The sequence below is a fragment of the Methylotuvimicrobium alcaliphilum 20Z genome (assembly GCF_000968535.2).
In the GTDB taxonomy this organism is placed as follows: domain Bacteria; phylum Pseudomonadota; class Gammaproteobacteria; order Methylococcales; family Methylomonadaceae; genus Methylotuvimicrobium; species Methylotuvimicrobium alcaliphilum.
Window position 1 is genome coordinate 1151233 of record NC_016112.1, and the last position, 114442, is coordinate 1265674.

Here is a 114442-nt window from a genome sequence, read left to right on the forward strand (position 1 = left end):
CGCTGACAGTGATCATGATCACGGCTTATGATAAAGAGCAGCTTTTAGCTCAAGCCGATAGGATACATTTCGATAAGATTTTGACCAAACCGGTAACGCCTTCGGTTTTATACGAAACGCTGGCCGGGCATTCCGTGATTCCCAAGCCTGAAGACAAAGCACTTGGTGCGATTCGTCTCGATGGTGTGAAAATTTTGGTGGTTGAGGATAATGCGCTCAATCAAGAAGTCGTCGTTGAAATTTTGCAAAATCGAGGCGCATCGGTCACGGTTGCCGAAAACGGTCGAGTAGCGTTAGACAAGCTTGAACAAGAAATTTTCGATATAGTACTGATGGATCTGCAGATGCCGGAAATGGACGGTTTCGAAGCCACGCGCCGAATCAAGGCGATACCGGATTATCATGCGTTACCGGTCGTCGTAATGAGTGCGGCGGTAATGCCGGAGGAACGTGCTCGATGCCGACTTGCCGGCGCAGACGATTTTGTTGCAAAGCCGGTCGACCCTGGCGACCTTGAACGTTTGTTGGTTAAATGGCTCAATCGCGTGAATGTCAAAGCGGCAACAGGCAGGCTAAATTTGGAACCCGGAGTTACTAATACCGTCGAATTCCCTGATTTGCCTGGCTTCGATATCGACCGGGCATTAAGGAGGGTCGATGGTAATGCCGTGTTATTACGCCGACTGCTGGCCGGATTTGCTGATGAGCACAGCAATTCGCCGGCACAATTCGACCGGCTAATGCAGGAGCAACGATACGACGAAGCGGCAGCCTTGTTGCACACTATTAAAGGTTTGGCCGGGCATTTGGGTGCGGATTCGTTGAGCCGAGCGGCTGCCGCATTGGAAAAGGAGATACATGCCGGATCTAATTCCGACCTATGCCGATCTTTCAGCGAACAACTCCAGCGGGCCGTTGACATGATTACCAATGCTTTGACGGCGTTTGAAACGGATGATGTCCAAATATCGGATGCCGATGAAAAAGCCATCGCGAATGTATTAAATGATTTGTTACCCTATGTCGAGGAGCGGGAGTTGATTCCTGAAACTTCTTTGGAGGCATTATCGGAGCTTCATGACTCAGGCCATGCCGGCGAAATGCTGAATCGCTTGCGAAAGCAACTCGACAGATTCGATTACAGCGGCGCAATGACCACGATTGAACGACTTTTGACCTTGTTAAAACAGGATAGTTAAATGGTGGACGAACCCGGGAAGAAACTGCTTATATTATTGGTTGACGACGTACCCGAAAATATTCATGTTTTGGCGGCGGCGTTGAAAGCCGATTACCGTATCAAAATCGCCGTAAACGGTCCTGCCGCGTTGGATTTGGCGCAACGGAGCGACAGACCCGAGCTGATTCTACTGGATGTGATGATGCCCGGCATGAATGGTATCGAGGTGATGCGGGAATTGCGTTCGCGACCGGCAACAAAAGATATTCCGGTGATATTCGTTAGTGCCGACAGTTCCGAGCAAAGTCAAGTTGCGGGCTTGGATCTTGGCGCCGACGATTATTTAACCAAGCCGGTCGTGGTTCCTGTATTGATGGCCCGGGTACGCAATATACTGCAACGCAAGTGCGCTGAGGCTCAATTGCGCCTGGCAGCCCATGTGTTCGACCACAGCGGCGAAGCCATCATGATTACCGATCGAAACAATCGTATTCTTCAGGTTAATCCCGCATTCATACGCTTAACCGGATACGCAGCGAGTGAGGTCCGCGGAAAAAGCCCCAGCATCCTGGCTTCAGGTAAAACGACTCCAGACGAATATCGCGCGATGTGGCACTCGATCAATGAGACGGGGTTTTGGCAAGGCGAGATTTGGGATCGGCATAAGGACGGCTGCGTCTATCCGAAACTCTTGACGATATCGGTCGTGCGCAGCGTATCAGGTTCGGTCGATTATTATATAGCCAGTTTTGCCGATATCAGTGCGCAAAAAGCCACCGAGGAAAAGATTCGCCATATCGCGCATCACGACCCTTTGACCGATTTACCGAACCGTTTATATCTGCAAATCAGTCTGAAGCAGACGATGCTGCTGGTTCGCCGTAAAGAAGAAGAGGCGGCCGTGATGTTCATCGATTTGGATCGGTTTAAGGTGATTAACGATTCGTTGGGACATCAGGTAGGCGACGGCCTGTTGATCGAAGTGGCGCATCGGCTTAAGGAAAGTGTGCGCGATAGCGATTTGGTCGTGCGTTTGGGCGGTGATGAGTTCGTGATTGTATTGACCGATAAAAATGCCGCGCATGCTTCAGCCCATGTTGCCGATAAAATATTAACCGCGTTGTCGAAACCTTATTTAGTTAATGGGATTAATTTACGGACGACGCCTAGCATTGGTATCAGTCTTTATCCGCACGATGGCGAAACCATCGAATTGTTGATGAAAAATGCCGATACCGCGATGTATCATGCCAAAGCGGTCGGGCGTAACAATTACCAGTTTTTCCGGGCTGAGATGAAGCATCTCACCAATGATCGATTGTTGTTGGAGCATAGTCTTCATGAAGCCTTGGAAAAAGGGCAGTTTTATTTACACTACCAGCCACAAGTTAAATCCGAAAACGACCATGTGATCGGTTTGGAGGTATTGCTTCGTTGGGAGCACCCCGTTTTAGGCAATGTTCCGCCCGATCAATTCATTCCGGTCGCCGAGGAAATCGGTTTGATAGGCCGGCTAGGCGAGTGGGTGCTCAATACCGCTTGTTCGCAATTACGGGATTGGCGAAGTCAAGGTTTCAAGGATGTGCGTATTGCGGTGAATCTATCGGTACAGCAATTGCGGCAAGCGCATTTGGTCGAGCGGGTCGCGAGCGTTTTACGGGCAAACGAGCTGGCGGGGGGCGATTTGGAATTGGAAATCACCGAATCTGCGGCGATGCTGAATCCTGAAGTTGCGATCGAGATTTTCAATGCTTTGCGAAACATCGGCGTGGAACTCGCCATCGATGATTTTGGAACCGGCTATTCATCGTTGTCTTATTTGAAATTATTGCCGATTCAACGCTTGAAATTGGATCGTACCTTTGTCAAAGACATCGAAACCGATCCGAACGATGCGGCTATTTGTTCGGCAACGATTGCGCTGGCTCATGCGCTCGGTATCGAGGTGGTTGCCGAAGGCGTTGAAACCGAGGCGCAGCGAGATTATCTGCTGCATAGAGAAGCCGATATAATGCAAGGCTTTTTGTTTGCCAAGCCGATGCCGGCGGAAGCCGTTCCGGTTTTTTTGAATAGTCCTCGGGCGGTTTAGATGTAAGGATCGAGCCATTCCTATTAACATTGTCATTAACCTAAATTCGGCAGTTTAACCATGATGCATATGAAGCCTTTAAACGGCTGTCCTAAAATTGTGTATTACCTTTTAGATGCTGTTACCCAAGCTCCAGCTTGGGTAACCTGTTCAGGAAGCTCTAGCTTCCCGAGAAACAAGAAAGATTGAACGAGCAAGTCGGGGTTGATTGATAATGTGTGGGGTGTGTTGGCCTCAGGAAGCTGGAGCTTCCGGGGTGTCTTTCCCAAGCTGGAGCTTGGGAAAGAGCGAAGTTCGTAGATTTAGACTCTTTATCTAATTTTTCGATATTCAACACAATGCCGGTTCCGAAGAGGGTGCGGTTGCTCGATCGACGGGCGTCGGCGGCAGGGCAGATTTTTGCTCCATGCAAAATCTGCATTCACGCCGTCCTTGGCGTTCGAGCAGCCGGCCGTCGAGCCTACACGGACGTATTCACGGCGTCCTGTCGGGCGAGTGACCGCACCCTCCACTACCGAGAACTTTTATTTGCCGGGGCGATGGCTAGGCCTTCATGCTCTTCATGGTGAAAGATTTTTTATGATGTACTCGCCAATACTTTCACTGCCTCTATAACTTAGGAACGAGCATGAAATAACTTAGACAATTGTCGGAAGCGAGTCACCAAACCACCACAAAGCCTACTACTTGTATAAGTTATTTTGTGCATGTTCCTTAGGAAACTACTCATAATCCGAAACGGGTGGGCAGGTGCATACCAAATGCCTATCGCCGAAAACATTGTCGATGCGTCCGACCGGCGGCCAATATTTGTCGTCGTGTTGATGATTGTCGGGGAAAAAGGCTTGTTGTTTGGAATAAGGCAGCTGCCAATCGTCCAATAGCAAGCGATGCGTATGCGGCGCGTTATGCAGCAGATTGTTGTCAGGATCGGCCGAGCCGCTTTCGATATCGGCGATTTCTTGCCGGATAGCAATCAGTGCGTCGCAAAAGCGGTCGATTTCGCGTTTCGATTCGCTTTCGGTCGGCTCGATCATCAGTGTGTCGGCGACCGGGAAGGCCACGGTCGGTGCGTGGAAGCCATAGTCGATCAAGCGCTTGGCGATATCCTCGACCGTGACGTTGCACGTTTTTTTGAAGGCTCGGCAATCGATGATGCATTCATGCGCGACGAAACCGTTCTTGCCGGTGTACAAAATCGGATAATGCGGCGCCAGGCGATGGGCGATGTAGTTTGCGTTCAGAATGGCGGTCAGCGTCGCTTTTTTTAAACCGGTCGCGCCCATCATTGCGATATAGGCCCACGAGATCGACAAGATACTCGCCGACCCCCAAGGCGCGGCCGACACCGAACCGACTGTGCCGTGTTCGTTTTTATACGGGTTGACGCCCTTGACGACAGGATGATCCGGCAGATAAGGCGCTAGATGTGCGCCGACGCCGATCGGTCCGACACCCGGTCCGCCGCCGCCGTGCGGAATCGCGAAGGTCTTGTGTAGATTCAAATGCGCGACATCGGCGCCGATTTTTCCCGGGCGGCAAATGCCTGCGAGTGCGTTGAAATTGGCGCCGTCCAGATAAACCTGACCGCCGGCGTCATGCACAATCGCGCAGATTTCGCGAAAGGCTTCCTCGAACACGCCGTGCGTCGACGGGTAGGTGATCATCAACGCGGCCAACGTGTCACGATACTGTTCGGTTTTTTTGCGCAGATCGTCGATGCTGACATTTCCGTCGTCGTCGCAGGCGAGCACGACCACGTCTAGCCCGGCCATCACCGCGCTGGCAGGATTCGTGCCGTGCGCGGAGGCCGGAATCAAACAAATGTTGCGCTGCTCTTGACCGTTGACTTGATGGTATTTGCGAATGACTAAAAGCCCCGTGTATTCGCCTTGCGAGCCGGCATTCGGCTGTAGCGAGATCGCATCGAAGCCGGTCAGATCGCAGAGCATCGCTTCCAGTTCGTCGAATAATTGCTGGTAACCGTGGGTTTGCGATAGCGGCGCGAATGGATGAAGGGCATTGATTTCGTGATAAGAAATCGTTTGCATTTCGGTAGCGGCATTCAGTTTCATCGTGCACGAGCCGAGCGGAATCATCGAGCGGTCCAGCGCGATATCGCGCCGGGCCAGGCGGCGCATGTAGCGCATCATTTCGGTTTCGCTGTGATAGTTGCTGAATACCGGATGCTGCAGGATCGCATCGCTACGGAGTAATGCGTTCGGTATGCAGTCGTCAAGTTGTGCGTCCAAGGCATTGATTTGCGGCAGGTCGGCCGGTTGCGCGGCAAAAACCCGCCATAGGCTGCGAATAGTTTGGCGCGAGGTCGTTTCATCGAGCGACAGGCCTATCGTGTTGCCGTCGATGAATCTAAGATTGATACCGGCTTCCTGGGCGTTGGTGACGATGCGTTTTGCACGGTTCGGCGTCTTGATCAACAGCGTGTCGAAATAGCAGCGTGTTTCGATGGTGAAGCCGAGCTGCATCAAGCCTTCGGCGAGAATTCGGGTGTAGCGGTGCACGCGGCCGGCAATCATACGCAGGCCGGCGGGTCCGTGATAAACGGCATAGAAACCAGCCAGCACGGCCGGTAATACCTGGGCCGTGCAAATGTTGCTGGTTGCCTTGTCGCGGCGAATGTGTTGTTCGCGGGTTTGCAGCGCCATGCGCAGCGCGAATTGGCCGTGCCGGTCTTTCGATACGCCGATGATTCGCCCCGGCACCGAGCGTTTGAATTCGTCGCGCGTGGCAAAGAATGCGGCATGCGGTCCGCCGTAGCCCATTGGTACGCCGAAGCGTTGCGAATTACCGACCGCAATGTCGGCTCCGAAGTGACCGGGCGGTTTTAGTAATACTAGACTAAGCAAATCGCAAGCAACTGTGACCAAGGCCGATTGCTTGTGTGCGCTGTCGACGATAGGCGTTAGATCTCGGATTTCTCCGGTTGATCCCGGGTATTGCACGAGTACGCCAAAGCAGGTTTGTTTGTCCAGGTCGTTGAAGACATCGCCGACGACTAAGTCAAAGCCCATCGATCCAGCGCGGGTTTTGAGGACTGCGAGCGTTTGCGGATGACAGTCTCGGTCCGCGAAAAAAGTGCTCGATGAACTGCCGGATAGACGCTTGGACATACTCATGGCTTCGGCAGCCGCGGTCGCCTCGTCGAGTAAGGAGGCGTTGGCCAATTCCATACCGGTCAAATCGATCACCATTTGCTGAAAATTCAGCAAAGCTTCGAGACGCCCTTGGCTGACTTCGGCTTGGTAAGGCGTGTAAGCGGTATACCAGCCCGGATTTTCGAGGACGTTGCGTTTGATTGCAGCCGGCATCGAAGTGTCGTAATAGCCCATGCCGATTAATGAGACGAAGACTTTATTGCGTTCTTTAATTTTGCGTAGATGTTCGATGACCGCTCTTTCGCTGATCGTTTCGGTCAAGCTTAACGGTTCGAGGTCGACGATATCCGCCGGTACCGCAGCACTGATCAAGTCTTCAAGTGCATCCAGACCTAGGGCTTCGAGCATTTCTTCGAGTTCATCGGGATTCGAACCGATATGGCGGTTGATGAAGCTGCCGCGCATTTCCAATTGACTCAAAGCGGGGGCGGATGAGGACATGACTAACTCCGGTGATAACGGTGGGGGACGAAAGGCAGATCGCAGACGGTGAGTTTGATCAAATTATTACGGACCCGTGTAAACAGCGTTGCACCGATGACGGCCGCTTCAGTGTTAATTAAGGCTAGCGCGATCGGTCTGCCCAAGCTAGGTGAAAAACTGCCGCTAGTCACGCGGCCGATTAATTTATCTTCGCTGTCGAAGACCTGCGCGTTTTCACGAACCGGCATTTTGGCTTCGACGAGCAAGCCGACGCGTTGTATTTCGGTGCCGTTTTGCATTTGATTCAGCAGCGTGCCGGCTCCCGGATAGCTCTGATGGGTATTTTTGATCAACCAGGACAGTCCGGCTTCGATCGGTGTGGTTTTTTCGTCGAGTTCATGGCTGTAAAGACTGAGTCCGGCTTCTAGTCTCAATGTGTCCCTGGCGCCTAAGCCGGCCGGCTCGACTTCAGGGAAATTCAGTAGCATTCGAGCCAGCTTTTCGGCGAACCGGTTCGGTAACGAAATTTCGAAGCCATCCTCGCCGGTATAGCCGCTGCGACTGATCATGCAGGGTATGTCGTCTATTTCGGTACGACAGGCTTGCATGAATTGCAATCGGCAGGCTTCCGGCGCAATCTGTTGTAAGACGTGCGAGGCGGAAGGCCCTTGCAGGGCTAATAGGGTATGTTCGGTTAGTTCTTGTAATTGACAGTCGTTTATTAGTTGTTTGCGCAAATGTTTAAAATCTTTTTCCTTGCAGGCGGCATTGACGACGATCGTCAATTCCTGGCCGAGTCGAGTTACGACGATGTCGTCGATAATGCCGCCGTCCGAATTCGTCAGCACGGTATATTGCTGCCGGCCGGAACCGAGGCGGGAGATGATGGCCGGCGTCAGTTTTTCCAGGCCGACGGCGGCGCTAGAACCCTTAAGCAAACATTGACCCATGTGCGAGATATCGAATAGCGAAGCCTGATTCCGGCAATGCAAATGTTCGTGAATGATCCCTTTGCTATACTGCAAAGGCATTTGGTAATCAGCGAACGGAACCATTTTGGCGCCTAATTCGACGTGTAGCCCGTAGAGTGCGGTTTTGTGCATTGTGGTCACTGTCGGTAAAGAGACGGTAGAGTAGGAGACCATAGTTTAACGCCGCCTTGCGTGTATAACAAAATTCGGTTTTCTGAGAATGGCCGTTTGCGCTACTAAGATTTATACCCGTCGTAGATCAAAATTCGGCACCGGAGTGCTCGTCAAAGGTCCTGCACCTAAATTATCTAAGATAGTTAACCATAGTCAATGGACTATGGAATTTAGGTGCTGGGTTCACGGCGTTCCTCCACAGGCATGCCCTGCATACCTTGAAGATGGCGAAATTCCTCAAACTGGGAATTGCTGGGGCTACAAGTAAACTGTCGGAAATTATTTCAAGTAAGTGCTATAAAGGTCTATTTTTAGTAGAAGCTTTTACGGTAATGAGATAGCGGGATAAATTGAGTGGCTGAAAAATATACACCCGAAAAATTAGTCAGCGGCGTGATCAATTTAGTCACGCTGCCTGAGATATGCCGAAAGATAAACTTGGTAATGGCCGATCCGGACCATAGTCGACAGGACATCGAGCATTTGGTTTCTCAGGATCCTGCTTTGACGATGAGGATATTGCGCATCGTTAATTCATCCTATTACGCGTTGCCACGAAAGATCGACAGAGTAGATCAAGCCATATCTATTATCGGCGAGGACGATTTAAGTAATCTGATACTGGCGACCTCTGCCACGACGGTTCTCAAGCGTTTAGGCAATCCATTGATCGATTTTCAGGAGTTTTGGCGGCATAGTGTCGAATGCGGTTTAATGGCTAGAGCTATTGCCAAACAGAGTCATCATGCTGATTGTGAAACGCTCTTCACCTCCGGTTTATTGCATGATGTCGGAAAAATCGTTTTGTATTACCAATTGCCCGAATTGGCTCGCGCGGTGTTAGATGAGTCGAAAATGACCGGTTGCCGTATCGAAGAGGCGGAGCAGCGTTTATTGTCGTTTGATCATGCCCAAGTCGGCGGCGCCTTGGCTAGAGCTTGGAAATTACCCGAAATTCTATGCCGAAGCGTCGCTTTTCATCATCAACCCAATCAAGCGGAAGCATTTGCGATTGAAGCCGGCATGGTGCATATCGCGAATGTTTTATCGAACCGCCATGGATCCTTGTCGGTTGATTCGAGTAAAGCTGAAATCGAAGATCTAGGTTTCGAACCGCAGGCTTTCGAATTGACCGGCTTGAGCATGAATAAGTTGCTCGAGACTGTCGAGGCGGTGCAAGAGCAAAGCAAGGAAGTTCAAACAATGATGTGCTCAGGCTCCTGATCGTAATGTTATACCTTTCGCACTTCAAATTTCGGCAGTGCCTAAGGAGGCACCGGGGTGCTCGGCAAAGGCTTTGCCAGCATGGATGCTGGCATAGAGCCTATATGGATGTATTCGCGGCGCCCTTTGACGGGCCCCCGGTGCCGAATTTTGATCTACGATGAGTATAAATGCCGGAAAGTTAGTGTTGTCATTGCTCATCGACAAGTATTCCAAAAATAGGTAACAGGTTATGGATAAACAGGAACTCAATATACTATTGGTCGAGGATAATCATGTTTATGTCGAGCTTATCAAAAATACGCTGGAAAATGAGGCCGGTTATCGTTTGACGATTGCTGAAAATTTGCAAAAAGCGCGCGAATGCCTTAATGAAAAACATCCCGATCTTATGTTGATCGATTTTTTTCTGCCCGATGGGTTGGCAACCGACTTGCTCTCCGGTCACGTCGATCATTTGGATTGTCCGGTTGTAATTTTGACCGGGCCGGGCGATGCCACGCCGGCGATACATTCGATGAATGCCGGTGCTTGGGATTACTTGGTCAAAACCGAAAGTGCGTTAGCGGACATAACCCATGTAATCAATCGGGTCATGCGCGATTGGTTGCATTTTCTTGAGAAAAAACAAGCGACCGATATGCAGCAGCGTCTGATGTCAATATTGGAAGCAACGCCCGATATGGTGGCTATTTTCGATGCCGACGGTTTTGCGCAATACGTGAATGTCGCGGGTAGAAAGCTATTAGGTTTTAGTCAAGATCAAAATTTGTCCGAGTTACGCTTGACCGACTTTTACCCGGTTGAATGCGCGAAAATCATTCGTTCCGAAGCGATTTCGAATGCAATCCGCAAAGGTCAATGGTGCGGTGAAACCGAGTTGTTGACGCGAAGTAAGGATACAATTCCGGTATCCCAGGTTTTGATCTCGCATTTCGGGGAATTGGGCGGCGTTGCTTTTTTTTCCACGATCATTCGCGATATCAGCGAATATAAAAGAGTTCAGGAAAAAATCGAATTTTTGGCTTATCACGATTCATTGACCGGATTGATCAATCGAACGCAATTACATAATGAACTCGAGCGAGAAATTGCAAGGGCGTTGCGGCATAATGAAACAGGCGCGGTTTTGTTTATCGATCTGGATCATTTTAAAAAAATTAACGATACCCTGGGCCATCTTGCCGGCGATTCGGTATTGATGCAGATAGCATTAGCATTAAAAGCCAATGTTCGCCGCGATGATGTCGTGGCTAGATTGGGCGGAGATGAGTTCATTATCATTTTGAGCGGTTTGCCTATCGACAAAGCAAAGGCGGCTGAGAAAGCAGGGGAAATTGCCGAAAAGTCTCGTCAAGATATCGCCAAGATTATTCATGCCGAAAGCCACAGGATTCAAGTGACCGCGAGCATCGGTATTGCATTATTTCCGTTACTCGAAGGCGGTACGCACGAATTGATTCAACATGCCGATACCGCGATGTATCATGCTAAAGCGCAAGGCCGCAACGGCATCGCTTTTTACAAGCAGGGTATGAGCGATGCGGTGAGTCGGCAATTAAAGCTGGAAGTGGCATTGCGCAAAGCGATCGAGGAGCGCCAGTTTCGGCTCTATTATCAAGCGCAAGTCAATATCGGCAATGGACAGGTCAGCGGCGCGGAAGTGCTGATTCGTTGGAATCATCCCGAGCTGGGTATTATTGCTCCCGATGAATTTATTTCGGTATTGGAAAGTAGCGCGTTGATTTCGATTGTCGGTCAATGGGTATTCGAAACTGCTTGTTATCAATTGGCTCAATGGGTCGCCGACGGTATTTGGAAAGACGATTATCATCTTTGCATCAATATTAGTCCGCGCCAATTCAGAGATACTGATTTTACTGCCGGTATCGAACGAGTCGTGAAAAAAACCGGGGTACCGGCACATTGTTTGGAAATGGAAATCACCGAAAATATCGTAATTTACGATTTGGACAAGGCCATAGAAATCATGCGGGATCTACATGGTTTAGGTATTCGTTTCTCGATCGACGATTTCGGTACCGGATATTCGTCGTTACGCTATATCAAACGTTTGCCGGTGAATGTTCTGAAAATCGACCGCACTTTCATTCAGGATATGTGTACCGAAAAGGATGATGCGTCGATTGTCGATACGATTATTGCGATGGCGCGGCATATGGGGTTGGATGTTGTGGCCGAAGGGGTTGAAACTCAGGATCAACTCGAATTGCTCAAATCGTTGGGATGTCCGAATTATCAAGGGTACTATTTTAGTCCGCCGGGCACGGCAGACGAATTCAAGCAATTACTGCTAGCCGCATAGAGCCTTTCAAATGGCTATGTTCGCGTTAATAGTTGAAGTGAATAGTACACCAATCTCGAAACTTGAAGGCTCAATTCACTTTGGATTTATAAGTGCTTCCGGTAGTAGTGGGTATTTTCAACTACTCCCTAACTGTTGGAAGAGGGGCACTGAACCGCCGCAAAGCCTACTACTTGTAGAAGTTATTTCCTGATTAGCAAGTTTCTTCAGCTAAAGCCCAAAAACCAGCATATCCCTAGCAGGACGGGGTTTGCAACCCCGTCCTAAACGTTTTGACTTTGGCCGAAGTCAGCCGAAATGTTTAGGGCAAACCGAAACGTTGGGGACGGGTTAAATAAGGCTATGTTCGCGTTAGCAGTTGAAACGGTTCTCTTTCCTACTAAATAAACCATTTAGGAAATAGTCAATGATTGCTTTCCAATACACTGAGCGTGGAAGAGGGTACGATTAATCGCTTGACAGGACGCCGTAAATACGTCCATGTAGGCTTGACGGCGGCTTTCCCTGCCGCCGACACCTGTCAATCGAGCAATCGTACCCTCCTTTCAACCATTGGAACGATATTGAAAAAAGGAAAGTTATTCAGAGTTGTATCCTGGGGTTTCATGTTGGCTTTAAGTTTAAAAGTATCAACTATTAACGCGAACATAGCCTTAAATAACCCGTCCCGCAGAAGTGGCTACGACTGGCCACTGCTCGGACAGTTGGCTTCGGCAAGCTGAAGCATCTTGCTAATCAGGAGTTATTTTGCGCATATTTCTTAGACGGTTTTTCGATTGAAAAAGGAGTCGATTCAAGCGCTATCCTTAGTAGATAGCTTCTTTGCTTGTAAGCGTTTGTTTAACCAAAAGCCTCCAATAATCGGTGCGGCCAATCCCATAGTCAGCGAAACGATCAAGGCAATCCAGGTCGTTTGACTCCATGCTACCGGGTACACATCCGGCGTGACCGGTTCGCTGATGCCGGGAATGCTCGGCAGGTCGCCGTCCCCGCCGTCCACCTTCAATTGCGCCTTCATGCCTTTTTCCATGTGTTGCGGTATTTCGCAGTGCACCAAATAGGTTTTAGGCCGCGACGGAACGATCAGCGAGGCTTTTAATTCTCCTTGGCCGTACAGTTCCAAATGCACCATGCCGTCCGGGTAGAGATAACCGGGCAGTCCGTGAATCATCATTTGATGCCGAATTTGGTCGTCGTTGATGAAGGTGATGTTGATTCGGCTGCATGGTTTGACATTCCATTCTTGCCGGTCGAAGGCAAACATCTTGCCGGGAAATTTTTGCGCATGTTTATGGCCGGCGCGGATCACGATATCGACATCCTCGGAAATTTCCTTACAGTCGCGCGGCAAATTGTCGGCATTGGCATTCATGATCATGCCGGTTTCATCCATCATCATATTGCCGTGTTTCATCATTGCCGCGCCAGGGCTGGCCGCCGCCAACAAAAGCAAATATAACGACGCGCCTGATAGCTTTTGAATCCGGGGAATGAAATTTTGTCGGGTCATTGTGAGGGTTTCCTGTTGAGCGCAACGACAATAAAAATAATAACGCCGAGCAATAAACCTACAGCGAGACCGAAGCCGGCGATTCGTAGATAATCCGGCGCGAGCATGCCGGCTGCGCCGAGTGCGTCGGCATATTCCCCACTGCCCCAGACCGGGAGTTTTTTCTCGTAATAATTTTTAGTGAAAACTTGGTCGAACATTTCGTCATGCATGTGCGGCATGCCTTGATCGTCGAGCAAATGCCGGTAAGCCAGAATGGACATGTTGCCGCCCGGTTCCATGCCGTCGGTGGTCGTGCCGGTGACGACATGGTCGTGAAACATCCATAAGCCGGGTCCGTAGCTGTGCAGGCCGTCGTTTTTGGTGTATAGATCGAGATCGAGGCGTTGTGCCGGAGCAATGTCGAATACGTCCCGGGTGATTTGCGCACCTTCCGGCGCCTTGACGCCGTCATAAGCCATGATGGTCGCCTTGTGTCCATGAAAATGAATCGCCGCGGCCGAGCGCTGCGCATTGACCAGATTGAGTTTGATATGTTCGTCTTCATCGGCGACGATGATGCCGTCGCGAAGCGTGTATGGAAACGAGCGGCCGTTCAGTAAGAAATAATTTTCGTACGACTCGGTCATGTTGTATTCGCGGTTCATGCGTTGCGCGATCAGCCTCGGGTCATTCGCGTCCTGGACGATTTTCGCGAGCCGCTTGTCGATCGATTGATAGACCAGGTCGTATTCCCGGTTGAATTTTTCCTTGACCGCAACCGAAGGGTGGCGTACATGACCGGCGCCGATATTGAAGGTTTGCAGCCAATTGTTCGGCCGGTTTTCCTCGACGACGATCATGCCGGTCAAGCCCATCATCATGTGTTGCGCGGTTTGTACATGGCAGTGATAGATCATCGTGCCGGCATGACGGGTCTGGATTTCGTAAGTGTGGCTCTGGCCGGGCATCACAGGATGTTCTTCGACGCCGTCATTATCCTTGCCTTCGGAATTCAGCCAGGGATGATCGACGCCGTGCAGATGAATCGTATGCGGCAGATAATGCGTATTTTCTAAGGTGATGTAAACTTTATCGCCTTGCTCGACCCGAATCACCGGGGAAGGTGCGCGCAGAATCGGATTGGCCACGAGCGAATTGAAATGCTTGACGCCCATGCCGACCATTTTGGGGGAGTAGACCCAAAGTCCCGGTTCGATGCCCGGCGCGATAGGGAAGGTGTTGATCAAGAATTCGCCGTCGGGGCTCGGACCGTTCAGTTCGGTTACTTCCAATTTGATGCGGATGACATCCGGGTCGCCGTCGCCGTCGAGATCGTCGGTCTTGATCAAGGCATCTTGGGCGAAATGGGTTTGCATCAAGGTATGCATCGAGACGTTATTGGTGCCTTTGACCGAAACGGCAATATCGTAGGGATTGTCCGGTTCGCACAAGGGCGATGCGGCGATTTCGACACCATCGATCGTTTGCGCCTCGCGCCATTCGGGATGTTCGTTCGAACAGGGTTTTTCGATGCCGCTGGTTTCATCGAGGCGATACGGTACTGTCGCAGGCGGCTCGATACCCGCAGGTTCCTGCATGGCAGGCGGTGTCAGCCAGGCAAATGCCGGCTGAGTGGCGATTAAAAGGCTCAATAAAGTCAAGAAGTGTCGATGCATAGTGATATGGCTTATGGCGCGCTGGTGTGGGTAAGTGCCGCGACTTCTTCGGGTTTGGCGTAGTCGACGCCGACGCTGATGATGAAACTCGATACCGCCTCGATATCCATTTGCGAATTGACTACCTTCGATTTATGGACGATCACGGTAAAGCCCGAGGTTGGGTTCGGCGAAGTCGGCACATATAAGACATAATTGTCGCCGACGCGGTTTGTGACATAGGCGGGCACCCACATGCCTTCCTTGGGGTACTCGACATAAACGACCGCGCGAACTTGCGCCTCTTCTTTGGTCAGAAATAATTTAAAGAGTTTTTGCGTGACGCGGTAAACGGTACCGATAAAAGGAATGCGTAAGATCATTTTTTCCAGGTAATACAGTAAATGCGCTTTTTCCTGTTTGAGTAAGTAGCCGAAATAACCGAGTATCGCAAGCGCCGAAGCGAATAATGTAAAGGTCACGAATGGGTTTTCATAACGGCCATGGATAAGCAATATGAAATTGATCAGTAGACTTTGAACGTAAAATACAATTTGCAGAATAATGGCGATAGGAACGAAGCCTATGATGCCAATCAGCACGTAGTCCGCAAAAGTTCGTAAGTTTCTCATGATGGTATCCTCGTTATTTTTATAGTGGTCGTTAGGGGGGTATCGTTTGTATATTTGAAGTGGGTATTCTGTAAGTTATACCCTGGAAATAGTCAACAATGACTTCCCGTAACTATGCGGATTGTGGGATGCGGTTACTTGCTTAACGGGAAGTCTTGAACTCCGCACTTAAATTATCCAAGACAGTTAACCATAACTAAAGGGCTATGGAATTTAGGTGCGGGGTGAATACGTCCGGCTTGACGCTATTTCAGGCATCCTCTATGCGGGATATTATACCCTTTGCTAGTCAAATTTCGGTGCCGGAGTGTCCGTCAAAGGACGCCGTAAATACGTCCATGTAGGCTCTATGATAGCATCCATGCTATCAAAGCCTTTGTCGAACACCCAGGCACCTCCATAGGCTAATGCCGAAATTTGAAGTGCGAAAGGTATATACTGATATTGGATTAATTCAGGACAACGTCGAGAGGTTTCCCGTTTAGATTGAAACGTCAAGAAGCTCGAGGCATTTTGTCCCGGAGCTTTAAAAAACGCTGGTAGCGTGACATTGGAATATTTCCTTGTTCGGCCGCTGCTCTAACCGCACAATCCTTGTCGTTGACATGCCGGCAATTCTTGAAACGGCAGTGGTCGATTAACGGTTGAAATTCGCGGTAACCGTAAGCCAATTGCGCTTCGGAGAGTCCGTCGAGTCCGAAAATGGCGACGCCGGGACTGTCGATCAAATTGCCTCCGGACGGAAGATGATAAAGCGTCGCAGCGGTCGTTGTGTGCCGGCCGTGTTTCGTGGTGGCGCTGATGGTATTGGTTTTCAGATCCTTGTCGGGAATCAGCGCATTGGTCAATGACGATTTGCCGACGCCGGATTGGCCGGTCAAAATGCCGGTTTGGTGTGCCAATGCGAGTTTAAGCTGATCCAATCCGTGTCGATGTGTGGCGCTAACGCGGAAAATCGAATAACCAAGATTCTCGTAGATAGCCAGTTCGTCGATTAAAGCAGTCTGAGGATTCAGGTCGGTTTTGTTATAGACCAAGGCTGCATCGATATTACGATTTTCGCAAATGGCCAAATATTGATCGATCAGTAAAAAATCGCAATAAGGTTCGGGAGCAAAGACCACGAAAACGGTATCGATATTCGCGGCAACCGGTCTGACCTTGTCGTTCCGGGAAGGGCGCGTCAATAGCGAACGCCGTGGCAGAATCTCTTCGATACTGCCTTGATCGGGCGCCGAGAGCTGCCATAAAACGTTGTCGCCGACCGTCACGGTTTCGAGCTTCCGTTTCGGTTGGCAAAGCACGGTTTTACCGTCGCTTTCGACGGCAATACCTTGACCTAAATGCGCGATGACGAGTCCTTCCTGAAGCGGGCTCATCCGTTTGCCGCAAGCTTGGTTTCCAAATGCGCGATGCGAATGGCTGCCGGTGGATGACTATAATGGAAGGCCGAATATAATGGGTCCGGCGTCAAAGTGCTGGCATTCTCTTCGTAGAGCTTGACCAGGCCGCTGATCATCTTGTCGGCGCGAGCGTTCGCGGCGGCAAAATCGTCGGCTTCGAATTCGAATTTACGCTGAAAATAAGCGCTGATCGGTTGCATGAACGGCGTGAAAACCGGTGAAACCAACGTAAACAGTAGTAAAGCGGCTGCGTTCGACGCTTCTGAAACGCCCAATCCACTGAAAAACCAGGGCTTGTCGATCAACCAACCGAGAATGGCGAGGCTGATTAGACTCATGATCGAGCTGGCGACCAACATTTTAATGACATGCCTACATTTGAAATGCCCCAGTTCGTGTGCCAACACCGCTTCAAGCTCTTCTTCCTCGAGAGAATTGACTAGGGTGTCGAAGAACACAATGCGTTTGTTGTTGCCAAGGCCTGTGAAATAAGCATTGCCGTGTCCGGAGCGTTTCGAACCGTCCATGATGAAGATGCCTTGGCTGTTGAAGCCGCAACGGGCCAGCAAACCTTGTATGCGCTGCTTCAGCGATCCGTCTTCCATCGGTGTGAATTTATTGAATAGCGGGGCGATAACGGTCGGAAACAGCCAGCTCATCAATAGTGAAAAACTGATGAGAATGGCCCAGGCCCAAAGCCACCATAGCGAGCCGATGCTGTCCATGACCCAAAGAATCAAGGCCAAAATCGGTAGGCCGATTGCCAACATCAACCCCAGTTGTAGCAATTGATCTTTGATGAATTGTTGCGGTGTGCTTTTATTGAAGCCGTATTTTTCTTCGATTACGAAGGTTTGATAAACATGAGTCGGAACTTCCACTAAGGTCATGAATAATATGATAGTTGCGACCGCGCCCAAACCGGTAAGCATCGTCGACAGTTCGAATCCGGACCATAGGTTGAACGCATATTCGATACCGCCGCCCAGCGTAATCAATAGTAGGAATACCAAGCCTATCAAGCTGTCAATCCTGCCGAGTTTGCCTTTATCTATCGTATAGTCGGCGGCTTTCTGATGGGCTTCGAGCGAGACTTTATCCTTGAAAGCATCGGGGACCGCGTCGCGGTGTTTCATAACATAATCCGATTGCCGCATGGACAGCCAAAACTGAATCGAATAAGAAACAATCAGCGCAAAAAGGAAGATAACGGTAAAAGTATTCATTATATAAAGCGTCAAGGTTGAGAAGTAGGCATACAGAGTAGCCAATGCTATAATTTCGCGCAACTTTAATCATACAGGGAATTAAAATGGAGCAAGTGTCATCTCGTCTGATTTGGATCGATCTCGAAATGACCGGTCTCGATCCGGATAACGATGCGATTATCGAGATTGCCACAATCGTTACCGATAAAGACCTTGAAATTCTAGCGAAAGGCCCGGTGTTGGCGATTTATCAAGATGAACAAGTACTGGCCAAAATGGACGAATGGAATCAAACGCATCATGGTCAATCAGGTCTACTCGAGCGGGTGCAAACATCGACCGTCGATGAAGCCGAAGCCGAATATCAAACTTTGGAGTTTTTAAAGCTATGGGTTCCCGAAGGCGTATCGCCGATGTGCGGTAACAGTATCGGCCAGGATCGGCGCTTTATGTATCGTTCGATGAAAAAACTCGAAGCTTATTTCCATTATCGTAATCTCGATGTTTCGACCCTGAAAGAACTTGCAGCCAGGTGGGCGCCTACGGTCAAGGACGGTTTCGTCAAGAAAGAAGCGCACCGTGCCTTAGACGACATTGTCGAATCGATCGAAGAACTCCGTTACTATCGGAAACATTTCATTAGATATTAATGTTAAATCAAGTTATTGCAGTCGCCGTGGGCGGGGCTTGCGGGTCCGTGCTTCGGTTTTTGGTGTCGACCGGCGTCTATCAATGGTTGGGGCGAGGCTTTCCGTACGGTACATTGGCGGTCAATGTAATGGGTTCCTTTTTGATGGGGCTGTTAGTCGAAGTATTGATACTGCAGCGCGTCGCGATGACCGTCGAATATCGGGCCGCGATTCTGGTCGGATTGTTCGGGTCGTTTACAACCTTCTCGACGTTTTCTTTGGAAACCGTCTATTTAATCGAGCAAGGCAGTTTCGGCAAGGCCGCGTTGAATATCGGCGTTAGCATCGCCGCTTGCTTAATTGCTGTTTGGATCGGCTTGCTAGGCGGACGCTTATTAATGCTTTATTCGGGCGGCGTGATTCGTTCGATGGGTTGGGCGTTTCCGTATGCGATGGCGACGATCAATGCGCTTGGCGCCCTATTGATCGGTTTGGTGGCTTCGTTAATCGTCGAAAAAATTGCTCTTTCGCCCGAATACCGCGCCGCTGTGATGATTATCGGTGCCGGCGCGTTCGTGACTTTTTCGGGCTTGTATTTGATTCTGTATTTGATTGAAGACGAGCATCCGCTCGACCTCAATGTGAATTGGATGCTAAGCGTTTTTTTGAGTAATGCGATTTTTTGCGGATTGGCGCTTTGGTCGGGTTATTGGATAGGGAAAAAGCTATGAAGTCGAAACCGGTAACTGTCGTTCGTATTTACGCATTGGAAGGCAAGGCAAACTCGGGCGAAATCGTCGATATGTTGCGCAATGAACAAGCGATTTCAGGCGTCAGTGTATTTCGAGCGATTGAAGGTTACGGAGAGGACCGGGAAATGCATACCACATCTTTGTTGGCGCTTTCCGTGGATTTGCCTGTGGTCGTCGAATTTTATGACGAGCCTGAGAAGGCCGAAAATGCGATCATCGCATTGCGGTCCCGGTTCGATTTGCCGCACATTGTCACCTGGCCGGCGGCCGCGCCTATCAGTGTCGATTCTTGATGTTTCATGATTTTAGAAATCTAGGATATACCTTTCGTACTTCAAATTTCGGCATTGTCGAAGGAGGCACTCCTGTGCCGAATTTTAATCTACGATGGGTATAATTATTCTATAAAAGCGTTCTTAGTACTCTTAGGAATACTTTTTTTATTAAAGGTAAAAAAAAGTCCAAATGTTAGATCCTCGTTTATTTAGATCCGATCTCGATTTTGTTCAACAGCAACTGAAGCGCCGTGCGTTCGAATTCAATGCGGCTTATTATTCCGAATTGGAGGCCAAGCGTAAGGCGATACAAGTCAAAACGCAGGACCTGCAAAACGAACGCAACAGCCGGTCGAAGTCGATCGGCAAGGCCAAAGCCAATGGCGAAGATATTCAGCCCTTGCTCGATCAGGTCCAACATTTAGGCGACCAGTTGAAAGCGGCGGAAACCGAACTCGGCGAAATCCAGTCCAAAATGACCGAATTGATGGAAGGGATTCCGAATATCTTGGACGATTCGGTGCCGGACGGTTGCGACGAGGAAAGTAACGTCGAAATTAGCCGATGGGGCGAGCCGGCGCAATTCGATTTCGAAGCGAAGGATCATGTCGAATTGGGCGCGAAAGTCGGCGGCATGGACTTCGAACTGGGCGCGAAGATTGCCAGTGCGCGTTTTGTCGTGTTGCAAGGACCGCTGGCGCGCTTGCAGCGGGCGCTTATTCAATTCATGCTCGATACGCACGTCAGCGAACATGGCTATACCGAAACCTATGTACCGTTTCTGGTCAATGCGCAGAGTTTGCGCGGTACCGGACAGTTACCGAAATTTGAGCAGGATTTATTCAAAGTCGGAAGCGAGCCGCCGTATTATCTGATCCCGACTGCCGAAGTGCCAGTGACCAATATCGTGCGCGACGAAATCGTCGATGCTAAGAATATGCCCTTGAAGTTCGTTTGTCATACGCCGTGTTTTCGAAGTGAAGCAGGTGCTTACGGCAAAGACGTCAAAGGCATGATTCGTCAGCATCAATTCGAAAAGGTCGAGCTGGTGCAGATCGTTAAGCCTGAAGAATCCGAGGCTGCTCATGAAGAATTGACCGGGCATGCCGAAACGATTCTGAAAAAACTTAAACTGCCGTATCGTAAAGTCTTGTTGTGTGCCGGCGATACAGGTTTTTCATCGGCGAAAACCTATGACTTGGAAGTATGGTTGCCGGGGCAGGGCGTCTATCGGGAGATTTCGTCATGCAGCAATTTCAAAGATTTTCAGGCAAGGCGCTTGCAGGCACGTTGGCGCAATCCCGAAACCGGCAAACCGGAATTGGTTCATACGCTGAACGGTTCCGGGTTAGCTGCCGGCAGAACCTTGATAGCAGTGATCGAAAATTATCAGGATGAGCAAGGTAGGATTCATGTGCCGGAAGTGTTGCGGCCTTATCTCGGCGGCATTGATGTCATTGAGTAATGTTGTTGAGCAGTAAGCAGTAAGCAGTGAATGGTGAATGGTGAATGGGCGGCTCTTGGAGTCCTTTGTGGGAGCGACGCCTTCGTCGCGACTGGCGAAGCCTAAGACGTTTAGCGGGGCGGGTGACTCAACCCGACCCGAACGTTCCGACAACTGTACCTCCGTTCAAGCAAAGCGATGGGTTTCCGCTTCGCTGCTACCCATCATAGAACTGCCGGAACGTTTAAGAAGGCGTTGCAAATCCCGTCCTGCCAAGTCAAAGCCAGTTCTTGAGCTTTCAACGCATACATGCCCTTTATTATCTGTAGTTCGGCTTAGTAAGAGGCTATGTTCGCGTTAATAGTTGATACTTTTGAACTTAAAGCCAACTTGAAACCCAAGGATTCAACTCTGAATAACTTTCCTTTTTTCAATATCGCGCCAATGGTTGAAAGGAGGGTACGGTTGCTCGATTGACAGGTGTCGGCGGCAGGGAAAGCCGCCGTCAAGCCTACATGGACGTATTTACGGCGTCCTGTTAAGCGAGTAATCGTACCCTCTTCCGCGCTCAGTGTATTGGAAAGCAATCATTGACTATTTCCTAAATGGTTTATTTAGTAGGAAAGCGGACTGTTTCAACTGCTAACGCGAACATAGCCTTGTAAAAAACCATGAAAATAATCAAACTATTATTCATACTCAGTTTTTTACTGATAGCTGACCATCTTCATGCCGAACCGATTCTTCGGATGTCTACGACTACCAGCACCGAACATTCGGGTTTGTTGGCGGTTTTGAACCCCGTATTCGAAAAACGGTACGGCGTCAAGGTGCATGTGATTGCGGTCGGAACCGGAAAAGCCCTGAAGTTGGGTGAAAACGGCGATGTCGATTTGATGCTAGTGCATGCGCCCGAAGCGGAAATAGCCTTTGTTAATGCCGGCTACGGTGTCGATCGTAGTCCTGTGATGTATAACGATTATGTTATCGTCGGTCCCGATGCCGATCCGGCTCGAGTCAGCGCTTCCGGATCGGTCAATGAAGCTTTTGAAAGAATAGCCCGGAGCCGGTCGGTATTTATTTCTCGTGGCGATGAGTCCGGCACGCATTTGAAGGAGAAGCAAATTTGGCGTGAGGTAGAAATCGAACCTCAAGGATCTTGGTATATATCGACCGGACAAGGCATGGGCGCCGTATTGCAAATGGCCGATCAAAAACGGGCCTACGCCTTGACCGACCGAGGCACATTCATTTCCTATCAAGATAAGGTCGAAATCGGCATCGTTTTCGATAATGATCCGACGTTATTCAATCCTTATCATCTCATTGCCGTCAACCCCAAACGCTATCCCACCGCTCAATACGAACTGGCTAGGCAATACATTGCATTCCTCACCGGCAAGCAAGGGCAATCATTGATAGCCGGCTTCAAACGGTCGGGGCAGCAATTGTTTTATCCGGATGCCGTTAATGTGCGGTGATGAATCAGATAAGCATTTTTGGCTTCCCACTTAAGGCGGGACAAAAGCACTAAGGATTAACCGTTCGCCTTGAGCTTGTCGACGGGTGGATGGTTAATTCGCCCATGGGTTCGACGGGGCTCTCCTGAGCGCAGCCGAAGGGCTCACCACGAACGGATTAACCTTAAACGGTCCCGCGTTTAGTGAGTACCGCTTTTTTGAGTAGTCGATTGCATTTTATGCGATTACTCATAAAGAATCGTTAAATATGCTAATCTTTGTGGTTTTATTACTATGACGGTTCAAGCATGATTGTTGTTGGCATTGGCGCATCTGCGGGCGGATTGGAGGCTTTGCTTCCTTTCGTATCGCATTTATCGCCGGATACCGGGATGAGTTTTATTGTGGTGCAGCATAGTTCGACTGATCAGCCTAGCTTGTTGGCCGAATTATTACGCAAAGAAACGACTCTGCCGGTTAACGAAGCTAAAAACGGCGCCCGATTACAGGCCAATACCATTTATGTCGCGCCTCACGATTTCGATATTGCAATCGACAACAACCATTTCAAATTAACCCGCCCCCCTTCTAATCAAGTTCCTAAGGCTTCAATCGATTATTTTTTCAAGAGTCTTGCCGAGTCATGCCAAGAGAAGGCAATAGCTCTTGTTTTTTCAGGAGCCGGTAGCGACGGCGCGAATGGCTTGAAAGCCGTCAAAGCGGCGGGCGGCATTACGATGGCTCAGCGCCCGGAGTCGGCTAAATTCAGCAGTATGCCGAAGGCCGCGATCGATTGTTCCGATGTCGATTTGATTGTCGAGCCGGCGGAGGCCGCCGGAAAATTGGCCGCGATAGCGCGTAATTTCGAAAAGAACCTAGGAAACAATCCTGCGCAAGGTACGCCGGATGCGGTCAACTTGTTGATCGACCGCATCTTGAATACGACTGGAATGGATTTCGTGAATTACAAAAGCAGTACGATAAACCGGCAAATCCATCGCCGAATGGCTATTTTGCAAATCGAAGACTTCAATGAATATGTCGGGTTTTGTTTGGAAAACACAGAAGAGCTGTCGCGTTTGGCTTACAGCTTCTTGGTTTGCGTAACGTCGTTTTTTCGAGACGAACAGTCATTCGAGGCATTGAGAGAATCACTCAAAACGATCGTCAACAGTAAGTCGCCAGGCGACGAAATTCGTATTTGGGTGCCCGGCTGTGCGACCGGCGAGGAGGCTTATTCGATTGCGATGTTGTTAATGGAAGAGCTCGGTGCTGCAATTTCCCGCTATCGGGTGCAGATTTACGGCACCGATATCAACGCCAATGCGATACGAATCGCCCGGAGAGGCGAGTATAACGAAATCGCCTTACAGGGTTTAAGCCGAGAATTTCGCGAAAAGTATTTTTTGCCGCTGGAGCAAGGTTTTAGTATCAATCGGAGTCTGCGGGATTTAGTTATTTTTTCGCGTCAGGATTTAATCAAGAATCCGCCATTTATTCGCCTGGATTTAATCAGCTGTCGCAATCTTTTGATTTATCTAAACCAGACGCTGCAAGAACAGGTGCTCAAGAATTTTCATTATTCATTGCTGAGTAGCGGGATTCTGTTTCTCGGGCAGGCCGAATCGCTATGGAAACTTAACGATGCTTTCACTCGGCTCGACCGTAATAATAAGTTATTCGTAAAAAACAGCACGCTCGTCATTCGTCCCGATTTAAATGCCAAAAAAATGATCGATTTTGCATTGACGGAAAATGACGGTGGCAGCAATCCGATTTTCCCGGCCCACAGGATAGTGGGTCAGGATAAGCTATTTGAAAAATATGTGCCGCCCAGTATTCTTTCGACGCGAGAGGGGCGCGTTCTCGAGTTTTATAATCACTGCGACGATTTTATTAAAATTCGGCAAGGTAAGGCGGATTTTAATTTATTTTCGATCATCGATCCGGTGTTCAAAACCGAACTGAGAGCATTCTGTCATCAGGCGTTATCCAATAATAAACCTGTCAAGAGTCCGCCATTGACCTTGGTTTCCGAAGGCAAGAATTATCATTATCGGATTTCGGTTACGCCGGTTTACCATCAGCTGGCTAACGATAGCTTATTGCTGATTTCATTCGAGCCCGTTGCCGAACACTCCAATATTAGCACCCCTGATCGTGAGGCGGCGCTATGTATTACCGAATTGGAGCATGAGCTGCAAACGACTCGCGAGACGTTGCGAACCGTGACCGAAGCGTTGGATAACTCGGTCGGCGAATGGCAAGTCATGCATGAAGAAGCGCAGGCAACCAACGAAGAACTCCAGTCGACTAATGAAGAGTTGGAAACGTCTAACGAGGAGTTGCAATCGATCAACGAGGAATTAACCTTGGTGAACGATGAATTGACCGTTAAAACGAAGGAGTTAGGCCAGTTAAACGACGATTTGAGAAATATACTGGAAAGCATCGAAATGGCCGTGATCGTGATCGATAGTCGGATGCGAATCACGCGTTATAACGGAGTCGGCCAGCGTTTTCTTCAACTTAGTTCGATGGCAAACGGTAAGCTCACAATCGAATCGTTGGAAATATTATTCGGTTGTGAAAATCTAGTCGGCCCGGTGCAACAAGTGATACAGACACAACGGAGTGTCTTGATAAAGAAAGAAAAACAGGGGCTGCATTACGATCTCACGCTTTATCCCTACCGGAGATTAGCCGGTAATGAAGTGACAGGAGCTGTGTTGACCATCGAGGATATTACTTCGCAATATTTAGCCGAACAGCAAATTCGTCTATCGGCCAGTGTGTTCGATGCCGCTAATGAAGCCATCGTGATTACCGACGAAAATAACCGGATTATTTCAGTCAATCCGGCATTCACTGAAATTACAGGCTACAGCAGGAACGAAGTATTGGGAAAAGACCCGAAAATACTCAATTCCGGTAAGCAGACGAAGTCGTTTTACCGAAATCTTTGGCATACTCTTGAGGAATCGGGAAGTTGGCAGGGCGAGATCTGGAACAAACGCAAGAATGGCGAGATTTACCCGGAATGGCTGTCGATTAGCGCATTGAAAGAAGCGGAAGGAGGGGTTTCGAAATATGTCGGTATTTTTTCGGATATCGGCGACTCGCTGCGGGCTCAGCAATTGATTCATCAGCAGGCTAATTTCGATGCGCTCACCCAATTGCCTAATCGTAACTTGTTTTATGATCGATTACAGCAGGCTATTACTAAAGCGCAACGTGAACGAAAGCTATTCGGTCTTATGTTTATCGATCTTGACGGCTTTAAGGATATCAATGATGCGCTTGGGCATTCGCTTGGCGATCGCGTGTTGCAGGAAGTTGCCGCACGCATGGCGCATGTCTTCAGGGAGTCCGATACCTTTGCCAGGTTTGGCGGGGATGAATTTACGGTGCTTGTCCCCAATTTGGAGTCGGAAACCGATATGATCGCACCGACCGAAAAAATACTTGAAGCTATTCAAATGCCGATTCAAGCGGACGATCATGAGCTCAATATTACGGCCAGTGTCGGCATCACGATTTATCCGAATGATGGACGAGAGGCCGAAACATTGCTTAAAAATGCCGATAATGCGATGTATTCGGCCAAGGCGGAGGGGCGCAACGCCTATCGCTTTTTTACCCAAGAAATGCATGAGAAGGCGCAGCGTCAGCATCGTATCGTCAACGATATTAAAAATGCAGTTAAATTCGAACGTTTTATCGTTTATTATCAACCGGTCGTCGACTTGCAAAGCCAGAATTTATGCGGCGCAGAGGCTTTAATCCGCTGGCAACATCCGGTGAGAGGGTTTATTTCGCCGGATGAGTTTATTCCGGTTGCCGAAAGTTTGAATCTTATCGGGCAGATTGGCGAGTTCGTGTTAGCCAAGGCTTGTCATTTTATTGCCGGTTTGAATAGCGAATTGGGGGCCGACTTATCGATCGCAGTCAATTTTTCTTCGCTACAATTTGTTAACGGCAGTTGTGTCGATAAATGGCTGGATATGATCAACGAGAGCGGTGTCGGTGCGAGTAATTTCGTTGTTGAAATAACCGAAAGCTTGATGATGAGCCACAAGGAGCATTATATTCGGCAATTGCAAAAACTGAGGTCTCAGGGCATTAAAATCGCATTGGATGATTTCGGCACCGGTTTTTCATCGCTCAGTTATTTGAAAAAACTGCCGGTCGATATTATCAAAATCGACCGGACTTTCATAAGGGATATACTGGTCGATCCGAGTGACGCTTCGCTCGTCGAGTCGATTCTCGATATCGCTAATAACTTTCGGCTCGAAGTCATTGCCGAAGGTGTCGAAGACGAAGGGCAGGCTGAATTTCTCAAGGCTCGTCCATGTGCTTACGCGCAAGGTTATTACTACAGTAAACCGTTGCCCGAGGACGAGTTCAAACAGTTCGCGATGGGCAAAAGAGTGTGTGACAAGATCACGTAACAGTTTTATCCGCAGCCCATCGCGCGGGGTATAGTTATTCGAGCGACCATAAATAGTCGACTACATGATCGAGCTCTTCGTCGGTCAGTATTTTATTGCGTCCGTATGGCGGCATGCTGGTTTCCGGATTGAAAACGCTCGCATCTCGGAGTTGTTGTTTCAATTGTTGCCGAGTTTTGAAGCGGGTGCTCAGGTCGCTTAGCGGCGGACCGATATTGCCGGGCGATTCGCCGTCTTCGATGGCATGGCAGGCAAGGCAATTGCCTTTGTCTCGGTCGAAAGCTAATTGTTTGCCTTGTTGTCGTATTGGGCCGGTATTCGCGGCGCAGGCCGTTATTAGTAAGGGCACAAGTACAGCATATTGGCCGAAACCAAGCAAAGGCTGCGATTTGGTCATGAGTTTGAGCGCTCGAATAATGAGTTAAGCATTTTTGCCGATTGCTCAGTATCTCGGCCATACAGGCCACCGACCACGGCCAGCAAATCGGCGCCGGCATCGATAAGTAGATTGCCGTTTTCAGGTAGGATGCCGCCGATCGCGACGATAGGAATCGTCAATTTGTGCTTGGCAAGTTGCAGTGTTTCCAGTTTTGCCGGTGAGGCAAGCGGTTTGGTGCCGGAAGCAAAAAAGCGTCCGAATGCTGCGTAACTGGCGCCTAACTTTTCGGCTTCTAGGGCTCGCTCGATACTGTCGTAACAAGAAATGCCGACGATGGCATTGACTCCAAGGCGATGTCTGGCTATGACAATATCTTCATCATCCTTACCGAGATGAACGCCGTCCGCGCCGATCGTTGCAGCCAGCTCGATATCGTCATTGACGATCAAGGGTACATTGGCCGCATGACAAGTTTCGAGTAGCGCCTTGGCGAGTTTCAAGGTGTCGGAAGGGTTTTTGTCTCGGTATTGCACCATCACCGCGCCGCCGCGTATCGCTGCGGCAACTTCTTCAATGATGGTTTCAACCGTTTTGTCATCGGTTTGGGTAATCGCGTAAAGCCCGCGTTTAGGCATGTTCATGCGTCGTTTTCCATCCAAAAAAGTCGATTCGGGTTGTGCTGGCCTTTTCCGGGCCGATAAGCATTCTCCAGAGCGTTCCAGGTATAGTCTTGAGCTTCGTTGACCGCTGAAAATGGCGCGAGTCCATGGGCGATCATTGCGGCAATCGCGGATGCCAGTGTGCAGCCGGAGCCGTGATAACTGTGCGGCAGACGTTCCCAATGAAACGACTCGAGTAGCGCGCCGTCATGATACAGCCGGTTGCACACGGTGTCGCTTTGTTCGTGCGTGCCGGTGATCAATACATATTGGCAACCTTTGTCTAATAAACTCAACGCGGCGTCATTGAGATCTTGTCGGCCGCTCAGTTTTCGTGCTTCGATGCTATTGGGCGTCAGTACGGTTGTGCACGGCAATAACAGGTCGTTGATCGCGTCTATCAACTGCACGCCGGCTAGTTCGGTGCCGCCGCCGGCCGCCAGAACCGGATCGAGAACGACCGGAATGTTGGGATGTTGCTCAAGAATCGTGTGAATGGCCTTGGCGGTTTCATGATGACCGATCAGGCCGATTTTGATGGCTTGTATCGATAAGTCAGCCAATAGGGTATTGGCTTGGTCAACGATGTCGCCGGGTTTTTGCGGAATGAGTTTTTTGACATTACTCGTATCTTGCTCGGTCAATGCCGTTATGATGCTGGCGGGATGGCAGCGGTGGCTGTTCAAGGTTTCGATATCGGCTTGTATGCCGGCCCCGCCGCTGGGATCGTGGCCGGAAAAGCAAAGAACGGTAGGTTGTGTAGTGGTCATGGAATGATTATTTGGCTGGTTTGAAAAATTGGCGCGGAATATGCTTATCGCAGATCAAAACGGTTTAACGACGGCCAGTATCACGATGCCGACTAAAAATAGTACCGGCACTTCGTTCATCCAACGGTAATAAACATGAGAGCGGCGGTTGCGGTCGTGTTTGAAGTCGAATAGCCAAATGCCGCAGAAAACATGATAGACCAGCAGTAACAACAGCAAGGTCAATTTGGCATGTAGCCAGCCGCTTTGTCCGTAAAGCGCCCAAGCATAATCGACCAGCATCCAGATGCCGAAGATAAACGTGACGATCATACCCGGCGTCATGATGCCGAAAAATAGTTTTCGTTCCATGACTTTGAAACGTTCGTTGCTGATGTCGTCGCTACTCATCGCGTGATAAACGAATAGACGCGGCAAATAGAATAAACCCGCGAACCAGGTAACCATGAAGATTAGATGTAAAGCTTTTAACCAGAGCATAAATCAACCTTTTAGTTGTGTGCGATGAGGAGAGCATTTAACCATGAAGATTCTCGTTCTCAAGCTGGAGCTTGGGAACGAGGTAAGAATCAATGCGACTTTTCATATCCTTTAGGTCGAATGCGCCTATTTTATGCAAAGCAATCGTGCCGTCCGGCTTAATCAAAAAGGTTGTCGGGGTTAAGCGCACGTCGCCGAAGGCCTTTGCGTGTTCGGCTTGCAGATCTAGCGCGACTTTGTAAGGTAATTGCTTGGCGCGGGTCATTTCGACGACATGGTTAGGTGGGTCATAGTACATTGCTACCGCTATTATTTCCAAGCCGCGCTCATGATACTCCCGGTACAATTCGATCAAATGCGGAATTTCTTTGATGCAGCCAGGGCAGTCGGTAGCCCAGAAGGTGACGATGACCGGTTTGCCCTGCCAATCCTTCAGTTTGATTTTTTCTCCGGTAATACTCATGAACGTAATGTCGGGAGCCGTCATCGATGCCGGGTTGATCGTGATCCAGGCGACTGATGCTATTAAACCTGCGACGATCAAGCCGATGAACCATTCTTTGGTTTTCATGGGGTTTTTAATGTTTTGTTGGAATTTTGACAGTGCTTGCGATCGAAATCGATCTCGAACTGTCTTTTTTGCTTGATTACGATTAACCGATTATAGCAAAGCTGTTAAGCTATGCACTTTCTGAGCCCCATTTCAAGACTTTACATTCATGTACAAAATACTCATCTCCGACAAGTTGGCTGAAGCCGGCATTAACTATTTGAATGATCGAGACGATATTCATATTCATATCGAAACCGGACTTAACGAAGACGGTCTTTGCGAGATAATCGGCGATTTCGATGCCTTGTTGATTCGTAGCGATACTAAAGTGACCGAGAAAGTACTCAAAGCGGCTTCTCGTTTGAAAGTTGTCGGTCGCGCCGGTATCGGCGTCGATAATGTCGATTTGGCCGCCGCAACCGAACAAGGCGTCATCGTTATGAATACGCCCGATGCCAATGCGACGACTACCGCCGAGTTGGCGATTGCGCATTTGTTGTCGCTGAGTCGTCATTTGCCGTTTGCCGACAGGTCGATTCGCGCAGGGAAATGGGAGCGTTCCAAGTTAATGGGCTCCGAAGTGGCGCATAAGACGTTGTCGATACTCGGTTTCGGCACGATTGGGCGCATCGTTTCTCAACGGGCTTTAGGATTGGGAATGCAGGTCATCGCATACGATCCGTTCGTTACCCCGGAAATCTTCGAAAGTTACGGGGTTAAACCGGTTGATCTCGACCAGTTGATCGAAAAAGCCGATTATTTGACCTTGCATTGTCCGTTGATCGAAAAAACCAAAAACATCATCGGGCGCAATCAATTGGCTCGAATGAAAAAGAGTGCGATGCTGATTAACTGCGCCCGAGGCGGTTTGATCGACGAAGCCGCTCTTTACGATGCGCTCGTCAATAATGATATCGCCGGAGCGGCGTTGGATGTTTACGAACATGAACCACCGGTCAATTCGCCGTTGTTGACGTTGGACAATATTGTTTTTACGCCGCATCTGGGCGCATCGACCAGTGAAGCTCAAGTCGCGGTTAGTGTCGAAATCGCGAGGCAGGCCGTGACCTATTTAACGACCGGCGAGGCGGTCAATGCGCTCAATTTGCCGAGAATGTCTGCCGAGCAGTTGAAAAAAGCCAGCCAGTTTATGAGATTGGCTAATATCCTCGGCAAGGTCTTGGCCAATTTGGCGACGAAACCGATCGAACGGGTCGAGGTCGCTTTATTCGGCAAGGCGTCCGAAGTTGAGGCGCGTCCGGTATCGGTCGAGGCTTTGGTCGGTTTGTTGGCCGGTAAATTATCGACGCCGGTTAATCGGGTCAATGCCGAAAAAATCGCCAAACGGCAAGGTATCGCCTTAGTCGAGTCGAAAACCGAGGAAACACACGATTATTTGTCGTTGGTGAAAGTCACCGGATTTTGCGGAGATCAATCGATTTCCTTATCCGGAACACTACTCGGCGAATCGCATCCGCGCTTGGTTCAAGTCGATCGCTTCGAAATAGAAGTCGTTCCCGAAGGTACTCTTATTGTGACTCGTCACGATGACAAGCCGGGCGTCATTTCGGCCATTAGTGCGGTGCTCGGCAATTCCAATATCAATATCACGCGCATGGAAGTCAGCGCGGCTGACGAAGAAGAGCGAGCCATGGCTGTGATCAGCATTTCCGAGCCTTTAACCGATGAAATACTGGGCCAGTTGTGCGATGTCCCGGCTGTTTGCCAAGCGACGCAGATTATTTTATGAGATTCGATCGAATTTGTTTCGATTTCGACAGCACCTTGAGTCGGATTGAAGGCATTGACGAGTTGGCCGATCGCTTAGGGCAAGGCGATGCTATTGCTAAATTGACCGATGCCGCGATGAATGGCGAAGTGCCGCTAGAGGCCGTGTACGGACAACGTTTGGATTTGATCAAGCCGGACCGAGCGGCAATCGACTGGCTGGCCGAGCGATATCTGAGCGAAATTGTCGACGGCGTTACCGAATTATTTGCCAGATTACGCGCCGATTGCTGCGAAGTCTATATCGTTAGCGGCGGCATTCGACAGTCTATTTTACCGATGGCGGCATTTTTGAATGTGCCGGAGAGTCATGTGCATGCGGTCGATGTTTTTTTTAATGAAGACGGGACTTATATCGATTTCGACCGCGATTCGGTTTTAGCGAGAGCCGGCGGTAAAGCCGAAATCTGTACGCGTTTAAAACAGAATGGTTTGTCGCTGGCAATGGTTGGCGACGGCAATACCGACTTGGAAGCGAAGCAGGCCGGAGCATGTTTTATCGGTTTTGGCGGTGTAGTCGACCGGCCTAAGGTTCGGGAGCACGCTGATTACTACGTTGACGATGCGTCATTGCTCGGTGTGCTTAGATTTATTTCTTAACTGATGGCGAAATGTTAAAATCCGCCGTTTTTTAAAAGTTTTAGAGAGACGCAATGGCTGGACACAGTAAATGGGCAAATATCAAGCATAGGAAGGCCGGGCAGGATGCCAAGCGCGGCAAAATTTTTACCAAAATGATTCGTGAAATTTCAGTTGCGGCAAAGGCGGGCGGCGGCGATCCGGCTTCGAATCCGACCTTGCGCACCGCGATCGATAAGGCGCTGGGCGCCAATATGAAGCGCGATACGATCGACAATACGATCAAAAAAGCAACCGGAGCGCTGGAAGCTGAAAATTACGAGGAAGTACGCTATGAAGGCTACGGACCTGCCGGTGTCGCGATCATGGTCGATTGTTTGACCGATAATCGAAATCGTACGGTCGGCGAGGTGCGCCATGCCTTCAGTAAGGCGGGCGGTAATCTCGGTACCGACGGTTCGGTAGCTTATTTGTTCAACAAAGTCGGCATTATCAGTTTTCCGGATTCGGTCGATGAGGATGCAGTGATTGAAGCAGCGCTCGAAGCCGGAGCCGATGATGTCGTGACCAATGAAGATGGGTCTATCGACGTCATCACGGCACCGGAGAGTTATATGGACGTCAAGGAAGCGTTGATTGCGAAAGATTTCAAGCCGGAAAATTCCGAGATAACGATGCAACCTTCGACCAGTGCCGAGTTGAACGCCGAGGAAGCCGAAAAGTTGATGCGGCTGATCGACCGGCTCGAGGATTTGGACGATGTGCAAAACGTCTATTCGAATGCCGATATCAGCGATGAAATCATGGAGCAAATGTCCACTGGTTGATTGCTTTCCGATTCATAAGTCTATTTTCCTAACGTTCATGAAGGCCTGGCCATCGCCCCGGCAAATGAAAGTTCTCTGGTGGGGAGGGTGCGGTCACTCGCCCGACAGGACGCCGTGAACCCAGCACCTAAATTATGCGAGATAGTTATCATAGCCAAAGGGCTATGGAATTTAGGTGCTGGGTGAATACGTCCATGTAGGCTCGACGGCCGGCAGCTCGAACGCCAAGGACGGCGTGAATGCAGATTTTGCATGGAGCAAAAATCTGCCCTGCCGCCGACGCCTGTCGATCGAGCAAACCGCACCCTCTCCGGAACCGGCATTGCCAGAACGGAGTTTTGCATATCGAAAAATTAGATAATGAATCAAAATTTACGATCTTTCACAGTAAGGAATATGCACAAAATAACTTTTACAAGTAGTAGGCTTTGCGAAGGTTCAGTGACTCGCTTGACAGGACGCCGTGAACCCAGCACCTAAATTATCCAAGATAGTTAACCATAGCCAATGGACTATGGAATTTAGGTGCTGGGTGAATACGTCCCTGTAGGTTTGACGGCGGAATCTGATTGCCATGAATGGCATAAATGCAGATTTTGCAGGAGAAAAAATCTGCCCTGCCGCCGACACCTGTCAATCGAGCCACCGAACCCCCTTCCAACAGTTGTCTAAGTTATTTCATGCTCGTTCCTAAAAGGGTTTTCTCTTTAGTATTTTTCGAATGAAAAAACTTTTTTGCCGTTCATACGCAACCGATATCATTATTTAGTGACCAAAATTTTAGGCATAGACCCGGGGTCTCGCATCACCGGTTACGGGATCATCGAGGATACGTCCCGTGGCGCGAAATATATTGCCAGCGGCAGTATCCGGGTCGGTTCGGATTATTTTCCGGACCGGTTGAAACTCATTTTCGAAGGATTGGTACAGGTGGTCGAGCTCTACCGGCCCGACCAAATGGCGATAGAACAGGTCTTCATGCATAAAAATGCAGATTCGGCACTTAAATTGGGCCAGGCCCGGGGGGCGGCTATTTGCGCGGTACAGGCGGCCGGTTTGCCGGTTTACGAATATGCGGCGAGGCAGGTTAAGCAGGCCTTGGTCGGTAAGGGTAATGCCGAAAAAGCGCAGGTTCAGCATATGGTTAAAATTCTGTTAAATTTACAAGGCGACATGCAAATCGATGCCGGCGACGCGCTTGGGATTTGCCTGTGTCATGCGCATTACCAGCAAACCGCGCAACGCCTTCGGCTCGGAGTGCCCGGATGATCGGTTATTTGCGGGGGAAGCTGGCGAGTAAGGCTCCGCCGGTATTGGTGATCGATGTCAATGGCGTCGGCTATGAAGTCGAAGCGCCGATGACGACGTTTTACAACTTGCCCAAACTCGGTGAAGAGGTCAAGTTGTTCACGCATCTAGTTGTAAGGGAAGACGCGCATATCCTATTCGGTTTTGCGTCCGAATCCGATCGTTTGATGTTCAGAACCTTGATCAAAGTCAATGGTGTCGGGCCTAAATTAGCTTTGACGATCTTGTCGGGCCAAAGCGCCGAAGAGTTTCATCGTTGTATTCACAATAACGATACTCAGTCTTTAGTGCGCTTGCCCGGAGTCGGTAAAAAGACTGCCGAGCGCTTAATCGTCGAAATGCGCGACCGCTTACCTGAATTGGGCGGTTCGTCGGCTTCGGCCGAAAGTGGCGAGACGATATTACCGGCGATTGCCGCGCAGCCGATTCAGGAGGCGATTAGCGCGTTATGCGCGTTGGGTTACAAACCGCAAGATGCGGGGCGAATGGTTCGCGCGATTCCTGCCGAAGGCAAAAGTTGTGAGGACATCATCAGATTAGCTCTGCAAGGGGCAGCGAAATGATTCAAAGCGACCGCTTGATCAGCGCCGAAGGTAGCAATGATGAAGAACGCCAGGATCGAGCGATTCGGCCTAAGCGTTTGCAGGATTATGTCGGCCAGCAAGAATTGCGGACGCAGATGGATATCTTTATCCGGGCTGCACTCGGACGTAAGGAAGCATTGGATCATGTTCTGATTTTCGGGCCGCCGGGCCTTGGTAAAACAACTTTGGCCAACATCATCGCAGCCGAAATGAATGTACATATTCGTCAGACTTCGGGGCCGGTGCTCGACAAAGCCGGAGATCTTGCGGCATTGTTGACCAACCTCGAGGCGCATGATGTCTTGTTCATTGACGAAATTCACCGTTTGAGTCCAATGGTCGAAGAAGTGCTGTATCCGGCGATGGAGGATTATCAAATCGATATTATGATCGGCGAGGGTCCTGCGGCCCGGTCGATCAAGCTTGATCTGCCGCCGTTCACGCTGGTCGGCGCGACGACGCGCGCAGGTCTTTTGACATCGCCGTTGCGCGACCGTTTCGGCATCGTGCAGCGGCTCGAATTTTATACGGTCGAGGACTTGGCATCCATTGTGACGCGTTCGGCAAATTTACTGAAAATTGCAATCGAATCGGCAGGTGCTCATGAAATTGCACGCCGTTCGAGGGGAACTCCGCGCATTGCCAACCGATTATTGCGGCGCGTGCGCGATTTCGCCGAAGTCAAAGGCGACGGCAAGGTTTCCGAGCAAATCGCCGTTGAAGCGCTGGCGATGCTCAAAGTCGATAACAACGGCTTTGATGCGTTGGATAGAAAATTGCTTAGAACGATGATCGACAATTTCGCCGGCGGCCCGGTAGGTCTAGATACATTAGCGGCTGCGATCAGCGAAGAGCGCGGCACGATCGAAGATGTGCTGGAGCCGTATTTGTTGCAACAAGGTTTTATTATGCGTACGCCCAGAGGACGGGTCGTAACGCAGAATGCTTATCTGCATTTCGGCTTGCAGCCGCCGGTACAAATGGGCGCAACCGACGAGTTGTTTACTTGAGAGGAAAGAGGAAAGGGGAAAGGGGAAAGGGGAAAGGGGAAAGAGGAAAGAGGAAAGAGGAAAGAGGAAAGAGGAAAGAGGAAAGAGGAAAGAGGAAATTAGGGCTTGACAAGCGTTTTAAATGTTGCATCATTTTGCTAACTGCTAACTGCTAACTGCTAACTGCTAACTGCTAACTGCTAACTGCTAACTGCTAACTGCTAACTGCTAACTGCTAACTGCTAACTGCTAACTGCTAACTGCTAACTGCTAACTGCTAACTGCTAACTGCTAACTGCTAACTGCTAACTGCCTTCAGCTCTCGTTCACGTTTTTACATCTCAAATAGTCTCTAAGCAATCATCCCTATGCAAACATTCAATTGGCCCGTTCGGATTTATTACGAGGATACCGATGCCGGAGGCGTCGTTTTCTATGCGAATTATTTGAAGTTTTTCGAGCGGGCACGAACCGAAATGCTGCGCTCAATGGGGTTCGAGCAAGATCGCTTGATCGACGAGCAAGGAATTATTTTCGTTGTACGCTCGGTTCAGATCGATTATTTAATGCCCGCGCGCTTCAACGAACAAATAAATGTCAGCGCCATAGTGACTTTAGCTAAAAAAGCCAGTCTAATATTCGAGCAAACCGTTACCCGGGGAAGCGATGTGTTATGTACCGGAACGGTGCGTATCGCTTGCTTGGATTCCAAAAACATGAGGCCAAAAGCCATACCTGACATTTTATTAGAGCCATTACATAATGAATGCTGATTTATCCTTGTTTCATTTAATTAAAGAAGCCAGTTTTATTGTTCAACTGGTGATGTTGATCTTAGTTGTCGCGTCAGTTGTTTCTTGGACTTATATTTTTTCGAAAACTAGAGAACTTGCTAAAGCGGCCGATATTGCGGATGAATTTGAAGAGGAATTTTGGTCGGGTGTCGAGCTTAGCGATCTATATAAAAGATTGACCGATGCCGATTTCGAACCGGAAGGCATCGAGAAAATTTTTCTGGCGGGTTACCGAGAGTATTCGAGGATGCGGCAAAAAGCCGGTATCGATCCTGAGGTTCAAGTCGAAAATGCGCAGCGCGCGATGAAGATCGAGTTAAACCGGGAGCTGGAACGACTCGACGAGCATTTGCCTTTTTTGGCGACGGTCGGATCGATTAGCCCGTATGTCGGTTTGTTCGGAACGGTTTGGGGGATCATGAATTCATTTCGTTCATTGGGTAATGTGCAACAAGCAACCTTGGCTCAAGTCGCTCCGGGCATCGCCGAGGCATTAATAGCCACGGCAATGGGTTTATTTGCTGCTATTCCTGCTGTAATTGCCTACAACCGTTTTGCTAGTCGTTTGGATCGTTTGATCGGGCGGTATGAACTCTTTATCGATGAATTTGTCGTTTTATTGCAAAGGCAGGCGCACAGTCAATGAGCAGTAGACAATCAGGCCGCAGAAAGCCTAAAGCCGAGATAAATGTCGTTCCTTACATTGACGTAACTTTGGTGTTGTTGATTATTTTCATGGTGACTGCGCCGATGCTTCAGACCGGGGTCGAAGTTGACTTGCCTCAAGCAGACACCGAGACTGCCGAGCAGCAGAACGACCCGCCGGTAATCGTGTCTATCGATCGCGAAGGGCGTTTTTATGTGGATATGGCAGGACAGGAAAGTCAGGAGATGGGGGCAGATGAAATGACAGCCACGGTTGCCGATGTGCTTAGGGATAAACCGGCAATACAAGTATTTATTCGAGGTGATAAGTTTGTTGATTATGGCAAGGTTATCAGTGCGATGGCGGCCTTAAAAAATGCGGGAGTACCTAAAGTAGGATTAATGACACAGCCATATCAGCATTAAATACGTATGATTAGGAAACGTAAATTAACCGGGCCTTTTATCCTGGCCCTGACTCTGCACGTTCTGCTTCTTAGCGTATTTATGCTCAGCTTCGATTCGAAATCTCCAGTGTTTGAGACAGGCCCCGCGCCCGAGATTATTGAAGCGATGGTGATCGATGAGTCGTTGATTCAGGCTGAGGCGGAGCGACTGAAGACACAGCAAAATAAGCTACTCGAGTCGCAACGCCAAATGGAAGAAGCTAAACGGCAAGAAGACGAGAAGCTTAAGCGGCAACAATTGGTCGAGCAGCAAAAACAAATGGCCGACGAGAAGCTAAAAGCCGAACAATCGGCCGCGGAGAAGCGTAAAGCGGAAGAAACGGCCAAGCAAAAAGCCGAAGCCGAGCGTGTCGCGGCCGAGAAGCGTAAAGCCGAGGAAACGGCCAAGCAAAAAGCAGCGGCCGATAAACTCAAGGCCGAACAATTGGCCGCCGAGAAGCGTAAGGCTGAAGAAACAGCCAAACAAAAAGCCGAAGCCGAACGTGTCGCGGCCGAGAAACGTAAAGCCGATGAAGCGGCCAAGCAAAAAGCGGCAGCGGAAAAAGTAAAGGCCGAACAATTGGCCGCAGAGAAGCGTAAGGCTGAAGAAACAGCCAAACAAAAAGCCGAAGCCGAACGTGTCGCGGCCGAGAAGCGCAAGGCCGAGGAAACGGCCAAGCAAAAGGCAGCATCGGAAAAAGTAAAGGCTGAACAATTGGCTGCGGAGAAGCGCAAGGCGGAAGAAGCAGCCAAACAAAAGGCCGAAGCCGAGCGTGTCGCGGCCGAGAAGCGCAAGGCCGAGGAAACGGCCAAGCAAAAAGCAGCGGCCGATAAAGTCAAGGCCGAACAATTGGCTGCAGAGAAGCGTAAAGCGGAAGAAGCCGCCAAACAAAAGGCCGAAGCCGAGCGTATCGCGGCCGAGAAACGTAAAGCCGATGAAGCGGCCAAGCAAAAGGCAGCATCGGAAAAAGTAAAGGCTGAACAATTGGCTTCGGAGAAGCGCAAGGCTGAGGAAGCCGCTAAACAAAAAGCCGAAGCCGAGCGTGTCGCGGCCGAGAAACGCAAAGCCGAGGAAGCGGCTAAGCAAAAAGCGGCCGCCGAGAAAGTAAAGGCCGAACAATTAGCCGCGGAGAAGCGCAAGGCTGAAGAAGCCGCCAAGCAAAAAGCCGAAGCCGAGCGTGTAGCAGCAGAAAAGCGTAAGGCAGAAGAGGCTGCGAAAAGAGCCGCAGAAGAGAAGCGAAAAGCTGAAGAAGCTGCGGCTGAAAAGCGCCGGCAAGAAGAATTGGCGAGGCAAAAAGCCGAAGCAGAAAAACGAGAGGCCGAGCGGTTATCGGAATTGGCTAGACAACAAGCAGAAAAATTGCGACAAGAAGATGAGGCTAGAAAGCAGGCTGCAGCCGCAGCCGAAGAAGCTAGAAAACAAGCCGAAGCTAAGCGTCAGCAAGAATTAAGCGACGCTAAAAATAAAGCGATAGCGGAGATTAGAAATAAAGTTGAAAGAAGCTGGATTCGACCGGTTTCGTCGCAAGGACAATTAAAATGTACGATCCGAGTCAATTTACTTTCGGATGGCTCGGTAATGGATGCGTCGGTTGTGTCAAGTAGTGGCGATCCGGCATTCGATCGTTCGGCTGAAAATGCGGTTAAAAAGGCATCGCCATTAACATTTCCCAGAGAGCTCTATGCATCGTTTAAAAGCTTTACGTTCGTGTTTTGCCCGGGATGTTGAAAACTCTAATTTAAACGATTGAAAACAGCGATGGGAGCAACCATCCAAATGATTACAGGTATTAAGAGGTAAACGTGTTTTATTTGATAAGAAATTTTACGCTTTTGAGTTTCATCGCGTTGTACGCATCGCTTAGCCAAGCTGAATTAACCATTCAAATTACTAAAGGTTCGGAAAAAGCGATGCCGATCGCGATCGTGCCGTTTGGCGGACAAGCTGGGCAGGCAGCCATTCCGGTCGATATCGCCGAGGTTGTGGATAACGATTTAAATCGTAGCGGTTATTTCAATACCTTGCCGCGCAAGGATATGTTGACGAAGCCGACAAGGCCGGAGGAAGTGCGCTTCCGTAATTGGCAGGTATTGGGTCAAGACTATTTGGTGATCGGTCAAGTCATACCGGAAGGCGGAAGGTATAATATTAATTTTCAGTTGTTCGATGTTTATAAAAACGAACAAATGCTGGGTTATCGGATGACGGTTCCGAGTAACGAACTGCGTAAATCGGCTCATCACATTAGCGATCTGATTTTTGAAAAGCTTATCGGTAAGAAAGGCGATTTTAGCGGACGTATTGCCTATGTTACGGTCAACAAAGAGCCGAACGGAAGGAGAAGATATAATTTGGAAGTCGCTGATTCCGATGGCTATGGGCCTAGGGCGGTAGCGGCTTCCTATGAACCGATCATGTCGCCGGCGTGGTCTCCCGATGGAAGGATGCTTGCTTATGTATCGTTTGAAAGCAAGTCGTCAGCGATTTATGTGCAAGAGCTGGCGACCGGTAAACGGACCCGAATAGCCGGTTTCCCCGGCATCAACGGCGCGCCGGCCTGGTCGCCGGAGGGTTCTAAGTTGGCGTTGACGCTATCGAAGGATGGCAGTCCCGATATTTTTACACTGGATTTATCCTCGCGCTCGCTGACTAAATTGTCTACCGGTTATTCGATCGATACCGAGCCTGTGTGGTCGCCTGACGGCAAGCATATCGTATTTACCTCCGACCGCGGAGGTAAGCCGCAACTGTATATGATGCCGGCGCGCGGCGGTCAGGTAAAACGATTGACTTTCGATGGCGCATATAATGCGGGCGCGTCGTTCTCAAGTAACGGTAGTAGTTTGGCAATGGTTCATGGCAACAAAGGCGATTATCGCATAGCGGTGATGGATATGGGGTCGAGAACAATTAACGTGTTAACTGGAGGTCCTTTGGACGATGCTCCGAGTTTTTCGCCGAACGGCACCAAAATACTCTATGCCACGAAACAGGGCGGGAGAACGGTTTTATCGGTCGTATCCATCGATGGTAGAATGCAACAAAAATTAGTACTTAACAGCGGTGAGGTACGTGAACCGGCCTGGTCGCCTTAGCCCGGCAAATGTCGCCAACGGACAATCTGTTGGAAATTAACAAATTATTGTAATATTAGTGGCTTATATTTTGGAGAAGCACTTAAATGAAATTGAATCAATCAGTCTTGGCGTTGGCAATTGCGGCTGCATTATTAACGGGCTGTAGTTCGGATGACGAAACGGCTACCGATTTCATGGACGGAACGCAGGGAGGTACTGCCGATGCGAGTCTATCCGGTTATGGCGATGGGTCGGGAATATCCGGTTCGGAGACCTATGGCAGTGGTTATGGCAGTGGCAGTGGGTACGGTAGCGGCAGTGCCGAGTATCCTAACGCGTTTTTAGGATCCGAATTCAGCGATCCGTCGAATCCATTGTCGAAAAGCACGATTTATTTCATGTACGACAGCAGTCAGGTGCAGCAAGATTTTATTCCGGTGATCGCCGCGCACGCACAATATTTGCTGTCGCATCCAACTCGACGCTTGATTTTGGAAGGACATGCCGATGAGCGAGGTTCATCCGAATACAATATTGCATTGGGCGAGCAACGAGCCAAGTCGGTCGCTAGAATGATGAAAGTTCAAGGTGTATCGGAAAGCCAATTGCAAGTCGTTAGTTATGGTGAAGAAAAGCCGGCCGTTGACGGACATGATGAATCGGCCTATCAGCTGAATCGCCGCGTCGAATTGCTTTACCAGGGTCAATAATGAAATTACGCCTGCTGTTATTGTTATCAATTAGCGGTAGCGTATTCGCGCAAAGAATGCCGTTGCCGCCGGTGGTCGATAACGCCGCTTATCCGGCCGCTGTTGCCAACGCCTCCAAACCTTCGGCCGCTAGTACGCTCTATGAGATACTGGGGCGCGTCGAACAATTGCAAGTCGAGGTTCAGCAATTGCGTGGGCAAGTGGAAGAGCAGGCGTATACGATCACCGAGTTGAAAAAGCGTCAAAATACGATTTATTCCGATTTGGATCAGCGCCTTCAATCTGTTGAGAGTGCGGGAGCTGGCGCTCAACCCATTCCGGAAACAGCGCCTGAGCCGGTTGTGGTTCCACAGCCGGCACCTGTGGTTGCGCCAGTGATACAGCAACCGCAAGCCATAGAAACTAAGCCGAAACCGGTAAAACCGGCAAGTGTTGAGTCCGAAAAACAGCGTTATCAGCAGGCTTATGATACGTTGAAGAATGGCCATTACAGTAACGCGATTTCTGAGTTTAAACAATTTTTGACTGATTATCCGGCGGGAGAGTATTCCGATAATGCGCAATATTGGTTAGGCGAGGCTTATAAGGTGAATCGCGAAGTCAGTTTGTCGCGCGAAGCGTTCAATAAGCTCATTACGAATTATCCGAATAGCCCGAAGGTGAGAGACGGCTTGTTGAAGCTTGGCTATATCGAATTAGAGCAAAATAACCTTGCCAAGGCGCGTGAATATTTTACTCGTATTACCGCAACCTATCCGGGCACGACAGCCGCTCATTTAGCGGCCAAAAAATTACAGCAGCTAAATAATAATCAGTAACCGTGTCCTCGTTAAAAATCACTGAGATATTTTACTCGTTGCAAGGCGAGTCCAATACGGTTGGCTTGCCGACGGTTTTTGTTCGCTTGACCGGATGTCCGTTGAGGTGTGTCTATTGCGATACCGCCTATGCTTTTAGTGGCGGCGAAAGGATGTCGATCGATGAAATCATCAATCGCGTCGGCCAATATCGCACGAAATACATTACTGTGACTGGCGGCGAGCCTTTGGCTCAGTCCGCTTGCCTTGAGTTAATGAGTCGTTTGGCCGATTTGGGTTATCAGGTTTCGATTGAAACCAGCGGAGCGCTCGATGTGTCAGGTGTCGACGATCGCGTTGTTAAAGTCATGGACCTGAAAACGCCAAGTTCAGGCGAGCTTCACAAAAATCTATTCGATAACATTGCGTATCTGAAAGCCAACGATCAGGTGAAGTTTGTGATCGGCGATGACCATGATTACCAATGGTCAAAGGCTATCATCAATCAATATGATTTAGATCAGCGCTGCGAGTTATTATTTTCACCAACGATGGGGCAGCAGGACCCAGCAGAACTAGCCGAAAAAATATTGAACGATAATTTACCGGTCAGATTTCAGATTCAGTTACATAAACTGTTGTGGAATGACGCGCAAGGGCGTTAAGAATCATGCAAAAAAAAGCGGTCGTTTTATTATCCGGCGGATTGGACTCGATTACTGTATTAGCGCTTGCCAAAAAACAAGGTTACGTCTGTTATGCACTGAGTTTCGATTACGGCCAAAGACATAATGCCGAATTGCAAGCAGCCAAACGCATAGCGGCGGAATACGGCGTTATCGATCATAAAATTATTCATATCGGGTTAAATGATATTGGCGGTTCTGCCTTGACCGATGAGCACATCGCCGTACCCAGTTCGTTGCAGCCAGGCATACCGGTTACTTATGTGCCGGCCAGAAATACGATTTTTTTATCGTTTGCGTTGGGGTGGGCGGAAGTCCTGAATTCAAGAGATATTTTTATCGGCGTGAATGCAATCGATTATTCCGGTTATCCCGATTGTCGACCCGAGTTCATCAAAGCTTTTCAATCGCTTGCTGAATTGGCAACCAAGGTTGGCGTAGAAGGCGGGCATTTTTTGATACATTCCCCATTGATCGAAATGAGTAAAGCGGATATCATACGCGTCGGTTCAGAATTAGGCGTCGATTACAGCCAAACTGTATCGTGCTATTCTGCAGATAAATTCGGCAATGCTTGTGGCGTTTGCGATGCCTGCAGGCTTCGCAAAGCGGGTTTCGAGTTGGCAGGAATTGAAGATCCGACTCGATACCAAAAAAATAAAAAAAGAGTTGCACAAATCCGAAATATCATTATAATAGTTAATCTTTGTTGGGTCGTTAGCTCAGCTGGTAGAGCACCGCACTTTTAATGCGATGGTCGTGCGTTCGAATCGCACACGACCCACCACTATTTAATAAGTATATCAAGCAGTTATCGAGTACTCGAAACTGCTTTTTTTGTGTCTTCCATTTTTGTGTGCCCAAAAATGTGCCCAGCATTGTCCGAAATGTTGGCCGCATAACCCGCAAGATGTTCAGGAGCTAAATGAGCATAGCGCAAGATCATCTCGTATGTGTTCCACCCGCCCAATTCTTGCAGAATATTGAGTGGGGTTCCATTTTGGACATGCCAGCTTGCCCATGTGTGGCGCAAATCATGCCAACGAAAATTGTCAATTCCTGCACGTTTTAACGCTTTTTTCCAGGTAGCCCCGCCAGCTTTTTTAACGGGGATCCCTTTAAAACTGAAAACGTGAGTTGAATGTTTGCCCATTTGTTGCCGAATGACGGTGATTGCCTCAACGTTAAGAGGAACGCCAATGGCTTTTTTGGCTTTGGCTTGGTCAGGGTGAATCCAAGCAACTTTCCGTTGCATATCGATTTGACTCCATTCCAAGCCGGTCACATTTGCCTCCCGCATGCCGGTCGCCAAGCTGAGCCGCGCCATTGCTTCCAGGTGAGGGGGTAATTCTTGATAGAGACGCTCCGCTTTTGTAATCCAGCGGATACGTTTATCGTCGACCTTTAAGCGGCGTATTGCTGGCGCTTTATCGATCCAGCCCCATTCTCTCAGCTTTTCTAAGAACAGCTCTGATGAGCGCCGTAATTCGATTGACTCGCCCGGAAGAAACATCTTTGCTCTTCCCAGAAATAATTTTCTCCACTTGATCCCGAGTGGTCTGATTTAATGGCATGCTCCGTAAAAACGGGTCCAAATTTCGAAAAATGTTGATATCATCAGCAATCGATTTCTTCTGCGATTCATTGATCCATTTGACGACGGCATTTTCCCAGCAATACTCGGGTTTATGACCTAATTTGATTTGGTCCCAAAGCTGAGCTTTATGTTTGTCTGCTAATTCTTGAGCCTTTCTTCTATCGGCAGTTTTAGCAGATTGGCGTATTGGGTTGCCGTTGGGGTCAGTGAATTTGTACCGCCAGTACTGACTATTCTTTCTTTTAAAGAGCGTAGCTTGCTGCCTCCTTGTCCTACATCCTGCTGTGGGCTAATGGGCTATGGAATTTAGGTGCTGGGTAAATACGTCCATGTAGGCTCTATGCTGGTAAAGCCTTTGTGAGCGCCATGGATGGCGTGAATGTCGATTTTGCAGGAGCAAAATCGACCTAGCTCCCCAAGGCCTCCTCCGACAATGCCGAAATTTGAAGTGCGAAAGGTATACACTAACGCCAGGCTAAATTGGTTGATTTCAAGCCACCATCATGAATTCTCAAGACTTAAAAAAGCTAGTCACATTTGCTATGCCTTTCGGCAGATACAAGGGGCGAGTCATCGCGGATTTGCCTGGCCATTACCTTAACTGGTTTGCAAGAGAGGGGTTTCCAAACGGTGAATTGGGCCGGCTATTGGCCTTGATGCAGGAAATTGATCATAACGGTCTGAAACCACTGCTAGATCCCCTAAGAAAATGAATAATTGAATTATTAATATGCCAGGAGAAACTTTTGAAACAGTCTTTTTATGACCTCAGCTATTCTGATTTAGAGGCGATTATAAATCAAAATAACTTAAACCCGTCAGTATCCGCTATACTTTTCAATTGGCATTATAAGAAAAAAGAAACCACTCAGTGGCGTGATAAAATTTCTAAATTGGCGTTAGCCTTTCTTGAGAACAGTTTCGACTTTTCTCTGCCCGAAATTGATACGGTTTATGAGTCAAAAAAAGATAGAGCGGTAAAGTTTCTTTTTAAGCTTAAAGATAATCATAAGGTTGAAACCGTCCTAATCCCGTTTAACAATAAATATTCAATTTGCCTTTCATCACAGGTTGGCTGCGCAATGAATTGTTCGTTTTGTTTTACCGGAGAACAAGGGCTGAAAAGGAATTTGACCACAAATGAAATTGTTGGTCAGTTCCTGCAGGCTTGGCGTTGGTTGGCAACAAATAGACCTGGAGAAGAGCGGATTATAAATATTGTTTTTATGGGGCAAGGCGAGCCTTTACATAATTTTGATTCTGTTAAAAAAGCGTGTGAAATTTTCTTATCACAACACGGAGCTTCAGTGGGTGTACAAAAAATCACTATTTCAACAGCCGGTTATATTCCTGGACTTAAAAGGTGGAGCCAGGAAATCCCTGGAGTGAACCTTGCATTATCTCTTCATTCGCCATTTGAAGAAAAGAGAAATGAACTTATTCCTATTAATAAAAAATATCCACTAGATGAAGTATTGACCTATATTGACAAGATACCTTTAAATAAAAAACAATTTATTACTTACGAATACCTACTAATAAAAGATTTTAATGATTCACCAAACGACGCTGAACAACTCGGGATGTTACTCGCTGGTAAGAGTGCTTATATCAACTTAATTCCTTTTAATCCATACCCGGGGTCACATTACAAGCGCCCGAGTTTGGATAAAGTTGAAAAGTTTAAAGAAGTTTTAGATACTTTTAAAATCCCTACTTTAATAAGAAGCGCTAAAGGCGATGACGTATTAGCCGCATGTGGACAACTTAATTCCAATAATTAAATAGCTTTCAAGTGCCAGAGAATGGGGTTGGAGCAAGTTGACAATATGTATTCATAATTAAAAATGGCTCTTCCGTGCTTGCCGTGGTAATAGCGGATCGACATCGAATAAGAAAATAAGATTTTGTTTAAGCAACTGATATTAAATGTAATTTATTCATTAAGAATTTGCTTTGCCGCTAATTTTTCAAATTACCACGGGAAATCCGGAAGAGCCAAATTTATATCAAAAACCCGATTGTTAAAATACTTTCTCGAATTTACATTTTGGGTCGAAAACAGTCCGCCAAATTGGCTAATTCACTGTTCCGGCTCCGCCAAAAACACATAATCGCTGAAATTCTGCAATTCCTTGGTTCGATCGCCGATCACTCGCATTTTCTTTTCGGCGAACATGAAGGCGTCAACCTCTTCGCCGTCCTGCATCGCATTATAAAGAGCAAATTCGGCATCATGGTATGCCTGCCATGCCTTTTGGGCACTCTCTAAGGCCGGGCTGTCTTCCGGTTTCAACCGGCTTTGCAGTTTCCCATAGATCACAGACATCTCTTTTTGCCATTCCGAATTGGCTATTTCAATGCAATTCATCATCGCCGGATAACCGTTTGTCTTTTCCATGCAGGCCTCGTATTTGATATCGGTCGGGTGCGGCTCGGTTTCGATATTGGCCATAACAGGCCCGGTTAGGCCAAAGGCCATCAAGCTGAAAATGCTCTTGTATATTTTCATGCGTGTCCTCATCGGTCGCTGTAAGTCGTTTTGCAATTCTGGTTTTCGTCGCAATTCAGTCTTTTGATGATTTTTTCCGGACTTCTTGCGGGCGGTTGTGCCGAAATGCTATCGAAGCTGACGGTCGGCTCGATAGGTAATCTGTCTGTGACCTGATTGTTGGCCGTCAGCGTCAAAGTATCCCCGTTTTGCGTCATGCTGAAATGCTTCAAAGTGTTCATCCCGATCAGCACCTGCTCTATATGGCCATTGATATGCGCGTCGAGATTTCTGATTTCGGCATTGCCGATTTTCAGGCTACTTATTTGTGTCTCACTGTCATAGACTTTTCCGCCAGCCGTGCTTGTTTGAATGGGACGGCCGAAAGGCAGTCCTGCAGCGGTTGCCATTTTTGCGGGAATCACGGTTTTGGTCGCGCCGGTATCGATCATAAAAGGCATGGGAACATCATTGATCAGAGCAACGCCCCTGAAATGCCCTTGCCGGTCCGTTTTCAGTACGACGCCGCCGGTTATCGGCTCAATGGGAGGGGTGGCTTTGATTCGCTCTTCGGCTTGATATTTCAACAAAGCGTCGGCGCCGAACCAAAGCGTGGCCAGCATCAGCGCGGGAATAATGAGGTATTTCAGGCTTCCTCCGCCTTTTTTGGGCGGTTTCTGATAACGGAGTTGTTCCCTGTAGTAGTCTCGATCCTGTAGTCCCATTTACGGTTCCCATGTTGGTAACGCTCGCCATAATGCGCTAATTATCACCCAGGAAGCATCATCTGGGTGAGAAGTGCCGCACGACGCCAGCAATTTGCTCCCAGGCTCATTCAATCTAAACGCATTCCGGATCGCCAGGCCAAGCCCGAAGTGCAAATCGAATAATTTGTCCTTCGGCATCACCGCAATCTCGAATTTTTCTTCGACGCTCAATAAACTCAGAAGCATTTCGACGGCTCCCGCCAACGTTTCAGGGGGGGTAAGTATGTGCCCAAACAAGCTTGTCCAAATTTTAGTCAAAATTCTAAATCCCTTGAGGCTAAAGGTGTGCAAAGCGAATATGACGAGTTAATGACAAGGTTATCCACAGATTCTGGGGGTAACTGGATTAGTCTTTGTCGTTTATCAGTTTATTAATGATAGCCTGGTATTTCTTTTCGTTGGCGAAACTGGCGAAGCCCATCACGACCGCAAGCCCGAGCAAAACAATAACTGTCAGCGTCATCATCGGCAGCAGCAAAGTCGACATTGCCATCATGCCTGCATCGATCTTGCCGGACTCCAGGCGTTCAATGACGCAATAAGGGTTGGCCAGATAAGGCGAGAAGTTCCATAGCCAAACGGAAAGAGCCGCCAAAGACGCCAACAGCAAGCCTGCGCCAATTGGCCAGTATCGGGTAAGGCGTCGTCGTTTCTCGATAAAATCCCGCTTCTGAGGGGTTAGCATCGATCAGTGTATCAACGCGGCGAAAAATGTTGAAACAAATGAGCCGATGAAGACCAGAATAATAATCGCCGGTATCGAGGCAATCGCCCATTTGACCATGAAAAACACCATCGACATGAAGGGCATCTGGATGTCGGTGACTATCACTTCGCGTTTATCGTCGTTCATTTTTACCCTTGTTGTTTAGGTAGAGCAGGCCATAGCGCATCATGCTTTTGGCGCCGGCCCGGCGTCATTTCGATTTCCAACCGCTTCAAAGCCTCGCTGATCACATCGGCATAGCCGGTTTTATCGCCGAGATGATCGGTTATTGAACCTGCCAATTTTCTCAATCGTTCGCCGTCGTCTTTATCTAGCCAGAATGACACCCTAAAACCGCCGCCCAAGGAGATTTTGCAAGCCACGTTGCACAAAGGAGAACCTCGACCCATAAATACACAACAATTAGACACTAATTAAAACAACTTGGTGTCTCAATGTCATTGACGCATTCCGGAGGGGGTGATCACCTTAAAATAGACTATTTTTTGGATTTAAGATGGAGTCCACTTTACAGGTCTTGCAATCAAGCATCAGCTTAAACTAACAGGTAGTTAACGAATCAACTGCTGTCACTGACGCCTACAACATGGCAGTCCACAAAGTGGCCGTTACCCGCCTAATGTTCATCATTCGCCGCATCCGGCAAAACCACCACAAACGGCCCGGCCCGAAGATTCCCTTCGCCATAGCCCCGCACCGGCACCGACGGCCAGCGGTTGAATTCCGGTTCCGCGAGGATTCTTTCGGCCGCTTTTAAACATTCCGCCAGCAAATCCGCATCGATGCCGTGATCGAGTAGGGCGGTTTGAAGACTCGGATATTCGCCTTCCAAGTCGTAATCGGCCATCGCCGCCCCGAAGCCTTTGACCCATTCGATCAGTTCCGGATCTTCTTCGTTCGGCACAAAGCCCTTGCCTCCGGATTTATAAAACGCCCAGCCTTGCGCCCAGTGATTTGGTATGTCGGTCATAAGTCCTCTTTGTTTCAAACACATTATGCGGTTCGCATCATTGCTTGTAGCTTAATACCGCATATTGCATAATGCGAATAGCGTTTTATTAGGCGCTATTTTTTGTGCAGCCACATAATAATGGAATGAATAAAAACCCCCTCTCTATGTCTTCCTTATGGAATAGTGCGTGTTCCGGAGGGTTCACTCTTCTTGAAGCGTTAGTTGTGGTTGCGATTATCGCGATTTTAGCAGCTCTTGCCGCTCCTGCCTTTAATTCGAGCCTTGATAAACAACGTATTACCGGTGCTGTTGAAGCAATAGCCACCGATTTGCGTTTGGCACGCGCTGAATCGATTAAACGCAATAGAATCGTCAAGGTGACTTTTTCAGCAGGAAGCAACTGGAGTTATACCGTTCATGCCGATCCTGACGGAAGTAATGAATTACTCAAGACAGTCAACGGTAGCGATTTTTTCGGGACAACATTAGATTCAGCCGCCTTTGGCGGGGATGACGATGTTTTTACTCTATTTAATCCAACTCGAGGCGATAATCTGATGGATGGCGCGACTACTTTGACATCTGAATATTTTAGTGCGACTGTCACCGTCAGTCTATTGGGGCGCATTAGGATATGCGGAACTATAGACAGGTATCCGCTATGCAGCTAAGTAAACGATATCAAACCGGCTTGACTTTAATCGAGTTGTTGATTGGGATGTTGGTCGGTTTAATCGTTGTTGCGGGTGGTGTCAATGTTTTCGCTACATCGGTTAGAGGTCAAAGCGACAATATTAAATTGACTCGCTTAAATCAGGATATGCGGGCAATGATGGATATCATGGTGCGCGATATTAGACGCGCTGGCTTTGTTACAGACGATCCTGAAAATAATGCCGCTTTGCAAAATAACCCCTTTTTTGACGATCTCACAGCCGGCGCAACAACGGATATTGCGATATATGACAGTGGCTCATGCATTGTTTATGCGTATAACCGTAATAATGACAATCCTCCGGTTGTGAATGATGATGAACGTTTTGGCTTTCGACTGAATAATGACGGCGAATTGGAAATGCGTCGTGATGGCACGACCAATGAGAACTGTACTAATGGCGATTGGCAATCGGTCACCGAGCCGGATGTTGAGATAATTGATTTAGCGTTCGTATTGGCTACAGAAGTTCTTAATGTCACCAGCATGGCGACCGACTCAGATAATGATGGATGCTTTGATGGCGACGATAACTGCAACGGATTGTGCGATGCCGGTGAAGCGTGCCGGACATGCGTTCGAAATGGCACCGCACCTGATCCTGCTTGTTTGTTCGTTCGCAATGTTGCAATCGGATTGACGGGGCGTTTACGGACCGATACTGCAGTTTCGCAAACAATCACGCAACAAGTGCGGATCAGGAACGATAAATATCTACCGCCTCTTAATTGATTGGGACTGCCTTGATATGAATATGATTGGTATTGGCTTTATGAGACGACAGCAAGGAGCGGCTACGTTGATTGTGGTCATGGTTTTGTCGATAGTGATGGGGGGCGTTGCGCTGACTACGGCGCGTACAGGCGTCATGGAACAACAAATTGTCGGTAACGATTTACGAGCCCGCGAAGCACAGGAGGCAGCCGAAGCCGGGCTTGAATATGGCTTGGCTTGGGCCAAAAGCAACACAATTCCCAATAACGTCACTTGTGCAGCGGGTTCGTTGCCAAATGGTTGCCCCTCGGCGCTCCCGCCTGTTGTCGGAACCTCGACAGGTGAAAGCTATAATTATCTACTAACTTTTACTAAAGGAAGCGACGCGATACGAGTGACTTCGGTATCGCAAGGAAGTAACGATGCCAGCATAACAGCACAATCAGAAGCGTGGGTTAAACAAATCCGCAAAAGTCTGTTCGGTTCCGGCATGACGATGCCGCCGCCGTTGGCTGCATCAGGGTGTATTACGGGTACCAAAGGAGGCCCGACTACTTATTTACTCGGGGTAGGCAATCTTGTGGCCGCAAGCGGCACCAGCGCTTCTTCGACTTGTCTTCCTCAAGGGCATATGAACGTAAACCTGTGGGACGATGCGAATAACAATGGCGTGTTAGACACTGGCGAGACGGGGGTATCGGATAATTATAATGTCGGTACGTTTCCCGGGTGTCCAGGCACTGAATGCGCATGGAATAATTATTTTGAAATGAGCTTGTCCGATGCTAAACAAGAAGCCACAGATGCAGGCCATGTGTATACAAGCATTCCTTGCGGGCCGCCGAATTCAGCGCCTTCAATCTATGTTGTCAATAACAGTGGGCCGATAAATTCATCCGATATAACCGGTTCTTGTTCTGGCGTAGGCATTGACAATAGGACCATCGGCGGACCGAATAATCCGGTTTTACTGATTATCCCCAGCGGATACGGATGCCCGAAGTTTAATGGCAGCATTCGCGTCTACGGCGTTATTTATTACGAGACGGCGACAGATTGTGCGACCAATGGTTTTGGTGGAGCAGAAGTTTATGGGGCAATTCTGATCGAAGGGGATGCGGATAAGTTTAATGCCAATACGAAATTCATTGAAGTCGATCACGGCAGCGGTGACGCCTTGAATGATATTTTTCAAATGAGCGTGGACGATGCTACGCGCATTCCCGGTACCTGGAAAGATTTTTAAAGGCGTGATCATTATGAACGTGCAGCATCGCAAAATTCGAGGCTTTTCTTTGATTGAGGCTATGATAGCCTCTTTAGTGGTCGGCATGACAATGCTGGGCGTTGCCCGTTTGCAAGGGATTACGTTGTCCAGTAGCGGGGATAGCCGGATGAGAACGCATGCGCTGAATCTAGCGCAAGAAAAAATCGAAGAATTACGCACCTTTGTACATCAGTCCGACTATAGCGCGTATTCAGGGTCTGATAGCGATACACAATTAGGCGCCAATGCGACATTTACACGAACCTGGACGATTACGGGTTGTGCGAATTCAGTTGAGTGCAAACAAGCCAATGTTGCCGTATCTTGGCAAGATCAAGCGGATACGACGCAAACCGTACAGCTGACTTCATTCATTGCCGAAGTCGATCCGGTGAAAGGCGGCGTAGTGCTCCTGGCGATGAATAATACTGGCGGAGGCGGAGGCGGAGGCGGAGGCGGCAGTCCTGACGATTGTACTTGGATACATGGCACCGTGCCGAATGGCAGTACCGTAACGGCTTATTTGTCCGGTACAGTCGCGTCGCTCGATGATTGCGTCAGCGAAACCCGGTTATGCACCGAAGGTGTTTTATCCGGTGCTTATACCTATCTTTCGTGCAGTGTCGATGGCGAGAATGGTGACGGAGGCGACGATGGGGGAGATACGACGCCACCAGAAGAAGGTAACGACGGAGAAGGAGAAGTTGTAGGCGGCGGTGGAGACTTTGTTTCCTGTAGCTGTTTTTTTCGAAACCCTGGTCAAGGTTATTCGTTGAGCGGTACGAATCCTTCTGAGTGTACCGTGTCTTGTTGCCAAGAGAATGATACGGGATCTGGAAATAGCAGGTATTTTTCGGCAAGTTGCCCCGTTGAATAAATCGATTATTCGGGATTATCCTTGAGCCATGCCCGGAACTCATCGAGGATGCCTTTGCTGGTCAGTTCGGGGGTGGTGCAATTGAATACTTCGCAAAGGTGGCTTTTGATTCGGTACATGGCTACTATGCTTTAGTTGTATTTTTAAAATAACGAAAAAGGAACCTGAATGAAATTTTTATTAACATTTTTAGCGGTTATTTTCTTGACTGGTTGTACTACAGCCGGCCCTTACGTCACTAACATTTCAAGTGACGGCAATAATGGATTAAATATCGAAAAATGCAAAGTTGAACTCAATGCGTTTTTAGGTGTTGTAAATACTGGTGATTGTTCGAGCAGCAATATAAAACTTTCACATCAATAACAATTTATTTGTTTTCACAATCGTTATCTCCCCAAACCCCACCTCAAACAACACCCCCACCGCCGCGTCCAGTCGTTTAAACACCCGCGTTTGACCGCGCGCGGTTTCGAGCATCGGATTCAGTTTGTGCTTTCCTTCCAGCGTGACGGTCCAGCCGTCTCCGGAGGCGTGTTTTTGGATGACGGGCGCCTCTAAAGCGCCCGCCTGAAATAATAGTTCGGCTTCTTTACTATTCATATTCACTTTTGCGGCTACAAAAGCTAGACTAAGTTAAAACAAAATTACACTTTTTTATGATAAAAGTGCGCCTATGATCGTGCGAATCGTCTTTATTGTAGCCTTATTCTTGCCTTTCCGGGTAGCGGCCTGGGATGACGACGCCGTGTTGTCGTTCATCGGCCGGGTCAACCCGACCCTTCTGGCCCAGCAAAACGTCACCAAGGCCTATGCCAAGCCGGATGCTTTAACCTGGGCGTTGCAGAACACCTCGCTGGCCGGCCGGGTCGGTGTCGGCGGTACCGAGTTCCGGGACGACCCTTACACCGTGTTCGGCGGCCTGCAAATCAACATTCCGCTGTCGTCGGTCAAGGAAGAGCGGGAGGCGGCCTTGAAGCAAGTCGCCGAAGCCAAGGCGTTTGACGATATGCTGTCGCGCGTGGTCGCCGATATCGTGCAATTGCGGCAATTGGAGGCCGACCTGGAGGCTTCGGAAGTGAAGCGCACGTTTTTGAAGGAGAAGGCCGCGTGGGTCAAGGACCGCATCGATCAAGGCTATGCTTCGGACATGAACGAGCTGTGGCAGATCGGCAGCAAGGTCAACGCCGAAGACGCCCTGGTGGCCAAAGACACGCTGCTGATCAAGACGCAGCGCTACAAGCTGGCCCGTTATGCCGGCCCGGAATGGCGAACGCTGTTGGCCTATTTGGAGGGCAAGACCGAAACCTTGGGAGGCACCGATGGATGAGATTGTCGGCCTGATCGGCCGGGACGAAGTCGTCGGCGATTTGGTCGCCGAGATCAAGAAGGGCAAGCACGTCATTCTGACCGGCCCGGTCGGCATCGGCAAATCGGCGGTGCTGAGGGCGGCGCTGGACCGGCTCGGGGCGAAAGTGCCGCTGCTGATCCGGCTGCACGACCACCAAGCCAAGGGTCAGTTCGTCGACATGGCCCGGCAGATGTTGGCGCTGGATCTGGTCACGCCGAAGGAACTGGAATTGCCGGCGAAGTATCACGATACGCCGGGTTCCGAGATCGACTGGAAAGAGATCAAAAGCCAGGTCAACCGGATGAGCATGCGCGATTTGACGCACGCGGTGATTCCAGCGCTAGCCCGCGCCGAAGACAAACCGGTGATCGCGGTCGACGACCTGACCAGTTTGACGCCGACGCAAATGGCCTTCTGGCTGGCCATTTTCGACCATGCCCAGGTGATCGGCTGCGCCTCCGAGAAAAAGGCCCGGGTCCGGAAGCTGTGGTGGAAGATGCGCGAGATTGGGGTCAAGCCGCTACCGGCGGACACGATCCGGGCGATCGTCAAACGCTACATCGAAACCAAAGGCATCCTGATCGAATCGCCGGAGCTGTATATCAGCCACGTCGTCAAGCAATCGGGCGGGGTGCCGCAGGCGATTTACGACATGCTCGACGAATCCGGCAAGGAAAGGATCATCGACAAACGCAAAGTGCGGGAAATGCGCCACGAGGCCGGCGTGCAATATCTCGACTTCACGCCGATGGTGATGGTCCTCGGGGCGCTGATCGTGTCGATGCGTTACGTCGGCATGGGTACCGGGGACAAGACGCTGTACATCATGGGCGGGATCGGGGCGGCGCTGTTTCTGACCTTCCGGTTCTTTATCTTCAAGGGGGTAGGGCGGTGATGCTATACTTGTATAGCATTTATTCATTGAGGGTAAACATTATGTTAGCAATTCGATTGCCGGACGAGCTGGAAAAACGCTTGGACAATTTAGCCAAACTCACGGGCCGCACGAAAACCTTTTACGCCAGACAAGCCATCGAGCAGCACCTGGACGACTTGGAAGACCTGTATCTGGCTGAACAGCGCCTGACCGAGATTCGCGCCGGACGCACGCAACCCATTCCGCTCGAGGACGTGCTGAAGCGCTATGACCTGGAAGATTGAATTCGATCCGGCAGCCGAACGCGAACTGGCGAAGCTGGACAAGGCTGTTGCCCGCCGGATTTTAAAGTTTTTGACCGAGCGACTGGCGCCATCGGACAACCCGCGTAGTCTAGGCGCTCCGCTGGCCGGTTCTAAACTCGGCGAGTTCTGGAAATACCGCATCGGCAAATACCGTGTCATCGCCAGCATCGAGGATCGGATAATGACGGTTCTGGTGTTGAAAGTGGATAAGCGCAGCGATGTGTACAAACAAAAATAAACAACGCCGGTCCGGTTGGCAAGCCACGGCATCAGGTGTAGAGCGGTGAGAATCTATCCGGCAATACCGTATGATATGATTTCATATCATACTATATCGTTTCAAAGGTTAGTTTCACTTGAATTTGACTGTAATGAAATAAGTGGCGTTTGCAAAGTCGGTAATGAGCGCTAGGATACCTTCGTTCTTCTGATCGTAATGGGTGATCATTTCTTTTAATTGAGCGTAAGAGTCCGGGGAGGTAAATACCTCAAGTATCTCTTCTTCCGTTCTGTAGTCATCCTGGCTGGGAAGCCCCTTTGAAATGATATTTCTTGCATAAACTAACAAAGCCCCTCTGCCCCTCGAAAGGTAGCATTCTTTGTATAACTTGATAAGTTGCCTTAAGTTTTCGTTCAGTAGCGATATTGCCTGGTCTCTTTGTGTAATGGCCGACATGGTGTTTTTTAGTTCCGAAATTAAAATCTAAGTAGGTATTTTACGCTATGCTCGCCGCCACCCACGCCGCCTTTTCGACCGCGCTTTATCTGGGCGGTGCGGCGGTGTTCGAGTACCCGACCGAACCGATTGCCTGGGGCCTCGCGATTCTGTTTTCGTTCATGCCCGATATCGACATCCCGACCTCGAAAGTCGGCCGGCCGCTGTTCTTCATTTCGGTGCCGATTGAAAAGCGCTTCGGCCACCGGACCATTACCCATTCCCTGATCGGCGTCGGCGTCCTCGCGGCGCTGGCCTCGCCGTTGTATCTCCTTTGGCCGGTGGGCTTTTGGGCGATCCTGGGCGGCTATTGGTCGCACATCCAGATCGACATGGCCAACATCCGGGGCGTCGACCTGTTCTGGCCGTCTCCGCTGCGCGTGGTGATGCCCGGCAAGGTCAAATACCGGCTGGAAGTCGGCAGCAAGGCCGAAATGATCGTGCTGTGCGCGATGCTAGTGTTCTGCGTCGGGCTGTACCCGATGAGCAATCTGGGGCTGCGCGGCGGACTGCATCAGATATTGAAAGATTTCGATATCGCCTACGGCGAATTCGTCAAAGTCCAAGGCCTCACCTGGCACACGCTGGAGCTAAAGGCGATCGACAATTTGACCCTGGAACACATCGAATGCGCCTGCCCGGTGCTCGGCGCCTGGCAAAAGGGGCTGATCGTAGCCTATCGAAAGACTGACTTAGTCCGTTATTATTTTCCCCGCTTTTTGGCTTTTATGTTTAAAAAATTCTTGGCGCTTTTTTCTTACCGTATAAGGGATATTCTTCTCCTCCCAGCGTTCAAGATCTACTTGAGACGCTTTATTTAATGCCTGGTCAATCACCGCTTCTTTTCGACTGCCACATAAAGCAGGAATCAATAGCACGGAGCGATTCATGTCGGCTTGCGGACTGCGTTCAAGCATGTATTTATAATTTCCAAACAGCGTTTCAATAATATCGCTACTGCTTAACAACGGCAGTTCGGTCAGCTCTGCTTGAATCTGCACATGCTTTTTTAACCAAGCTTGTAGGTGTGTTTTGACTTTAGAATTTCGCGGCAATGTTTTTGATAATTGGTAACATTGTTGGTAGGTGACTTTGTTAAGCCCTTTGTTTTTAATGATTTCCATCACCTCTGAGACTATTTTAGTCGTCAACGCGAAGCGCTCAATAAAGGGTTTCATCCGTAAAAAGCCCGGAAACACCGTCCGTAATTTAGCTAACACGCTGCCTTTCTTCGCGCCGCCTTTAACGGCAAAGACATCCAGCATTTTAGTCCCCCATTCACCGAGTTTACTGATGCTTTGAAAACGCCCTTTAGTCCGTAATTTAGGGGGTGTCAAGCAGGCAAATTCTGTCTGTCTCAGGCATTTCGCACCTTGACCCAGTGCCGCAGTAAAGGCTTTATAATCCGCTGTTTTTTCAAATTGACTTTTCAGCGCGCTGGCCATGCAGTGACCGATGTCATCAATGACGGGCACCGGTTTTTCTTGTTTGGCCGACCAATGTCGCACACCTTTTGCTAGCGTGTAGTCGCAGTCTTTAACAATCGCTTGAGGTACGCCGGCGATAGCAAAAATGTCCTCTAAGTCCTGGCAAACCGTCTGATGATTAACCGTTTCACGCACCTTAAGACCGATACATTCACAATCTTGCAATTGAATGGCGCTGCCGCGTTGGCGTAGAGACTGTGTTTTTACGCGGAGCACGACCAGTGCTTTTTTAGTCCCTATATCAATGGAGTAATCAATAATCGCAATCCAAGGCTCGCACGTTGGGCACACTTGGCGCAGTAACCCTAAACCAACGCGCAAACTCCAGTTAATCACCGAAGTAAAATGTGGCGTCCACGGTAATTCAAGCGATGTTTGTGAATGAAATAATTCAAGAATGCGCGGAACGCTACGAAAAGAAACCACCGTATCAAGCACGATAAGCGCGCATAAAAGTCGCGTTTGCTGAGCTTGTGTTATGTCAATAACCGTTGAAGTATTCGCGGGTACAACAGCAATATCCTGGGTTGCTAGGGTTGACTGATGCTCGAAAGTAATGTTTTTTTTGCTTCGACAAGCTGTTCTAACTGACAATTATTCCGTTTCAGTTCCGCTATTTTTTTCAAATGACGTTTTTGTGTTTTTCTAAGCTCACGAAGCTCAGCTGCGCGCTCAGTCGCTTTGTTTTTCCATTTATCGCGGCTGTTTAGTAGTTTTGACATTTGAAGCATAGTATTTGGGGGATGGGTTAAAATAAGACCTATTTATACCGCATACAGCGATAATTTTAAATCCACAAGCTGAGGAAATAAAATCACTGTAAAGTGAACAATTATAAGCCATTCAGGTGTGCTTCTTTTAGCTAAGTCATTGATTAGTCGCTTTATGAGCAAAATAAAAGCGGCTTAAGCTGTCGTTTTGGTCAAACGATTGCGTCCAGAATGATTTTAAGTTATTGAATATTAATAAGGTATGTGATTTGATGCATGCGTTTCGACAGCCTAGGCTGATCGTCGACTACCAAGGCCAAGCCCGGTCAATCGGCAAGAGCCAGATACACCACAATCTCTATCCGGTCGACGCAGTGCTGATCGAGGGCGAGCCGCTGCGCGTGATCTCCCAGCGCGTCGACATGAAAGGCCGGTCGCTGCGTTGGCTGGTCGAGAATCTGAAGGCGAACCACGCTTATTACTTGCTCGGCGAATTGCATATTGACGCCGACAAGGTGGTCGATGTCACGCAACTGGAGGCTTACCATCCGGTCAGCTGGAACGGGGCCAAGGTCAAGCTGCATTACGCGAAGGCCGGGGATCTGGCCGATTATTTGAATCTGACCGCGATCCGGGGGGAAGTGGTGGTGCAGTTTTGGTTGAGGCCGGGGGATGCGATGGTGGAGATGCGGTTTGATGGTGGGGCGGGGAGGGTGGAGACGCCTGGGGTTTTGGAGGGGATGTTTTAAGATTTGTTATACTCCCCTCGCTATGGGCGGTTGTTTCCAATGGGAACGGTTGCAGGCGCTACGGTGATTGCATGATCCGGTTCGAATCCGGCACCGCCCATAGCCCATAGCTACAAAACCCCCGCCAATCCGTCGTATAGCGCGGTGAAATCCGATCTGGCAAATATTAATCATCCCACGAAAATGTAAAATGGCTATGTCTATTTCGTAAATGGTTAATAGGGTCTTGCTCCAGGTCAAAAATATTATTTAAGGTAAAAAAATAGATATGAAAATAGGAATTATTCTTCGTTTTGTAACATTGGGCTTAATTTTGAATTTGGAGACTGGATGTGCAACCTCAAGTGATATAGCAAGTGGAATGCTTTTTGAGAAGCGGGACAAAACTGTATTTGTTTCTGAACATTTCAGTGGTTATGCCGGAAGGCATGTCGGTGAAGTGGCGAGAGTTCTTGAAAAACATGGTTTTCTAGTAACCAAAAATAGAGAAAGGTCAGATTATTTTCTCGACTTTAATATAGATGGCGGTGCGACTTTAACTGTGTCTATAGGCCTTCTCCAAGAGGGCAAAAAACTTATTGAAGTTGAATCAACTAATGTTTGGTTTGGTACAGTTATGTTTCGCCCTATTGCGGTGGCTAACCGTGTAGAGGCAGCTATTGAGGAGTTTGATCAGGCGCTGTCTAAAATATAGCACGTAGGATGCGATGAGGCACGAACCGCATCGATCGCAACCGATGCTGTGTACGTTGTTTACCGCTTCCATGTGATCAGCGAACCGAAGGCGTTGAGGATGGCTGTGCGGACGCAGAAGTCGGGGGAGAAGGGTGGCGAACTTGGTGGGGTGTTTGGCGGAATCAGATTAATCGGCCCGATGTCTTCCTTGCCCCGCTTTCGATGCAAAAACTTGAGATTGATATCACTAGCTGAATAGACGTAGGTCTATTGAGAGTGTTGGTGTATAAGTGGGCGTAGAATTAGGAAAAAAAATAGTACGCTAAGCGTTATCATGACCCCCATGACAATTAACAAAAAATGATCGATTGCTGTTTGAATCTTTATGTGAGCGGGTTTGGAGGCCATGGCCTGATTTGGTGTTGTAATTGATCTTGTAGCCGCCATCCTGTTGGTTTTGCTTCAGGATAAAGCCAACGACATCCTTCCGATACCCATTTTTCATAGTAGGGTTCGTTATCATCGAGGCCATATTCGCAACCACAGCAATCGCAAATATCGTAGCTGAACCATAGCTCTTCCATTGACTCATAGGGTTTTTCGAGAGGTCCCCAACCACACAGTGGGCAGTATTCGATTTTCATTTATTCGGTGTATAAAAACGAAGTGCCTATTTTATTTGCATGGCTAATATTCCGTATACCCTTATTTGCTATACTCTAAACCGCTATGGGCGGTTGTTTCCAATGGGAACGGTTGCGGGCGCTACGGTGATTGCATTATCCGGTTCGAATCCGGCGCCGCCCATAGCTTTACCAAACCCCCGCCAATTCCCGCCAATCCGTCGTATAACGCTGCGAAATCCGCTCCGCCTTCGGCTTCCAGCTTTTATCAAAACCAGTTGCCGCGATCGAAACGGCACTCGGAAAGCGGTGGTTTATCCGGTCAATGGCTTTCATCAAGTGACGGTTTTCAGTAGATAGGCCGTCAACCATCAAGTCGAATACATCCATTTGCCCTGGCGTGGTTTTTGGCTGGATATGGCTCAGCTGGACGCCGCATTTCTGATAGTTATAGCCTGGCCTGTATAGCTCTTTGAGCATCTGGTTAGCGGTAGCAATGAGGGACCGCGTGTCTTGCGTAGCCGCATTCAGCTTACTACTGGCCGCCCGTTGATATTGCGGCTCATCCGGATTGAATGGGCTGGTCCGGATAAAGATCGTAATGCAGCCGGTCACTGAGTCTTGTTGCCGGAGTTTTTCGGCGGCCCGGCTGCAGAATTCGGCCATGGCTTGCGACAGCTCGGCGTATTCGGTTAAGCGGCGGCTAAAACTTCTGGAGCAGACAATTTGCTGTTTATCCGGAGCGATTTCTTCCCGTGCCAGGCAAGGCGTGCCATTCAACTCCATCACGGTTCTAGCCACCACAACATTGAACTGGGTTTGAATGCGCTTGCTGGATTGGGACGCCAAATCCCAAACGGTATGAATGCCAAGCTGGTTCAGCTTTGCCGCCGTGCGCGGGCCTATGCCCCACACCTCGCCGACCGGCACAATGCGCATCAGTTTTTCCCGGCGCACCGGGTTCGACAAATCCAACACACCGCCGGTTTGCGGCCATTTTTTGGCGGCAAAGTTCGCCAGCTTAGCAAGCGTTTTGGTCGGTCCTAGCCCCACGCAAACCGGAATGCCGGTGGTTCGAACCACCGTTTTTCTGATCAGCTGGCCGTAAGCAATCGGGTCTTTGCCGCAAGAGTAAACGCCGGTTAAGTCCAGAAAGCCTTCGTCGATGGAATACACCTCAAGATTTGGGGCGAACTCTTCCAAAGTGGACATGACTCTCGCAGACATATCGGCATACAGCGTGTAGTTTGATGAGAAAAGTTTAATTTGGTGCTGGTTGACCAGTTGCTGAATCTGGAACAACGGCACACCCATTTTAATGCCCAATTTCTTGACTTCGGCACTGCGGGCGACAACGCAGCCGTCATTGTTGCTGAGTACGGCAACCGGCTTGCCGATCAGATCAGGCCTAAACACGCGTTCGCAGCTCACATAGAAATTGTTGCAGTCGACCAGGGCGATCAGCCGTTGCGGGGACATTACAGCGGGTGAATGACATTGGTGACCACGCCCCAGATCACCGTATCCATCTCTTCACGAAGCACGATATCTTTATAAGCCGGGTTTTCCGAACCTAACAGCCACTGGCCAGACTGGCGCTTCAAGCGCTTGACGACCAGCTCCCCATTCAGCGCGCAAATCACGATCCTGCCCTGCACCGGTTCCAGCGACCGATCGACGACCAGAATATCGTTCGGATGGATGCCGGCGCCGAGCATCGATTCGCCTTGCGCGCGGACGAAGAACGTCGCGGCGGGCTTTTGTACCAGCAGATCATTCAGATCCAGGGTTTTCTCGATGTAATCGTCGGCCGGCGAGGGGAAACCGGCCGAGACTTTGCCGGCAAACAGCGGCAGGTTCACAGTTTTAGGGTTTGAAGCAGCGTATAAAACAGTCGTTGGCATAATGATCATAGCGGGTTTAGAGCGAGGAGAAGCCGAAAGGCGTTTATTATGTTCTCTTATTGTTCTCTTTTAAATCGGTTTTTGCTATGCTGTCAAAAAATTCCAAACCAGCGATGAGGGGCGCCGCCATGCAACGCAAAATTCACATGCAGGATCAAGTCAGAAACCGGGTGGCCGAGATTATGGAAGATCGTCGGTCGGATTGGTTGATTGTTTGGGGTATGAAGGTATTGGTGGTTTCGGCGATTATGTTGGTGGGGGTGGTTTGGTGATGGATAAGTTCGGGAATACGGCGGTGGAGTTAGATGGGCTGTTTTGATGCCTTTATTTATCCTGGCTATGCGAGAATGTGAGTTTTATTCTTAAATTTCCGCAATATGGACAACAAGCAAATGGCAAGAACATTAGTTTTATTCGGTTTCATCAGCATTTTCATTGGAGGATGCACATCAATAACGGTCGAGCCTTTAACCACTTCGTATAGCGTTAAGCGCATTTGTATCAGAGAGAACCCTAAAGTTATGGTACAGGATTTAGTGCCAGTGATTACCGACGGTTTGGCACGCCATCAGATAGAGAGTGAGTTTATTGAGTCAACGCTGGATAAAGATAAAGTGCGCAGAGAGGGCGCTGAATCTGATGAATACTATATGCATATCACCCCGGTACCAGATCAGTGCGAATTCAACTTGGCTTATACGGCTAGACGTTCATGGGACTTGGGTACTTACCTATCTTCTGCCGATATTGAGATTTTAAATCGGGAAGGCGTGATCGCTCGAGCAAATTACCATTTGGTTGGAAAAGGCGGATTGTCTTTATTTAAGTGGCAAGGCGTCAAAACCAAGCTGGACCCGATGATGGATGAATTGCTTGAACATTATAAAAAATAAGGATGGGGTTTGAGGCGCAGTGGAACGGAAAACCGAGTTAGCGTCTATTATGACGCGATTTTAGATGAGCTTGGAAATGTCGGTAGCCCCAATACGGGGTTATTTAACCCAAAGAACGGTTTGTCCCGCGACACCCTTGTAACCCTTGGTCTTACATGCGGTGTGAACGATAAATTCGGTTTATCGGCAAAATGCAGGCAAAATAGAGCACGAAAAACAGGAACGATCATTCAAAATTACTCTGATTTTGGAAAAAATCTAACTATAGGAAGGAACATGAAAGAAATTACAGTTGATAGCAACCCAAGTGAAGCAGTGTTAAAAAAATTGGGTGTTGCACACTGGCCAACATGGGAAAAAGACGTCTCTGTCTTCCCGTGGGCGTTTGTTACGACAGAAATAGCCTTTATTGTTGAAGGTGAGTGTGAAATGACACCTGCCGATGGGGGGCCGTCTACGATCTTTAAAGCCGGTGATTTAGTGGTATTCCCGAATGGGTATAAAGGCACTTGGGAAGTGAAAAAACCTCTTAAGAAGCAGTTCAAACACAAAGACGGTAATTTAGTGAAATGTGCTCTCAGCCGTTTTAAAATTTTAAAAAACTGTCTAAAGTCAAACAATTAAAGCGTGTCGTAATGCCTGTTAGATTGGGCTAAATTCAATGAATCTCAACAAATAGCTGTCATTCCCGCGCAGGTGGGAATCTGGTGACATTTATAGGTTGGAAAAAAAGTGAAAAAAAGGGTCAGGTCTTTGATTTATGATAAATGATGAATCACACACGTCACCACGCCCCAGATCACCGTATCCATCTCTTCACGAAGCACGATATCTTTATAAGCCGGGTTTTCCGAGCCTAACACCCATTGGCCGCCCAGGCGCTTCAAGCGCTTGACGACCAACTCCCCATTCAACGCGCAAATCACGATTCTGCCCGGCACCGGTTCCAGCGAGCGATCGACGACCAGAATATCGTTCGGATGAATGCCGGCGCCGAGCATCGATTCGCCTTGCGCGCGAACGAAGTACGTCGCGGCGGGCTTTTGCACCAGCAGCTCGTTCAGATCCAGCGTTTTCTCGATGTAATCGTCGGCCGGCGAGGGGAAACCGGCCGAGACTTTGCCGGCAAACAGCGGCAGGTTCACAGTTTTAGGGTTTGAAGCAGCGGAATAAAAATTCGTTGGCACAATGATCATAGCAGGTTGAGAGTGTGGAGAAGCCGAAAGGCGTTTTTTATGTTCTCTTTATGTTCTCATTTTAGGCGCTTTTTGCTAAACTGCCAAACATCCCAAAAGCAAATGATGTTGACACAATGACCGAACTGACCCGCCGACAACGACAAATCTTCGAGTTTTTGCGCGATAACTATGAACGCTTTGCCTATCCGCCGACGCTCGACGAACTCTGCGAATCCTTGGGCATGGCTTCGCGCGGATCGTTGCACAAGCACATCAGCGCCTTGATCGATGCCGGACTGATCGAGCCGTTCGCGGGCAGCAAACAAACCGGCATTCGTTTGACGGCTCAGGCGCAGCGGGATTATGCCGCGTGCGAACATGCCTTACCCTATGTCGGCAAAATAGCCGCCGGCAAACCGATCGAAGCATTGGCCGATGTGCAGTACCTGCCGGTCCCGGAGCTGCTGAAAAGCGACAAGCCGTGTTATGTATTGCAAGTCAAAGGGGATTCGATGAAAGAGGCCGGCATTTTCGACGGGGATTGGGTCGTGATCGAGCAGCGCGATTACGCACGCAACGGAGAAATAGTCGTGGCGTTGATCGACAATCACGAAGCGACGTTGAAATATATAGAACAATCGCCGGGCAAAGTGCTGTTGATACCGGCTAATTCAGCGATGACAACTCAAATTTATGCACCCGAACAAGTTCAAATTCAGGGCATTTTAGTCGGACAAATGCGCAGTTACCGGGCACATTAGCAACAACCCCTTAAACGAGGAGAGCCGCGATGCAACGTAAAATTCACATGCAGGACCAGGTCAGAAATCGGGTTGCCGAGATTATGGAGGATCGCCGGTCGGATGTTGCGGCCGCCTTGGGTATGAAGGTGTTGGTGGTATCGGCGATTATGCTGGTGGGGGTGGTTTGGTGATGGGCAAGTATGGGCGTGCAGCGGTGGAGTTGGTAAGGAGTTTTAAGGCTCTTTGGATTCAAGTCGCTCATCTATGATTTCCCAGATTCGCGGCTCAATCTCGATCACTGCCGGGCATCGACGTAACATTCGCCCAGCAATTCCGGCCGACAGGTGAAAAACTTGTCCGTTGCTGTTGTGATCACGTCGCCCAGGCCAAAGGGTTTCGGCTAATGTCGCGGCTCGTATTCTAACCTGGCCACTGTCACGAAGAATTCTAAGCGCCGCCAATACCTCATTCGAACCAACTGTCTTTGATGTGTTATTCATAGTTGTTAGTATTTGAAGTTATCGAATATTAAAGTTCTTGGATTTAAAATTACAGTTAATACTGAAGCTATAGGGGTAACCACCAGGGTAAACGCATTAAAACAGCATATAAAATCAAATGGTTACAATGTGTAGTGTTTTCAGCTATTTCATAGCGGCAGCCTTTATTGCCACAAAACAAAAAGCTAACAAATAAAATGTTCTGCAAGCTTAGGCTGAATAGTCATAACATATTGATATGGCATTTATTTTAATGCGTTTACCCTGGGGTAACCACAGAATTCGGAAAAAATAGTACGTTAACCACGAGAGGCAGTGCGTTAGGCATCAGAGGCAAAATATTGCCATTCACCGTTAGCGTTAATTGAGAATAACGGCAATCACATGCCGAAAAGAACTTCGTAGATGCCATAAATTTGTCGGCGAGTGTCGGCTTCCGGCGGGAAAGATTGCTAGCCATCCTTGGCTAACAATCGCGCCTACACCGCAACGTGATTGCCTTCGGCGGCCCTGGCCGTCCGCGTCACCTCGGCTTTGACCCAGCAAAGGGATCGACGCCGTATAGCGATGCCTTGCAGTTTTTCTAGTCGAAAAACCGCCCGGCGCTATGGCTTCCAGGGACTACTCAACCTTCACTCGCTAGCGCTTCGTTTCCAAGGTTTCGCAGCGTCAGAATTAACGGCATGAATCATGCCTTAATAACTTCAATGCTAATTCAGTATATTTGTATCAACAGCTTAATGGGAGAAAAATCATGTTGGTTAATGCAGCATCCAATACATATTTAGCTCAAGCGATGGCTTATTCCTCTCGGAATTCCCAAACTTCCCCAGCTACGGTAGCTGCAAGTACGGCTAAGGTCGATACTGTCGGCGCAAAGCAAGCCGATTTCAGCAACATGACACGCCAGGAAATGCGTGATTGGGTCAATGGTCAGATCAGTAGCGGGGAAATGTCGCTTGATGACAGCCGGTCTTTCATGGCAATGACAATGAAGATTCCAGTTGCTGGCGGAACCAATGTCGAGTTGCCGGCTGCTGATGACTCGGAAAGCATTGACTTCACACAAAGAGTTAACGACGGCATAGAGGGTGCGCTGTCGCGCAATGATCAAACGACACTCAAGATGCTTGAATCGGCTATGCAAATCATGAAACGTAACCAAGGGCAGACTATCGGCATCGATACTCACGCTTAGAAATAAAATGGACCGGTAAACCGGCCCTTACTTCATTATGGGGAGCCGCAGAATTCGGAAAAAATAGTACGCTAAGACTTTTCAGTGGTCCGTAGCGGTCTGAATTGCCCGTCTTCAATCTTTCGGTTCTGCCGCCAAATGTAATCGCCAGTCAGATTGATGTGTTCCCAACCCGACGGCGACAAGTATTGCAGTAGCCCATCATCAATAGGCTTGTCCAATTCCCGCAGTTTTTCGACAACCCTTTCCAAATAGGGGTTAATTGACCAAAAGAACGGTTTGTCCCGACACCCCTATGGAAGCCTTGGTATTACAGGCTTGCAGCCGAAATATCGATTTCTAAATGGCCAATCAGTTTTTTGACAAGTGATTGAACTTTAATTAAAGTTTCTCCTGCCGTAAAATTCATGCTGTTTTCGCGGCTGCAAGTATTCTATAGACGGTAGCTTCTCCGATATTCAACTGCCGGGCAATCTTGGTTTTTGCCATACCGCTTTCGGCAAGGCTTACGACTTCTTGTCTTAACTCGGTAGCCAGTGGAGTACGTCCTTTATACTTGCCCGCGGCTTTTGCCTTGGCGACGCCTTCCCGCTGCCTCTCCAGCATGATTTCCCGTTCGAACTGAGCGACACCTCCCAAGACGGTGAGCATCAGCTTGCCGGTGGGCGTCTGCGTATCCATGCCCAGGTTAAGAATGCGCAGGCCGGCCTGCTTTTGTTCCAGCGTCTGAATTAGGGGTTTGAGGCGCAGTGGAACGGAAAACCGAGTTAGCGTCTATTATGACGCGATTTTAGATGAGCTTGGAAATGTCGGTAGCCCCAATACGGGGTTATTTAACCCAAAGAACGGTTTGTCCCGCGACACCCTTGTAACCCTTGGTCTTACATGCGGTGTGAACGATAAATTCGGTTTATCGGCAAAATGCAGGCAAAATAGAGCACGAAAAACAGGCACGATCATTCAAAATTACTCTGATTTTGGAAAAAATCTAACTATAGGAAGGAACATGAAAGAAATTACAGTTGATAGCAACCCAAGTGAAGCAGTGTTAAAAAAATTGGGTGTTGCGCACTGGCCAACATGGGAAAAAGACGTCTCTGTCTTCCCGTGGGCGTTTGTTACGACAGAAATAGCCCTTATTGTTGAAGGTGAGTGTGAAATGACACCTGCCGATGGGGGGCCGTCTACGACCTTTAAAGCCGGTGATTTAGTGGTATTCCCGAATGGGTATAAAGGCACTTGGGAAGTGAAAAAACCTCTTAAGAAGCAGTTCAAACACAAAGACGGTAATTTAGTGAAATGTGCTCTCAGCCGTTTTAAAATTTTAAAAAACCGTTTAAAGTCAAATAATTAAGGCGTGTCGTAATGCCTGTTAGATTGGGCTAAATTCAATGAATCTCAACAAATAGCTGTCATTCCCGCGCAGGTGGGAATCTGGTGACATTTGTAGGTTGGCGCTGAGCTTGCGAAGCCCAACAATTGGTATTTGGCCGACCGTAAGGATTGCTTCGTAAATGAGTAAAGCATCCCTGTAACCATTGGTATCACTGGCTTGGCATAACTAACTGCAAGAAAAGTGTTTATCTTGTAGTCAAATAATCGCCAGTTTGTTCGGGAACAAGCACAAGAAAACTCATTGTGAGAATCAAATAAAGGTTCAATGCCTCGATTTTGCTTTTCTTGTCCTTCCTGTTACTCATCTACGAAGCAATCCTTACGGTACACCAGTTTCAGGTGTTTGATATGAGTTCGATAGTTTTGCTTGAAATCGAACGCGGATGATGCTGTCATAGCTGTGTAACCTCATGATTCGTCTTGGAATGTTCCCTCGTATAATGAGGGCGTGAGGTTACATTTTATCGTCAATCAAGCGGCACGGCTTTCCTCCGCGTTAGCGGCTTCGTCCAACCATCGGTTGGAACCGGACGCGTTTCAGCGGGCGTTATGCTAGCTAGTGGAGGCTAAGAAAAAATCATGAAAGATGTAAAAAAGGTGTTTCACAACTTTGAACAAAGTTTGAGGAATTCAAAGTGGTTTGACGATGGCTGGGAGGTATATAATCGTGGTCCTTATCTGCACCTCTATAAAGAGAACTGGCATAACCATAACCAGGGCGGAGTCCATTTTGAAACCTATATTGAAAAACCCCAGATACAGAAAAAAGAATTCCCTGTTCACCTGCATGCAGAAGAGGACTGTCCACAACAACAGAGGTTTATTCAAGAGCTTTTAACGTTAGAAGCTGATCGAATAAATAGCTGGAAGGGCTATAGCGTGATCGGTGAGGGAAATAACATATGTTCTCGGTTCCTACCTCTTAATTTCAAAAATCTAGAGCAACGTCTTCTCGAAGAATTCAACAGGCTTCGGCAACTCGAGGCCAGCATAGATAAGGTATTAGGTCGAGTTGAGTGATAAAGCATTGAAAGTGAACAAGAAAACTCCTTGTATCGATTTCTGTAAATTCTCCGGCCCTAGCGGGTGGTGCATTGGGTGTGGTCGCACTCAAGAAGAATCCCGGCAATGGAAAAAGATGAAGCCATATGCAAAACAAGCACTCCTAAACTCGCTTAAAAAAAGACTGTCCCAAATGAACGTTGCTAAATAGAATAACAAATCGTTTCACCTGACAATTTTCCCCTACGCTCCAAAATGCAGGTGAACTCAACTGTTACAGGGTTGGATCATGACCACAGATCTTCAAAAAACACGGCTCTGCAGCATAAGTATCTACACATCTTTTCCTAAAAATTGCTGAGCGGTTGCTTTCAAGCTATCCAGTTCTTCTTGAGAGTAGGCATCCATGATTTCAAGCATGGAGAGGAAGGCCCACAGCCCCGACAACAGTGCTGGATTCGTAAACTCCTTTTTGTGGCGCATTTGCCTGCCGCTGAGTTTGATCAGAAATAGTTTTAATTCAGCCGCTTCCTTGCTTTTGTCGGCAGCTATGGCCCAAACCGTAACACAGGCCATGCTAGCGACCAAGAGGCGTTTGGCAATGGCCAGGGCTGATTTTTGGCTCTATGTGATTCGTAGTGGGTAATGCAATAATATAGCCATGAACAGTGAAACTTTATTCAGCATGGCTTTAGGCCTGCAACCTCCTTGGCAGGTCAAAGCTGTGACCTTTTCTACAGATGAATTGGCCCGTAGCGAACTTCATCTGCATATCGATTTCGTGACTGGCTCGCGCTTCTTAGACGACGCGAATAACCTCTGTCCAGTGCATGATACCGTAGAGCGGCAATGGCAACATTTGAGCTTTTTTGAACACACCTGTTACCTCCATTGTGCGGTGCCGCGCATTACCACGACCGATGGCAAAGTCCGTACTGTTGACGTTCCTTGGGCACGGCCAGGCAGTGGTTTTACCCTGTTATTCGAAGCCTTAGCGCTAGCCTTGATTGAGCGGGAAATGCCGGTCAACCGAGTCGCCGAGATACTGAAGGTCAATCCACAGCGCATCTGGACTATCTTTAATCACTGGATTAGCAAGGCAAAAGCAGCCGATGATCCGAGCACGATAACCAAGCTGGGCGTCGATGAAACCTCGACCAAAAAAGGCCATCATTACGTTACGCTGGGCGTTGATTTGGATGAAGCCCGCGTAATTCATGTCACCGAAGGTAAGGGTAAGGCAACGCTGCAAAGTATTCAGCAACACCTTGAAGATAAAGGTGTTGATAAAGAACAGGTGGAGCAAATCAGCATGGATTTGTCACCGTCATTTATTGCCGGTGCTGCCGAATCATTCCCGTCTGCACAAATTACCTTTGACCGATTCCATGTTGTGAAATTATTGAACGAGGCCATGAATCAGGTGCGCATTGCCGAACGCAAAGAGCATGATGCTCTGAAAGGTCACAAATACACTTTTCTAAAGAACCGGGAAAACCTATCCGACAAAAAAGAAAAAGAGCTGGATGAACTGATACAACTGTACCCCACGCTGGGCGAAGCTTACCGCTTAAAAGTGCTATTCAATGATCTCTGGGAAATGCCCGACAAACCGACAGCGGAGGCTTTTTTGAGGCAATGGTGCGATGAGGTGGACGCAGCCAAAATTCCAGCGTTTATCAAGTTCGCCAACACAGTTCGAGGACATTGGTCGGGAATTGTGCATTTCGTGGAATCACTCATTAGTAACGGCATTCTTGAAGGCATCAATAGTAAGATTCAGCTGGCTAAACGGCGAGCCAGAGGCTATCGCAACATCAACAATTTCATTAATATGATTTACTTCCTATGTGGAAAGTTGAAATTTGATTACCCACTGTATTTCACATAGAGCCTGATTTTTGTTGCCACGATTCGAGGTGGTGGCCTGCCGACTTGACCAATTTGAAGAAACACTCGATTTGCCAGCGCCATTAGTACCATAGCGCAAGGGTCGAAGCATCAACGTCTTTCACATTGGTCAATAGCAACCATTCCGCCAACACATCGCCATCGTCGGACAAGACGCGACTGACCACCAGCCTAGCCGCTACAGGAATGCCAGGCACAGCCGGCTTTTTGCCTTTCTTCTGACTCGGTTTGGCGGGACGGGTTAGCGTCACGTCTGTTTCCGCCACCCACTACCAATAAGTCTGACCATAATAACTGACTTGCCGAGTCTTGCTGAACGCCAGCTCTTGCGCCACGGCTTTACAAGCCATGGGCTTCCCCTGGTAGTCCACATTGGGATTATTCCTTGATGCGGACTAGCCAGTGGCTATCCGCCGCTTCCCCGCGGCGGATATGACCCACAGAATTCCCTTCTCGGTCAATTAGGTGTACTAATGGCTTGGCAAAACCTTGTTCGTCCAAAAACTGGATGCAGTCGCTGACTTTATCCAGATGATGCTTGACGGGCAAGCCGGGCTCGGGCTCGCCGTAGGTGGCATAACTCCCGTCAGCACTCACTAATCGCTGCGCCACCGGCGCCAGCGGTTGCCCGTTCTGATCGCTGACGATCAGACTGGTTTGCAAGTCATAGCCAACATCCGTCTCATGCGTAATAGCATACGTATCGGTTTTGTTAGCATGTTTGAAGCTCAGGTGTGACCAATCATGCACGCATAAGGCGTACTGGCTGCAATGCTCGGCGATGCCTTCATGCGCTGCTGCAGTCAGTGTTTCCTGTAATTTCGACAAGCTGACCGATTCAGTCTGATAAAATCGCCAAGCTGCTTGAGTGCTGGCGAAACTGCTGATCTTATTCGGCAACGCCTTCAAGCCTGCGCTCAGGCTTTCGCTTGAGTTGATGTGTTCAAGTACCAATTGCTGATGCCGTTTGGCGAGGCGTGGGTCTATACCCGTCAGTGTTTTTTAAAATCATGCGATGATCATGCCATTTTTCTGGAAAACTTGTGTAGATACTTATGGCTCTGCAGAGGGGCAGAAAAAAGTTTGACAATAAGTAGAGGCCATTAGGGTACTTACGATTGCGTACCGCCAAGCGTTGACGGCGTCACACCGGATGAATAACATTCGTCACAACGCCCCAAATTACCGTATCCCTGTAGGCTCTATGCTGGCAAAGCCTTTGCCGCACACCCTGGTGCCTCCTCAGGCACTGCCGAAATTTTAAGTGCGAAAGGTATATTACCGCATACACAGCTTAAATTAATGGCAGTGACGCAAAGCGTGGGAACGATAATTACCGGGGGCTGAATAGTTACGATTAGTGTTTATTTTACTTACGACTTGTCGTCATCAGAAACAACGGTGTATTCAGCGGTAATACTATCGGGCTCGGATTGCCGAACTGATTGTTGCTGAGCGGTTTTGACCAGTCGCCACGCTTTGAAGCCAACAATACTCAACGGGATCAACAATACGGCAAAAAACACGGACAAGACCAGCGCGCCGACGACAGCTGCTGCGATCATGGCCGGAATAGCCAGGATTTTGGCAAGGCTAGAATTGGAATCCTCTTCGACGTGATATTCAAGTCGCCGTTGAGGATCGTTTGTCGTGCCAATATGAATGGTTCGTTTGTAAATTCTAAACATGAGTCGGAGCCGAAGGGTATGCTGAAAAGGCGATTGAAAGAAACAGTAGCGAAAACCTGGAGCATAAAAATGTCGGTGAATCTGCGTGATAGCTCTACAAACTCACCGACGTTTTACTATCTCCGTAATTACGACTAGCGATGAAAGCCAGAGTTCCTTGGGTATGGGTATAGCAAGCAACCAGCCATTCCAATGTTTAAACTGCATTCTTGTCCTGATGAATACAGGGTATCGCCCTGGCTAATGCGCTTGCAGCATCGTGCCAGCCTTCACAGCTGTTGTGCCCCTTGCGGCCCTTGATTAAATTCAGCAGATATTTGGCCTTGGCATAAATCATGAAAAACAGAAGAATAAGCCGCTGCTGTCTCACAGAGATGGGTTTCTGAGCGCATATCAGTTTATCTTCATAAATGCCTCCATCAATCATTCCAACGGTTCCCCACGCATAAACTGAAATCGATGCTCCTAAAGGAAGACGCGGCCCCAGCACGACCGCATCTAAAAAATCTCCGTCCGTACCGATATAAGCCGGAATTGAGCCATAGTTGAATGGACAGGGCAACGGAGAGATGAAGTCCAGTTTTCCAGTGGAACCCCGCTTTAAAAAACTGCCGCGAGGCGTCTCAATAATGACGTTAACCAAAGGGGCTTGTTCGAGAGTGTTTATAGAATGCATCTGAAATAAAAACCAACTTAGGATTTCGAGATAAATAACGTCCTGGAACTATGCGCTTTGTTGAGGATTCGGTAACTCGCTTGGCAGGACGCCGTGAACCCAACACCTAAATTATCCAAGATTAGTAAACCATAGCCAATGGACTATGGAATTTAGGTGCTGGGTGAATACGTCCATGTAGGCTTCATGTCAGAAAGCATTTACCGCCCTTTTCCGGTGATTCTAAACAGCGTAGCACGTATTCCGCTGCGCTGCATACGGGCTACGTGCTTTAATAGCAACTTGGGAAAGAGCGGATGGGGGTGACCTTTTTAGTGTGATGCGTATGGGTTAAGGCGCCGGCAGATGTAGTATCCAATTTGCTATCCAAAAATAAATCAGCACGCCGGAAGCATCGGCGATCGTCGTGACTAAGGGTGCGCTGGCGGTGGCAGGGTCCCAGCCCAATCGGTTCAAGATAAAAGGCAGACAGAGCCCGACCAGGCTTCCGGTCATCACGATACAGATCATGCTCAGTGCGACCACCCAGGCAATGTCGAAGCCGCCCCGATAAGCGCCGATCAATGAAACGGCAGCAGCCATCGTTAGGCCCAATCCGCTTGCGACGGCGACTTCCTTTAGCAGTAATTTCCCCCAGTCGCTGATTGCGATATCGCCGGTGGCCATGCTACGCACGACCAGTGTCGCGGCTTGCGATCCGGCGTTACCGCCGCTGTCGATGAGTAGCGGTAAAAAGAACACCAGTACGACATAAGCGGCAATCGTATCTTCGTAATAAGCGATTCCGGCACCGGAAACTAAATTGCCGAAGACCAAGAGTAGCAACCAGACAATACGTTTGCGGTAAAGTGTAAATAACCTCGCATCGCGAAAGTTGCCGGCCAATGGGCCGATTGTTGCACCTTTGTGCATGTCTTCGGTCGCCTCTGCCTCGGCAACGTCCATTGCATCGTCATAGGTAATGATGCCGACCAAACGCTCGTCATCGTCGACGACCGGCAAGCTCAGTAAATCGTATCGACTGATTAATTTGGCGGCATCTTCTTGCTTGGCGGATAGTTTGGTTTTCACCATGTCGGTAGTCATTACATCCTTGATTCGCGCTTCCGGTTTGTTCATGATTAGTTCGCGTAGCGATAGCGTGCCGATTAGACGATATTGAGCGTCGACGGTATAAATTTGATATATCAATTCGGCGCTGGGGGCGCTTTTGCGAATGACGTCGAGTGCTTCGCCAACTGTGATTTCGGCAGGTACGGTCATATAATCGCTGGTCATGATCGCGCCGGCTGTGCCTTCTTCGTAACTCGCTAGGCGTCTGAGTGCTTCGCGTTCGGCATGAGCGATCTTACGCAGCACGCGGTCGTGACGGTTTTCAGGCAAAACATGGAGCAAATCGGCGCCTTCGTCGGCGTCGAGATGACGTAGCAACTGCGATACTTCCTTATCGGTCATTGCGGTGGTTAATTGAGATTGCCAGTCGACCGGTAAATGCCCGAAAACCGACGCACGTTGCACAACCGGTAAGTACATCAACAGCTCGCGTGCAGCATCGACCGGAACGGTTTGCAGCAGTTCGGCCAGGTCGACAGCTTGAAACTCTTCTAAAAATTGACGAACGGCTTGGTAATCTTTACGCTCAATCGCACGGCGCAAGTAGTCGTTCAGAATGGCGGTCGGCATATTTATGTCTCTTTTTATTTGCGAACTCGTTTGCCCGCAGCGGAAACAAACTGAATCAGGTTGTCGCTAAAGTATACCTTTCGCACTTCAAATTTCGGCAGTGTCTTAGGAGGCGCCGGGGTGCTCGGTCGATTTTTGCTCCTCGGCAATTGCTGAGTTACAAGGAGGTAACGAATGCAGAAAATGCAGGAGCATTTTTCTGCCCTGCATTGCCCTAATACACGCCATCCGTGGCGTAATGCAAAATCGACATTCACGCCGTCCATGGCGCTCGCTAAGGCTTTGCTAGCATGGAGCTGGCATAGAGCCTACATGGATGTATTCACCCAGCACCTAAATTCCCTAGCCCATTGGCCATGGTTAATAGTCTTAGATAATTTAGGTGCTGGGCTCACGGTGTCCTTTGACGGGCACCCCGGTGCCGAATTTTGATCTACGATGGGTATTGCGGGAAAGAAATGCGCGTTAGACATTGTAAAGGGATTGTGTAAATCTATTATGAAATTTCGACTGGAACTTTCCATGAGCGGTTGTTGGAGAGCGCTGATCAATTCAGCCGGCATAGGTTATTAAATAAGTTGAATAATTTCAACTTATTGATTTGTAAAGAGTAGTTTGTTAGCGATATTGTTTTAGGTTTATTATGGGATATGAAGATGATACGGATTAGATGGCTTATCTCGAATTTTTGTTGTCTCGATAGTCTAGGTTGTTAGGATATTCTTATTCTTTTCGTAATGGCCTCCTCTTGCCAAAAGGCGAAGTGAGGGGCCTAAAGTCATGTCATCCTTATTCAACTTTTCCATAACAGGAGCATAAAATGCCAAAATTCATGACAAAAAGTCTTTTGATTTTAATTTCTTCGGCTTCTTCGACGTGGGTCTTTGCCGACAGCCCAAAAGAGCAAATTCATTATCTGGAACAAAGTCGCGCAACAGCTCATGAATTCATGCAGTCGCTGGGTAGAAAGCTGAAATCGTTACTGGAAACGGCCGACACGGAAAACGCGATCATTGTTTGCAAACAAATTGCGCCGGCAATGGCAGCCGATTATTCGAAAGACGGATGGATTGTGAAACGGGTATCGCTTAAATCCCGCAACAAATCGATGGGAGTGCCGGATACCTGGGAGCGGCGCGAATTGGAAGGTTTTGATAGGCATCACTTGTCTGGAGAACCTACCGACGAGCTCGAAATGTCTGCAATCGTAGATGAAGCGGATGGGCTTTGGTTTCGTTATCTGAAAGCCATACCGACTCAGCCGATGTGTTTGCAATGTCATGGTAAAGCGGAAGATATGCCTGATGGGGTAAAAGCGATATTGGCGCATGAATACCCGAATGACGACGCAATAAATTATAGTGTCGGCGAAATACGCGGTGCGATTTCGATTAAGCGCCAGATATCGGCTCATGAATAGAAAAATAAGGTGCAGAGCAGGAGCAAAAATCGACCTAACACCTCGGAGTCTCCTCAGGCACTGCCGAAATTTGAAGTGCGAAAGGTATAATTGTGATGATGAAAAGCAAATGGGCGTTAATGGCGGTTAAAACTCTCGGTTGGCGAAAGACGGCGTCAATGAAAGCCCTATTTTATTCTCGATAGTCGATTACGGCTTTTCTGACATCGGCGATCGTGAAGTGGTATTGCCTGCTTAATTGCCCAAGTTTTGCCGTCTTGTTCGTTGTCTCGGGTAAGTTCAGTCGCTCCATTAAATAATCGACCGGTACGCCGGTAATCTGCGCTATCTCCACTAAGGTCATGCTGCCTCGTATTGTTAGAGAGCCGTTATTCATTGCGCGTAGTTGTTTGCCGGATGCCCCCGATATTTCAATCGGTGCGACCAGCGGCGCAGTGGCGAAAGCGACCAAAGTCAGTACGCCGACTAGGCCCAGTCCTAAGCGCAGCCCCGACCCTTCCGTGACACGTCCTGAAATGAAGCCGACAACCCAACGCCAATGCAGTAGTAAGTGTAACGCCAATATTGCGAAAAAAAGTACCGACACCCAGAAATGAACGGTTCCCCATTGGTGGCGGTCAAGCCCCCAAATGGTCGCGAAGCGCCCGCTACCGGGCGGTAACAGATAGCGTAACAGCACGCCGGTCGTAGTTAGAAAAACAAAACCCGCGAAGGCTACGATATCGATGATGAAATTTAATTGGCTACGTTTCATTGTCAGTTTATCCGCAAATGCTTGAACCTAAAAAGAGCAGTTGACATGTGTTGTAGACCGTTCGTGCTGAGCTAAGTCGAAGCATGAAGGGTCTACAACACTTTCACCGTCTTGGTGAAGCCTCAAACTACCGTTCACGCTTCGACGGGCTCAGGGCGAACGGTAGTTTGAGGCTCTCAACTGCTCTTTTTACTGTGAAAGTTCGTAGATTTGGACACTTTATCTAATTTTTCGATATACAAAGCTCTGTGCTGGCAATACCGGTTCCAGAGAGGGTGCGGTTGTTCGATCGACAGGCGTCGGCGGCAGGGAGCCGCCGTCGAGCCTACATGGACGTATTCACGGCGTCCTGTCGGGCGAGTGACCGCACCCTCCGCCACCAGAGAACTTTCATTTGCCGGGGCGATGGCTAGGCCTTCATGAACGTTAGGTTGAAAGGTTTCTGCTTGAGCTTTGTTCCTCAAAATCCTTAACGCGGTTCATTGTGTAGATGAAAGTAAGGCGCCAGCGTTTGAAGCCTGCTGTCTTCTAATGGCTTGCCGATCGTAAAATGATAAATGCTTTGTAGGCCGGTGTCGTTTATTCCAAGAACCTCGTGTACCGCGTCATCAAAAAAGCAGCCGATGCCGGTTCCGCGCATTCCTATGGCTTCGGCTTCAAGATATAATGCTTGGCCGACCAAGCCGCTTTCCCAAAATCGACGGCGATATTGCCACGGTTCTTTTGCCAATTCATCGCCGAACTCCGCGACCATTGCTAAACTGAAGGCGCTATCGGCGGCGATATCTTGATGGCACGATAGCGTTTTGGCGGCGCGACGGCAATCGGCGTTGAGTAAGTTGTACAGTTTTAATGTTTCAGGCGCGCCTTCGACCTTTTGCCAAGAGAACTCTGCTCGAGTGTTGTCCTTCAGCATCTGAAGACTGGCTTGATTCCGCGATAGGGCGTAGAGACCCGGTTGCAACCCTTCGACGCGATGCACGAATAAAAATAAATGAATTTTCGCAGGCCAACGCCAAAGGTCGAAGGGGATTAGGTTTTCAGGCATCGTAGCTTGCAAGATGCGATAAAAATGATTCAGCTCGATCGGCGTTTGACCGTCGAAATGTTGAGCGCTACGCCGCTGCCGAATGATCTCGAACGCGCTTTGGGAACCGTTAGTTAGTGGTGGCGATAAGATTATCCCCGGATGCCGGTAGTTTTCTTGTGTGGCTGGTTTGGCAGCTGCTAGCGCTGCTGCATCAATTAAAGGCCAATGAAAATGGTGGTAATGGCTCAATCGATTGGCCTTGCCAAACCAGTTGTCGATGCTAAGTTCAGCCAGGTAGCGATCAACCGATTCGTCCGAAGACATCTGAGATCCTGCGTGAATTCGGCATAATAAGTCGGGGGCTTCGTTTTCCTCGGCAACGAACTCATTGTGGCGGTCCAAGCCCAGTAGGCGTGCAATCGTTTCGTCGCCGCATTCGGCCAGCAGTTCGACCGACCAGCCCAGAACGGCTGCTGCATAGCGCAACGCGCCGAGCGCATGGCCGATGTCATGTTGGCAATAGCGAAATGCGCGTTCGCCGTATTTCCAGGCTTCCCGCCAATGGATAGAGCTCAAACCGATCAATATCCCGCTAAATGCCGGCGTCTGACGCCAATTGCCGCGCATTTCCAAGACATGGTCGTGACTTAAATAATGGTAAACACCGGCAGGAAGGTCGGTTGCCGCTGTATTGATTAAATAGGCTTCGGTCGGATGCAGATTGCCGCTGGACGGATTGCAGCGCAGGGCCCAGCGGTCTTTGCCGTATTGTTTCCAGGCGGAAAGTCCGAAGCTCAATGCCATCATAAGCCCCAGATTATTTCGGTTGAATGGCTGTGGTGGAATTAGCTCGGGATTTTGAAGTTCGTTATAGGTGGGTGTGGGGACGTTTTTGGGTAAAGGCAATTGAAATCGTTCGCTGCCTTCGAAACGCCTGAACGGGTCCGGTTGGTCGGCCCAATCGAGTCCGTTTGGACCTTTGGCATAACGGTCCAAATGGTGTTTGGTGCGTTGGTGATATTCCAGTATGCTGGTGAGTTGGGGCGATGCCATGCTTGTTTCGGGGGTGAGTGATCGACAAACCGATTGTAAAGCAGTCTTAATGGCTCTGCCATGACGAGGCAAAGAAATTTAAACATTATTTATACTTGATTAATCCATGGAAACGCTGATTGCTCTCATTCAAGCTCATATTGAACACGCTCATTTTATTATTTTCGGATCGCTGCTGTTGGCGGGCCTCAATATTCCGGTATCCGAGGATGCAATGCTGTTTATTTCGGGGGTGTTGGCAAGACAATACCCGGATCAATTGCCTTATTTATTTGCCGCGGTTTATCTAGGTGCTTACGGTTCGGATTTGATCTGCTATAGTTTGGGGCGATTCGTCGGGCCTAAAATATTACATATTCGTTTTTTTGCTAAAATGGTGCCGCCGAAAAGAGTCGAAATGATTCACGCATATTACGAAAGTCACGGTATTGCAACGCTGATACTAGGTCGCTTTATTCCTTTCGGGGTTAGAAACGGGCTGTTTTTGTGCGCGGGGCTAGGCAAGATGAGTTTTATCAAATTTGCATTAGCGGACTTATTGGCTTGTACGATTTCGACGATTGTTTTTTTCTCGCTGTATTATCATTACGGTAAAGCCGTCGTGGTGTATGTCATGCAAGCGAATATCGTGGTATTTATCATCGCGGCAATCATGGGAGGGTATTTGTTTTTTCATGTCAAAAAAAGGCGTAGTAAGCGGTGAAATATTTTGGATTGGGTTAAAACTCATAGCTTCAGGAAGTTATACCCATCGCAGATCAAAATTCGGCACCGGGGTGCCCGTCAAAGGATGCCGTGAACCTAGCACCTAAATTATCTAAGACTATTAACCATGGCCAATGGGCTAGGGAACTTAGGTGCTGGGTGAATACATCCATGTAGGCTCTATGCCAGCTCCATGCTGGCCCCTCACCTAGCGTTAGGTGAGGGGCCGAATACCCCGGTGCCTACTTAGGCACTGCCGAAATTTGAAGTGCTAAAGGTATATTTATCGCTAATTGAGATTTTTCGTTATTTTGGTGTGTTTCGCGGGAAAAATGCTTTTTTTGGGATAATGCAAACCCGTCGGCCTATTCATATAATAAAAATGTTTAACATATGACCAAAGCATGAAAAAACAGGATGCTGAAATTAAAGGCGAGCCTCGATCGCTTGAGGATTGGACAGCAGTATTGCGCGATCGGGAAATGCCGGTATTTTCAGATACCGTGCAGAGTATCAACTACATCATAGAAGACGAAAAGAAAGGCGCGATGGAACTTGCCCCTGTGATACTTCAAGATCCAAATTTAACGGCAAAACTATTAAAGCTAAGCAACAGTATCTATTACAACCCTTCGCGAAAACAGATGGTGACCGTATCTCGAGCTATTGTGATTCTCGGTATCGAGGTCATTCGAGAGCTGACACTGGCTTGCTCGCTTTTTGAAGCGATTTTGTCGCCGAACAACAGGCGCCGCGCCAATGAAGAAATCGCCAAGGCTATTCATGCGGCGGTTCAAGCCAAGGCTTTGGCGATCGCGGCGAAAGATCCTTCGCCCGAAGAGGTTTTTATCGCGGCGTTGCTCAAAAATATAGGAAGCATAGCCTTTTGGTGTTTTTGCGGAGCACAGGGCGATAGAATTCAGGCTTTGCTGAAAAACGGCCTAAGCAACGAAGCAGCCGAGAAGCAAGTGCTGGGTTTCAAGCTGGCTGATTTGGATATTTCATTGTGCAAGACTTGGAATTTAAAAGGCTTAATCGAAGCGGCTATTAAAAAAAGCACCAGGGACGTCGATCCGCGGGTTAAATTCGTTCGCATCGGCTGCGAAGTCGTCGAAGCGTTACGAGAAGGAGTCGGTACGCAAAATTATTACGCCTGTGTCGAAAAAATCGAGGCAATGACCGGACTGTCGAAAGAAGCGATTGAGGCGAGTCTCCGTAAAAATACCGACATTGCGGCAAATATCGCTTGTCATTTCGGCGCAACGGAGGCTTCGAATTTTATTCAGCATAATGTTCGACAAAATTCCGAAGCGAATGCGTCGGCGCAAAATGTGGATCGAAAAGTCTTGCAATTTCAAATTTTGCAAGATATTACCACAATATTGAGCGGAAGAATCGATATCAACCTGTTGCTTGAAACCGTATTGGAGGGTATTCAACGCGGAATCGGCATGGATCGAACCATTTTCGCTCTTTTGACAAAAGATAAAAATGCATTGTTGGAGAAAGTGGCTTTGGGTTGGCGTAAGGATAGTTATTTACAAAAGATTCGCTTTGAGCTTAGTCAATCTCCGCCTAATTTGTTTTTTCAAGCGATTACAAGTCACGAGGGTTATTGGGTAAACCCGAAAGAAAACGAATCTTTGTATAGCGCAAGCGATGTTAAGACGATCGGTAAACAGCCTTGTTTATTGATGGCTGTTTGTTCAGGAGATAAACCTATCGGCCTAATTTATTGCGATCGCGCCTACAGCAATTTCGAATTGACCGAGGATGATCTCAAGGCGTTTAAGCATTTTGTTCAACAGGCCAATATCGGTCTATCTCTCTACCGTATGCAAGCGAGGTAAGGGTTTCGTGATAAATAACGTCCTGTAATTATGAGTTTTGTAGCAGGTTCGGTAACTCGCTTGACAGTCCGGCACCTAAATTATCCAAGACAATTAATCATGGCCAATGAACTATGGTATTTAAGTGATGGGTCAAGGCGTCCTTTGGCGGGCCCCCCGGTGCCGAATTCTGATCTTCGATGGGTATGACTCTCTGATCGATATGCTCGCCAAAAAAATCACGACACCTCCTTAGAATATGGCTCTTTCTGTTCGGGTATGGGCTCTGCAGAACCGGGAAGGTATCGTCGATCTCCAGTGATCGGGTTCCGGCACGATGGCTTGTTTGCTCATTCACAAGGCGCAAGGCAAAAAAAGAGTTGGAAAATAGAATTTTCCAACTCTCAAAGCACGGAAGCATTAGGGGGAAAATTGCTTCCTATCGGCAAGAACTTAATCTGATGGGATGTTCTCCGCAATCAGTTTTTACTTATCGTACGTCAAATTTTGGTATTGGCGTATAAAAACGCCGCAGTGTTCTGGAAATATTGCTCATGCAAAATCCGCATTTCGGCTCTCCGTTGCAATCCCTTTTAGGCGAGGGTTCAAGCTCAAGCATGGTCGTTTGACGGGCGCCCCAGTGCCGAAATTCGGCTTACAAAAGGGGGCGCATACATTTAAGTGTCATCGACGGGACCAAGCTTTTATTCCCTGGCTTTAGGCAGCGAGCATGGTGTTTTAACTAAAGCCTTTTTGAATCGGGAGAATTTATAATACGATTACGGCGACAAATGCCGCGCCGAGCGAGCAACCGGAAATCATTTTGATTTTTTTACTAAACGGTAATTCCTTCCAATTTAATGTTGCCTGTTCGCGGGTTTTAAACAACCAATCCGGGAATTCGGTTTTGATGTTGAAATATAATCGTTTTGAATAATGATAGAACCAATAAGCGGCGCCAATAAACAGACCCCACATGATGTAAAAAACGATAACCTGAGTCGTGTGCCGGCTGGTATGAAAAAGATGCTCGACAATTTCATCCAATACTAATTCAAGCACTTCAAACAAGCCTATAACAAGCGATTCCAGTAACCAAAAAGCGGTTCCGGGCATGATCAGGATGGCCGCCAATGCGGACATAATAATTGCGATTTTTATATTGGTCGATAATGTCATGTCTGCTTTACCGTAAAAAATTAGTTAATCAAAATACATATCGATTTTTCGGACTGCTTTAAATTTTAAAATTCGAAAATGACTTGAAATTTGTTTTTTTGGTTCGATAGTATTGTATCGATACTTCCTTTCATCAACCTTTCACGGAAATTGGTGGCCTTCAGGATTGATCCTCGCAAGATACAGTTCATACCTTTTATTCTAAATAAGGCAGTTACACCTTTCGCACTTCAAATTTCGGCAGTGCCCGAAGAGGCGCCGGGGTGTCCGATCCCGAATTTTGATCTACGAGGGTATAAACCATGAGGCACATGAAGGATTTCAAGAAATTACCTAAATATTCCAGCTAACCTTTCGGGTGAGCGAAAGTTATACGCAAACGAGTGACAAGTTGTTGAATTAACTTTTTATTCTTCATGATCTTCATGCTGAAATGCTCTTTCTAGGTTTTGTTTTGGGTGAGTAAGTCGGTTACTTGGTAAGATAGAGGGATATTCATTAGTGGGCGGAGTAATAAAATGAAAGAAGACTTATCCAATACAGATATTTCAGTATTGAAAGCTATCGATACTTGGCATGAGCATATTCGGCCGCTATTTGAAAATGAAAATGACTGTCCCGACTGTCCGAAACGTTTTATTTATGGCTGTTTTTGTAGCTTCGAACGATTGGTTATCGAGCAATCTTTAGAGGGTTTGATCGAAAAAGGTATTTTATCCCAGGTTCAATGCACTAAGGATTCCACGGAATATTGTTACCGGGTAATGGTGAGTGTTAAGAATCAATAATGCTAAGTATTTAGAGTTTTAATGGCTGTTAGCGGTGAAAAGACGTCTGACCTTGCCTGTTACCTTTCGCACTTCAAATTTCGGCAGTGCCAGAGGAGGCGCCTGGGTGTCCGGTCGATTTTCGCTCCTCGGCAATTGCTCCTGCATTGCCCTAATACACGCCATCCGTGGCGTAATGCAAAATCGACATTCACGCCATCCATGGCGCTCACAAAGGCTTTGCCAGTATGGAGTTGGCATAGAGCCTTGTATGATTAATTTAAATGAATTTTAGCCAGGAAATACTTTAAGCTTTACCGAGTTCATTGGGAGGCCGCTTGAGCCTGAGGACTGGATTAAACCAGAGCCTGTCATGTAGATTGGCCCCCGCCCTATTCACCTATACCGCGGAGTATCTGAGGCTTAGAGCCTGCATTCACAAGGATGGTAGGTGCATACGCAGGGTCGGGAACCAATGACTAGTTTACTTTCCTTATCACAGAATAACAATTAAACATGGCAGATCAACAAATTAACAGCGCTTCACTTGACACACAAACCCGTATCTTCGCTGGCGTCGATGTAGGATCTAAAGAACTGGTTTTGGTGGTGCGCAAAAATGGCAAACCTTTCAATCCGCAGAAGTTCTCCAATACCCCAGCTGATCATGCCCGGATGGCCAAGAAACTGAACAAATTGTCCGGCATTATCGTGTGTATGGAAGCCACCGGCAGTTATCATTTCGATTTAGTCGTTGTGCTCCATGATGCCGGCGTCAAGGTAATGGTCATCAATCCCAAGGTCTCTCATAACTTTGCTAAAGTGTTGATGAACAATAGTAAAACAGATGATGTGGACGCGAATACTCTGGCGGTGTATGCCGAACGGATGGATTTTGCGCCTTGGTCCCGTCCTTCGAATGAAAAGATCGCTTTACGTTGTTTCTCACGCCGTATTAATGCACTAACCGATCAAAAAACAGCAGCAAAGAATCAATTGCATGCCTTAAGCGCAACAGTTGAAACACCCAAAGCCGTGCTAAAAGATGCACAAGCAGCCATCGATCAATTAGATAAGCGTATCGATCAGTTAACGGCTGGCGCCTTGGCATTGATCGAAAAACATCCGGAACTCAGTCGAGCATTAGTTTTGTTCACGAGCATTAAGGGTATTGCCAATACCAGTGCGATTGCCCTCATGGGAGAACTACTGATTTTGCCTGCGGATATGTCGCACCGTGAGTGGGTCAAGTTTGCGGGGCTCGATCCAAGAGCTTTTGATTCCGGCACGAGTGTCCACAAAAAAACGCGTATATCCAAGGCCGGTAACAGCCAGATTCGCGCCGCCCTGTATATGCCTGTCTGGAGCGCTGTGCAGCATGATCGCCATATTAAGGCGTATTACCAACATCTCCTGGATATGGGTAAATTACCGTTGCAAGCCTGTTGTGCGGTCATGCGTAAATTGTTACATGCGATTCACGGCATGCTCAAGCATGATAAACCATTCGATAACACGCGTTTTTATGCAATTCCGTCAATCGCTGAATAGCAGAAAAATGCCTATTTTTAACTTGATTTTAAACAGAGTATCTACATGGACGTATTCACCCAGCACCTAAATTCCCTAGCCCATTGGCCATGGTTAATAGTCGTACATAATTTAGGTGCTGGGTTCACGGTGTCCTTTGACGAACACCCCGGTGCCGAATTTTGGTCTACGATGGGTATAGACGGTTTTTCAATCAAAAGGGAGTAGAACTAACGTGGCCTGCATAAAGCATCGGACTTCAAGGCAGCGTTATAGCTGTTGCGGTCTTTAATCCTACATTCCAATCCCTCATGCTACTACGGAGCAATCATGGGTCCTCATTATCTCAGTCGATTTTTTACGCCTAAAACCGTTGCCGTCATCGGTGCCTCGGAACGCCTTGAAAGTGTCGGTCATCGAATTTTGGTCAATATGCAGGAAGCGGGTTTTACGGGCGGTCTGTATCCAGTCAATAATAAACGGAAGCAAATTTCCGGTTTGAAAGCCTACCCGAATATCGATGCGGTACCCGACAAGATCGAGCTGGCCGTTATCGCTACGCCGGCGCTGACCGTACCGGACATCGTACGGCAGTGCGGCGAAAAAGGCGTGGATTCGGTGGTGATCATTACCGCGGGCTTCGGCGAACTGGGTAGTGAAGGCAAGCGTTTACAACAAGAAGTGCTTGATATTGCCCGTCGATACGGTATCCGCGTCGTCGGTCCCAACTGTCTCGGCATTATTCGTCCGAGCGGGCATTTGAATGCGACCTTCGGCAGCGGGGTGATCAAGGACGGTAATCTAGCGTTGCTTTCTCAATCCGGTGCGGTTTGCACCGCCATTTTGGATTGGTCGCAGTCGCAGGATATCGGCTTTTCAACGGTTGTCTCGATGGGGGGGGCTGCCGATGTCGATTTTGGCGAGGTATTGGATTATCTGGCGCTCGATAGCAAGACGACCGGCATTCTAATGTATGTCGAAGGTATCCGTGATGCACGGCGTTTTTTGAGCGGTTTGAAGGCTGCGGCTCGCTTGAAACCGGTGATTTTGATTAAATCGGGGCGCCATGAAAGCGGCAGCAAGGCGGCAATGTCGCATACCGGCGCGATGGTAGGCGGCGATGATGTATTCGATGCGGCGATCGAAAGGGCCGGCGTGGTGAGGGCTTACAGTATCGCACAGCTTTTTTCGGCGGCGCGGGTACTGGCCAATAATTATGTCGTCAAAAAGAACCGTTTAGCGATTATTACCAACGCCGGAGGCCCCGGGGTGATGAGTACCGATCGTGCAGAGGAAACCGGCGTGGCGATGGCCGGGTTGAGTGCGGCCAGTCTTGATGCGTTAAATAAGGTGTTGCCGGTGCATTGGTCTCATGCCAACCCGATCGATATTCTCGGCGATGCGACGCCGGAACGCTATAAACAGGCGCTCGATATTTGTCTGAAAGACGAGAACATCGACGGCGTGCTCTGTATCCTGACGCCGCAGGCGATGACCAATCCGACGCAAGTCGCAGAACTGGTTATTGAAGCGGCCAAAACGACACGGAAACCGGTGTTGGCGTCCTGGACCGGCGGAAAGCGCGTCGAAGAGGGGCGAGCTTTGTTCGATAATAGCACGGTAGCCCACTTCGGTACGCCTGAAGTCGCTGTCGATGCATTTTCGTTTCTGGCGCAATACACACAAAACCAAATTCTTCTCAAACAGATACCTAGTGCGGAAAATGAGCTGGCGACGCCCGATATCGACGGCGCTCGCTTGATTATCGAGCGGGTATTGGCCGAGAGCCGCGAAATTCTGACGACTCAGGAATCCAAGGCGATTCTAGCCGCTTTCAGGATTCCGGTTTCGCAGACGATTAAAGTCGATAGTCCAAAGGATGCGATGATCGCGGCAGAGACGATGGGTTTTCCGGTCGTGTTGAAAGTCAACATGTCCGAATTCAGTCATAAATCCGATATTGGCGGCGTTCGCTTGAATATCTCGAGTGCCAAGGATATTTCGCATCATTTTCAGGAAATGGAGAGTCTGATCAAGCAAAAATATCCCGATATCGACAGGGTGATGATGACGGTCGAGCCGATGCATAAGTCTTTCAATGGGCGCGAACTTATGATCGGCGTCATTCGCGATCCGGTGTTCGGGCCAGCGATCAGTTTCGGATTAGGCGGAACGATGGTTGAGATTCTGCACGATAAAGCGGTGGGCTTGCCGCCCTTGAACGAATATATGGTCGAGAAGATGATTGCCAAGACCAAGGCGGCTAGGTATCTTCAGGCTTTCCGTCAATTGCCGCCGGTTAATATGAAAGCCTTGGTCAATACCTTGTTGAACGTGTCGAGCATGGTCAGCGAATTATCGGAAATAGTGGAGCTCGATATCAATCCATTGATTGTCGACGATAGAGGGGTGATGGCAGTCGATGCGCGGATCAAGGCCTGTGTTTCGCATCAGTTGAGCCCTTATAGCCATATGACGATTCATCCCTATCCGCATGAGATGATTCAGCATTATCAATTGCCGAACGGCATGAATATTTGTATTCGCCCGATTCGTCCCGAGGATGCCGAGATGGAGAAGGATTTTGTACATAAGCTATCGGAGCGCTCGAAATATTTCCGGTTCATGCAAGCGTTGCAGGAGTTGACGCCGGATATGGTGGTGCGTTTTACGCAAATCGATTATGACCGTGAAATGGCGTTTATAGCTGTGACCGAAGAACAAGACGGAAAGCCTAATGAGTTAGGCGTCGGCCGTTACATGGCTAATCCGGACGGGCATTCGGTCGAGTTTGCTGTCGTGGTCTCCGATGAGTGCCATGGAATGGGGATAGGTTCAAGGATCATGAAGACGCTGATGCAGGCAGCAAAATATAAAGGGATATCATTTTTTGAAGGCGAGGTGCTTGCGATTAACAAGCCGATGTTGTCGTTGGTTAAAAAACTCGGCTTTACGATCGAGCCCATTCACGGCGATAGTGAAGTCGTTAGAGTCGTGAAGGACTTAAGGATGTGAGATATACCCATCGTAGATGAAAATTCGGCCTCGGGATGCTCGTCAAAGGACGCCGTAAATACGTCCATGTAGGTAAAGCATTTACCGAGCACCCCGAGGCCTCCTCCGGCACTGCCGAAATTTGAATTGCGAAAGGTATAAGATTATTTGCCCTGAAGAACTTGACGGTAGTTGGGTAAATTAGATGGTTTCCGGCTCAATGGGCTTTTTGTTCTTGTTGAATGACGGCATCGTCTACCGAGTGGGCTGAAAACCAATTGTTCGCGATACGTTCGTGTAAAAAAGCCAGTTTCGTTTGTAATTGATCGAGGATATTGCGCAATTGCAATTGAGTGGTTTGCCGCGTGTCGATCGACTGCACAAAGTTTTTCAGGTCGGCGACATCTTCGGGTAGTTTATCGTGATTAGGCAACTTACCGATGGCATCGGCCATTTCGTAAAGGCAGCAATTAATCGAGCGGGGCAGCGCGCTATCCAATATCAGGTAATTTAACACGTCGTCGCCTTTGATTCGGCTGCGCACATGGCGTCGATACATTAATAGTGCATTCAAGGACTGCAACACATTCATCCACAGCAGGCTTTCATATTGACGCATTTCATCGCTGCGCGATTCCGATAGTAATAACGAACTCAAGTCCAATATCCGGCTAGTCATGTCGGCCCGTTCGATGTTTCTGCCGAGCAAAATGAAATGGTAAGGATGGTCGTGGCTCATATAGCCGGAAAGTAGACCGGTAAAGCGCTGGCAACCTTCGAGGATTTCATTCAAAAATAAAACCCTCATGCGCCGGCTCGACACCGAATCGAGATGTTTTTTAGTATATAGGTAAAGCTCGTTGACTTGTTCCCAAGCTTCGTCGGGCAATAGCTCGCGTGTCGTACGAATATTTTCGCGGGCAAGGCTTAAGCATGAAAAAAGGGAATTTCGATGGCCGGGATCCGTTAATAGGAAGCGTGTAACATTACGCTCTTGAGCCAGTTTGTAATGTTCATGAAAGGCCTCCTGACAACCATTGATATGGATCAATTGTTGCCAGCCCATCTCGACCCCTTTGGGCAGGTCCATTAATAAATTCATGTGTACGCTAACCAGGCGAGCAAGGTTTTCGGTGCGTTCCAGATAACGGGCGAGCCAATAGAGGCGTTCGGCGGAGCGTGACAGCATTAGTCGTTCTCCCGGTTGATTATCCATGTATCTTTACTGCCGCCGCCTTGAGAGGAGTTGACGACCAGCGAGCCTTTTTTGAGCGCGACGCGGGTGAGTCCTCCCGCGGTGACAAAGGTTTTTTCGCCTTGCAGTATGAACGGGCGCAGATCGATATGGCGAGGCTCTAAAATATCCTTACATAAAGTCGGCGAAGTCGAAATAGCTAGCGTGGGTTGGGCTATATAATTGCGCGGGTTTTTGAGAATGACCTTTCTAAAGGCTTCGACTTCCTTTGCGGTTGAATGAGGTCCGACCAGCATGCCGTAACCGCCGGATTCGTTAGCAGGTTTGACGACGAGTTCGGCTAGGTGCGCGAGGACATAATCGAGATGTTCGCTGTGACTGCAGAGATAGGTTTCGACATTGGGCAAAATCGGTTCTTCATTCAAGTAATAGCGTATCATCTCCGGTACATAGGCATAGACGACCTTGTCGTCGGCAACGCCGGCTCCCGGTGCATTGGCAAGTGCGACATTACCGGCTTGCCATGCGCGCATTAGGCCAGGTACGCCCAATACCGAGTCTTTGCGGAACACTTCCGGATCAAGAAAATCGTCGTCGATACGTCGGTAAATCACATCGACTTTTTCTGGCCCTTCGATCGTGCGCATGTAAACGCAATCATCATCGTCGACCATCAGGTCGCAGCCTTCGACCAATTGTGCGCCCATTTGTTGGGCCAAATAGGCGTGTTCGAAATAAGCCGAATTATAGATGCCGGGTGTTAATACCGCGATTTGAGGACGCCCGTTTTGATTCGGTGCAATCGACGATAACATTTCAAGCAGTTGTGTCGGATAGTCGTCGATCGGCAGAATATTAATGTCTTGCAATAATTCCGGAAAAACGCGCTTAGTAATCACGCGGTTTTCCAGCATGTAGGAAACACCCGAGGGCACTCTGAGGTTGTCTTCCAAAACATACATCATGCCGTCTCGGTCGCGCACCAAATCGGTGCCGCATATGTTGGCCCAAACGTTATGTCTAGGCTTCATTCCGATGCATTCCTTACGAAAGTTTTTCGAGCTGTTGATGATGTCGCCGGGAATCAGGCCTTCCTTGATAAAGGACTGTTTATCATAGACATCGCTGATGAAGCAGTTGAGCGCAGATAAGCGCTGTTTAAGACCTCGTTCGATGATGTGCCATTCTTTCGCATCGATGATCCTAGGAATGATATCGAAAGGCCAAGCCCTATCGATATTGCCTTCGTCGCTATAGACGGTAAACGTAATTCCCATTTCCATGATTGCCAGTTCGGCGGCGGTTTTGCGTTTGTCGATATCTTCCTTATTGAGTGTATTCAAGTACTGGCATAGATTGTAGCTGACCGCTCGTGGTTGAAACTCCGAATGCATCAGTTCGTCGTATGCGTTTTCGGTTTTGTAGTTTTCCCAAATGCTAGGCATAAAAATTCTGTTTCTTAAAAAGGGGGGCTAAGAAATAATAAGCATAAAAAGTGCCAGTTAATGAAAAGAAGAGGCGCTTTCCTGGTATATTTCAGAATTGAATAGTGATCAAAAAACTCACGAACCAAAGATAGGACATAGTCAATAATACACCCTTTATAATGAAATTTTGGTCTCGATTTAATAGCGTGCGCTGGCAGAGAGACATTTTTTCATTTTTAAGCACTGGCCGAATTCTATAGTTGTCTCATTATCAGTAACGGAAATTGAACTACGATCAATATGGAGGGGGCTTAATTGTCCAAAGTGATGCGTGCCAATTTATTTTTTGTCCATATTGGTGCATTCAATTCCCGTGCGTGCCAATGCGATCGCGCGAAGTAGACGTGCAAATTAGTGAACCGGTAAGCAGAATGTTACTGAACACATTGCATTTTTTGTTAAGCGTGCATTAAGGTTGCGGGTTGGTTTTTTTTATACCTTTCGCACTTCAAATTTCGGCGATGCTTAAGGAGGCGCCGGGGTGCTCGGCAAAGGCTTTGCCAGCATGGATGCTGGCATAGAGCCTACATGGACGTATTCACGGCGTCCTTTGACGGGCACCCCGGTGCCGAATTTTGATCTACGATGATGATAAGAAAGTTTCGGTTTGAATGAGGCGTTTGATGTTGCAATTTTTATCCTTGTTATTTACAAGGTTATTGGGTAGAGTTTTGATGCCGGCAAAGTTGGTGTGCGGGTTTTTGCATGGACTCTTTATAGCTTTGATATGTAATGCAAAATTTCCGCATGCTGGTTGTGATAATGGAAATTAGTAAACTATAAAATAGGAGAAAAAATTTATGCGTAACATTAAACTGTTCGATTCGGGTGAACATAAATTCGTATTATTGAATGAAAGCGAACCCGGCGAGGAGGAGGGGATTCGTTCCAATCAATATCTCGTCGTGCATGGCGATAATGGTGTTTTGCTTGATCCGGGCGGATTCGGAGTGATGCCGAGCGTGCTCACCGAATTGTTGCGCTACATCAAGACCGAACAAATTAAAGCGATTATTTTGTCGCATCAAGACCCCGATATCGTCGGCGGCTTGTCTACTTGGTTGGAGTTGACCGATGCTCCGGTATATGTATCCAGCATCTGGCTCCGCTTTTTGCCGCACTATGGTATTGCCAGCATGGCTCAATTTGTTGGGGTTCCGGATGCGGGAAAGCAGTGCCGCTTTGCTGAAGATTTTGTATTGCAATTGGTTCCCGCGCATTTCTTGCATTCAGAGGGTCAGATCAATGTCTACGACCCCATAGCCAAAGTGTTGTTCACCGGCGATATTGGTGCGGCGATGCTGCCTGTCGATGTCGAATATGAATTTGTCGACGATTTTGCCGCGCACTTACCTTACATAGAAGGATTTCACCGTCGCTATATGGTTTCCAACAAAGCCGCGCGTCTTTGGGTCGATGCCGTATCGGTTTTGGATATCGAGATGCTGGCTCCTCAGCATGGACCGGTTTATCGAGGACGGGCCGTAGCAGATTTTTTGAATTGGTTTAAGACGCTTCAATGCGGTGTCGATTTAATGACCAGAAGCGGGCATTTCGAGATGGAGAGCCGAAATGCGTCATGATTCTGGTAAAGGCGCGCCTGCTTATCCTGATCATATCGAGGATTTGCGTGTTCGCTTGATGAACCAGCTTTTTTCGCTTCTTGAAAGTCAAACGCGAACTCGAAGTTTCGCATCTTCAATCAGCGCTTTGGTGCGCCGTGTCCATGGCGAGATTCTAGAAAATTTTGAACAAGTCCTGGCGCGTATCGACGATCCTGTGACCGTTGGGATGTTCCGTAAAGCGATCACGGATTGTCAAAGCCTTGATATGGCCTTCGAAAAGCTGGTCGATGAAAGGCAGCGGCAATGGTATAAAAACGGAAAATATTTGAAATCGGTAGTCGACGAATTGGGTAAAACCACCTCTTATTTGGCTTCGGTGTTGGTTGAAAAAGGGTTGCTCGAACGGCAGAGCCAAGTATTGGAAAATATTATCTTTTCGCATGAGAAAGTATCGCAATGGAAAGAGTTTGTTCAGGAGATACTGATCGGTTTTCATGAAATTTTTCCGTTTAACTTTTTCTTTATTGCGTTTGCCGAAGAGCATGGCTTGTCTTTGTATTTTTATTACATGGGGAATTACTCCGATGCGGCAAAACAAGAAGTTCGCGGCCGTCTTGCCAAAGACATGCTCAGTCAACTTGGCTTACCGGAGAATGCGTTACTCGATATCGAAGAGTATGAAATTCCCTGTGAGTTTAATTTAATCGATGTCTGCGATATCAAGATGATTACCGTGCCGGTTCCGGATCAGGCTTACGGTTTGGATGGGCTTTTAGGCATTGCCTATGCATCGGTTAATACGTTAACGGCCCAAGAACAAGCAATCGTTCGTTCTTTGTTGTCGGTAATGGTGATGGTGGTCGGGTCTAGCAAGGTATTGAGCCGAACGCTGTCCGAATTGGAATATTATTCGATACATGATCCTTTGACCGGGATTCATAATCGCCGTTATTTCAACGATATGCTGGAATACGAGATTGGGCGATCGGAAAGGCATAAGCATCAGTTTTCGGTGTTGTTGCTCGATCTTGACGATTTTAAGGATATCAACGACTCGTACGGGCATCCATTAGGCGATGAGGTGTTGAAAATAATCGCCGAATCGATTACCTCTCATATGCGCAAGGGTGATATTGCAACGCGTATGGGCGGTGATGAATTCGCAATCATTCTGCCGGAAACTTCGCCGGAAGGCGCTAAGGTCGCGGCCGAGTCGATTCGGGCCAATTTGCAAAGCATTGCGTTCAAAACGCCGACAGGAAAGGGTTTTCATATTACGACATCGGTCGGCATCATTAGTTATCCGCGCGACATGCAGACTGTCGAAGATTTAATGTCGGGCGTCGATGTGGCGTTATATAAAGCCAAGGGCTTGGGTAAGAACGAAGTTTGCGAATTCGATGCGGCCGCACATTTGACGCAAATCATGCGCGATAGCCGTTCGTTTGTCGAAGATTTACGGTTGGCGCTTCGAGAAGAACGCATCCAGCCTTATTTTCAGCCGATTGTCGATTGCAAAACCGGTGAAGTCTTTGCGTATGAGTCGGTTGCTCGTTTAATTGAAACCGATGGAAAAATTACAGCCGCCGGTCAGTTCATTGAAACGATCGAAAAATACGGTTTGGGCCGCGAATTGGACCGGATAATGGTGCGTAAGGTCGTTGAGGCCAATAAAGCGATTATGCAGACGCAGGGCCGACCGAAACGCTTGTTCATCAATTTATCGGCCCAGGAAATTCAAGGTCGCGGTATTTTAGGTTATGCGGAGGAGTTATGTGCGCAATTGGAGGTGCCGCCGAGCAGTATCGTGTTCGAAATTCTTGAACGCGACGCAATCGGCGATATTACGCATATGGGGAAATTTCTAACCAATCTACGCAAAAAGGGATTTGCATTTGCTTTGGACGATTTCGGGAGCGGTTATAACTCGTTTCATTATTTGCGCGAATTACGCTTCGAATATGTCAAGATCGACGGCGCTTTCGTGCGCAATATCGTTAATTCCAAGATCGACCGGGCGCTGGTGCGCAATTTGTCGAATTTGTGTCAGGAGCTCGATATCCTGACGATCGGCGAGTTTGTCGAGTCCGAGGAAATCTTTGATTTACTGAAAAGCATGGGAATCAATTTCGGACAAGGATTTCATATCGGTTTGCCGCTCGATAGTTTGCCGGATAGTAAAATCTGAAGCCGGGTGTTTCGATGAAACGCAGTGGGATAGAGGGAGCTGGAGTTCGAGTCGGCTCTGCCGCTATTCCGTTCCGCTTCATCGAAGTTTAAACGGCTGGCTGCTTGGTTACTGAGTATTGTCCTTTTCGACGGCTTCGTCCAAGCGCTGCATGATGTCGGGGACTGCGCTAATGACTCGGTTCCAGCTTGGCATGAATGGGGTTTCCATTGGGTTGTCGAGAAAAGAATCGCCGGCGCGCATAATATTACGAGTAAACAATTCGACGGTTTTTTCCTCCTGGTGCCGATCCAGCTTCAATCCGTTGATACAGGCATCGTTGTAGTACGCTTCGATCGCATCTAGCGCGGTTCGGTAATAAGTCGCTTTTAGGGTTCGAAACGTTTCTTTGTTAAAAATTACGCCTTGCGTTGCCAGTTTGCGGTAAATCGCCTTGGCGATGTCTGTGCTCATTCTGGATAGTCCGAGGCTGGCATCTTCCTCCGATAGCTCTTGATGTTTGTGATCGTAAGCATCGGCAATTTCCACTTGACAGATATGATTGCTGGAGTGATTTCGGTAGATTTCGGATAGTACGCCGATTTCCAGTCCCCAATCGCTCGGTATGCGGATCTCCTTGAGACTGTCGACGCGCGTTGCGAACTCGCCGGACAAAGCATAACGAAAGCTGTCCAAATAATTGAGATAATCCATATTGCCGATGACTTGTTTTAGTGCTCTGATCAGCGGTGTGACTAATAAGCGGCAGACCCGTCCGTTTAGTTTATTGTCGGCAACCCGGTAATAATAGCCTTTGCAGAATTCATAATTAAAGCTGGGGTTGGCGACCGGGTAAAACAGTCGGGCAGGCAGTTCTCGGTTGTAGGTCAATATGTCGCAGTCGTGCAAGGCGACTGCTTCCGCTTGGCGCGATGCAAGAACATAGCCGTAACAATACCAGACGTTGCGCCCTTTGCCGGGTTCGATCGGCGCGAGTCCTTCTTCGGCAAGCAAGCGATCGATTGCTTGCAAATTGGGACCGTCGTTCCAAAGAATTTTATGGGGCTGCGGCAGTTTGCTGAAAAATTCGCGGGCATGGTTAAATTCGCTACGGTCGGCACGGTCCAAGCCGATGACAATCTGGCTTAAATAAGGAATTTCTCGTATTTGCTCGATAATATTATTCAGTGCCGGACCTTGTAGTTCCGAATAGAGCGAAGGCAATACTAACGCCATTGGCCTCTCTTTGGAAAAGGCCAGTAATTCATTCTCCATTTCGGTCAGTCGGTTATGTTGCAGGCGGTGTAAGGTCGTAATCGCACCGTTTTGAAAAAAATCACTCATGGTCGGTTCCTCCGTCGATACGTTTGAAAATAGCCTCCATCGCTTCGCGCCATCCTTCGGGGGCTTGATGTTGAGTATAGATGACTTCAGCATCAGGTTTATTTATTGCAAGAGATGTGCCTGACTTTTTGCGAATGACCGCAGCCAGGTCTGCTTGCTCGAGCATGGCTCTGTCATTTTGGCTATCGCCAAGGGCGATGCTGGTAAAGTCGATGCCATAGTTTCGATGATAGAGCTCAATCAGTTGATGCATGGCCTTGGCCTTATCGGTATTTTGTCCTTGTGCATGAAAAAATCGGCCGCCTTTCAATAGTTTTAGCCCGTTTTCTGTAAGGGCTTGTTCGAATAGCGCTAATTCAGCATTGCTGCCTTGCCAAAGCAGCGGCTCCGAGCCGGTTCTTTGTTTGGCCATTGTCGCTTTGGTCAAGGCTAAGCCGGTCAGTTTGCTGACGGCTTCGAGGCTGAGGTCGGAAAATCCGGTAAAAGGAAAGTGATGATCGGCTTTGAGTCTCTGCAGGACGGCTAAGATTTCATCGTAACCGGGGCCAAGGCGAACGGGTGTGAGTGGTGCCGTATATTCGCTAAATAAATTAGCCGGAATATAAATCGCAGCCCCATTTTCGACCACAAAAGGGTCTTTATTGTGGAGTGCTATTCGGATGTCGAGGATTTCGGGCAGCGTTTTGCTGGAATTTAGGATGAGCGGGATTTTATGGGCTGCGATTCTTGCAAGAACGCCCTTAGATGGTGCAAATGAGTAGGAGTCATGACCCAATAAGGTGCCGTCAAGATCTGAAAAAATGAGATAAGGATACATAATGGTGCTTGGTTTTCATGGATTTCCTGTCGGAGAGGGTGGGGCATCGGTTGAAAGTCGATTGATAATTCTAACCGTAGAGTTATTGATGAAAATTGTAAAGCCAGATATTGGCTTCTTGTAATGGTTGCTTTCACCCTAGAAAAAGCATTTCACCATGAAGGTCATGAAGAATTTCCTGATTCCCACGTCGGAGCGATGGGAGCGAGAAAAATTCGGCGCCGGAGTGTCCGTCAAAGGACGCCGTGCATACGTCCATGTAGGCTCTATGACAGCATCCATGCTGTCAAAGCCCATAGTTACGACCCAATCTTTAAGGCTATGTTCGCGTTAGCAGTTGAAACGGTTTTCCTTCCTACTAAATAAACCATTTAGGAACTATTCAATGATTGCTTTCCAATACACTGAGCGTGGAAGAGGGTACGATTACTCGCTTGACAGGACGCCGTGAATACGTCCGTGTAGGCTTGACGGCGGCTTTCCCTACCGCCGACACCTGTCAATCGAGCAACCGTACCCTCCTTTCAACCATTAGCGTCATATTGAAAAAAGGAAAGTTATTCAGAGTTGTATCCTTGAGTTTCATGTTGGCTTTAAGTTCAAAAGTATCAACTATTAACGCGAACATAGCCATCTTTAATCCCAATCTGCGGTAATGTCGACCAATAAGATGCGGTCGTTATCTAACCGGATTGCCAAAGTTTTACACAGTTGATCGGTGTTAAAGTCCTTGTATCTCGATGAGGCGACTGGGCGAGAGCTGGTCTCCGCTTGTTCTAATGCCAGTAGTTGATAAAAATAAGGCCGCCACGACCAATTAAAGCCGATTTGCTTAGGGTCTTCGAACCATTTTCCGAGTTTGAAATTAAAGTTTGATGAAATTTGCGTGCCTTGATTGTCGCATAGATAGAATCGGAGGATGCCGCTTTTTTCGAAAGGTTGTTCCGCGAGCTCATTTAAGTTGAAGTCATGTTGTAGTGCGTCTTGCAATTGCGCTATCAAGTTTTTTATTAAGTTAATCCGAGAGATTTTTTTACGTTCGCTCTCAACTGTTTTTTGTAGAAATTTTTTTCGTAGCGAGGCGATGTGGCGACTGTATTTTTCCGTAGGCGCGAAGTCCGGCGTAGCCTCTGAAAATAGAAAGCCCTGCATGAATTGAGCGCCGCAACGCAGACCGAAAAAAAATTCGTCGTCGGTTTCGATGCCTTCGCAAACAATTTTGCAGCCGTTGAGCTTGCCGAGCCTGGATAGCAAATGAACGACATCGCTGGCGATACCGCCTTTTACGGCCATTTTGAATAAGCGCATGTCCAATTTGATAAAGTCCGGTTTAATGGCCATGACTCTTTCGAGTTGTGAAAAACCGGTACCGAAGTCGTCAATGGCCACTTTTAAGCCGTTTTTGCGGTAAATTTTCACAGTTTCGGCGAGTTTATGTAGATCGCCTTGGGCTTCGGTAATCTCGATGATAATACGCTGTTGATTGATTCCTAATTCATCGATCATGCGGAGTGTGGGGATGGCGTGGAAGTTATCGAGTAAATCCAGCCATGCCGCTGAAATATTGATGGCAAGATAACTGTTACCGGGTAAAAGAGTGAACTTCTCGAGTGCAAGGCGTCTGACGATGCGGTCGTATTCGATGCGTTCCGTGTTGGCGATTTCAGGATCGGAAAAAAGCCCTCCGGCGGACACAATTCGGCGGTTTTCGTCGCGGCGTCTGGCCAAGGCTTCGTAGCCGACTATGTTGCCGCTGGCAGCACCGAGAATGGGTTGAAAATAAGGAAATAAAGATTGATTGTAGTCCATGTCCGAATATATAAGGTTTGCAGGGAGGGGGGGTAGCAAAGCCAATATGAACAAGCAATAGTTATGCCTATCTTGCTAGTGTGGGCGGTTTTTTATGTTTTCTGGTAAAGATGTGCGGAAATGGATTGCTTTGTTGCCGAAATGGTGCGGTCAATAGTGTTGATGGGCAAAAGTAGTGCGGCGAGAGTTGCTGCAATGAGCGGGGTTTATTAGAGTAAGTGAGTGTGTTGCGGGCGGGCGTGATGTCGCGGTATGTTTATTTCAGGTATAAAAAAACCCCCCGCCTTGTGGGCGGAGGGCTTTTTTTACGTTTTATTCTACGAAAACGTTTTTAGCCGATTTTCTTCTTTGTTCTGCGGCTTGAACTTGAGCTTCGCTTTGACCGACAGCTTTGCTTTCAAGATGCTCGGTTTCTCTGCCTTTCAGCAAGAATACGCCGATTACTGTGCCAAGAATAAGTGCGCCTATCCACAGCCAAAAAGTATCTTTTTCTTGTGCTTCTGCCATTTTATTATCCTCTTGTTATTTTAGTAGTGTTATTAATCCCCTTCTCCTCAAAGGGGGACTCTATAAAAGTCAGTTATAGAGCTTGTTCGCCGAAATTGAATTTCCACGACGGGATAATTTTTAACATGATCGAAGAAACATGTCAAAAACTATTATTAAAAACTTTTATTTTGTTAAGGGAATCAAAAGCTAGAGATTTAAAGTGCCGGTATACTTCGCGCGGTCATGTTTGCGGATTTTATGGTAATGCTATTTTGTTCGGTAGCAAGGCGCGAAAACAGGCGTTAAGCTATGAAACTGTTTTCGCAAAGCTTGCGCTCCCGCCCCTTACCTACATCCATGTAGGTAACGCACAGCTACCGTACAAAAGAGCGCGTTAGCTTACCGAAAATGTGGCCGCGCGAAGTATACACCCATCGCACTTCAAATTTCGGCATTGACGCATGGAGGCGCCGGGGTGTTCGGCAAAGGCTGTGACAGCAGGGATGCTGTCACAGAGCCTACATGGAAGTATTCACGGCGTCCTTTGACGGCCCCCCCGGCGCCGAAAATTGACCAGCAAAGGGTATATATGCGGTATAGGCTTTATGCGCGGCGACGATTGAAAGCGTAATAAAAATAATGCCGCTGAGTCTATGGAGCGTCGATAACGGAATTTTTTTCATTAGTGTTCGGCCGGCCAAAACCCCGAGAATCGAAGTCATGGCCAGCGCTACAGTTGAGCCTAGCCAGACTGCGGCGGGAAGGGTGGTGCTGCTTAATCCCGCAACCGCCAATTGTGTTTTATCGCCAAATTCCGCAACCGCAATTAAAAAAAAGGTCGTAAAGAAAATCCCGTGTCCACTTTTTTCTTTGATCACTTCATCGGTATCTTCTTCCTCGTTAACTCTCAGCGCATGCGCTCCGAATAGAGCAAATAAAATGGCCACGGATGCGGCCACGAGGTATTCAGGCAGCCATTTTGCGATGGCAGCGCCGAAAATGACTGCCAAAGTATTTAACAGCGCAAACGCGGCAATTGCGCCTAAAATAATTGGCAAAGCGCGATGCCGGGAAGCCAAGGTCATGCAGACTAACTGGCTTTTATCGCCGATTTCGGCGGCTGCAATCAGTACGAAAGAGGTCAATGATGCGGTGGAAAACTCGACAATATTATCGGAAAAAAGCAGGCTTAAAATTTGTTGCCACTGCAGATGAATAGAGGCCATGAGTTGATGAATAAAGTCCATGGATTTATGAAATTAACAGCAATTCTCAGTTTGAGCAGTTTCGCCGATTTTAGGGTGTGGGGTATGCCTGTCGAGGAACGCCGTAAACCCATCCATGGGGCTTGGCGGCAGCTAAGCGCCAAGGATGGCGTGAATGCAGATTTTGCATTACGCCAAGGATGGCGTGTAGTAGGGCAATGCAGGAGCAATTGCCGAGGAGCAAAAATCTGCCCCTGCTGCCGACATCCTCGCCAAGCATACCCCACACCCTTTTTGATCTCCAAATTGGGAATTGCTGTGAAATTAATGGTTTTTAATGTGGGTAGCAGTGAATAGTGTATTAGCCGAGTAAGTTGTCCAAAATCATCATGATGATGAAACCGATCATCAAGGCAAATGTGGCGTGCCTGGATCTGCCTTCGGAATGGGTTTCGGGAATGATTTCCTCACTGATGACGAATAACATTGCACCGGCGGCGAAGCCCATCGCAATCGGTAAAACCGGCGTGAAAATCGTAACCATCGTAATGCCTAATAATCCGCCGACCGGTTCTACCAAGCCGGTTAAAGTTGCGATGCCAACCGCTTTCCATTTATTGTAGCCCAGACCGACCAACGGTAATGCGACGGCAAGACCTTCCGGAATGTTTTGCAGAGCAATCGCTGTTGCCAGGATGATGCCGTTTTTCATATCCCCCGAGCCGAAACTCACGCCGACGGACATACCTTCCGGAAAATTATGTATCGTAATCGCAATGATAAACAGCCAGATTTTATTCAAGGAGTTTAGGTGTTGATCGGCAATGGTATCGAAATGAATATGAGGCAGTTTACGGTCGGCAAAATGAAGAAATAATGCACCGATCATCATGCCCAAAGAGGCCACCCAAAGCCCGTTGCCGGGCCAAATTTGGTTGCCGTAGTCGATGCTCGGCACCAGCAGAGAAAAGGCGGTAGCGGCAAGCATTACACCGGCAGCCGCGCCTAATAGGCTATTAAATAGATTTTTCGATATTTCGGTAAAGAATAGGGCTGGCAGGGCGCCGACTCCTGTTGCGAGGCCGGCCAGAATGCTTGCCAAGAAGCCGATCACTACGATTTCGCCGAAAATCACATAGAGGCTTCCGAAAACGATAACTTGCGAAGCGGCAAAGAGTCCGGTCCACGTCAGCCAGCGTTGGGCGGGAGGTAATGCCATGATTTTTTGATAGCGGTCGCTCGAAGTGATGGCCTCCCATTGGTGCGAAAAATAATCTTGAATGGTCGTTGAAAATGCGGATTGTGTCATGAGTGCGGTCCGAGTGAGTATTCCTGAAAATAACGTAAGAATAGTAGCGTTATTTTATACCTTTAGCACTTCAAATTTCGGCAGTGCCAGAGGAGGCGCCTGGGTGTCCGGTCGATTTTCGCTCCTGCAAAATCGACATTCACGCCATCCATGGCGCTCATAAAGGCTTTGCCAGCATGGAGCTGGCATAGAGCCTACGCGGACGTTTTCACCCGGCACCTAAATTTCATAGCTCATTGGCTATGATTAATTGTCATAGATAATTTAGGTGCTGGCGTCCTGTCAAGCGAGTCACCAAACCGCCACAAAGCCTACTACTTGTATAAGTCATTTTTCGCGACTGAATCGAACGGAATCCATTTTAGCTTTCGTGAAAAGTCTTGGCGCGCTTGAAAAAATTCACTAATCTAGGTAGACCGCCACTGATGACGAGATTGTGATGCCTGGATTGTCTAATCCTTTTGCCAATTGGAAAAACTGGATCGAGCAAATCTTCGATCCGCAGATTCCCGATGCCTTGCTGCAAGAAAAGCTTCAAGAGATTCGGCAGCGTTTGCCGCCGCCGGTGATTTGGTTGCTAGGTAAGACGCAAAGCGGCAAAAGCTCGATAATTCGAGTGCTAACCGGCTCGACTTCCGCCGAAATCGGTAACGGCTTTCGGCCTTGTACGCGCACGGCCATGTTGTATGATTTTCCCAATCCGGAAACCGCGTTTGTTCGATTTCTCGACACGCGCGGCTTGTCGGAGGTCGGTTACGATCCTAGCGAGGATATGCATTGGTGCGCAAGTCAGGCTCATTTACTGATTGTCGTGGTCAAGGCAATGGATCACCAACAGCAAAGCGTTGCCAGCGCGGTCAAACAAATTCATCTGGCGCATCCTCGCTGGCCAATTATTGTGGCGCAAACTTCGCTGCATGAAGGTTATCCGAATTCCGAGATGCCGCATATTCACCCTTACCCGTTTAGCGACGGCAAAATTGCCGGATCGATACCGCCCGATTTGCGCACTTCGTTATTAAAGCAACGCGACACGTTTGCCGGTATCGATGCTGTGTTCGTTCCGATAGATTTTACCTTGCCGGAAGACGGTTTCGAGCCTGTCGATTACGGTGCCGAAGCTTTATGGCAAGCGTTAGAAGAAGCATTACCGCTCGGTTTGCGCGACATGCTCGAACAGCATCAACAAATCGGCATGATCAGCGATGTATACAGGCGTGCGGCGCACCTGCATATTATCAGTTACTCGTTATCGGCCGGTATCGCGGCCGCCATTCCGGTGCCGGCCGCAAGTATTGCGACCGTGATCGCGATTCAGGCGAAATTGTTTCATAGTATCGCCAATGTTTATGGGCTGGAGCTGAGTAAACAAAGTCTCAGTGAAATCGGTAGTGCGATCGGTATAGGCGTCATGGCCGGCATGGGCGGACGCGAGCTTTTGAAATTGATTCCGGTTTATGGGCAAACCGTCGCGCTTGGCGTTTCGGGGCTTTATACCGCAGCGGTGACCTATGCTCTCGGTCAGACGTTGTGTTTTTATTTCGCGCAAACCAAACGGGGCAAAGCGCTGACCCCGGAATCCTTACGCGAAGTATTCAAGACCGAATTCGCGCGCGGCCGTGAAATGTTGCGCGAAACAATGAAACGGGAAGGTTGATTATGCGTAAAGCGTTGCTGTCAATATCGGCTTTTCTGCTGGTTCTGCCATGGTTGGCGCTCGTTGCCGCGGGTATTTATTGGCTTTGGCAAAGCGTTTATTTGACTGAAGCGGTTGCCGGGTTTTGTGTTGTGTATGCGTTGGCGTGGCTGATGATTCGAGGTTTGCGCAAACGTCAGGGTCTATTGGCATTGCCGGTCGTAAAACCCGATGATGCTTGGCCGCCAGCCGCGACCGAGATTTGGGCCAAGCTCGATAAAATGGCCGAGCAAATCGACCCGAAAGAGTATCCGTTGACCGACAGTTTGCGCATACTGGAACTGGCCAAACGCGTCACGGTCGAGGTGGCGCGTCATTATTCGCCGAAACACGAAGGGGCCGAACTCGATGTGCCATTGCGAAACATTCTCTACATTGCCGAGCAGGTGTGCCGGGACATGCGGCAAATGCTCGACGAAAAAGTACCGTTCAGTCATTTATTGACGGTCGGTAACGGTATGGAACTTTGGCGCTGGAAGGATCGTTTGGCAAGCGGACACATAGCCTATCGCGTAGGTAAATTGTTATTGAGTCCGATTGCTTCGATTCCGCGCGAATTGGGTCAATTTTTTGCCGGTAAGGCTTCGGCATACCCGAAAGGCATGATCGAGCGCTGGTTGCTGCAAACATTGATTAAAAAAATCGGTTATTACGCGATCGCGATGTATAGCGGGCAAGCGATTCCGCCGCAGATAGATTTTGCCGAATCGGAACCCACGCTTGAGTCGATGGAAATGACGAAACGGCCGCTACGAATTTTGGTTGCCGGCCAGCTCAAAACCGGCAAATCCAGTTTAATCAACGCCTTATTCGGAGAGTTACGGGCTCCGACCGATGTTTTGCCGTTGACCGGCGCGTTGGCTGTTTACCGCTTGCAGCATGAAGGGACCGGCGATGTCATCATCGTCGACAGCCCGGGCTATGGGGACCAAGAGCGCTGGTTCGAGGAAAATCCCGAGCAGGCATTCGGCGAATTCGATTTGATTGTATTGGTATGTTCGGCAACTCAGGCAGGGCACGGAGCCGACGCCGAGTTTTTGAGTGCGATGCGAACTTGGTTCGACGAACGCCTAGAGCGAAGGCAGCCGCCAATATTGTTGATCGTTTCGCACATCGATCAGCTGCGTCCGCTGCGCGAGTGGCAACCGCCTTATGACGTAAGTCATCCGCAAAATGCCAAGGAGCAATCGATTCGCGAGGCATTGGGATATATTAGCGAGACATTAACGATTCCACTCGAGGATTGTCTTCCGGTTTGTTTAAAGGAGCGTTCCGTTTACAACATCGAAGCGGTTTGGACGGGCATTGCCGATAAGTTGCCGGAAAGCCTTCGGGCTCAGTATTTACGATGCCTGATAGCAGCTAAGGATAAGGAGAAATGGGGTATGTTGCGCAAGCAATTGGCTAATGCGGGACGGATTGCGGTTGATCGCGTTAAGAAGATTAAAAAGGGGAAAGATGAAAGGTGAAAGGGGAAAGGGGAAAGGGGAAAGGGGAAAGGGGAAAGGGGAAAGGGGAAAGGGGAAAGGGGAAAGGGGCAGCGTAGCCCGGATGGAGCGTAGCGCAATTCAGGAAGTTCGAGGGCATGCCATTCCCGTATTTTGCTTCGCTGCATACGGGCTGCGTGATTTTATGGATAAACGAAAGTAACCTGTCGTAGGGTACGCTTCGCGTACCTTTTTTTGCTTGGTAACTTCGGAAGATTTGCAAAATGGTATGCGATGCGAACAATCGTCGAATTTCGGTATTGGCGTAGTACTTCATGTTTTCAGCTATTAACGCTATACCTATCGCACTTCAAATTTCGGCATTAGCGTATGGAGGCGCCGGGGTGTTCGGCAAAGGCTTTGGCAGTATGGATGCTGTCATAGAGCCTATATGGACGTATTCACGGCGTCCTTTGACGGGCACCCCGACGCCGAAATTTGACTAGCAAAGGGTATAACGTAGCCAAAGGGAAAGATAAAAGAGAGGAATGAAGGCTAGCGGTTTCGTTTGGGTTAAGTGTTGTTCGGGTAGCGATTGATATCGGTTTCTTGTAGGCGCTGGTTAAGTTCCGGCAGGGCTTTGGATAAGGTCTTGATGTCTTGGGTCGTGAGCCGGAGCAGCGTGACGTATGTTTTGGCTCTGACCGTCGCGGTTCTTACGGCATGATCGTAAAGAGCGTGCCGGCCGATGAAACTGCCTTTGCGCAGTTCAGCGATATGCACGCGCTGGTTGGGGCCGGTATTTTGAAAAACGTTGACTACGCCGTTGACTAGGATATAGATCGAATCGCCTCGATCGTTTTCATTAAAAATCGTATCGTTTGGAAGAAAGCTAACGTAATGTGCGTTTTTCGCGAGTTTTTTTAGTACGTCGCGAGGCAAGCCGTTAAAAATCGGTACGCTATCCAGCCAATCGTCGCGTTTGGAAAGGCTCAACTCCGGCGCTAGGTCCGGTAATTGTTTCAAAGCTTCATCCAGACGTTTTTCCAGGCGCCGATAAATCTTTTCGGACACCTTACCATGCTCGAAGTCCTCCGTAATCAGTTTCAACGAGTAACGGAGCGCGACTTCTTGAAATAGGCGGTATTCGAATTGATAATAAAAGTCGTGGAATTGCTTGCCCAGTTTTTTGAGCCGTCCTTGCCTTCTTTCCAAACGTTGCCGATAAATTTTTCTGATGATATTAAGCTTGTCGCTATGAAAATGGGGCTCTACTTGCTTCAGCGCCAACAGCGCTTCGTGAGCCATCAAAACCCCGGCCAGATCGTGGCGTATTAAGTTGGCAAAACGAATTTTTTGATAGCGAATCAACCAGTTGAGCGTCCATTCGTATTCGCTTAAAAATTTGATTATCGACATTTCAAAACGCAAGAACGGGTTCACGTTATCCTGGTTTTTATTGAAACGAATCATTTCGTCAATGCTTTTGGCTTTGTCTTTGCGGAGAATATCTTTGAAATTTAGATAAGTATAATAATTGACCAAGCCGATTTCATGGAGTCGTTGCAATTCTCTTTCTTCGACATTGAGTGCATGTAAATGAATTTGTCTGAGTTGCTGCGCCTCCGTCAGTGTCGCATGCCTCGGTGCAATTTTTCTGTTCAGCGATTGCAACACCGAATCTTGCATATCGCTCTCAAGCAAATGCAGCCTCGAAAACGAGTGTAGGCAGTCGTTGACCGATGTGCTTATTTGCTCCATGCCTTCTTGTAATTCGAGCCATTCATCATCGTTCAAGCGATCGATTTTGAGTGCGCGCATCAGGGGTTTAAGCGTCGGACCGCTCATGACCAGGCTGATCAATACCATGCCGAGCGTTAGTTCCAAGAGCAGGCCTCTATCGACGACCGTATCGGGGATCGCAAGCGCCATCGCGATGGCGATGGTTCCCTTTGAACAACCCCACCACATCATATGGCGGCTATTCAGGCTGATTGCCGGTAGGCTGAAAAGGCTCGTAGTCATTGGAATCAAGCCATAGACACTGATCATGCGCGCCGCGAATATCGCCAGGAGTACCCAGGTCAATTGTTGCCAATGTATCGCGAATGCAAAGATATCGACGGTCAAGCCGATCAATAAAAATAATAACGAATTCAAAACCAGCGAGATGATATCCCAACCGGCTTCGATATGGTGGGTCGATTCTCCGGAAAGCCGAGACATCGCGATACCTTTGATACAAAGTGCAGTAGCCAGCACCGACATGATGCCAGAGGCATGGAAGTTATGCTCCGCGACTATGAAACTCAAGTAGGCCGCGACGATCGAGGCGACCACGACGAAACTCTGTTGACCGTGATACATCCTGACCATCATTTCGCTGATGAGCAAGCCGATCACAGTGCCTATCAGCGCACCGAGCAAGAAGTGTTCAGTGAAATAATAAATCATCGTTGGCGCGTCCATCAGCGCCGATTCGCCGTGAATCACGGCGCCAAGTACGATATTGAAAAGTACGATCGCGGTCGCGTCATTGAATAAGGATTCGCCTTCGACTAGGACAGTAAGGCGTTTCGAAACGCCCAATTCCTTGAACAGTGCAATAACTGCAACGGGGTCGGTAGCGGAAATAATCGCGCCGAACAAAAAGGCTAATATGAAATTGAGATAAAAGAAGGTATTGAGACCTACGGCGACCAGAAGTGCCGAGATCAGCATGCCCGGAATGGCCATAACAAGTATCGGCAATAAGTCTTTGATAAGCGTGCGTGCATCGAGACTTAGTGCGGAGACGAAGATGAGTGCAGGGTGAAAGATGAATAAAACCAGTTCGTCGCTGAGATGAAAACCGCTTGGAATCAGAGCGAAAGGCGTGACCGTGGCCAATAAATTGATCGATACCCCGGTTACGACCAATAGAATGGTATAAGGAAGCGGTAAATGGCGACACAACCCGGAAAGCAGCAAGGCCAATGTCAACAGCAGCAGGATAATGAATAAGGTCTCGGAAAGCGGCATGATTGTCGGTGGCGGCCTTGGACGCTATAAAAAAATGATATTTCAATTTTAGCTGTTTGGGATGGATTAAAGAAGGGGAAGGGTGAAAGGTGAAAGGTGAAAGGTGAAAGGGGGAAAGAGGAAAGAGGAAAGAGGAAAGAGGAAAGAGGAAAGAGGGGGGCGCTGTTCCCCAAGCTCAAGCTTGGGGAACCGATACGCGAAGCTCGAGCTTCGCGATGCAAAGCGAATGCGTATGTATTTCTATTTATTTCTATTTTTTATATTGAACGCGGCTAGGCCAAAATGAAATGCTTTTTCTAGGATAATCCTTCTCAATCTCGTTCGATCGCGACCTGATTGCGGCCGTTTTTTTTGGCTTGATAGAGCGCTCGGTCTGCGGCCCGGATTATCGATTCGAGCGAGTCGATATAAGCGCTTTGACGACTGCAAATGCCGAACGAGAGTGTTGCCGGTATTCTTAGATGCTGATATTCGAACGCCTTCCGCGCTACTTTTTCACGGACGCGTTCGGCTAAAATCAGCGCCTGTTTTTCCGAGCTCCCCCTTAGCAGCATAATGAACTCTTCGCCGCCATATCGCGCCAGTGTGTCTTCGGTGCGCATTTCCTTATTCAGCATTTCAGCCAGTTCCCTCAAAACCTGGTCGCCGGCGGGATGGCCGAATGTATCGTTGATTTTTTTAAAATGATCGACATCGCACATGATGACGGTTAATGAGGTGCGATTGCGCTTACAAAATGAAAGCTCTTCTTGTCCGCGAATCACAAAAGCCCTGCGGTTGGGTATTTGGGTCAGAACATCGGTATTGGCAGCCTGGTATAAAGCTTGTTCAGACTGAGCTTCGCTTGGTTTTTTATAATCTATGCGCATGTAAGTCCCGCCGGCACGGATGCGCGAGAGTAAGGAAATCTTTTCTTTGTCGATTCGCCTTTCATCGATATAGGTGCCATTGGTCGAGCCGTAATCCTCAACCATAACGACGCCGGCTTTGATGATAAAGGCGCCATGACGTCGGGATATTTTGGGGTCAGCGATGATAATATCCGCATCGTGGCCTCGTCCGAATACGTTTTTTTGACGGGTAAGCTTAAATTGTTTACCGATGTGTTTGCCTGAAAGTATTACAAGATAAGGCTCAAGCGGAGCGTTTTCTGTAGTCCGCGAAGACAATGCCGTGTCGATCTGGGTATCCGATTGCAGACTATCCATTCGCGTTCCTCTAAATAAAGTTGTATATGCCGAATTTTATCAGGCACGGACTCCTTGCGCCGGATTATAGCCGTCATACAAATGAATATAATTTGGAGCGTTCAAATAGTGCGGGATTGGCACAGTGCTGCTTACTTAAATTGGGTTTTATATCATCGATGATTTCGTATTCGCGTTATACAAGCTAATCGATCAATTCATTTTTCATGGTGTTCAAATATTTTACTGTGAAAGATCGTAAATTTTGATTCATTATCTAATTTTTCGATATGCAAAACTCCGTTCTGGCGATGCCGGTTCCGGAGAGGGTGCGGTTGCTCGATCGACAGGCGTCGGCGGCAGGGACAGCCGCCGTCGAGCCTACATGGACGTATTCACGGCGTCCTGTCGGGCGAGTGACCGCACCCTCCCCACCAGAGAACTTTCATTTGCCGAGGCGATGGCCAGACCTTCATGATCGTTAGGTTAATATAAAGTCCAGAGATAACATTGTTTCGATCGGCAAAAGATTGCTTACGTACAGATAAAATCACCGGTTTTTCCGTTCGGGTCGACCAAACCGGGTAAAGTACCAGACTGCCAAAGACGGTGGGTGTTTTCGATGATGTCTTTTAGACCGGGTACCAGTTCGTAATGATCGAGTCGATCCAATGCAACCCAGCAAGCTTCCGAGACGTCGGAATTTGCGATGGGAGGTCGGTTTTCTCCGTCGAGAATTTCGACTAAAAAATCGGCAATGACATAATGAAAACTTTCGATATTGCGTTCGACAAGTGCTACGAGGCTGAGCACTCGGGTATTGTTAAACCCTGTCTCCTCCTCGATTTCACGTCGGCAAGCGTCGACCAGTGTTTCGCCAGGTTCCATCTTACCGCCCGGAATCGACCATAGTCCTTGTGCCGGGGCTTGATTTCGTCGGATTAACAAAACTTCTCGATGGCAGTTGAAAGCGATGCCGCTTACGCCGATCATGGGGATAGGCGGTGATTTTGATACTTGATGAGCCATAAAATAACAAGTTACTGACATTGATGTCGATGTCGCGTTATAGTGACCAACACTGATTCGGAATTTTTTAACTCAAAAATTCGGTCATGTCTACCGATGCAATTAGGAGGAAAAGATGAAAAAAAGTAATTTTTACAATTCGATTATGCTGTCAACCCTTTGTCTATTCGGCACTTTGATTTTCGCTGCTAGCGCAATCGCCGCCGATGTAAAGGCCGGAGAAAAAAAAGCGTCAGCGTGTACTAATTGTCATGGTTTGAACGGCATAAGCGTCGATGCTCAATTTCCGGTACTAGCCGGTCAACGGCCCGAGTATATCGTCAAACAACTAAAAGCCTTCAAGAGCGGTTCGCGCCAAGGCCCCATAATGAAGAATATGGCCCAGGGGCTTAGCGATGAAGACATGACCGATCTTGCTGCTTATTTTTCAAGCCTACAACCTAGAACTGCTGTTGTCGATCCAAAATTAGCCGAGTTAGGCGAGAAACAATCCGCGATGTGTCTCGGCTGTCATGGCAAAGGCGCAGAAGGGAGAATGCAATTTCCAAGGTTGGCTGGGCAACACCCCGATTACCTAGCCAAACAATTGAAAGCATTCAAGTCCGGTACGCGTAAAGGCAGCCCGATGAATGCCATCGCAAAAAATTTAAGCGAAGAAGATATCGAGGCCTTGGCTGCTTATCTCGGCTCTTTATAATTCGGAATTATTCGGCATAAGTCGTGTGTTCTCTTGGTTAGTTAAATCCAAGATCAATATCAGAAGCCAAAGCGATCACATACGCAGAATGTTTATATACCTTTCGCCCTTCAAATTTCGGCAGTGTCAGTGGCGACGCCGAATTTTGATCTAGGTGGTTCTACTATAAATTAAATTAAACGAATCCCGGGAGGCTGCGGTGATTAATAAACATGCTCTCATATTGTTCGCTATTTCGTTTTCGATTTTTCAGCCGGGGTTGGCGATCGCTAAACAGCCCAGTTCCATCCCTGTGGAAAACGGAGCTAGGCAGGCAGGCGAAACTAACCGGCAGTACAAGGAAAAAATGGGCCGGCGGAATGAACAAGATCAGGAGCAGAAGAAGACTAAACAAGAGCGCTTCGAAAATATGCGGCGGCGCTATCTCGACGATGCCGCGCTTCCCGAGCGTCGAGTCTATCGTAGGAGTAAGGATAATGCGAAACGTCCAAAGAACCGATACGAAGATTTCGAACAAAAACGCGAACGGCACCGAAAATATAATGAATATATCGAGCAGAATAATCTTGATAAACCGGCTGATCGCAAGCAATTAGGTGCTGAAGAAATCTATAGCAATTAAATGGAACAGTCATTGAGTTTAGTCTGGATATATTTTAAGTCACTATCCTTGGCTACTGAATTCCGGCCTTCATGATCTTCATGGTGAAATGCTTTTTCAGGTTAATCAAAAAGCGAACCGTTATTTTGTACGCACCCATCGGATGCTATACGGAATTAAAAACAAACCCGCTTATAGTGCCGATAGACCGGTTGCCAGAAATTTTCTTCGATGCTTTTCAGTAATTGCTCGTCGCTAATTTCAAGCGCCAAGTTTTGCTTAAGAGCGACTTTGCCTACCGCGAAAGCTATGCGTTTGCTCAGTTCGGGTAATTCCGTCAATGGCGGCAATAATTCGCCTTGTCCGGTGTTGGCCAAGGGCGATGCTGCGGCTAGAGTTTCGCTGGCAGCGATCAACATTTCGTCTGAGATTCGTCTGGCTTGCACGGCAATAACGCCGAGGCCGATTCCCGGAAAAATATAGCTATTGTTGCACTGCGTGACATCATAGCGCTTACCGCCGTATTCGACGGGGGGAAAGGGGCTGCCCGCGGCTAATAGAACCCGTCCTTCGGTCCACTCGATAATTTGCTCGGGCGTAGCCTCCACTTGGCGCGGCGGGTTGCTGAGCGGAAAAATAATCGGCCAATCGCAACCTTGGGTCATAGTCCGAATCACGGTTTCTGTAAAAATGCCGTGCTGGCCGGAAACGCCGATTAAAACGGTTGGCTTAGCGTATTGAATAACCTCAAGCAATGACGGATAGTCGCTTTCGATTGACCAATCCTCTAGTCGGTTTGATACTTGAACCAGTTTTTGTTGAAAGTCCCTAAGTCCTGTCATGCTTTCGGTGAGCAAACCGAAACGGTCGACCATGTAAACGCGATGACGGGCTTCGCGGTCGGACAGTCCCTCGGTCCGCATTTGCGCGATCACCTGCTCGGCAATGCCGCAACCGGCGGAACCGGCCCCGACAAAAACCACGCGCTGTTCTGATAATTTCCGGTTTTTAACTCGGCAAGCAGCCAGCAACGTACCGACTGTGACTGCGGCAGTGCCTTGAATGTCGTCATTGAAGCAGCACAGTTGGTCTCGGTAGCGTTGCAATATCGGCATCGCATTCGGTTGCGCGAAGTCTTCGAATTGCACGATAACATCCGGCCAGCGGCGCTTGACGGCTTGTAAAAAAAAGTCGATGAAAGCGTCGTATTCCGCTTGAGGAATCCTTCTATGGCGCTCGCCCATATACATCGGGTCTTGTAACAGCTTCTCGTTATTGGTGCCGACATCGAGTACTACCGGTAAGGTATATGCCGGACTAATTCCGCCGCATGCGGTATAGAGCGACAGTTTGCCTATCGAAATACCCATGCCGCCAATTCCTTGGTCACCCAAACCTAAGACTCTTTCGCCATCGGTCACGACGATAATTTTGACATTTCGTTTGGTGGTATTGCGCAGAATGTCGTCTATTTGCTGACGATCCACGTAAGAAATAAACAAGCCTCGGCTACTGCGATAAATATCCGAAAATTGTTCGCAGGCATCGCCGACGGTCGGCGTATAAATAATAGGCAACATCTCCGGCAGATGGTCCTGCAGGAGTCGATAAAACAGCGTTTCGTTATTGTCTTGTATCGAACGCAAATAAATATGTTTGTTGATTGCGTTTCTAAAGCTCGAATACTGAAGATAAGCGCGTTGGACTTGTTCTTCGATCGTTTCGTATCGAGGCGGGAGCAATCCGGTTAAATTAAATGTTTGCCGTTCTTCTTTACTGAACGCACAGCCTTTATTCAGTAAAGGCATTTCCAGTAGAGCGGGCCCCGCATAAGGGATATAAAGAGGAGTTTTCGACATTGCTGTCATAACGGAAGTTTCCTTAGTCAACCTGGTTTCGAATGTAACATGCGCGAAATAATTTGAACAAGTTACACATGTTCTCCAGGCGTGAGTGTTCGGGTTATTTCGTGCCTATTACAGCATGATTATACTCTCAACGACTCAAGTTTCAGCGCCAGTGAGGCATTCATATTCTCCAGCGTAGATAAAAATTCGGCGTTCTGGTGTCGATTTTAACTAAACAATACGTATAGGCCTGTCATGGCATTAGTATTGCTTTTTATTTGATAGGCTGTTCACTATAAACGAGAACGATGACTATGAAACAAAATCATTACCCATTGACCACCGATGACATCAAGCGAAACTTCTTTCGCAATTTAGCCAATGTGCAAGGCAAATTTCCGGCATTGGCCAGCACCTTCGATTATTACATGGCCTTGTCCTATACCGTGCGGGATATGCTGATGGCACGCTGGGTCGGTACCGCGACCGAATATGTCGAAAAAAAATCGCGCACCGTGGCGTATTTGTCGGCCGAATTTTTGATGGGGCCGCATTTGGCATCGAATTTATTGAATCTGGGCATGACCGAATTGGTTACTCAGGCCATGGCTGAACTAGGCTTGAAATTGGACGATTTGCTCGGGGAAGAGCCGGAGCCGGGCCTAGGGAACGGCGGTTTGGGGCGTTTGGCGGCCTGTTTTCTCGATTCGATGGCGACAATGAATATTCCTTCCGTCGGTTATGGCATCCGTTATGAATTTGGAATTTTCGAGCAGGTCATCTTCGACGGCTGGCAGGTGGAAAAGACCGATAAATGGTTGTTTCGAGGCAATCCCTGGGAGATTGTTCGCCCGGAATGGGCGGTCGAAATCAAGTTGGG

110 protein-coding genes, 1 tRNA gene and 2 pseudogenes (2 of these 113 running past the window's edge) are annotated in these 114442 nt (G+C 48.5%); 63 read left to right on the forward strand and 50 right to left on the reverse strand.

From position 1 onward, the window contains the following. A protein-coding gene (locus tag MEALZ_RS20620) for a PAS domain S-box protein (protein ID WP_014147501.1) crosses the window boundary here: on the forward strand, positions 1-1199 show its final stretch. 3388 nt of this gene lie to the left of the window's left edge; only the last 1199 of its 4587 coding nucleotides appear in the window; its start codon lies beyond the left edge, outside the window; its stop codon occupies positions 1197-1199. Then, on the forward strand, positions 1200-3269 hold the full coding sequence (locus MEALZ_RS04920; RefSeq protein WP_014147502.1) for a putative bifunctional diguanylate cyclase/phosphodiesterase: 2070 nt from the start codon (positions 1200-1202) through the stop codon (positions 3267-3269). 722 nt (positions 3270-3991) lie between these two features. On the opposite strand, the gene gcvP is transcribed toward MEALZ_RS04920, so the two are convergent. Further along, positions 3992-6886, reverse strand: coding sequence for an aminomethyl-transferring glycine dehydrogenase (gcvP, locus tag MEALZ_RS04925; protein WP_014147503.1), 2895 nt, complete (start codon positions 6884-6886; stop codon positions 3992-3994). Between the two features lie 2 nt (positions 6887-6888). Continuing rightward, positions 6889-7971 (reverse strand): glycine cleavage system aminomethyltransferase GcvT, encoded by a 1083-nt coding sequence (gcvT, locus tag MEALZ_RS04930; protein ID WP_231692889.1) that lies wholly within the window; start codon positions 7969-7971, stop codon positions 6889-6891. A gap of 396 nt (positions 7972-8367) precedes the next feature. Between gcvT and MEALZ_RS04935 the strand changes: the two genes are divergently transcribed. Then, positions 8368-9237, forward strand: a complete 870-nt coding sequence (locus MEALZ_RS04935; RefSeq protein WP_014147505.1) for an HDOD domain-containing protein — start codon at positions 8368-8370, stop codon at positions 9235-9237. 232 nt (positions 9238-9469) lie between these two features. Continuing rightward, entirely contained in the window at positions 9470-11563 is a 2094-nt protein-coding gene (locus MEALZ_RS04940) for an EAL domain-containing response regulator (RefSeq protein WP_014147506.1), read from the forward strand. Between the two features lie 793 nt (positions 11564-12356). Here the strand turns inward: MEALZ_RS04940 and MEALZ_RS04945 are convergent. The 5 genes from MEALZ_RS04945 to MEALZ_RS04965 all read right to left on the reverse strand — a co-directional run bounded on the left by MEALZ_RS04945 (position 12357) and on the right by MEALZ_RS04965 (position 17971). Beyond that, positions 12357-13073: a cupredoxin domain-containing protein gene (locus MEALZ_RS04945; RefSeq protein WP_014147507.1), complete on the reverse strand. Its 717-nt coding sequence runs from the start codon at positions 13071-13073 to the stop codon at positions 12357-12359. Continuing rightward, positions 13070-14731 carry a multicopper oxidase domain-containing protein gene (locus tag MEALZ_RS04950; RefSeq protein WP_014147508.1) on the reverse strand — a complete coding sequence of 554 codons (1662 nt, stop codon included), beginning with the start codon at positions 14729-14731 and terminating at the stop codon, positions 13070-13072. Before MEALZ_RS04950 ends, MEALZ_RS04945 begins: the two co-directional genes overlap by 4 nt. Before the next feature lie 11 nt (positions 14732-14742). After that, positions 14743-15342 carry a DUF502 domain-containing protein gene (locus MEALZ_RS04955; RefSeq protein ID WP_014147509.1) on the reverse strand — a complete coding sequence of 200 codons (600 nt, stop codon included), beginning with the start codon at positions 15340-15342 and terminating at the stop codon, positions 14743-14745. Between the two features lie 494 nt (positions 15343-15836). Next, entirely contained in the window at positions 15837-16721 is an 885-nt protein-coding gene (rsgA, locus tag MEALZ_RS04960) for a ribosome small subunit-dependent GTPase A (protein ID WP_014147511.1), read from the reverse strand. Beyond that, the gene (locus MEALZ_RS04965; RefSeq protein ID WP_014147512.1) at positions 16718-17971 is read right to left on the reverse strand and encodes a M48 family metallopeptidase; all 1254 of its coding nucleotides are present in this window, start codon (positions 17969-17971) and stop codon (positions 16718-16720) included. The genes rsgA and MEALZ_RS04965 overlap by 4 nt, the downstream gene beginning before the upstream one ends. An 86-nt stretch (positions 17972-18057) precedes the next feature. Here MEALZ_RS04965 and orn point away from each other — a divergent pair, with 86 nt between their 5' ends. The 6 genes from orn (at position 18058) to MEALZ_RS04995 (ending at position 26967) form a co-directional block, all read left to right on the forward strand. After that, a complete protein-coding gene (gene orn / locus MEALZ_RS04970) occupies positions 18058-18603 on the forward strand; it encodes an oligoribonuclease (protein WP_014147513.1) in 546 nt (181 codons plus the stop codon). Then, on the forward strand, positions 18603-19313 hold the full coding sequence (gene crcB, locus MEALZ_RS04975) for a fluoride efflux transporter CrcB (protein WP_014147514.1): 711 nt from the start codon (positions 18603-18605) through the stop codon (positions 19311-19313). The genes orn and crcB overlap by 1 nt, the downstream gene beginning before the upstream one ends. Further along, a complete protein-coding gene (locus MEALZ_RS04980) occupies positions 19310-19627 on the forward strand; it encodes a DUF190 domain-containing protein (RefSeq protein WP_014147515.1) in 318 nt (105 codons plus the stop codon). Before crcB ends, MEALZ_RS04980 begins: the two co-directional genes overlap by 4 nt. Positions 19628-19799: 172 nt before the next feature. After that, on the forward strand, positions 19800-21074 hold the full coding sequence (gene serS, locus MEALZ_RS04985; protein ID WP_014147516.1) for a serine--tRNA ligase: 1275 nt from the start codon (positions 19800-19802) through the stop codon (positions 21072-21074). Positions 21075-21724: 650 nt separating this feature from the next. Beyond that, complete coding sequence (locus tag MEALZ_RS04990) at positions 21725-22534, forward strand: substrate-binding domain-containing protein (protein ID WP_014147517.1); 810 nt, start codon at positions 21725-21727, stop codon at positions 22532-22534. A 287-nt stretch (positions 22535-22821) separates the two neighbouring features. Further along, the gene (locus MEALZ_RS04995; RefSeq protein ID WP_014147518.1) at positions 22822-26967 is read left to right on the forward strand and encodes an EAL domain-containing protein; all 4146 of its coding nucleotides are present in this window, start codon (positions 22822-22824) and stop codon (positions 26965-26967) included. Between the two features lie 34 nt (positions 26968-27001). Here the strand turns inward: MEALZ_RS04995 and soxX are convergent, their stop codons facing one another. From soxX to MEALZ_RS05020, 5 genes are read right to left on the reverse strand one after another with little or no spacing between them, the layout of a single operon-like run. Further along, a complete protein-coding gene (gene soxX, locus MEALZ_RS05000) occupies positions 27002-27364 on the reverse strand; it encodes a sulfur oxidation c-type cytochrome SoxX (RefSeq protein WP_014147519.1) in 363 nt (120 codons plus the stop codon). After that, on the reverse strand, positions 27361-27987 hold the full coding sequence (gene thiE, locus MEALZ_RS05005) for a thiamine phosphate synthase (RefSeq protein ID WP_014147520.1): 627 nt from the start codon (positions 27985-27987) through the stop codon (positions 27361-27363). The genes soxX and thiE overlap by 4 nt, the downstream gene beginning before the upstream one ends. Next, positions 27984-28775, reverse strand: a complete 792-nt coding sequence (gene thiD / locus MEALZ_RS05010) for a bifunctional hydroxymethylpyrimidine kinase/phosphomethylpyrimidine kinase (protein ID WP_014147521.1) — start codon at positions 28773-28775, stop codon at positions 27984-27986. Before thiD ends, thiE begins: the two co-directional genes overlap by 4 nt. A gap of 54 nt (positions 28776-28829) precedes the next feature. After that, the gene (hemJ, locus tag MEALZ_RS05015; RefSeq protein ID WP_014147522.1) at positions 28830-29255 is read right to left on the reverse strand and encodes a protoporphyrinogen oxidase HemJ; all 426 of its coding nucleotides are present in this window, start codon (positions 29253-29255) and stop codon (positions 28830-28832) included. A gap of 37 nt (positions 29256-29292) precedes the next feature. Beyond that, positions 29293-29826: a peroxiredoxin family protein gene (locus MEALZ_RS05020; protein ID WP_014147523.1), complete on the reverse strand. Its 534-nt coding sequence runs from the start codon at positions 29824-29826 to the stop codon at positions 29293-29295. Between the two features lie 148 nt (positions 29827-29974). On the opposite strand from MEALZ_RS05020, the gene serA reads away from it, so the two are divergent. The 16 genes and pseudogenes from serA (at position 29975) to MEALZ_RS05105 (ending at position 43826) form a co-directional block, all read left to right on the forward strand. Then, positions 29975-31558, forward strand: a complete 1584-nt coding sequence (gene serA, locus MEALZ_RS05025; RefSeq protein WP_014147524.1) for a phosphoglycerate dehydrogenase — start codon at positions 29975-29977, stop codon at positions 31556-31558. After that, entirely contained in the window at positions 31555-32196 is a 642-nt protein-coding gene (locus MEALZ_RS05030; protein ID WP_014147525.1) for an HAD-IB family phosphatase, read from the forward strand. Before serA ends, MEALZ_RS05030 begins: the two co-directional genes overlap by 4 nt. 53 nt (positions 32197-32249) lie before the next feature. Continuing rightward, positions 32250-33002: a YebC/PmpR family DNA-binding transcriptional regulator gene (locus MEALZ_RS05035; RefSeq protein ID WP_014147526.1), complete on the forward strand. Its 753-nt coding sequence runs from the start codon at positions 32250-32252 to the stop codon at positions 33000-33002. A gap of 768 nt (positions 33003-33770) precedes the next feature. Then, positions 33771-34271: a crossover junction endodeoxyribonuclease RuvC gene (gene ruvC / locus MEALZ_RS05045; RefSeq protein WP_014147527.1), complete on the forward strand. Its 501-nt coding sequence runs from the start codon at positions 33771-33773 to the stop codon at positions 34269-34271. Further along, entirely contained in the window at positions 34268-34873 is a 606-nt protein-coding gene (ruvA, locus tag MEALZ_RS05050) for a Holliday junction branch migration protein RuvA (RefSeq protein ID WP_014147528.1), read from the forward strand. The genes ruvC and ruvA overlap by 4 nt, the downstream gene beginning before the upstream one ends. Continuing rightward, complete coding sequence (ruvB, locus tag MEALZ_RS05055; RefSeq protein WP_174888156.1) at positions 34873-35904, forward strand: Holliday junction branch migration DNA helicase RuvB; 1032 nt, start codon at positions 34873-34875, stop codon at positions 35902-35904. The genes ruvA and ruvB overlap by 1 nt, the downstream gene beginning before the upstream one ends. A 347-nt stretch (positions 35905-36251) precedes the next feature. Beyond that, positions 36252-36656: a tol-pal system-associated acyl-CoA thioesterase gene (gene ybgC, locus MEALZ_RS05060; protein WP_014147530.1), complete on the forward strand. Its 405-nt coding sequence runs from the start codon at positions 36252-36254 to the stop codon at positions 36654-36656. Then, positions 36646-37323, forward strand: a complete 678-nt coding sequence (tolQ, locus tag MEALZ_RS05065) for a protein TolQ (RefSeq protein WP_014147531.1) — start codon at positions 36646-36648, stop codon at positions 37321-37323. The genes ybgC and tolQ overlap by 11 nt, the downstream gene beginning before the upstream one ends. Continuing rightward, positions 37320-37748, forward strand: a complete 429-nt coding sequence (tolR, locus tag MEALZ_RS05070; protein WP_014147532.1) for a protein TolR — start codon at positions 37320-37322, stop codon at positions 37746-37748. Before tolQ ends, tolR begins: the two co-directional genes overlap by 4 nt. A 6-nt stretch (positions 37749-37754) precedes the next feature. Then, positions 37755-39497, forward strand: coding sequence for a cell envelope integrity protein TolA (gene tolA, locus MEALZ_RS05075; RefSeq protein WP_014147533.1), 1743 nt, complete (start codon positions 37755-37757; stop codon positions 39495-39497). Between the two features lie 74 nt (positions 39498-39571). Continuing rightward, positions 39572-40864, forward strand: coding sequence for a Tol-Pal system beta propeller repeat protein TolB (gene tolB / locus MEALZ_RS05080; RefSeq protein ID WP_014147534.1), 1293 nt, complete (start codon positions 39572-39574; stop codon positions 40862-40864). An 86-nt stretch (positions 40865-40950) separates the two neighbouring features. Next, positions 40951-41556: a peptidoglycan-associated lipoprotein Pal gene (gene pal / locus MEALZ_RS05085; protein WP_014147535.1), complete on the forward strand. Its 606-nt coding sequence runs from the start codon at positions 40951-40953 to the stop codon at positions 41554-41556. Next, positions 41556-42374 (forward strand): tol-pal system protein YbgF, encoded by an 819-nt coding sequence (gene ybgF, locus MEALZ_RS05090; protein ID WP_014147536.1) that lies wholly within the window; start codon positions 41556-41558, stop codon positions 42372-42374. Before pal ends, ybgF begins: the two co-directional genes overlap by 1 nt. A 2-nt stretch (positions 42375-42376) precedes the next feature. Continuing rightward, positions 42377-43018: a 7-carboxy-7-deazaguanine synthase QueE gene (gene queE / locus MEALZ_RS05095; RefSeq protein WP_014147537.1), complete on the forward strand. Its 642-nt coding sequence runs from the start codon at positions 42377-42379 to the stop codon at positions 43016-43018. 5 nt (positions 43019-43023) lie between these two features. Then, positions 43024-43692 (forward strand): annotated as a pseudogene (gene queC, locus MEALZ_RS05100) (7-cyano-7-deazaguanine synthase QueC); the annotation flags it as partial. A gap of 58 nt (positions 43693-43750) precedes the next feature. Next, positions 43751-43826 (forward strand) — tRNA-Lys (locus tag MEALZ_RS05105). 24 nt (positions 43827-43850) lie between these two features. Here the strand turns inward: MEALZ_RS05105 and MEALZ_RS05110 are convergent. After that, the gene (locus tag MEALZ_RS05110; protein WP_014147539.1) at positions 43851-44552 is read right to left on the reverse strand and encodes a site-specific integrase; all 702 of its coding nucleotides are present in this window, start codon (positions 44550-44552) and stop codon (positions 43851-43853) included. A 587-nt stretch (positions 44553-45139) separates the two neighbouring features. Between MEALZ_RS05110 and MEALZ_RS05115 the strand changes: the two genes are divergently transcribed. Next, positions 45140-45349: a DUF3820 family protein gene (locus tag MEALZ_RS05115; RefSeq protein ID WP_014147540.1), complete on the forward strand. Its 210-nt coding sequence runs from the start codon at positions 45140-45142 to the stop codon at positions 45347-45349. A gap of 33 nt (positions 45350-45382) precedes the next feature. After that, positions 45383-46420, forward strand: a complete 1038-nt coding sequence (gene rlmN / locus MEALZ_RS05120; protein ID WP_014147541.1) for a 23S rRNA (adenine(2503)-C(2))-methyltransferase RlmN — start codon at positions 45383-45385, stop codon at positions 46418-46420. A 299-nt stretch (positions 46421-46719) separates the two neighbouring features. Here the strand turns inward: rlmN and MEALZ_RS05125 are convergent, their stop codons facing one another. From MEALZ_RS05125 to MEALZ_RS05150, 7 genes are all read right to left on the reverse strand, one after another. Further along, positions 46720-47148, reverse strand: a complete 429-nt coding sequence (locus tag MEALZ_RS05125; RefSeq protein WP_046060997.1) for a lysozyme inhibitor LprI family protein — start codon at positions 47146-47148, stop codon at positions 46720-46722. Positions 47149-47156: 8 nt separating this feature from the next. Continuing rightward, a complete protein-coding gene (locus tag MEALZ_RS05130; protein ID WP_014147543.1) occupies positions 47157-47852 on the reverse strand; it encodes a retropepsin-like aspartic protease family protein in 696 nt (231 codons plus the stop codon). Next, the gene (locus MEALZ_RS23865) at positions 47853-48185 is read right to left on the reverse strand and encodes a DUF6794 domain-containing protein (protein WP_332881498.1); all 333 of its coding nucleotides are present in this window, start codon (positions 48183-48185) and stop codon (positions 47853-47855) included. It abuts the gene before it with no gap. 55 nt (positions 48186-48240) lie between these two features. Beyond that, positions 48241-48579, reverse strand: a complete 339-nt coding sequence (locus tag MEALZ_RS05140) for a hypothetical protein (RefSeq protein ID WP_014147545.1) — start codon at positions 48577-48579, stop codon at positions 48241-48243. Positions 48580-48582: 3 nt separating this feature from the next. Then, positions 48583-48747: a hypothetical protein gene (locus MEALZ_RS22950; protein ID WP_014147546.1), complete on the reverse strand. Its 165-nt coding sequence runs from the start codon at positions 48745-48747 to the stop codon at positions 48583-48585. A gap of 2 nt (positions 48748-48749) precedes the next feature. Next, positions 48750-48983, reverse strand: a complete 234-nt coding sequence (locus MEALZ_RS05145; RefSeq protein ID WP_046060999.1) for a hypothetical protein — start codon at positions 48981-48983, stop codon at positions 48750-48752. Positions 48984-49237: 254 nt separating this feature from the next. Further along, positions 49238-49591, reverse strand: a complete 354-nt coding sequence (locus MEALZ_RS05150; RefSeq protein WP_014147548.1) for a hypothetical protein — start codon at positions 49589-49591, stop codon at positions 49238-49240. Positions 49592-49716: 125 nt separating this feature from the next. Here MEALZ_RS05150 and MEALZ_RS05155 point away from each other — a divergent pair, with 125 nt between their 5' ends. The 5 genes from MEALZ_RS05155 (at position 49717) to MEALZ_RS21555 (ending at position 53512) form a co-directional block, all read left to right on the forward strand. Then, on the forward strand, positions 49717-50244 hold the full coding sequence (locus MEALZ_RS05155; RefSeq protein WP_046061000.1) for a GspH/FimT family pseudopilin: 528 nt from the start codon (positions 49717-49719) through the stop codon (positions 50242-50244). Further along, entirely contained in the window at positions 50235-51020 is a 786-nt protein-coding gene (locus MEALZ_RS05160; RefSeq protein WP_014147550.1) for a PilW family protein, read from the forward strand. The genes MEALZ_RS05155 and MEALZ_RS05160 overlap by 10 nt, the downstream gene beginning before the upstream one ends. Before the next feature lie 16 nt (positions 51021-51036). Next, complete coding sequence (locus tag MEALZ_RS05165; RefSeq protein ID WP_014147551.1) at positions 51037-52248, forward strand: pilus assembly PilX family protein; 1212 nt, start codon at positions 51037-51039, stop codon at positions 52246-52248. A 13-nt stretch (positions 52249-52261) separates the two neighbouring features. Further along, the gene (locus MEALZ_RS05170; protein WP_046061001.1) at positions 52262-53146 is read left to right on the forward strand and encodes a type IV pilus modification PilV family protein; all 885 of its coding nucleotides are present in this window, start codon (positions 52262-52264) and stop codon (positions 53144-53146) included. Positions 53147-53314: 168 nt separating this feature from the next. Further along, positions 53315-53512 (forward strand): hypothetical protein, encoded by a 198-nt coding sequence (locus tag MEALZ_RS21555; RefSeq protein WP_084685329.1) that lies wholly within the window; start codon positions 53315-53317, stop codon positions 53510-53512. On the opposite strand, the gene MEALZ_RS05175 is transcribed toward MEALZ_RS21555, so the two are convergent. Then, positions 53501-53749, reverse strand: coding sequence for a hypothetical protein (locus tag MEALZ_RS05175; RefSeq protein WP_014147553.1), 249 nt, complete (start codon positions 53747-53749; stop codon positions 53501-53503). The two genes, MEALZ_RS21555 and MEALZ_RS05175, sit on opposite strands and share 12 nt — an antisense overlap. A gap of 73 nt (positions 53750-53822) precedes the next feature. On the opposite strand from MEALZ_RS05175, the gene MEALZ_RS05180 reads away from it, so the two are divergent. The 4 genes from MEALZ_RS05180 to MEALZ_RS05195 are packed head-to-tail and all read left to right on the forward strand — an operon-like array spanning position 53823 to position 55917. Continuing rightward, positions 53823-54476 (forward strand): hypothetical protein, encoded by a 654-nt coding sequence (locus tag MEALZ_RS05180; protein WP_014147554.1) that lies wholly within the window; start codon positions 53823-53825, stop codon positions 54474-54476. After that, on the forward strand, positions 54469-55392 hold the full coding sequence (locus MEALZ_RS05185; protein WP_014147555.1) for an ATP-binding protein: 924 nt from the start codon (positions 54469-54471) through the stop codon (positions 55390-55392). Before MEALZ_RS05180 ends, MEALZ_RS05185 begins: the two co-directional genes overlap by 8 nt. Positions 55393-55433: 41 nt before the next feature. After that, positions 55434-55658 carry a type II toxin-antitoxin system RelB family antitoxin gene (relB, locus tag MEALZ_RS05190; protein ID WP_046061002.1) on the forward strand — a complete coding sequence of 75 codons (225 nt, stop codon included), beginning with the start codon at positions 55434-55436 and terminating at the stop codon, positions 55656-55658. After that, on the forward strand, positions 55642-55917 hold the full coding sequence (locus tag MEALZ_RS05195) for a type II toxin-antitoxin system RelE family toxin (protein ID WP_014147556.1): 276 nt from the start codon (positions 55642-55644) through the stop codon (positions 55915-55917). The genes relB and MEALZ_RS05195 overlap by 17 nt, the downstream gene beginning before the upstream one ends. A 114-nt stretch (positions 55918-56031) precedes the next feature. Here MEALZ_RS05195 and MEALZ_RS05200 read toward each other — a convergent pair whose 3' ends face one another. Further along, a complete protein-coding gene (locus tag MEALZ_RS05200; RefSeq protein WP_014147557.1) occupies positions 56032-56355 on the reverse strand; it encodes a hypothetical protein in 324 nt (107 codons plus the stop codon). A 47-nt stretch (positions 56356-56402) separates the two neighbouring features. Here MEALZ_RS05200 and MEALZ_RS05205 point away from each other — a divergent pair, with 47 nt between their 5' ends. Then, a complete protein-coding gene (locus tag MEALZ_RS05205; protein ID WP_014147558.1) occupies positions 56403-57215 on the forward strand; it encodes a metal-dependent hydrolase in 813 nt (270 codons plus the stop codon). Positions 57216-58411: 1196 nt separating this feature from the next. On the opposite strand, the gene MEALZ_RS05210 is transcribed toward MEALZ_RS05205, so the two are convergent. After that, positions 58412-58612: a hypothetical protein gene (locus MEALZ_RS05210; protein WP_014147560.1), complete on the reverse strand. Its 201-nt coding sequence runs from the start codon at positions 58610-58612 to the stop codon at positions 58412-58414. Positions 58613-58860: 248 nt separating this feature from the next. On the opposite strand from MEALZ_RS05210, the gene MEALZ_RS05215 reads away from it, so the two are divergent. Beyond that, complete coding sequence (locus MEALZ_RS05215) at positions 58861-59340, forward strand: hypothetical protein (RefSeq protein ID WP_223842351.1); 480 nt, start codon at positions 58861-58863, stop codon at positions 59338-59340. Positions 59341-59608: 268 nt separating this feature from the next. Next, positions 59609-60034, forward strand: a complete 426-nt coding sequence (locus MEALZ_RS05220; protein WP_014147562.1) for a hypothetical protein — start codon at positions 59609-59611, stop codon at positions 60032-60034. A 793-nt stretch (positions 60035-60827) separates the two neighbouring features. On the opposite strand, the gene MEALZ_RS05230 is transcribed toward MEALZ_RS05220, so the two are convergent. After that, positions 60828-62117, reverse strand: a complete 1290-nt coding sequence (locus MEALZ_RS05230; protein ID WP_014147564.1) for a Y-family DNA polymerase — start codon at positions 62115-62117, stop codon at positions 60828-60830. Beyond that, a complete protein-coding gene (locus MEALZ_RS05235) occupies positions 62117-62551 on the reverse strand; it encodes a LexA family protein (protein ID WP_014147565.1) in 435 nt (144 codons plus the stop codon). The genes MEALZ_RS05230 and MEALZ_RS05235 overlap by 1 nt, the downstream gene beginning before the upstream one ends. 119 nt (positions 62552-62670) lie before the next feature. On the opposite strand from MEALZ_RS05235, the gene MEALZ_RS22955 reads away from it, so the two are divergent. The 3 genes from MEALZ_RS22955 (at position 62671) to MEALZ_RS23350 (ending at position 64059) form a co-directional block, all read left to right on the forward strand. After that, positions 62671-62814: a hypothetical protein gene (locus MEALZ_RS22955; protein WP_162836583.1), complete on the forward strand. Its 144-nt coding sequence runs from the start codon at positions 62671-62673 to the stop codon at positions 62812-62814. Positions 62815-62934: 120 nt separating this feature from the next. After that, the gene (locus tag MEALZ_RS05245; protein WP_014147566.1) at positions 62935-63435 is read left to right on the forward strand and encodes a hypothetical protein; all 501 of its coding nucleotides are present in this window, start codon (positions 62935-62937) and stop codon (positions 63433-63435) included. Between the two features lie 9 nt (positions 63436-63444). Continuing rightward, positions 63445-64059, forward strand: coding sequence for a cupin domain-containing protein (locus MEALZ_RS23350; protein WP_014147567.1), 615 nt, complete (start codon positions 63445-63447; stop codon positions 64057-64059). 134 nt (positions 64060-64193) lie between these two features. Here the strand turns inward: MEALZ_RS23350 and MEALZ_RS05255 are convergent, their stop codons facing one another. After that, positions 64194-64580 carry a LexA family protein gene (locus MEALZ_RS05255; RefSeq protein WP_084685580.1) on the reverse strand — a complete coding sequence of 129 codons (387 nt, stop codon included), beginning with the start codon at positions 64578-64580 and terminating at the stop codon, positions 64194-64196. Between the two features lie 167 nt (positions 64581-64747). Here MEALZ_RS05255 and lexA point away from each other — a divergent pair, with 167 nt between their 5' ends. Together lexA and MEALZ_RS22960 are read left to right on the forward strand one after the other, a co-directional pair. Next, a complete protein-coding gene (lexA, locus tag MEALZ_RS05260; RefSeq protein WP_014147569.1) occupies positions 64748-65374 on the forward strand; it encodes a transcriptional repressor LexA in 627 nt (208 codons plus the stop codon). A 29-nt stretch (positions 65375-65403) separates the two neighbouring features. Continuing rightward, positions 65404-65547 (forward strand): hypothetical protein, encoded by a 144-nt coding sequence (locus MEALZ_RS22960; protein WP_014147570.1) that lies wholly within the window; start codon positions 65404-65406, stop codon positions 65545-65547. A gap of 42 nt (positions 65548-65589) precedes the next feature. Here the strand turns inward: MEALZ_RS22960 and MEALZ_RS22585 are convergent, their stop codons facing one another. Next, positions 65590-65856, reverse strand: a complete 267-nt coding sequence (locus MEALZ_RS22585; protein ID WP_162472922.1) for a hypothetical protein — start codon at positions 65854-65856, stop codon at positions 65590-65592. A 754-nt stretch (positions 65857-66610) separates the two neighbouring features. Between MEALZ_RS22585 and MEALZ_RS05265 the strand changes: the two genes are divergently transcribed. Beyond that, positions 66611-67054: a hypothetical protein gene (locus tag MEALZ_RS05265; protein ID WP_014147571.1), complete on the forward strand. Its 444-nt coding sequence runs from the start codon at positions 66611-66613 to the stop codon at positions 67052-67054. 71 nt (positions 67055-67125) lie between these two features. Here MEALZ_RS05265 and MEALZ_RS22590 read toward each other — a convergent pair. Both MEALZ_RS22590 and MEALZ_RS05270 read right to left on the reverse strand, forming a co-directional pair. Further along, a pseudogene (locus MEALZ_RS22590) lies at positions 67126-67308 on the reverse strand (Tn3 family transposase); the annotation flags it as partial. A 151-nt stretch (positions 67309-67459) separates the two neighbouring features. Then, on the reverse strand, positions 67460-67804 hold the full coding sequence (locus tag MEALZ_RS05270; protein ID WP_223842373.1) for a recombinase family protein: 345 nt from the start codon (positions 67802-67804) through the stop codon (positions 67460-67462). Positions 67805-68060: 256 nt separating this feature from the next. Between MEALZ_RS05270 and MEALZ_RS05275 the strand changes: the two genes are divergently transcribed. The 3 genes from MEALZ_RS05275 to MEALZ_RS21565 all read left to right on the forward strand — a co-directional run bounded on the left by MEALZ_RS05275 (position 68061) and on the right by MEALZ_RS21565 (position 69662). Next, positions 68061-68408: a cupin domain-containing protein gene (locus MEALZ_RS05275; RefSeq protein ID WP_014147574.1), complete on the forward strand. Its 348-nt coding sequence runs from the start codon at positions 68061-68063 to the stop codon at positions 68406-68408. A gap of 620 nt (positions 68409-69028) precedes the next feature. Further along, positions 69029-69469 carry a hypothetical protein gene (locus MEALZ_RS05280; protein ID WP_014147575.1) on the forward strand — a complete coding sequence of 147 codons (441 nt, stop codon included), beginning with the start codon at positions 69029-69031 and terminating at the stop codon, positions 69467-69469. 13 nt (positions 69470-69482) lie between these two features. Next, positions 69483-69662 (forward strand): DUF1289 domain-containing protein, encoded by a 180-nt coding sequence (locus MEALZ_RS21565; RefSeq protein ID WP_198482348.1) that lies wholly within the window; start codon positions 69483-69485, stop codon positions 69660-69662. 122 nt (positions 69663-69784) lie between these two features. On the opposite strand, the gene MEALZ_RS05285 is transcribed toward MEALZ_RS21565, so the two are convergent. Then, positions 69785-70027 carry a hypothetical protein gene (locus tag MEALZ_RS05285; protein WP_014147576.1) on the reverse strand — a complete coding sequence of 81 codons (243 nt, stop codon included), beginning with the start codon at positions 70025-70027 and terminating at the stop codon, positions 69785-69787. A gap of 85 nt (positions 70028-70112) precedes the next feature. Here MEALZ_RS05285 and MEALZ_RS05290 point away from each other — a divergent pair, with 85 nt between their 5' ends. Next, on the forward strand, positions 70113-71342 hold the full coding sequence (locus MEALZ_RS05290) for an ISL3 family transposase (RefSeq protein WP_014147577.1): 1230 nt from the start codon (positions 70113-70115) through the stop codon (positions 71340-71342). Between the two features lie 82 nt (positions 71343-71424). Here the strand turns inward: MEALZ_RS05290 and MEALZ_RS22595 are convergent, their stop codons facing one another. The 5 genes from MEALZ_RS22595 to mgtE all read right to left on the reverse strand — a co-directional run bounded on the left by MEALZ_RS22595 (position 71425) and on the right by mgtE (position 75409). Next, the gene (locus MEALZ_RS22595) at positions 71425-71613 is read right to left on the reverse strand and encodes a hypothetical protein (RefSeq protein WP_046061005.1); all 189 of its coding nucleotides are present in this window, start codon (positions 71611-71613) and stop codon (positions 71425-71427) included. A gap of 127 nt (positions 71614-71740) precedes the next feature. Continuing rightward, positions 71741-72316, reverse strand: a complete 576-nt coding sequence (locus tag MEALZ_RS22600; protein WP_014147580.1) for a flagellar biosynthesis protein FlhF — start codon at positions 72314-72316, stop codon at positions 71741-71743. Positions 72317-72735: 419 nt separating this feature from the next. Then, on the reverse strand, positions 72736-73050 hold the full coding sequence (locus MEALZ_RS05305) for a hypothetical protein (RefSeq protein WP_014147581.1): 315 nt from the start codon (positions 73048-73050) through the stop codon (positions 72736-72738). Positions 73051-73246: 196 nt separating this feature from the next. Next, positions 73247-73726 carry an inorganic diphosphatase gene (locus tag MEALZ_RS05310; RefSeq protein ID WP_014147582.1) on the reverse strand — a complete coding sequence of 160 codons (480 nt, stop codon included), beginning with the start codon at positions 73724-73726 and terminating at the stop codon, positions 73247-73249. A gap of 330 nt (positions 73727-74056) precedes the next feature. Next, positions 74057-75409, reverse strand: a complete 1353-nt coding sequence (gene mgtE / locus MEALZ_RS05315; RefSeq protein ID WP_014147583.1) for a magnesium transporter — start codon at positions 75407-75409, stop codon at positions 74057-74059. An 832-nt stretch (positions 75410-76241) separates the two neighbouring features. Between mgtE and MEALZ_RS05320 the strand changes: the two genes are divergently transcribed. Beyond that, the gene (locus tag MEALZ_RS05320; protein ID WP_046061390.1) at positions 76242-76829 is read left to right on the forward strand and encodes a Tll0287-like domain-containing protein; all 588 of its coding nucleotides are present in this window, start codon (positions 76242-76244) and stop codon (positions 76827-76829) included. 172 nt (positions 76830-77001) lie between these two features. Here MEALZ_RS05320 and MEALZ_RS05325 read toward each other — a convergent pair whose 3' ends face one another. Both MEALZ_RS05325 and MEALZ_RS05330 read right to left on the reverse strand, forming a co-directional pair. Continuing rightward, the gene (locus tag MEALZ_RS05325; protein ID WP_014147585.1) at positions 77002-77583 is read right to left on the reverse strand and encodes a DUF4405 domain-containing protein; all 582 of its coding nucleotides are present in this window, start codon (positions 77581-77583) and stop codon (positions 77002-77004) included. Positions 77584-78052: 469 nt separating this feature from the next. Next, the gene (locus MEALZ_RS05330; protein ID WP_014147586.1) at positions 78053-79666 is read right to left on the reverse strand and encodes a SagB/ThcOx family dehydrogenase; all 1614 of its coding nucleotides are present in this window, start codon (positions 79664-79666) and stop codon (positions 78053-78055) included. A 106-nt stretch (positions 79667-79772) separates the two neighbouring features. Here MEALZ_RS05330 and MEALZ_RS05335 point away from each other — a divergent pair, with 106 nt between their 5' ends. Together MEALZ_RS05335 and MEALZ_RS05340 are read left to right on the forward strand one after the other, a co-directional pair. After that, positions 79773-80369: a DedA family protein gene (locus tag MEALZ_RS05335; RefSeq protein WP_014147587.1), complete on the forward strand. Its 597-nt coding sequence runs from the start codon at positions 79773-79775 to the stop codon at positions 80367-80369. A 406-nt stretch (positions 80370-80775) separates the two neighbouring features. Further along, positions 80776-82221 carry an HDOD domain-containing protein gene (locus MEALZ_RS05340; RefSeq protein WP_014147588.1) on the forward strand — a complete coding sequence of 482 codons (1446 nt, stop codon included), beginning with the start codon at positions 80776-80778 and terminating at the stop codon, positions 82219-82221. Positions 82222-82968: 747 nt separating this feature from the next. Here the strand turns inward: MEALZ_RS05340 and MEALZ_RS20625 are convergent. Next, on the reverse strand, positions 82969-83379 hold the full coding sequence (locus MEALZ_RS20625; protein WP_014147590.1) for a hypothetical protein: 411 nt from the start codon (positions 83377-83379) through the stop codon (positions 82969-82971). Positions 83380-83897: 518 nt separating this feature from the next. On the opposite strand from MEALZ_RS20625, the gene MEALZ_RS05350 reads away from it, so the two are divergent. From MEALZ_RS05350 to MEALZ_RS05360, 3 genes are all read left to right on the forward strand, one after another. After that, on the forward strand, positions 83898-84167 hold the full coding sequence (locus MEALZ_RS05350) for a hypothetical protein (protein ID WP_014147591.1): 270 nt from the start codon (positions 83898-83900) through the stop codon (positions 84165-84167). Positions 84168-84662: 495 nt separating this feature from the next. After that, positions 84663-85697, forward strand: coding sequence for an IS110 family RNA-guided transposase (locus MEALZ_RS05355; RefSeq protein WP_014147592.1), 1035 nt, complete (start codon positions 84663-84665; stop codon positions 85695-85697). Between the two features lie 309 nt (positions 85698-86006). After that, positions 86007-88691 (forward strand): bifunctional acetate--CoA ligase family protein/GNAT family N-acetyltransferase, encoded by a 2685-nt coding sequence (locus tag MEALZ_RS05360; protein ID WP_014147593.1) that lies wholly within the window; start codon positions 86007-86009, stop codon positions 88689-88691. Between the two features lie 196 nt (positions 88692-88887). On the opposite strand, the gene MEALZ_RS05365 is transcribed toward MEALZ_RS05360, so the two are convergent. Further along, complete coding sequence (locus tag MEALZ_RS05365; protein ID WP_014147594.1) at positions 88888-89859, reverse strand: alpha-E domain-containing protein; 972 nt, start codon at positions 89857-89859, stop codon at positions 88888-88890. Continuing rightward, positions 89859-91310: a circularly permuted type 2 ATP-grasp protein gene (locus MEALZ_RS05370; protein WP_014147595.1), complete on the reverse strand. Its 1452-nt coding sequence runs from the start codon at positions 91308-91310 to the stop codon at positions 89859-89861. The genes MEALZ_RS05365 and MEALZ_RS05370 overlap by 1 nt, the downstream gene beginning before the upstream one ends. An 842-nt stretch (positions 91311-92152) precedes the next feature. On the opposite strand from MEALZ_RS05370, the gene MEALZ_RS05375 reads away from it, so the two are divergent. Both MEALZ_RS05375 and MEALZ_RS05380 read left to right on the forward strand, forming a co-directional pair. Further along, complete coding sequence (locus MEALZ_RS05375) at positions 92153-92935, forward strand: oxygen-binding di-iron domain-containing protein (protein ID WP_014147596.1); 783 nt, start codon at positions 92153-92155, stop codon at positions 92933-92935. After that, complete coding sequence (locus MEALZ_RS05380; RefSeq protein ID WP_014147597.1) at positions 92925-95105, forward strand: putative bifunctional diguanylate cyclase/phosphodiesterase; 2181 nt, start codon at positions 92925-92927, stop codon at positions 95103-95105. Before MEALZ_RS05375 ends, MEALZ_RS05380 begins: the two co-directional genes overlap by 11 nt. 108 nt (positions 95106-95213) lie before the next feature. Here MEALZ_RS05380 and MEALZ_RS05385 read toward each other — a convergent pair whose 3' ends face one another. From MEALZ_RS05385 to MEALZ_RS05415, 6 genes are all read right to left on the reverse strand, one after another. Next, positions 95214-96428 carry a glycosyltransferase family protein gene (locus MEALZ_RS05385; protein ID WP_014147598.1) on the reverse strand — a complete coding sequence of 405 codons (1215 nt, stop codon included), beginning with the start codon at positions 96426-96428 and terminating at the stop codon, positions 95214-95216. Then, complete coding sequence (locus tag MEALZ_RS05390) at positions 96421-97245, reverse strand: HAD-IIB family hydrolase (RefSeq protein ID WP_014147599.1); 825 nt, start codon at positions 97243-97245, stop codon at positions 96421-96423. Before MEALZ_RS05390 ends, MEALZ_RS05385 begins: the two co-directional genes overlap by 8 nt. A 636-nt stretch (positions 97246-97881) precedes the next feature. Continuing rightward, a complete protein-coding gene (locus tag MEALZ_RS05395; protein ID WP_046061006.1) occupies positions 97882-99054 on the reverse strand; it encodes an EAL domain-containing protein in 1173 nt (390 codons plus the stop codon). 312 nt (positions 99055-99366) lie between these two features. Next, a complete protein-coding gene (locus MEALZ_RS05400; RefSeq protein WP_014147602.1) occupies positions 99367-99561 on the reverse strand; it encodes a hypothetical protein in 195 nt (64 codons plus the stop codon). Positions 99562-100061: 500 nt separating this feature from the next. After that, the gene (locus tag MEALZ_RS05410; RefSeq protein WP_014147603.1) at positions 100062-100790 is read right to left on the reverse strand and encodes a TMEM165/GDT1 family protein; all 729 of its coding nucleotides are present in this window, start codon (positions 100788-100790) and stop codon (positions 100062-100064) included. Positions 100791-101109: 319 nt separating this feature from the next. After that, positions 101110-102057 carry a ZIP family metal transporter gene (locus MEALZ_RS05415; protein WP_014147604.1) on the reverse strand — a complete coding sequence of 316 codons (948 nt, stop codon included), beginning with the start codon at positions 102055-102057 and terminating at the stop codon, positions 101110-101112. Between the two features lie 439 nt (positions 102058-102496). On the opposite strand from MEALZ_RS05415, the gene MEALZ_RS05420 reads away from it, so the two are divergent. Next, on the forward strand, positions 102497-103714 hold the full coding sequence (locus MEALZ_RS05420) for a GTPase family protein (protein WP_014147605.1): 1218 nt from the start codon (positions 102497-102499) through the stop codon (positions 103712-103714). A gap of 2 nt (positions 103715-103716) precedes the next feature. Beyond that, positions 103717-105222: a GTPase family protein gene (locus MEALZ_RS23710; RefSeq protein WP_014147606.1), complete on the forward strand. Its 1506-nt coding sequence runs from the start codon at positions 103717-103719 to the stop codon at positions 105220-105222. A gap of 531 nt (positions 105223-105753) precedes the next feature. Here the strand turns inward: MEALZ_RS23710 and MEALZ_RS05435 are convergent. The 3 genes from MEALZ_RS05435 to MEALZ_RS05450 form a co-directional block, all read right to left on the reverse strand. Next, positions 105754-108201: a cation:proton antiporter gene (locus MEALZ_RS05435; RefSeq protein WP_014147607.1), complete on the reverse strand. Its 2448-nt coding sequence runs from the start codon at positions 108199-108201 to the stop codon at positions 105754-105756. A 311-nt stretch (positions 108202-108512) separates the two neighbouring features. Further along, on the reverse strand, positions 108513-109409 hold the full coding sequence (locus MEALZ_RS05445; RefSeq protein ID WP_014147608.1) for a GGDEF domain-containing protein: 897 nt from the start codon (positions 109407-109409) through the stop codon (positions 108513-108515). 513 nt (positions 109410-109922) lie between these two features. Further along, entirely contained in the window at positions 109923-110417 is a 495-nt protein-coding gene (locus tag MEALZ_RS05450; protein WP_046061010.1) for an NUDIX hydrolase, read from the reverse strand. 115 nt (positions 110418-110532) lie between these two features. Between MEALZ_RS05450 and MEALZ_RS05455 the strand changes: the two genes are divergently transcribed. Both MEALZ_RS05455 and MEALZ_RS05460 read left to right on the forward strand, forming a co-directional pair. Beyond that, complete coding sequence (locus tag MEALZ_RS05455) at positions 110533-111114, forward strand: c-type cytochrome (protein WP_014147610.1); 582 nt, start codon at positions 110533-110535, stop codon at positions 111112-111114. Positions 111115-111313: 199 nt separating this feature from the next. Next, positions 111314-111736, forward strand: coding sequence for a hypothetical protein (locus tag MEALZ_RS05460; RefSeq protein ID WP_014147611.1), 423 nt, complete (start codon positions 111314-111316; stop codon positions 111734-111736). A gap of 155 nt (positions 111737-111891) precedes the next feature. Here the strand turns inward: MEALZ_RS05460 and MEALZ_RS05465 are convergent, their stop codons facing one another. Beyond that, on the reverse strand, positions 111892-113583 hold the full coding sequence (locus MEALZ_RS05465; RefSeq protein WP_014147612.1) for an NAD-dependent malic enzyme: 1692 nt from the start codon (positions 113581-113583) through the stop codon (positions 111892-111894). A gap of 293 nt (positions 113584-113876) precedes the next feature. Here MEALZ_RS05465 and MEALZ_RS05470 point away from each other — a divergent pair, with 293 nt between their 5' ends. Continuing rightward, positions 113877-114442 carry the beginning of a glycogen/starch/alpha-glucan phosphorylase gene (locus MEALZ_RS05470; protein ID WP_014147613.1) on the forward strand. The gene runs 1915 nt beyond the window's last position, so only the first 566 of its 2481 coding nucleotides appear in the window; its start codon is at positions 113877-113879; the stop codon falls past the right edge of the window.

What these genes read in the sequence shown, in the direction of transcription:
- MEALZ_RS04920 (WP_014147502.1), top strand. Translation starts at nt 1,200, where the DNA reads ATGGTGGACGAACCCGGGAAGAAACTGCTTATATTATTGGTTGACGAC.
- gcvP (WP_014147503.1), bottom strand. Translation starts at nt 6,886, where the DNA reads ATGTCCTCATCCGCCCCCGCTTTGAGTCAATTGGAAATGCGCGGCAGC.
- gcvT (WP_231692889.1), bottom strand. Translation starts at nt 7,971, where the DNA reads ATGCACAAAACCGCACTCTACGGGCTACACGTCGAATTAGGCGCCAAA.
- MEALZ_RS04940 (WP_014147506.1), top strand. Translation starts at nt 9,470, where the DNA reads ATGGATAAACAGGAACTCAATATACTATTGGTCGAGGATAATCATGTT.
- MEALZ_RS04945 (WP_014147507.1), bottom strand. Translation starts at nt 13,073, where the DNA reads ATGACCCGACAAAATTTCATTCCCCGGATTCAAAAGCTATCAGGCGCG.
- MEALZ_RS04950 (WP_014147508.1), bottom strand. Translation starts at nt 14,731, where the DNA reads ATGCATCGACACTTCTTGACTTTATTGAGCCTTTTAATCGCCACTCAG.
- MEALZ_RS04955 (WP_014147509.1), bottom strand. Translation starts at nt 15,342, where the DNA reads ATGAGAAACTTACGAACTTTTGCGGACTACGTGCTGATTGGCATCATA.
- rsgA (WP_014147511.1), bottom strand. Translation starts at nt 16,721, where the DNA reads ATGAGCCCGCTTCAGGAAGGACTCGTCATCGCGCATTTAGGTCAAGGT.
- MEALZ_RS04965 (WP_014147512.1), bottom strand. Translation starts at nt 17,971, where the DNA reads ATGAATACTTTTACCGTTATCTTCCTTTTTGCGCTGATTGTTTCTTAT.
- orn (WP_014147513.1), top strand. Translation starts at nt 18,058, where the DNA reads ATGGAGCAAGTGTCATCTCGTCTGATTTGGATCGATCTCGAAATGACC.
- crcB (WP_014147514.1), top strand. Translation starts at nt 18,603, where the DNA reads ATGTTAAATCAAGTTATTGCAGTCGCCGTGGGCGGGGCTTGCGGGTCC.
- MEALZ_RS04980 (WP_014147515.1), top strand. Translation starts at nt 19,310, where the DNA reads ATGAAGTCGAAACCGGTAACTGTCGTTCGTATTTACGCATTGGAAGGC.
- serS (WP_014147516.1), top strand. Translation starts at nt 19,800, where the DNA reads ATGTTAGATCCTCGTTTATTTAGATCCGATCTCGATTTTGTTCAACAG.
- MEALZ_RS04990 (WP_014147517.1), top strand. Translation starts at nt 21,725, where the DNA reads ATGAAAATAATCAAACTATTATTCATACTCAGTTTTTTACTGATAGCT.
- MEALZ_RS04995 (WP_014147518.1), top strand. Translation starts at nt 22,822, where the DNA reads ATGATTGTTGTTGGCATTGGCGCATCTGCGGGCGGATTGGAGGCTTTG.
- soxX (WP_014147519.1), bottom strand. Translation starts at nt 27,364, where the DNA reads ATGACCAAATCGCAGCCTTTGCTTGGTTTCGGCCAATATGCTGTACTT.
- thiE (WP_014147520.1), bottom strand. Translation starts at nt 27,987, where the DNA reads ATGAACATGCCTAAACGCGGGCTTTACGCGATTACCCAAACCGATGAC.
- thiD (WP_014147521.1), bottom strand. Translation starts at nt 28,775, where the DNA reads ATGACCACTACACAACCTACCGTTCTTTGCTTTTCCGGCCACGATCCC.
- hemJ (WP_014147522.1), bottom strand. Translation starts at nt 29,255, where the DNA reads ATGCTCTGGTTAAAAGCTTTACATCTAATCTTCATGGTTACCTGGTTC.
- MEALZ_RS05020 (WP_014147523.1), bottom strand. Translation starts at nt 29,826, where the DNA reads ATGAAAACCAAAGAATGGTTCATCGGCTTGATCGTCGCAGGTTTAATA.
- serA (WP_014147524.1), top strand. Translation starts at nt 29,975, where the DNA reads ATGTACAAAATACTCATCTCCGACAAGTTGGCTGAAGCCGGCATTAAC.
- MEALZ_RS05030 (WP_014147525.1), top strand. Translation starts at nt 31,555, where the DNA reads ATGAGATTCGATCGAATTTGTTTCGATTTCGACAGCACCTTGAGTCGG.
- MEALZ_RS05035 (WP_014147526.1), top strand. Translation starts at nt 32,250, where the DNA reads ATGGCTGGACACAGTAAATGGGCAAATATCAAGCATAGGAAGGCCGGG.
- ruvA (WP_014147528.1), top strand. Translation starts at nt 34,268, where the DNA reads ATGATCGGTTATTTGCGGGGGAAGCTGGCGAGTAAGGCTCCGCCGGTA.
- ybgC (WP_014147530.1), top strand. Translation starts at nt 36,252, where the DNA reads ATGCAAACATTCAATTGGCCCGTTCGGATTTATTACGAGGATACCGAT.
- tolQ (WP_014147531.1), top strand. Translation starts at nt 36,646, where the DNA reads ATGAATGCTGATTTATCCTTGTTTCATTTAATTAAAGAAGCCAGTTTT.
- tolR (WP_014147532.1), top strand. Translation starts at nt 37,320, where the DNA reads ATGAGCAGTAGACAATCAGGCCGCAGAAAGCCTAAAGCCGAGATAAAT.
- tolA (WP_014147533.1), top strand. Translation starts at nt 37,755, where the DNA reads ATGATTAGGAAACGTAAATTAACCGGGCCTTTTATCCTGGCCCTGACT.
- pal (WP_014147535.1), top strand. Translation starts at nt 40,951, where the DNA reads ATGAAATTGAATCAATCAGTCTTGGCGTTGGCAATTGCGGCTGCATTA.
- ybgF (WP_014147536.1), top strand. Translation starts at nt 41,556, where the DNA reads ATGAAATTACGCCTGCTGTTATTGTTATCAATTAGCGGTAGCGTATTC.
- MEALZ_RS05110 (WP_014147539.1), bottom strand. Translation starts at nt 44,552, where the DNA reads ATGTTTCTTCCGGGCGAGTCAATCGAATTACGGCGCTCATCAGAGCTG.
- MEALZ_RS05115 (WP_014147540.1), top strand. Translation starts at nt 45,140, where the DNA reads ATGAATTCTCAAGACTTAAAAAAGCTAGTCACATTTGCTATGCCTTTC.
- MEALZ_RS05125 (WP_046060997.1), bottom strand. Translation starts at nt 47,148, where the DNA reads ATGAAAATATACAAGAGCATTTTCAGCTTGATGGCCTTTGGCCTAACC.
- MEALZ_RS05130 (WP_014147543.1), bottom strand. Translation starts at nt 47,852, where the DNA reads ATGGGACTACAGGATCGAGACTACTACAGGGAACAACTCCGTTATCAG.
- MEALZ_RS05140 (WP_014147545.1), bottom strand. Translation starts at nt 48,579, where the DNA reads ATGCTAACCCCTCAGAAGCGGGATTTTATCGAGAAACGACGACGCCTT.
- MEALZ_RS22950 (WP_014147546.1), bottom strand. Translation starts at nt 48,747, where the DNA reads ATGAACGACGATAAACGCGAAGTGATAGTCACCGACATCCAGATGCCC.
- MEALZ_RS05150 (WP_014147548.1), bottom strand. Translation starts at nt 49,591, where the DNA reads ATGACCGACATACCAAATCACTGGGCGCAAGGCTGGGCGTTTTATAAA.
- MEALZ_RS05155 (WP_046061000.1), top strand. Translation starts at nt 49,717, where the DNA reads ATGAATAAAAACCCCCTCTCTATGTCTTCCTTATGGAATAGTGCGTGT.
- MEALZ_RS05160 (WP_014147550.1), top strand. Translation starts at nt 50,235, where the DNA reads ATGCAGCTAAGTAAACGATATCAAACCGGCTTGACTTTAATCGAGTTG.
- MEALZ_RS05165 (WP_014147551.1), top strand. Translation starts at nt 51,037, where the DNA reads ATGAATATGATTGGTATTGGCTTTATGAGACGACAGCAAGGAGCGGCT.
- MEALZ_RS05170 (WP_046061001.1), top strand. Translation starts at nt 52,262, where the DNA reads ATGAACGTGCAGCATCGCAAAATTCGAGGCTTTTCTTTGATTGAGGCT.
- MEALZ_RS21555 (WP_084685329.1), top strand. Translation starts at nt 53,315, where the DNA reads ATGAAATTTTTATTAACATTTTTAGCGGTTATTTTCTTGACTGGTTGT.
- MEALZ_RS05175 (WP_014147553.1), bottom strand. Translation starts at nt 53,749, where the DNA reads ATGAATAGTAAAGAAGCCGAACTATTATTTCAGGCGGGCGCTTTAGAG.
- MEALZ_RS05180 (WP_014147554.1), top strand. Translation starts at nt 53,823, where the DNA reads ATGATCGTGCGAATCGTCTTTATTGTAGCCTTATTCTTGCCTTTCCGG.
- MEALZ_RS05185 (WP_014147555.1), top strand. Translation starts at nt 54,469, where the DNA reads ATGGATGAGATTGTCGGCCTGATCGGCCGGGACGAAGTCGTCGGCGAT.
- relB (WP_046061002.1), top strand. Translation starts at nt 55,434, where the DNA reads ATGTTAGCAATTCGATTGCCGGACGAGCTGGAAAAACGCTTGGACAAT.
- MEALZ_RS05195 (WP_014147556.1), top strand. Translation starts at nt 55,642, where the DNA reads ATGACCTGGAAGATTGAATTCGATCCGGCAGCCGAACGCGAACTGGCG.
- MEALZ_RS05200 (WP_014147557.1), bottom strand. Translation starts at nt 56,355, where the DNA reads ATGTCGGCCATTACACAAAGAGACCAGGCAATATCGCTACTGAACGAA.
- MEALZ_RS05205 (WP_014147558.1), top strand. Translation starts at nt 56,403, where the DNA reads ATGCTCGCCGCCACCCACGCCGCCTTTTCGACCGCGCTTTATCTGGGC.
- MEALZ_RS05210 (WP_014147560.1), bottom strand. Translation starts at nt 58,612, where the DNA reads ATGCTTCAAATGTCAAAACTACTAAACAGCCGCGATAAATGGAAAAAC.
- MEALZ_RS05220 (WP_014147562.1), top strand. Translation starts at nt 59,609, where the DNA reads ATGAAAATAGGAATTATTCTTCGTTTTGTAACATTGGGCTTAATTTTG.
- MEALZ_RS05230 (WP_014147564.1), bottom strand. Translation starts at nt 62,117, where the DNA reads ATGTCCCCGCAACGGCTGATCGCCCTGGTCGACTGCAACAATTTCTAT.
- MEALZ_RS05235 (WP_014147565.1), bottom strand. Translation starts at nt 62,551, where the DNA reads ATGATCATTATGCCAACGACTGTTTTATACGCTGCTTCAAACCCTAAA.
- MEALZ_RS22955 (WP_162836583.1), top strand. Translation starts at nt 62,671, where the DNA reads ATGCAACGCAAAATTCACATGCAGGATCAAGTCAGAAACCGGGTGGCC.
- MEALZ_RS05245 (WP_014147566.1), top strand. Translation starts at nt 62,935, where the DNA reads ATGGCAAGAACATTAGTTTTATTCGGTTTCATCAGCATTTTCATTGGA.
- lexA (WP_014147569.1), top strand. Translation starts at nt 64,748, where the DNA reads ATGACCGAACTGACCCGCCGACAACGACAAATCTTCGAGTTTTTGCGC.
- MEALZ_RS22960 (WP_014147570.1), top strand. Translation starts at nt 65,404, where the DNA reads ATGCAACGTAAAATTCACATGCAGGACCAGGTCAGAAATCGGGTTGCC.
- MEALZ_RS22585 (WP_162472922.1), bottom strand. Translation starts at nt 65,856, where the DNA reads ATGAATAACACATCAAAGACAGTTGGTTCGAATGAGGTATTGGCGGCG.
- MEALZ_RS05265 (WP_014147571.1), top strand. Translation starts at nt 66,611, where the DNA reads ATGTTGGTTAATGCAGCATCCAATACATATTTAGCTCAAGCGATGGCT.
- MEALZ_RS05275 (WP_014147574.1), top strand. Translation starts at nt 68,061, where the DNA reads ATGAAAGAAATTACAGTTGATAGCAACCCAAGTGAAGCAGTGTTAAAA.
- MEALZ_RS05280 (WP_014147575.1), top strand. Translation starts at nt 69,029, where the DNA reads ATGAAAGATGTAAAAAAGGTGTTTCACAACTTTGAACAAAGTTTGAGG.
- MEALZ_RS05285 (WP_014147576.1), bottom strand. Translation starts at nt 70,027, where the DNA reads ATGGCCTGTGTTACGGTTTGGGCCATAGCTGCCGACAAAAGCAAGGAA.
- MEALZ_RS05290 (WP_014147577.1), top strand. Translation starts at nt 70,113, where the DNA reads ATGAACAGTGAAACTTTATTCAGCATGGCTTTAGGCCTGCAACCTCCT.
- MEALZ_RS05305 (WP_014147581.1), bottom strand. Translation starts at nt 73,050, where the DNA reads ATGTTTAGAATTTACAAACGAACCATTCATATTGGCACGACAAACGAT.
- MEALZ_RS05310 (WP_014147582.1), bottom strand. Translation starts at nt 73,726, where the DNA reads ATGCATTCTATAAACACTCTCGAACAAGCCCCTTTGGTTAACGTCATT.
- mgtE (WP_014147583.1), bottom strand. Translation starts at nt 75,409, where the DNA reads ATGCCGACCGCCATTCTGAACGACTACTTGCGCCGTGCGATTGAGCGT.
- MEALZ_RS05320 (WP_046061390.1), top strand. Translation starts at nt 76,242, where the DNA reads ATGACAAAAAGTCTTTTGATTTTAATTTCTTCGGCTTCTTCGACGTGG.
- MEALZ_RS05325 (WP_014147585.1), bottom strand. Translation starts at nt 77,583, where the DNA reads ATGAAACGTAGCCAATTAAATTTCATCATCGATATCGTAGCCTTCGCG.
- MEALZ_RS05330 (WP_014147586.1), bottom strand. Translation starts at nt 79,666, where the DNA reads ATGGCATCGCCCCAACTCACCAGCATACTGGAATATCACCAACGCACC.
- MEALZ_RS05335 (WP_014147587.1), top strand. Translation starts at nt 79,773, where the DNA reads ATGGAAACGCTGATTGCTCTCATTCAAGCTCATATTGAACACGCTCAT.
- MEALZ_RS05340 (WP_014147588.1), top strand. Translation starts at nt 80,776, where the DNA reads ATGAAAAAACAGGATGCTGAAATTAAAGGCGAGCCTCGATCGCTTGAG.
- MEALZ_RS20625 (WP_014147590.1), bottom strand. Translation starts at nt 83,379, where the DNA reads ATGACATTATCGACCAATATAAAAATCGCAATTATTATGTCCGCATTG.
- MEALZ_RS05350 (WP_014147591.1), top strand. Translation starts at nt 83,898, where the DNA reads ATGAAAGAAGACTTATCCAATACAGATATTTCAGTATTGAAAGCTATC.
- MEALZ_RS05355 (WP_014147592.1), top strand. Translation starts at nt 84,663, where the DNA reads ATGGCAGATCAACAAATTAACAGCGCTTCACTTGACACACAAACCCGT.
- MEALZ_RS05360 (WP_014147593.1), top strand. Translation starts at nt 86,007, where the DNA reads ATGGGTCCTCATTATCTCAGTCGATTTTTTACGCCTAAAACCGTTGCC.
- MEALZ_RS05365 (WP_014147594.1), bottom strand. Translation starts at nt 89,859, where the DNA reads ATGCTGTCACGCTCCGCCGAACGCCTCTATTGGCTCGCCCGTTATCTG.
- MEALZ_RS05370 (WP_014147595.1), bottom strand. Translation starts at nt 91,310, where the DNA reads ATGCCTAGCATTTGGGAAAACTACAAAACCGAAAACGCATACGACGAA.
- MEALZ_RS05375 (WP_014147596.1), top strand. Translation starts at nt 92,153, where the DNA reads ATGCGTAACATTAAACTGTTCGATTCGGGTGAACATAAATTCGTATTA.
- MEALZ_RS05380 (WP_014147597.1), top strand. Translation starts at nt 92,925, where the DNA reads ATGCGTCATGATTCTGGTAAAGGCGCGCCTGCTTATCCTGATCATATC.
- MEALZ_RS05385 (WP_014147598.1), bottom strand. Translation starts at nt 96,428, where the DNA reads ATGAGTGATTTTTTTCAAAACGGTGCGATTACGACCTTACACCGCCTG.
- MEALZ_RS05390 (WP_014147599.1), bottom strand. Translation starts at nt 97,245, where the DNA reads ATGTATCCTTATCTCATTTTTTCAGATCTTGACGGCACCTTATTGGGT.
- MEALZ_RS05395 (WP_046061006.1), bottom strand. Translation starts at nt 99,054, where the DNA reads ATGGACTACAATCAATCTTTATTTCCTTATTTTCAACCCATTCTCGGT.
- MEALZ_RS05400 (WP_014147602.1), bottom strand. Translation starts at nt 99,561, where the DNA reads ATGGCAGAAGCACAAGAAAAAGATACTTTTTGGCTGTGGATAGGCGCA.
- MEALZ_RS05410 (WP_014147603.1), bottom strand. Translation starts at nt 100,790, where the DNA reads ATGGACTTTATTCATCAACTCATGGCCTCTATTCATCTGCAGTGGCAA.
- MEALZ_RS05415 (WP_014147604.1), bottom strand. Translation starts at nt 102,057, where the DNA reads ATGACACAATCCGCATTTTCAACGACCATTCAAGATTATTTTTCGCAC.
- MEALZ_RS05420 (WP_014147605.1), top strand. Translation starts at nt 102,497, where the DNA reads ATGCCTGGATTGTCTAATCCTTTTGCCAATTGGAAAAACTGGATCGAG.
- MEALZ_RS23710 (WP_014147606.1), top strand. Translation starts at nt 103,717, where the DNA reads ATGCGTAAAGCGTTGCTGTCAATATCGGCTTTTCTGCTGGTTCTGCCA.
- MEALZ_RS05435 (WP_014147607.1), bottom strand. Translation starts at nt 108,201, where the DNA reads ATGCCGCTTTCCGAGACCTTATTCATTATCCTGCTGCTGTTGACATTG.
- MEALZ_RS05445 (WP_014147608.1), bottom strand. Translation starts at nt 109,409, where the DNA reads ATGGATAGTCTGCAATCGGATACCCAGATCGACACGGCATTGTCTTCG.
- MEALZ_RS05450 (WP_046061010.1), bottom strand. Translation starts at nt 110,417, where the DNA reads ATGGCTCATCAAGTATCAAAATCACCGCCTATCCCCATGATCGGCGTA.
- MEALZ_RS05455 (WP_014147610.1), top strand. Translation starts at nt 110,533, where the DNA reads ATGAAAAAAAGTAATTTTTACAATTCGATTATGCTGTCAACCCTTTGT.
- MEALZ_RS05465 (WP_014147612.1), bottom strand. Translation starts at nt 113,583, where the DNA reads ATGACAGCAATGTCGAAAACTCCTCTTTATATCCCTTATGCGGGGCCC.